This window comes from Dietzia natronolimnaea (genome assembly GCF_002289575.1).
Lineage (GTDB): Bacteria > Actinomycetota > Actinomycetes > Mycobacteriales > Mycobacteriaceae > Dietzia > Dietzia natronolimnaea_A.
In genome coordinates this window covers 56,708-169,683 of sequence record NZ_NTGA01000007.1, presented here as the reverse complement: position 1 = coordinate 169,683, position 112,976 = coordinate 56,708, and the positions used below count along the sequence as shown (strand labels likewise).

General features: G+C 70.3%; 112 protein-coding genes and 2 pseudogenes (2 of these 114 running past the window's edge). 44 read left to right on the top strand and 70 right to left on the bottom strand.

Going from position 1 to position 112,976, the window contains the following annotated elements; translation table 11 throughout:
* On the bottom strand, positions 1-1,137 hold the 5' portion of the coding sequence (gene resB, locus CEY15_RS04615; protein ID WP_095717540.1) for a cytochrome c biogenesis protein ResB. Its footprint begins 555 nt before the window's first position; the window shows 1,137 of its 1,692 coding nt (coding positions 1-1,137); it begins with the start codon at positions 1,135-1,137; the stop codon falls past the left edge of the window.
* A gap of 147 nt (positions 1,138-1,284) precedes the next feature.
* On the opposite strand from resB, the gene CEY15_RS04610 reads away from it, so the two are divergent.
* Both CEY15_RS04610 and CEY15_RS04605 read left to right on the top strand, forming a co-directional pair.
* Positions 1,285-2,121 (top strand): SDR family oxidoreductase, encoded by an 837-nt coding sequence (locus CEY15_RS04610; RefSeq protein ID WP_095717496.1) that lies wholly within the window; start codon positions 1,285-1,287, stop codon positions 2,119-2,121.
* Between the two features lie 48 nt (positions 2,122-2,169).
* Positions 2,170-2,670, top strand: a complete 501-nt coding sequence (locus CEY15_RS04605) for an SRPBCC family protein (RefSeq protein WP_217987076.1) — start codon at positions 2,170-2,172, stop codon at positions 2,668-2,670.
* Between the two features lie 52 nt (positions 2,671-2,722).
* Here CEY15_RS04605 and CEY15_RS04600 read toward each other — a convergent pair whose 3' ends face one another.
* A complete protein-coding gene (locus CEY15_RS04600) occupies positions 2,723-3,397 on the bottom strand; it encodes a TetR/AcrR family transcriptional regulator (RefSeq protein WP_095717494.1) in 675 nt (224 codons plus the stop codon).
* Positions 3,398-3,461: 64 nt separating this feature from the next.
* Here CEY15_RS04600 and CEY15_RS04595 point away from each other — a divergent pair.
* From CEY15_RS04595 to CEY15_RS04580, 4 genes and pseudogenes are all read left to right on the top strand, one after another.
* Positions 3,462-4,343, top strand: a pseudogene (locus CEY15_RS04595) (Rieske 2Fe-2S domain-containing protein); the annotation flags it as partial.
* An 8-nt stretch (positions 4,344-4,351) separates the two neighbouring features.
* On the top strand, positions 4,352-5,443 hold the full coding sequence (locus tag CEY15_RS04590; RefSeq protein ID WP_095717493.1) for an NAD(P)H-dependent amine dehydrogenase family protein: 1,092 nt from the start codon (positions 4,352-4,354) through the stop codon (positions 5,441-5,443).
* A gap of 83 nt (positions 5,444-5,526) precedes the next feature.
* On the top strand, positions 5,527-6,528 hold the full coding sequence (locus CEY15_RS04585) for a hypothetical protein (RefSeq protein ID WP_095717492.1): 1,002 nt from the start codon (positions 5,527-5,529) through the stop codon (positions 6,526-6,528).
* The gene (locus CEY15_RS04580) at positions 6,518-6,697 is read left to right on the top strand and encodes a hypothetical protein (RefSeq protein ID WP_095717491.1); all 180 of its coding nucleotides are present in this window, start codon (positions 6,518-6,520) and stop codon (positions 6,695-6,697) included. Before CEY15_RS04585 ends, CEY15_RS04580 begins: the two co-directional genes overlap by 11 nt.
* 209 nt (positions 6,698-6,906) lie before the next feature.
* Here CEY15_RS04580 and CEY15_RS18410 read toward each other — a convergent pair whose 3' ends face one another.
* Together CEY15_RS18410 and CEY15_RS04560 are read right to left on the bottom strand one after the other, a co-directional pair.
* Positions 6,907-8,673, bottom strand: coding sequence for a WXG100 family type VII secretion target (locus CEY15_RS18410; RefSeq protein ID WP_176475019.1), 1,767 nt, complete (start codon positions 8,671-8,673; stop codon positions 6,907-6,909).
* Between the two features lie 152 nt (positions 8,674-8,825).
* Complete coding sequence (locus CEY15_RS04560) at positions 8,826-9,377, bottom strand: DUF3558 family protein (RefSeq protein WP_281254051.1); 552 nt, start codon at positions 9,375-9,377, stop codon at positions 8,826-8,828.
* Positions 9,378-9,611: 234 nt separating this feature from the next.
* Here CEY15_RS04560 and CEY15_RS04555 point away from each other — a divergent pair, with 234 nt between their 5' ends.
* The 3 genes from CEY15_RS04555 to CEY15_RS04545 all read left to right on the top strand — a co-directional run bounded on the left by CEY15_RS04555 (position 9,612) and on the right by CEY15_RS04545 (position 12,311).
* Positions 9,612-10,568: a hypothetical protein gene (locus CEY15_RS04555; RefSeq protein ID WP_245847247.1), complete on the top strand. Its 957-nt coding sequence runs from the start codon at positions 9,612-9,614 to the stop codon at positions 10,566-10,568.
* A 13-nt stretch (positions 10,569-10,581) separates the two neighbouring features.
* Positions 10,582-10,842 (top strand): hypothetical protein, encoded by a 261-nt coding sequence (locus tag CEY15_RS04550; protein ID WP_095717485.1) that lies wholly within the window; start codon positions 10,582-10,584, stop codon positions 10,840-10,842.
* A gap of 74 nt (positions 10,843-10,916) precedes the next feature.
* On the top strand, positions 10,917-12,311 hold the full coding sequence (locus CEY15_RS04545) for an HNH endonuclease signature motif containing protein (RefSeq protein ID WP_095717484.1): 1,395 nt from the start codon (positions 10,917-10,919) through the stop codon (positions 12,309-12,311).
* Between the two features lie 23 nt (positions 12,312-12,334).
* Here CEY15_RS04545 and CEY15_RS04540 read toward each other — a convergent pair whose 3' ends face one another.
* The 12 genes from CEY15_RS04540 to CEY15_RS04485 all read right to left on the bottom strand — a co-directional run bounded on the left by CEY15_RS04540 (position 12,335) and on the right by CEY15_RS04485 (position 24,807).
* Positions 12,335-13,195, bottom strand: coding sequence for a cytochrome c biogenesis CcdA family protein (locus CEY15_RS04540; RefSeq protein WP_095717483.1), 861 nt, complete (start codon positions 13,193-13,195; stop codon positions 12,335-12,337).
* Positions 13,192-13,803 carry a TlpA disulfide reductase family protein gene (locus CEY15_RS04535; RefSeq protein WP_095717482.1) on the bottom strand — a complete coding sequence of 204 codons (612 nt, stop codon included), beginning with the start codon at positions 13,801-13,803 and terminating at the stop codon, positions 13,192-13,194. The genes CEY15_RS04540 and CEY15_RS04535 overlap by 4 nt, the downstream gene beginning before the upstream one ends.
* 3 nt (positions 13,804-13,806) lie before the next feature.
* Complete coding sequence (locus CEY15_RS04530; RefSeq protein ID WP_095717481.1) at positions 13,807-14,745, bottom strand: histidine phosphatase family protein; 939 nt, start codon at positions 14,743-14,745, stop codon at positions 13,807-13,809.
* A complete protein-coding gene (gene hemL, locus CEY15_RS04525) occupies positions 14,742-16,091 on the bottom strand; it encodes a glutamate-1-semialdehyde 2,1-aminomutase (RefSeq protein ID WP_095717480.1) in 1,350 nt (449 codons plus the stop codon). Before hemL ends, CEY15_RS04530 begins: the two co-directional genes overlap by 4 nt.
* 45 nt (positions 16,092-16,136) lie before the next feature.
* On the bottom strand, positions 16,137-17,972 hold the full coding sequence (locus tag CEY15_RS04520; protein ID WP_095717479.1) for an alpha/beta fold hydrolase: 1,836 nt from the start codon (positions 17,970-17,972) through the stop codon (positions 16,137-16,139).
* Between the two features lie 282 nt (positions 17,973-18,254).
* Positions 18,255-18,497: a hypothetical protein gene (locus tag CEY15_RS04515; RefSeq protein ID WP_095717478.1), complete on the bottom strand. Its 243-nt coding sequence runs from the start codon at positions 18,495-18,497 to the stop codon at positions 18,255-18,257.
* Positions 18,494-19,036 (bottom strand): hypothetical protein, encoded by a 543-nt coding sequence (locus tag CEY15_RS04510; RefSeq protein ID WP_017837760.1) that lies wholly within the window; start codon positions 19,034-19,036, stop codon positions 18,494-18,496. Before CEY15_RS04510 ends, CEY15_RS04515 begins: the two co-directional genes overlap by 4 nt.
* The gene (locus CEY15_RS04505; protein WP_095717477.1) at positions 19,023-19,643 is read right to left on the bottom strand and encodes a hypothetical protein; all 621 of its coding nucleotides are present in this window, start codon (positions 19,641-19,643) and stop codon (positions 19,023-19,025) included. The genes CEY15_RS04510 and CEY15_RS04505 overlap by 14 nt, the downstream gene beginning before the upstream one ends.
* Positions 19,640-20,683, bottom strand: a complete 1,044-nt coding sequence (gene hemB, locus CEY15_RS04500) for a porphobilinogen synthase (RefSeq protein WP_095717476.1) — start codon at positions 20,681-20,683, stop codon at positions 19,640-19,642. Before hemB ends, CEY15_RS04505 begins: the two co-directional genes overlap by 4 nt.
* A 51-nt stretch (positions 20,684-20,734) precedes the next feature.
* Positions 20,735-22,378, bottom strand: a complete 1,644-nt coding sequence (locus CEY15_RS04495; RefSeq protein ID WP_095717475.1) for a uroporphyrinogen-III synthase — start codon at positions 22,376-22,378, stop codon at positions 20,735-20,737.
* 69 nt (positions 22,379-22,447) lie between these two features.
* Positions 22,448-23,446: a hydroxymethylbilane synthase gene (gene hemC / locus CEY15_RS04490; RefSeq protein ID WP_095717474.1), complete on the bottom strand. Its 999-nt coding sequence runs from the start codon at positions 23,444-23,446 to the stop codon at positions 22,448-22,450.
* Positions 23,443-24,807 carry a glutamyl-tRNA reductase gene (locus CEY15_RS04485; RefSeq protein WP_176475017.1) on the bottom strand — a complete coding sequence of 455 codons (1,365 nt, stop codon included), beginning with the start codon at positions 24,805-24,807 and terminating at the stop codon, positions 23,443-23,445. The genes hemC and CEY15_RS04485 overlap by 4 nt, the downstream gene beginning before the upstream one ends.
* 401 nt (positions 24,808-25,208) lie before the next feature.
* Here CEY15_RS04485 and CEY15_RS04480 point away from each other — a divergent pair, with 401 nt between their 5' ends.
* A complete protein-coding gene (locus CEY15_RS04480; RefSeq protein ID WP_095717472.1) occupies positions 25,209-25,616 on the top strand; it encodes an HNH endonuclease in 408 nt (135 codons plus the stop codon).
* Positions 25,617-25,654: 38 nt separating this feature from the next.
* Here CEY15_RS04480 and CEY15_RS04475 read toward each other — a convergent pair whose 3' ends face one another.
* Positions 25,655-25,924, bottom strand: a complete 270-nt coding sequence (locus CEY15_RS04475; RefSeq protein ID WP_095717471.1) for a glutaredoxin family protein — start codon at positions 25,922-25,924, stop codon at positions 25,655-25,657.
* A gap of 71 nt (positions 25,925-25,995) precedes the next feature.
* Here CEY15_RS04475 and CEY15_RS04470 point away from each other — a divergent pair, with 71 nt between their 5' ends.
* A complete protein-coding gene (locus tag CEY15_RS04470) occupies positions 25,996-27,105 on the top strand; it encodes an HAD family hydrolase (protein ID WP_095717470.1) in 1,110 nt (369 codons plus the stop codon).
* A gap of 54 nt (positions 27,106-27,159) precedes the next feature.
* Here the strand turns inward: CEY15_RS04470 and CEY15_RS04465 are convergent, their stop codons facing one another.
* The 7 genes from CEY15_RS04465 to CEY15_RS04435 form a co-directional block, all read right to left on the bottom strand.
* Positions 27,160-28,293, bottom strand: a complete 1,134-nt coding sequence (locus CEY15_RS04465) for a lysophospholipid acyltransferase family protein (protein WP_095717469.1) — start codon at positions 28,291-28,293, stop codon at positions 27,160-27,162.
* Positions 28,290-29,501, bottom strand: coding sequence for an NAD-dependent epimerase/dehydratase family protein (locus CEY15_RS04460; RefSeq protein WP_042330023.1), 1,212 nt, complete (start codon positions 29,499-29,501; stop codon positions 28,290-28,292). The genes CEY15_RS04465 and CEY15_RS04460 overlap by 4 nt, the downstream gene beginning before the upstream one ends.
* A 175-nt stretch (positions 29,502-29,676) precedes the next feature.
* A complete protein-coding gene (locus CEY15_RS04455) occupies positions 29,677-29,778 on the bottom strand; it encodes a 30S ribosomal protein bS22 (protein ID WP_003855542.1) in 102 nt (33 codons plus the stop codon).
* A gap of 172 nt (positions 29,779-29,950) precedes the next feature.
* Positions 29,951-30,172, bottom strand: coding sequence for a helix-turn-helix domain-containing protein (locus tag CEY15_RS04450; RefSeq protein WP_017837771.1), 222 nt, complete (start codon positions 30,170-30,172; stop codon positions 29,951-29,953).
* 248 nt (positions 30,173-30,420) lie between these two features.
* Complete coding sequence (gene proC, locus CEY15_RS04445; RefSeq protein WP_095717468.1) at positions 30,421-31,263, bottom strand: pyrroline-5-carboxylate reductase; 843 nt, start codon at positions 31,261-31,263, stop codon at positions 30,421-30,423.
* A gap of 106 nt (positions 31,264-31,369) precedes the next feature.
* Positions 31,370-32,998 (bottom strand): hypothetical protein, encoded by a 1,629-nt coding sequence (locus CEY15_RS04440; RefSeq protein ID WP_095717467.1) that lies wholly within the window; start codon positions 32,996-32,998, stop codon positions 31,370-31,372.
* Between the two features lies 1 nt (position 32,999).
* On the bottom strand, positions 33,000-33,947 hold the full coding sequence (locus tag CEY15_RS04435) for a Ppx/GppA phosphatase family protein (protein WP_042330006.1): 948 nt from the start codon (positions 33,945-33,947) through the stop codon (positions 33,000-33,002).
* A gap of 33 nt (positions 33,948-33,980) precedes the next feature.
* On the opposite strand from CEY15_RS04435, the gene CEY15_RS04430 reads away from it, so the two are divergent.
* A complete protein-coding gene (locus CEY15_RS04430; protein ID WP_095717466.1) occupies positions 33,981-34,841 on the top strand; it encodes a hypothetical protein in 861 nt (286 codons plus the stop codon).
* Position 34,842: 1 nt separating this feature from the next.
* On the opposite strand, the gene CEY15_RS04425 is transcribed toward CEY15_RS04430, so the two are convergent.
* The 3 genes from CEY15_RS04425 to CEY15_RS04415 all read right to left on the bottom strand — a co-directional run bounded on the left by CEY15_RS04425 (position 34,843) and on the right by CEY15_RS04415 (position 37,610).
* Complete coding sequence (locus CEY15_RS04425) at positions 34,843-35,556, bottom strand: response regulator transcription factor (RefSeq protein WP_095717465.1); 714 nt, start codon at positions 35,554-35,556, stop codon at positions 34,843-34,845.
* Positions 35,553-36,749, bottom strand: coding sequence for a sensor histidine kinase (locus tag CEY15_RS04420; protein WP_095717539.1), 1,197 nt, complete (start codon positions 36,747-36,749; stop codon positions 35,553-35,555). Before CEY15_RS04420 ends, CEY15_RS04425 begins: the two co-directional genes overlap by 4 nt.
* A 111-nt stretch (positions 36,750-36,860) precedes the next feature.
* Positions 36,861-37,610, bottom strand: a complete 750-nt coding sequence (locus CEY15_RS04415) for a phosphoglyceromutase (RefSeq protein ID WP_095717464.1) — start codon at positions 37,608-37,610, stop codon at positions 36,861-36,863.
* A 41-nt stretch (positions 37,611-37,651) separates the two neighbouring features.
* On the opposite strand from CEY15_RS04415, the gene CEY15_RS04410 reads away from it, so the two are divergent.
* Positions 37,652-39,355 carry a long-chain-fatty-acid--CoA ligase gene (locus CEY15_RS04410; protein ID WP_095717463.1) on the top strand — a complete coding sequence of 568 codons (1,704 nt, stop codon included), beginning with the start codon at positions 37,652-37,654 and terminating at the stop codon, positions 39,353-39,355.
* Positions 39,356-39,528: 173 nt separating this feature from the next.
* On the opposite strand, the gene CEY15_RS04405 is transcribed toward CEY15_RS04410, so the two are convergent.
* The 3 genes from CEY15_RS04405 to CEY15_RS04395 all read right to left on the bottom strand — a co-directional run bounded on the left by CEY15_RS04405 (position 39,529) and on the right by CEY15_RS04395 (position 42,563).
* The gene (locus tag CEY15_RS04405; RefSeq protein WP_245847245.1) at positions 39,529-40,119 is read right to left on the bottom strand and encodes a YbjN domain-containing protein; all 591 of its coding nucleotides are present in this window, start codon (positions 40,117-40,119) and stop codon (positions 39,529-39,531) included.
* 146 nt (positions 40,120-40,265) lie between these two features.
* Positions 40,266-41,576: a D-inositol-3-phosphate glycosyltransferase gene (gene mshA / locus CEY15_RS04400; protein WP_245847241.1), complete on the bottom strand. Its 1,311-nt coding sequence runs from the start codon at positions 41,574-41,576 to the stop codon at positions 40,266-40,268.
* Positions 41,577-41,690: 114 nt separating this feature from the next.
* Positions 41,691-42,563 carry an alpha/beta fold hydrolase gene (locus tag CEY15_RS04395; protein ID WP_095717461.1) on the bottom strand — a complete coding sequence of 291 codons (873 nt, stop codon included), beginning with the start codon at positions 42,561-42,563 and terminating at the stop codon, positions 41,691-41,693.
* 185 nt (positions 42,564-42,748) lie between these two features.
* Here CEY15_RS04395 and CEY15_RS04390 point away from each other — a divergent pair, with 185 nt between their 5' ends.
* Together CEY15_RS04390 and CEY15_RS04385 are read left to right on the top strand one after the other, a co-directional pair.
* Positions 42,749-43,198 (top strand): limonene-1,2-epoxide hydrolase family protein, encoded by a 450-nt coding sequence (locus tag CEY15_RS04390; protein WP_095717460.1) that lies wholly within the window; start codon positions 42,749-42,751, stop codon positions 43,196-43,198.
* A 33-nt stretch (positions 43,199-43,231) separates the two neighbouring features.
* Positions 43,232-44,011: an SDR family oxidoreductase gene (locus tag CEY15_RS04385; RefSeq protein WP_095717459.1), complete on the top strand. Its 780-nt coding sequence runs from the start codon at positions 43,232-43,234 to the stop codon at positions 44,009-44,011.
* Between the two features lie 58 nt (positions 44,012-44,069).
* On the opposite strand, the gene urtA is transcribed toward CEY15_RS04385, so the two are convergent.
* The 7 genes from urtA to CEY15_RS04350 all read right to left on the bottom strand — a co-directional run bounded on the left by urtA (position 44,070) and on the right by CEY15_RS04350 (position 50,606).
* On the bottom strand, positions 44,070-45,320 hold the full coding sequence (gene urtA / locus CEY15_RS04380; protein ID WP_095717458.1) for an urea ABC transporter substrate-binding protein: 1,251 nt from the start codon (positions 45,318-45,320) through the stop codon (positions 44,070-44,072).
* A 130-nt stretch (positions 45,321-45,450) separates the two neighbouring features.
* On the bottom strand, positions 45,451-46,140 hold the full coding sequence (locus CEY15_RS04375; protein ID WP_095717457.1) for an urease accessory protein UreF: 690 nt from the start codon (positions 46,138-46,140) through the stop codon (positions 45,451-45,453).
* Positions 46,130-46,645, bottom strand: a complete 516-nt coding sequence (locus CEY15_RS04370; protein WP_095717456.1) for an urease accessory protein UreE — start codon at positions 46,643-46,645, stop codon at positions 46,130-46,132. The genes CEY15_RS04375 and CEY15_RS04370 overlap by 11 nt, the downstream gene beginning before the upstream one ends.
* Position 46,646: 1 nt before the next feature.
* The gene (locus CEY15_RS04365) at positions 46,647-47,486 is read right to left on the bottom strand and encodes an urease accessory protein UreD (protein WP_095717455.1); all 840 of its coding nucleotides are present in this window, start codon (positions 47,484-47,486) and stop codon (positions 46,647-46,649) included.
* Between the two features lie 5 nt (positions 47,487-47,491).
* On the bottom strand, positions 47,492-48,151 hold the full coding sequence (ureG, locus tag CEY15_RS04360; RefSeq protein WP_095717454.1) for an urease accessory protein UreG: 660 nt from the start codon (positions 48,149-48,151) through the stop codon (positions 47,492-47,494).
* Positions 48,152-48,160: 9 nt separating this feature from the next.
* On the bottom strand, positions 48,161-49,876 hold the full coding sequence (gene ureC / locus CEY15_RS04355; RefSeq protein ID WP_095717453.1) for an urease subunit alpha: 1,716 nt from the start codon (positions 49,874-49,876) through the stop codon (positions 48,161-48,163).
* Positions 49,877-49,898: 22 nt separating this feature from the next.
* A complete protein-coding gene (locus CEY15_RS04350; protein WP_095717452.1) occupies positions 49,899-50,606 on the bottom strand; it encodes an urease subunit beta in 708 nt (235 codons plus the stop codon).
* 433 nt (positions 50,607-51,039) lie between these two features.
* On the opposite strand from CEY15_RS04350, the gene CEY15_RS04345 reads away from it, so the two are divergent.
* Together CEY15_RS04345 and CEY15_RS04340 are read left to right on the top strand one after the other, a co-directional pair.
* Positions 51,040-51,582, top strand: coding sequence for a ferritin (locus CEY15_RS04345; RefSeq protein WP_428844183.1), 543 nt, complete (start codon positions 51,040-51,042; stop codon positions 51,580-51,582).
* Positions 51,583-51,688: 106 nt separating this feature from the next.
* Complete coding sequence (locus tag CEY15_RS04340; protein ID WP_095717451.1) at positions 51,689-52,585, top strand: esterase/lipase family protein; 897 nt, start codon at positions 51,689-51,691, stop codon at positions 52,583-52,585.
* 22 nt (positions 52,586-52,607) lie between these two features.
* Here CEY15_RS04340 and CEY15_RS04335 read toward each other — a convergent pair whose 3' ends face one another.
* The 4 genes from CEY15_RS04335 to CEY15_RS04320 all read right to left on the bottom strand — a co-directional run bounded on the left by CEY15_RS04335 (position 52,608) and on the right by CEY15_RS04320 (position 57,538).
* On the bottom strand, positions 52,608-53,195 hold the full coding sequence (locus CEY15_RS04335) for a dihydrofolate reductase family protein (protein WP_095717450.1): 588 nt from the start codon (positions 53,193-53,195) through the stop codon (positions 52,608-52,610).
* Positions 53,196-53,246: 51 nt separating this feature from the next.
* The gene (locus tag CEY15_RS04330) at positions 53,247-54,830 is read right to left on the bottom strand and encodes an ATP-binding cassette domain-containing protein (RefSeq protein ID WP_095717449.1); all 1,584 of its coding nucleotides are present in this window, start codon (positions 54,828-54,830) and stop codon (positions 53,247-53,249) included.
* Between the two features lie 264 nt (positions 54,831-55,094).
* The gene (gene yidC / locus CEY15_RS04325; protein WP_095717448.1) at positions 55,095-56,177 is read right to left on the bottom strand and encodes a membrane protein insertase YidC; all 1,083 of its coding nucleotides are present in this window, start codon (positions 56,175-56,177) and stop codon (positions 55,095-55,097) included.
* 200 nt (positions 56,178-56,377) lie between these two features.
* A complete protein-coding gene (locus CEY15_RS04320) occupies positions 56,378-57,538 on the bottom strand; it encodes a UDP-N-acetylmuramate dehydrogenase (RefSeq protein WP_176475016.1) in 1,161 nt (386 codons plus the stop codon).
* Between the two features lie 39 nt (positions 57,539-57,577).
* On the opposite strand from CEY15_RS04320, the gene CEY15_RS04315 reads away from it, so the two are divergent.
* From CEY15_RS04315 to CEY15_RS04300, 4 genes and pseudogenes are all read left to right on the top strand, one after another.
* The gene (locus CEY15_RS04315) at positions 57,578-58,078 is read left to right on the top strand and encodes a DUF2505 domain-containing protein (protein ID WP_095717447.1); all 501 of its coding nucleotides are present in this window, start codon (positions 57,578-57,580) and stop codon (positions 58,076-58,078) included.
* Between the two features lie 105 nt (positions 58,079-58,183).
* Positions 58,184-59,020 (top strand): LmeA family phospholipid-binding protein, encoded by an 837-nt coding sequence (locus CEY15_RS04310; RefSeq protein WP_095717446.1) that lies wholly within the window; start codon positions 58,184-58,186, stop codon positions 59,018-59,020.
* Positions 59,021-59,040: 20 nt separating this feature from the next.
* Positions 59,041-59,544, top strand: a pseudogene (locus CEY15_RS04305) (metallophosphoesterase family protein).
* A gap of 34 nt (positions 59,545-59,578) precedes the next feature.
* The gene (locus CEY15_RS04300; protein WP_095717445.1) at positions 59,579-60,526 is read left to right on the top strand and encodes an NADP-dependent oxidoreductase; all 948 of its coding nucleotides are present in this window, start codon (positions 59,579-59,581) and stop codon (positions 60,524-60,526) included.
* Positions 60,527-60,589: 63 nt separating this feature from the next.
* Here CEY15_RS04300 and deoC read toward each other — a convergent pair whose 3' ends face one another.
* Positions 60,590-61,291: a deoxyribose-phosphate aldolase gene (gene deoC / locus CEY15_RS04295; protein WP_095717444.1), complete on the bottom strand. Its 702-nt coding sequence runs from the start codon at positions 61,289-61,291 to the stop codon at positions 60,590-60,592.
* 53 nt (positions 61,292-61,344) lie between these two features.
* Here deoC and purU point away from each other — a divergent pair, with 53 nt between their 5' ends.
* Entirely contained in the window at positions 61,345-62,211 is an 867-nt protein-coding gene (purU, locus tag CEY15_RS04290; RefSeq protein ID WP_017837800.1) for a formyltetrahydrofolate deformylase, read from the top strand.
* Positions 62,212-62,235: 24 nt separating this feature from the next.
* Here the strand turns inward: purU and CEY15_RS04285 are convergent, their stop codons facing one another.
* The 9 genes from CEY15_RS04285 to aceA all read right to left on the bottom strand — a co-directional run bounded on the left by CEY15_RS04285 (position 62,236) and on the right by aceA (position 71,597).
* Positions 62,236-62,946 carry a MerR family transcriptional regulator gene (locus CEY15_RS04285; protein ID WP_095717443.1) on the bottom strand — a complete coding sequence of 237 codons (711 nt, stop codon included), beginning with the start codon at positions 62,944-62,946 and terminating at the stop codon, positions 62,236-62,238.
* Entirely contained in the window at positions 62,943-63,224 is a 282-nt protein-coding gene (locus CEY15_RS04280) for a DUF2516 family protein (RefSeq protein WP_031265066.1), read from the bottom strand. The genes CEY15_RS04285 and CEY15_RS04280 overlap by 4 nt, the downstream gene beginning before the upstream one ends.
* A 135-nt stretch (positions 63,225-63,359) precedes the next feature.
* A complete protein-coding gene (locus CEY15_RS04275; protein WP_176475015.1) occupies positions 63,360-64,457 on the bottom strand; it encodes a hypothetical protein in 1,098 nt (365 codons plus the stop codon).
* Between the two features lie 94 nt (positions 64,458-64,551).
* Positions 64,552-65,073: a helix-turn-helix domain-containing protein gene (locus tag CEY15_RS04270; protein WP_095717535.1), complete on the bottom strand. Its 522-nt coding sequence runs from the start codon at positions 65,071-65,073 to the stop codon at positions 64,552-64,554.
* A gap of 164 nt (positions 65,074-65,237) precedes the next feature.
* On the bottom strand, positions 65,238-66,446 hold the full coding sequence (locus CEY15_RS04265) for a DUF445 domain-containing protein (protein WP_017837805.1): 1,209 nt from the start codon (positions 66,444-66,446) through the stop codon (positions 65,238-65,240).
* Between the two features lie 89 nt (positions 66,447-66,535).
* On the bottom strand, positions 66,536-66,844 hold the full coding sequence (locus tag CEY15_RS04260) for a hypothetical protein (RefSeq protein WP_017837806.1): 309 nt from the start codon (positions 66,842-66,844) through the stop codon (positions 66,536-66,538).
* Positions 66,845-66,921: 77 nt separating this feature from the next.
* Positions 66,922-69,222: a 5-methyltetrahydropteroyltriglutamate--homocysteine S-methyltransferase gene (metE, locus tag CEY15_RS04255; RefSeq protein WP_095717442.1), complete on the bottom strand. Its 2,301-nt coding sequence runs from the start codon at positions 69,220-69,222 to the stop codon at positions 66,922-66,924.
* Positions 69,223-69,227: 5 nt separating this feature from the next.
* Entirely contained in the window at positions 69,228-70,148 is a 921-nt protein-coding gene (locus tag CEY15_RS04250) for a 3-hydroxybutyryl-CoA dehydrogenase (RefSeq protein ID WP_042330036.1), read from the bottom strand.
* A 159-nt stretch (positions 70,149-70,307) separates the two neighbouring features.
* On the bottom strand, positions 70,308-71,597 hold the full coding sequence (gene aceA / locus CEY15_RS04245) for an isocitrate lyase (RefSeq protein WP_017837809.1): 1,290 nt from the start codon (positions 71,595-71,597) through the stop codon (positions 70,308-70,310).
* 193 nt (positions 71,598-71,790) lie between these two features.
* Between aceA and ramB the strand changes: the two genes are divergently transcribed.
* From ramB to CEY15_RS04230, 3 genes are all read left to right on the top strand, one after another.
* Entirely contained in the window at positions 71,791-73,245 is a 1,455-nt protein-coding gene (ramB, locus tag CEY15_RS04240) for an acetate metabolism transcriptional regulator RamB (protein ID WP_042330038.1), read from the top strand.
* A 5-nt stretch (positions 73,246-73,250) separates the two neighbouring features.
* On the top strand, positions 73,251-73,829 hold the full coding sequence (locus CEY15_RS04235) for a carboxymuconolactone decarboxylase family protein (RefSeq protein ID WP_095717441.1): 579 nt from the start codon (positions 73,251-73,253) through the stop codon (positions 73,827-73,829).
* Between the two features lie 342 nt (positions 73,830-74,171).
* The gene (locus CEY15_RS04230) at positions 74,172-75,041 is read left to right on the top strand and encodes a DUF559 domain-containing protein (protein ID WP_245847238.1); all 870 of its coding nucleotides are present in this window, start codon (positions 74,172-74,174) and stop codon (positions 75,039-75,041) included.
* Positions 75,042-75,322: 281 nt separating this feature from the next.
* Here CEY15_RS04230 and CEY15_RS04220 read toward each other — a convergent pair whose 3' ends face one another.
* A complete protein-coding gene (locus CEY15_RS04220) occupies positions 75,323-77,824 on the bottom strand; it encodes a glycoside hydrolase family 65 protein (protein WP_095717438.1) in 2,502 nt (833 codons plus the stop codon).
* Positions 77,821-78,549, bottom strand: a complete 729-nt coding sequence (locus tag CEY15_RS04215; RefSeq protein ID WP_095717437.1) for an HAD family hydrolase — start codon at positions 78,547-78,549, stop codon at positions 77,821-77,823. Before CEY15_RS04215 ends, CEY15_RS04220 begins: the two co-directional genes overlap by 4 nt.
* A gap of 226 nt (positions 78,550-78,775) precedes the next feature.
* Here CEY15_RS04215 and CEY15_RS04210 point away from each other — a divergent pair, with 226 nt between their 5' ends.
* The gene (locus CEY15_RS04210) at positions 78,776-79,552 is read left to right on the top strand and encodes a hypothetical protein (protein WP_017837815.1); all 777 of its coding nucleotides are present in this window, start codon (positions 78,776-78,778) and stop codon (positions 79,550-79,552) included.
* A 208-nt stretch (positions 79,553-79,760) separates the two neighbouring features.
* On the opposite strand, the gene lpdA is transcribed toward CEY15_RS04210, so the two are convergent.
* Both lpdA and CEY15_RS18405 read right to left on the bottom strand, forming a co-directional pair.
* Positions 79,761-81,155, bottom strand: coding sequence for a dihydrolipoyl dehydrogenase (gene lpdA / locus CEY15_RS04205; RefSeq protein ID WP_095717436.1), 1,395 nt, complete (start codon positions 81,153-81,155; stop codon positions 79,761-79,763).
* A gap of 123 nt (positions 81,156-81,278) precedes the next feature.
* A complete protein-coding gene (locus tag CEY15_RS18405) occupies positions 81,279-81,431 on the bottom strand; it encodes a hypothetical protein (RefSeq protein WP_176475014.1) in 153 nt (50 codons plus the stop codon).
* Positions 81,432-81,599: 168 nt separating this feature from the next.
* Between CEY15_RS18405 and CEY15_RS04200 the strand changes: the two genes are divergently transcribed.
* Complete coding sequence (locus tag CEY15_RS04200; protein ID WP_095717435.1) at positions 81,600-83,780, top strand: prolyl oligopeptidase family serine peptidase; 2,181 nt, start codon at positions 81,600-81,602, stop codon at positions 83,778-83,780.
* Here CEY15_RS04200 and CEY15_RS04195 read toward each other — a convergent pair.
* The 7 genes from CEY15_RS04195 to groL all read right to left on the bottom strand — a co-directional run bounded on the left by CEY15_RS04195 (position 83,740) and on the right by groL (position 89,365).
* A complete protein-coding gene (locus CEY15_RS04195) occupies positions 83,740-84,639 on the bottom strand; it encodes an alpha/beta fold hydrolase (protein ID WP_095717434.1) in 900 nt (299 codons plus the stop codon). The genes CEY15_RS04200 and CEY15_RS04195 overlap by 41 nt on opposite strands.
* Positions 84,640-84,788: 149 nt before the next feature.
* On the bottom strand, positions 84,789-85,898 hold the full coding sequence (locus CEY15_RS04190; protein ID WP_095717433.1) for an alpha/beta hydrolase: 1,110 nt from the start codon (positions 85,896-85,898) through the stop codon (positions 84,789-84,791).
* A 369-nt stretch (positions 85,899-86,267) separates the two neighbouring features.
* On the bottom strand, positions 86,268-86,429 hold the full coding sequence (locus tag CEY15_RS18400; RefSeq protein ID WP_017837821.1) for a hypothetical protein: 162 nt from the start codon (positions 86,427-86,429) through the stop codon (positions 86,268-86,270).
* A 117-nt stretch (positions 86,430-86,546) separates the two neighbouring features.
* Positions 86,547-86,690, bottom strand: a complete 144-nt coding sequence (locus CEY15_RS18395; protein ID WP_176475013.1) for a hypothetical protein — start codon at positions 86,688-86,690, stop codon at positions 86,547-86,549.
* 380 nt (positions 86,691-87,070) lie between these two features.
* A complete protein-coding gene (locus CEY15_RS18390; RefSeq protein WP_017837823.1) occupies positions 87,071-87,229 on the bottom strand; it encodes a hypothetical protein in 159 nt (52 codons plus the stop codon).
* 66 nt (positions 87,230-87,295) lie between these two features.
* Entirely contained in the window at positions 87,296-87,439 is a 144-nt protein-coding gene (locus CEY15_RS18385; RefSeq protein ID WP_017837824.1) for a hypothetical protein, read from the bottom strand.
* 303 nt (positions 87,440-87,742) lie between these two features.
* Positions 87,743-89,365: a chaperonin GroEL gene (gene groL, locus CEY15_RS04185; RefSeq protein WP_095717432.1), complete on the bottom strand. Its 1,623-nt coding sequence runs from the start codon at positions 89,363-89,365 to the stop codon at positions 87,743-87,745.
* Between the two features lie 283 nt (positions 89,366-89,648).
* On the opposite strand from groL, the gene CEY15_RS04180 reads away from it, so the two are divergent.
* Both CEY15_RS04180 and CEY15_RS04175 read left to right on the top strand, forming a co-directional pair.
* Positions 89,649-90,125, top strand: coding sequence for an SRPBCC family protein (locus CEY15_RS04180; RefSeq protein ID WP_095717431.1), 477 nt, complete (start codon positions 89,649-89,651; stop codon positions 90,123-90,125).
* A 5-nt stretch (positions 90,126-90,130) separates the two neighbouring features.
* On the top strand, positions 90,131-90,886 hold the full coding sequence (locus CEY15_RS04175; protein WP_095717430.1) for a hypothetical protein: 756 nt from the start codon (positions 90,131-90,133) through the stop codon (positions 90,884-90,886).
* 28 nt (positions 90,887-90,914) lie between these two features.
* On the opposite strand, the gene CEY15_RS04170 is transcribed toward CEY15_RS04175, so the two are convergent.
* Positions 90,915-91,610 carry a hypothetical protein gene (locus tag CEY15_RS04170; RefSeq protein WP_245847237.1) on the bottom strand — a complete coding sequence of 232 codons (696 nt, stop codon included), beginning with the start codon at positions 91,608-91,610 and terminating at the stop codon, positions 90,915-90,917.
* An 81-nt stretch (positions 91,611-91,691) separates the two neighbouring features.
* On the opposite strand from CEY15_RS04170, the gene CEY15_RS04165 reads away from it, so the two are divergent.
* The 9 genes from CEY15_RS04165 (at position 91,692) to CEY15_RS04125 (ending at position 102,966) form a co-directional block, all read left to right on the top strand.
* The gene (locus CEY15_RS04165) at positions 91,692-93,113 is read left to right on the top strand and encodes a dipeptidase (protein WP_176475012.1); all 1,422 of its coding nucleotides are present in this window, start codon (positions 91,692-91,694) and stop codon (positions 93,111-93,113) included.
* Positions 93,114-93,176: 63 nt separating this feature from the next.
* On the top strand, positions 93,177-95,495 hold the full coding sequence (locus CEY15_RS04160; RefSeq protein ID WP_095717428.1) for an AAA family ATPase: 2,319 nt from the start codon (positions 93,177-93,179) through the stop codon (positions 95,493-95,495).
* 190 nt (positions 95,496-95,685) lie between these two features.
* Complete coding sequence (locus CEY15_RS04155; RefSeq protein ID WP_095717427.1) at positions 95,686-96,210, top strand: hypothetical protein; 525 nt, start codon at positions 95,686-95,688, stop codon at positions 96,208-96,210.
* Between the two features lie 132 nt (positions 96,211-96,342).
* Positions 96,343-99,387 carry a Na+/H+ antiporter subunit A gene (locus tag CEY15_RS04150; protein ID WP_095717426.1) on the top strand — a complete coding sequence of 1,015 codons (3,045 nt, stop codon included), beginning with the start codon at positions 96,343-96,345 and terminating at the stop codon, positions 99,385-99,387.
* The gene (locus CEY15_RS04145; protein WP_017837833.1) at positions 99,384-100,022 is read left to right on the top strand and encodes a Na(+)/H(+) antiporter subunit C; all 639 of its coding nucleotides are present in this window, start codon (positions 99,384-99,386) and stop codon (positions 100,020-100,022) included. Before CEY15_RS04150 ends, CEY15_RS04145 begins: the two co-directional genes overlap by 4 nt.
* Positions 100,019-101,644: a Na+/H+ antiporter subunit D gene (locus CEY15_RS04140; RefSeq protein WP_017837834.1), complete on the top strand. Its 1,626-nt coding sequence runs from the start codon at positions 100,019-100,021 to the stop codon at positions 101,642-101,644. The genes CEY15_RS04145 and CEY15_RS04140 overlap by 4 nt, the downstream gene beginning before the upstream one ends.
* 1 nt (position 101,645) lies before the next feature.
* The gene (locus CEY15_RS04135; RefSeq protein WP_095717425.1) at positions 101,646-102,311 is read left to right on the top strand and encodes a Na+/H+ antiporter subunit E; all 666 of its coding nucleotides are present in this window, start codon (positions 101,646-101,648) and stop codon (positions 102,309-102,311) included.
* The gene (locus CEY15_RS04130; RefSeq protein ID WP_017837836.1) at positions 102,308-102,601 is read left to right on the top strand and encodes a monovalent cation/H+ antiporter complex subunit F; all 294 of its coding nucleotides are present in this window, start codon (positions 102,308-102,310) and stop codon (positions 102,599-102,601) included. Before CEY15_RS04135 ends, CEY15_RS04130 begins: the two co-directional genes overlap by 4 nt.
* Positions 102,598-102,966 (top strand): monovalent cation/H(+) antiporter subunit G, encoded by a 369-nt coding sequence (locus tag CEY15_RS04125; protein ID WP_017837837.1) that lies wholly within the window; start codon positions 102,598-102,600, stop codon positions 102,964-102,966. The genes CEY15_RS04130 and CEY15_RS04125 overlap by 4 nt, the downstream gene beginning before the upstream one ends.
* A 91-nt stretch (positions 102,967-103,057) precedes the next feature.
* Here the strand turns inward: CEY15_RS04125 and CEY15_RS18060 are convergent, their stop codons facing one another.
* The 3 genes from CEY15_RS18060 to CEY15_RS04110 form a co-directional block, all read right to left on the bottom strand.
* Positions 103,058-103,372, bottom strand: coding sequence for a hypothetical protein (locus CEY15_RS18060; protein ID WP_176475011.1), 315 nt, complete (start codon positions 103,370-103,372; stop codon positions 103,058-103,060).
* An 89-nt stretch (positions 103,373-103,461) separates the two neighbouring features.
* Positions 103,462-104,145, bottom strand: a complete 684-nt coding sequence (locus tag CEY15_RS04115) for a LytR C-terminal domain-containing protein (protein ID WP_095717424.1) — start codon at positions 104,143-104,145, stop codon at positions 103,462-103,464.
* Between the two features lie 15 nt (positions 104,146-104,160).
* Complete coding sequence (locus CEY15_RS04110; protein WP_017837840.1) at positions 104,161-104,496, bottom strand: DUF3263 domain-containing protein; 336 nt, start codon at positions 104,494-104,496, stop codon at positions 104,161-104,163.
* A 98-nt stretch (positions 104,497-104,594) separates the two neighbouring features.
* Here CEY15_RS04110 and CEY15_RS04105 point away from each other — a divergent pair, with 98 nt between their 5' ends.
* From CEY15_RS04105 to CEY15_RS04085, 5 genes are all read left to right on the top strand, one after another.
* Positions 104,595-105,269, top strand: coding sequence for a peptide deformylase (locus CEY15_RS04105; protein WP_017837841.1), 675 nt, complete (start codon positions 104,595-104,597; stop codon positions 105,267-105,269).
* Entirely contained in the window at positions 105,262-106,398 is a 1,137-nt protein-coding gene (locus tag CEY15_RS04100; protein WP_095717423.1) for a GNAT family N-acetyltransferase, read from the top strand. The genes CEY15_RS04105 and CEY15_RS04100 overlap by 8 nt, the downstream gene beginning before the upstream one ends.
* Positions 106,399-106,411: 13 nt before the next feature.
* Positions 106,412-107,212 carry an exodeoxyribonuclease III gene (locus CEY15_RS04095; RefSeq protein ID WP_095717422.1) on the top strand — a complete coding sequence of 267 codons (801 nt, stop codon included), beginning with the start codon at positions 106,412-106,414 and terminating at the stop codon, positions 107,210-107,212.
* A gap of 37 nt (positions 107,213-107,249) precedes the next feature.
* The gene (gene ppk2 / locus CEY15_RS04090; protein ID WP_017837844.1) at positions 107,250-108,143 is read left to right on the top strand and encodes a polyphosphate kinase 2; all 894 of its coding nucleotides are present in this window, start codon (positions 107,250-107,252) and stop codon (positions 108,141-108,143) included.
* Positions 108,144-108,266: 123 nt separating this feature from the next.
* Positions 108,267-108,683 (top strand): CoA-binding protein, encoded by a 417-nt coding sequence (locus tag CEY15_RS04085; protein WP_095717421.1) that lies wholly within the window; start codon positions 108,267-108,269, stop codon positions 108,681-108,683.
* Positions 108,684-108,705: 22 nt separating this feature from the next.
* On the opposite strand, the gene CEY15_RS04080 is transcribed toward CEY15_RS04085, so the two are convergent.
* Together CEY15_RS04080 and CEY15_RS04075 are read right to left on the bottom strand one after the other, a co-directional pair.
* Positions 108,706-109,161 carry a CD225/dispanin family protein gene (locus tag CEY15_RS04080; protein ID WP_095717420.1) on the bottom strand — a complete coding sequence of 152 codons (456 nt, stop codon included), beginning with the start codon at positions 109,159-109,161 and terminating at the stop codon, positions 108,706-108,708.
* Positions 109,162-109,210: 49 nt separating this feature from the next.
* Positions 109,211-109,507 (bottom strand): GNAT family N-acetyltransferase, encoded by a 297-nt coding sequence (locus CEY15_RS04075; protein WP_095717419.1) that lies wholly within the window; start codon positions 109,505-109,507, stop codon positions 109,211-109,213.
* Between the two features lie 183 nt (positions 109,508-109,690).
* Here CEY15_RS04075 and thiC point away from each other — a divergent pair, with 183 nt between their 5' ends.
* Positions 109,691-111,394, top strand: coding sequence for a phosphomethylpyrimidine synthase ThiC (gene thiC / locus CEY15_RS04070; protein ID WP_095717533.1), 1,704 nt, complete (start codon positions 109,691-109,693; stop codon positions 111,392-111,394).
* Between the two features lie 64 nt (positions 111,395-111,458).
* Here the strand turns inward: thiC and CEY15_RS04065 are convergent, their stop codons facing one another.
* Both CEY15_RS04065 and CEY15_RS04060 read right to left on the bottom strand, forming a co-directional pair.
* Positions 111,459-112,223 carry an ABC transporter permease gene (locus tag CEY15_RS04065; RefSeq protein ID WP_095717418.1) on the bottom strand — a complete coding sequence of 255 codons (765 nt, stop codon included), beginning with the start codon at positions 112,221-112,223 and terminating at the stop codon, positions 111,459-111,461.
* A protein-coding gene (locus CEY15_RS04060; RefSeq protein WP_095717417.1) for an ABC transporter ATP-binding protein crosses the window boundary here: on the bottom strand, positions 112,220-112,976 show its 3' portion. The gene runs 158 nt beyond the window's last position; only the last 757 of its 915 coding nucleotides appear in the window; its start codon lies beyond the right edge, outside the window; the stop codon is at positions 112,220-112,222. The genes CEY15_RS04065 and CEY15_RS04060 overlap by 4 nt, the downstream gene beginning before the upstream one ends.

The following is a 112,976-nucleotide window of genomic DNA, read 5'->3' as shown; positions in this document are numbered from 1 at the left end:
CAGCAGGGTGCCGTCGAACGACGCGGTGGGCGCGAACAGGCCCTGCACGGCGATCTGCTGGGTGCGTCGCTCGCGCAGGTCGGGGTACATGCCGGCCGGTGGGTCGAAGCGCATGATGCCCGACGACAGGAAGGTCTGCAGTTCGGTCGGCTGCCAGTGCTGGGTGTCGGTGCGGGTCTCACCGTTCGGGAACGTCACGGTGAACGTGGGCGCGAAGCCGTGTCCCTGCAGGTAGACGCGGACCGAGCCGATGCGCAGCGGGTGGTTGACCCGCATCTCGTACGGCTCCCACGTGTCGGGATCGGTGGTGGTGACCTCCTCGGTGTAGCGCACGTTGGAGGTGAACATCTCGGCCTGTCCGTTGGGCAGGTAGTCGGCGCGGAAGTCCTCGATCTTCACACAGAACTGCTCGAGATCGGTGCCGTCGACCAGCAGGCCCGCCCGGAACGTGTCGTACGCGCTGGGAGTGGTGTTGCAGAAGGCCGGCGACTCGGCGTTGGCGATGATCACCCGCATCCCCTCGGCGTATACGAACTTGCCCGCCGCGAACATGATGAGCAGTGCGAGCAGACCGAAGTGGAACACGATGTTGCCCACCTCGCGCGTGTAGCCGCGCTCGGAGGAGAGCTCGATGGTGCCGGGGACGCGGCCGTCGCCGTTGCTGCGCCGCACCCGCCACCCCTTGAGCTGGGCCTGCACCTGATCGGCGGCCTGCTCGGGCGTGGCGGTGGTGCGGTACGCGGCGTGGTGGGGCAGGCGCGACAGGTTCCGGGGCGTGAGCGGTGGGGGCGTGCGCAGTTGCCTGACCAGCTCGAAGCAGCGAGGGGTGAGGCAGCCGATGAGCGAGATGAACAGCAGGACGTAGATGGCGGTGAACCACCAGCTGGAGAACACGTCGAACAACTGCAGGCGGTCGTAGAACTCGCCCAGCCACCCGGACTCGGCGATGTAGTCGTTGACGTTGCCCGCGTTGAGACTGCGCTGGGGAAGGAGCGCGCCCGGGATCGCGGCCACGGCCAGGAGGAACAGCAGGATCAGCGCTGTGCGCATGGCGGTGAGGGTGCGCCACGAGTTGCGCAGGAAAGCGGTCACGCCTGCCAGCGGGGAGCGGGCGGCGGCGGTTCTGGGCTCTGACATGGGGTCCATCTGCGGTTCGCGGCGCGCCGACCTGTCGCGGCGCCGATTTCCACCCAGGCTAGTCGGGGGCTCCTGAGCGGTTTCTGTGAGGGCTCGGCCTGCGAGAAGCCGGCCACCACAGCGAGAACGTGTTCTAGTCTCGGGGTCATGGACCTCCAGGGCAGATCAGTCCTCGTCACCGGCGGCGGCAGCGGAATCGGTGCGGGGGTGACCGACGAACTCGCGCGTCGCGGCGCACTCGTCACCATCATCGGCCGCGACAGCGGGCGACTGGCCGAGACGACGCGGCGCATCGGCGAGGCCACCGGGCGCCCGGACGCGGTGCACGCGCACCCCGCAGACGTGACCGCCGAAGATCAGGTCAGCGCCGCGGTCGCGGCGGCCGCCGAGCACGGGGGCGGGCTCGACGGCGTGGTGGCGTGCGCCGGGGGCAGCGAGACCATCGGGCCCCTCACCCAGACCGACACCGAGGCCTGGAAGCGGACCGTCGACCTCAACATCAACGGCATGATGTACACGCTCAAGCACTCCGCGCGCGCCCTGGTCGCGAGAGGGGGCGGCTCGTTCGTCGCCATCTCGTCGATCGCCGCGAGCAACACCCACCGCTGGTTCGGCGCCTATGGCGTGACCAAGTCCGCGGTGGACCACCTCGTCCGACTGGGCGCGGACGAGCTCGGCGCGAGCCGGGTGCGGGTCAACGCCATCCGGCCGGGGCTCATCGAGACCGATCTGGTGGCACCGGTCCTCGGCGACCCGGCACTCTCGGAGGACTACCGCGTGAGCACGCCGCTGCCCCGCGTCGGCAGGGTGGGCGACGTCGCCAACCTGGCGGCCTTCCTCCTCGCCGACGAGTCGGAGTGGATCACCGGGCAGGTGATCAACGTCGACGGCGGGCAGATGCTGCGCCGCGGCCCGGACTTCTCGCCGATGCTGGAGCCACTCTTCGGCGCCGACGGACTGCGCGGGGTCGTGACCGGGGAGTAGCCGTGCATACGGTTCTGATGCCAGACGAGAGGAGCGACGATGCCGACCATGCACCCCTGTGAACCGGTGGACGTCACCTACACGGACACCGCCCGGTTCCGCTTTGCCAACAGCGTGGAGATCCCCGCCTCGCCGCGGCAGCTGTTCGAGATCTTCGTCGACGCCGACGCCTGGCCCCGCTGGGCGGGCGTGATCACCAAGGTGGTCTGGACCAGCGAACCCCCGTACGGCGTGGGCACCACCCGCACCGTCCACATGCTGGGCGGACTGGTCGGCGACGAGGAGTTCCTGGCGTGGGAGCCCGGGCGCAGGATGGCCTTCCGCTTCAACTCCAGCTCGACCAAGGGGATCCACGCCTTCGCGGAGGCCTACGACATCGTGCCCACCGAGGGCGGGTGCCGACTGACCTGGACGCTCGCGATGCACGGCAACGCCGCCACCAACCTCTCGATCTCTGTGGTCCGGCCGGTGATGAACCTGGCCTTCCGGCGTTTCCTGCGAAAGCTCAGCGCCCTGGCGGCCGAGCGGTACCCGAGCACGGGCGGGTAGGCGCGGGAGAGTAGTCGCGGCCGGTCAGGCGCGGGCGGTCAGGCGCGGCCGATCAGGCTCGGGCGGTCAACATCAGCCGCAGCCGCCGCGTCATGTCGTCGGCGAGCGCCTCCGGATCGCCCGAGCGGCCCGCCGCCACCCACTCGGACAACCAGACCTGGAGCGCGGAGATCGCCATCCCCGCGGCGATGCGCGGATCCAGGCCCGCGAGCTCCCCACGGTCCGCGGCGGACCGCATCCCGGCCGCGATCACCTCGAGCCCCGAACTCCACACCGTGCGCTGGGCCCCGTGCGCCCCCTCGACACTGCTCGCCCACCCCCCGCCGGCCCGGAGGTTCATGTCGAGGTAGGCGGGGTGCGCCGCCAGGAAGCCGAAGACCCGGCGCAGTCCGGTGAGCAGCCGTTCGAGGCCCGGCTCCCCCGTGTCGGCCTCACGAACCTCCGCCAGCAGCGCGTCCATCCGTTCGCGGTGCAGAGCGTCCCAGATCTCCGCCTTCCCGGCGAACGACTTGTACACGGTGGCCAGGGACAACCCGGCGGTGGCCGCGATCGCGTTCATCGGGGTGGCGGTGAACCCGGCCTTCCCGAACTCCCGCTCCGCGGCGTGGATGATCTGCCGCCGGTAGCCGTGGAGCCGCTCCTCGCGGGCCGCGCTCGCAGCCGCCGGTGTCGCCGGTGGTGTCGCCGTCGTCGCCGTCGTCGTCGTCGCTTTTCCTGTGGCCTCCACACCCCGATGCTACCGTCGCAGAATCGCCATTCTGCGATCGCGGAGACTGGCGCACCGCCCCTTGCGGAGTCGGTCCGGCCGGGTCACGGTCATGGACGCGTACTGCAAGCACCTCGGTGCCCACCTCGGCCACGGCGGCACGGTCGTCGACGAGACCATCCAGTGCCCCTTCCACGGCTGGCAGTGGAACTCGGCCGGGCGCAACACCGCCATCCCGTACGCGGATCACCCCAATCGCGGCCGCAAGATCAGGACCTACCCTGTGGTCGAGCGCAACGAGTCGATCTACATCTGGCACGACCTCGAGGGCCGCGATCCGTACTTCGACGTCCCCGACGTCTTCACCAGCTGGGACGACGGCGCGCGGGCCGAGGACTACCACCCGTGCCATCCCCGGAGCACGCTCTTCGAACAGCGGCTGGAGCTGCACCCGCAGTACGTGCTGGAGAACGGGGTCGACTTCGCGCACTTCACCTTTGTCCACAAGGTGCCGATCATCCCGCTGTTCACCCGCCAGGACTTCGACGGACCGGTCTCGTACGTCGACTTCACCATCGCGTTCGAGGGCGAGCCGGGATCGATCGAGGAGGTCGACAGCGGCGTCGAGGCCATCAACGGCGGACTGGGCGTGGCCGTCACCCGCAGCCACGGGATGGTCGACAACCGCACAGCGACCTGCGTGACCCCCGTCGACGACGAGACCTGCGACGTCCGGTTCTCCGTCTGGATCCGCCGACGGTCGGACCTGGAGGACGACGAATCCGCCGACCGCGCCGCCGCGCACGGCCGCGGGGTGATCGAGCAGTTCGAGGCCGACCTCGCCATCTGGAAGTACCAGAAGTACTCCGACCCCGCCGCGCTCGCACCCGGCGAGTACGAGGGATTCACCGCGCTGAGGAGCTGGGCCACCCAGTTCTATCCCGACCACGCACGTCTCGAAAGGTGACACCACAGATGACCATCGGAAACACGACGCCCGCCCGGGTGTTCCAGGTCGCCACCGGCAACGTCGGCAGCGAGACGATCAGGCGCATCGGCGCCCACCCGGACCTCGAACTGGTGGGCGTCCACTGCTACACGCCCGAAAAGGTCGGCCGCGACGTGGGCGAGCTCGCCGGCATCGCGCCCGTCGGGGTCCTGGCGACCGGCACCGTCGAGGAGATCGTCGCCGCGTGCCCCGACGTGGTGACGTTCCACGGGGTCTTCCCGGACGAGCAGCTCTACCTCAAGGTCCTCGAGGCCGGCATCAACATCGTCACCACCGCCGACTGGATCACCGGCCACCACCGGGACCTCAACCATCCGCACCCGTCCGGCCGGTCGTGGCGGGAGATCCTGGACGAGGCCGCCAAGGCTGGCGGGGCGACGTTCTACGGCACCGGCATGAACCCGGGCCTCAACCAGATCCTCGGCATCGTCGCCTCGGCCGACGTGGCCCAGATCGAGAACGTGACCACCATCGAGTCCGTCGACGTCTCGTGCCACCACTCCGCCGAGACCTGGAAGGAGGTCGGCTACGGCAGGCCCGTCGACGATCCCGCGCTGCCGGGGATGCTGCGCAAGTACACCGAGGTGTTCGCCGACTCGGTGTACATGATGGCCGACGCGTTCGACCTCGAGCTGGACGAGGTGATGTTCGACTGCGAGCTGGGCGCCTGCACCGAGGACGTCGACCTGGGCTGGTACCAGCTACCCAAGGGGTCCCTCGGCGGGAGCTACATCAAGTACCTGGGGATGGTCGACGGCGTCTCGCGGATCGAGACCCACCTCGAGTGGCAGATGACCCCGCGCACCGAGCCGAAGTGGGACATCAGGGGCTGCTACATCACGATGATCAAGGGCGATCCGCAGATCTATACCAAGCACATGATCTTCCCCGCCCCCGGTGTGGACCTCTCCGATCCCGAGGACTTCGCCTCCATCGGCATGACCGTGACCGGCCTGCCCGCCCTCAACTCCGTCAGGTCGGTGATCGCCGCCCCGCCCGGGATCGTCACCAGCGCGGACCTGCCGCTGCGGACGTTCGCCGGCAGGTTCACGAGGTAGGGAACTCCGCGGTCGGGCGGCTGGTGGAACCGTGCGGGCCTACGGGCCGTCAGACACTGTGACGGCGCGCGAGGGGGACCGGAGTGGTGTACACGATCGGACGGGTCAGGCGGTGGGACGCCGAGGGGGTGACGACGGCGAGGTCTGCCGTCGCAGAGCGGGAGGCGATCGCCGCCGAGGCTCGAACGACCATCGCCGACGGACGCGCGGCGCTCGATGAGGGCTGGGACGGGGTCGCAGCGGAGGCGGTCCTGGACGCCGCTGAGGGCGAGAGGATGCACGTCGGCAAGCTCGCGGATGGGCTCGGGGATCTGGCGGACGCCCTCACTCGCGCCGCCGCTGCGGTGGGGCCGGCGGTTCAGGCGGTCCGTGACCGCATCGCCGAGGCCGAGGCCGCCGGGCTCGTGGTGGGCGAGGATTCGGTGGGACCGGCGCCCGGCCGGGATGAGATCACCCAGGATGTCGTCGACGCGCATCTCGAGGCCCTCGGCCACGCGGTGGCCACCGTCAGGTCGTTGGACGAGCACTACGGACGGGAGATCGACGCGGTCGCCGGGATGATGTACCGGGCCATCCCACCGGAGGTCGACCGGGAGACCATCCCGGGGCCTGATGCGGATGTTCTGGGAATCGCCTTCACCGCGGGCACCGGGGCCGTCGAGAGTTGGGCCCCGGCTCTCGCGGACGAGTACGACCCTGAGACCAGGGGCAGACACACGCTGAACCCGAAGCCCGACGACGTCGGGCGCCAGGCCGCCCGAGTGCTACGTGGAGCCGGCCGGCTCGCCGGGCCCGTGGGCGGAGGGGTCACGGCGTATGAGGGCGTCATGGGGTATGCCAGCGGGGAGACCACTGCATTCGAAGCGAGTCTCGAGACGGGCGGGGCTCTCGGCGGCGGAATGGCCGGAGGGGCGCTGGCCGGCGCGGCCGCGGGATCATTCTTCGGACCCGCAGGCACGTTTATCGGGGCGGGAATCGGTGCCGGGGTCGGCGCGTGGGCGGGACAGGAAGCCGGCGGCGCGGTGCACGACGCCATATTCGACAACGCTGACACAGATGCGGAAGGACACGAGGGTGGCAACTGAGCCTGACGGATACCCGGTCGAGGAAGGCGATCCGCCGTTCTCACGATGGGCCGACATCAAGCAGCGTTTCGTGGCGATTCTGTGGCATGACATCCAGAATCGGACGAAGTTCCTCCTGGGGGTCGCACTGTTCATCATCGGTCTGGTGGGGGCAGCGTTCTTCGAATAGAGCGCGCGCGGTTCTTCCTGCCGCGGCCATTTCGGCCGCGGGAGCGTCGCGATCGTTGAGCTCATCGTGAACCCCCAGACGTGGGCTGCACCGACGCACTTCCACAGCCGGGATGACGGCAACCGTGCTGGCGGGCCACCGGCGTGGCACCGAGATCGACGTCGAGCCGACGGCATCGCTGGTGGACGCCGGTCGACATGCGCCCACCGTCAGGATCCAGCGGATGGCTTTCCGACAACCCTGCCGACATAAGCGGTCTCCTGCCGCTGCTTCTGCTGCTGCTCCTGCTCGGCGGCGTCATCGGGCGGCGGGGTCCTCCCCAGGACCGCGGGGGCGACCTTGACCGGTTCCCCGATGATCTCCGAGGTGTTGGTGGCGTTGGTCAAATACCCGGCCGGGGTGTGACCGCGACGCCCCTCGTTCTGTCCGGCCCCTGCCGCGCCCATCATGCCCATCGGCATCATTCCTGCGCGGCTTGCCTGGGCCCCACCATTCGACGACGACGAGAACGCCCCCGCCGGTGCGCCCGCAGATCCCGAACCCGCCGCCATGCCGCCGGCCCCCGGCACACCTGCCGCCGGACCGCCCACGCCGGGCCCGCCGGCTCCGGGGCCACCCGGGGTTCCGAAGCCCGCCAAGGTTCCCGCGCCACCCATCCTCGCCGCCCCGGCACCCGCGCCCGCGGCTCCGGCGCTTCCGCCGAGCACCCCGGCGGCCGAGCCGTAACCGCGCTCCCGCCGGGTGGTGCCGTTACGGATACCGCGCGCCCCTGCTGCGCCGCCTCCGGCTCCTATGGGTTGGCCGTTGGCTCCGATGACCGGCGCGAACGGGGCGGCAGCAGCATGAGTCGAGGCGTTCACCCCGCCAGCGTGTGTTCCGATCGAGGTGGCACCGGTCGCGCTTGCCTGTCCGGCGGCGCCCACGAGTGGGCCCCCGCTATCGACCGAACTGGCCCGGGAGGCCAGAAACGCCTGCTCAGTTGTGGCGTCGGTCGCGGCGAAGGGGTTCGCTCCAGAACCGGCGGCCCCGCCACCCGCACCGACCCCAGCCGAGGCGCCGACTCCCCCGGCGGCGGCGAGGGCGGCTTGGCTGGGCACGGCAGGACTGGCGGGGCGCACCACTGCGTCCACGTTCCAAGCCGAGAGCAGATCGACACCGTTCGCGCCACCCAGCGCCGACGTCGAGACCACACGGTACGGGCTGGGGATGTCCAGGTCGGCAAGGTTGGCGTCCATCACGGCGGGACTGTAGACGGTGTTGACGATCGCTCGAGCCTGCTCTTCTGCAGCCTCCTGCGCCGCGGCCATCGCGGCGGCAGCGTCGAGCGTCGGCGGGCCGTGGACTGCGCCGTACCCCGGAGTGTTGACCTGGGCGGCCTGCAGCGTTGCGGACTCCTCCCCGATCTTCGTCTTGGTGGTGCTGAAACCGTCCTCGGCGGTGCTCGCCTTGGAGGCCACAACTTCGAGGACGGTGGCCAGTCTGTCCACCGATTCGGTGAACGATCCCACCGAGGTGCTGGCCTGGGTGGCGAACTCACCCTGCCACTGACTCCCCAGTGCGTTGCCCAAACCGCTACGCAGGTTGTCCGCAGCTGTGTGGAGGCTTGTCGCGACGGTGCTGACCCGATCCCGGACGCCGTGGAACTGCGCCGGGTCCAAAGCCTGGGCCCCGGACACCAACCGCGCCAGTGGGGCGCCCGACACTTCCTCAGGACCCACGCGGTCATACCCCCGCGGCGCGCTGAGCCCATCGGCAGCATCCACCATCGCGAGGGTCGACCCCAGAGAACCCATCAACCCCAGACTCTGCAACCCAGCCGGCTCCTGCGCCGCCTTACCCAACGCCGCCGCCACCGCCTCATCCTGCGCCTCAATCAATCCGCCGGCGGCAGCGAAAAGCATGGACATCGCCTTGGCCTGGTCGACGAAGCCATTGAGCAGCGTCCGCAGATCCTCCCCCACGAACAGGGAATACACGGTCCCGATCTGGCGAGCGGTGTCGAAGGCTCCTTCCGTAGACGAGAACTCACCGTAGCGGCCAACTGAAGCTAGTGAACGAATCTCAGCAACAAAAACGTCACAACAGCGATTGCACGTTTCGGCAGCGACGGGATCAAGATTTAAGGACATCAGAGTTCTCCCCCAGGAAGGTATTCAAGGACTGAACTGCTCACATGCTCTGAGACTTCGCACGCATCTTCCAACACTGCCCCTCTGAAAGAACTAAGTGAGCCAACGAGGTTAACGTTCAGAATTACCGCGCCCCGATCTGTGAAGAGCACGTGATAGCAGGTGGTACTGCTTTCGTCTCCCCTATCTCTAGCCCTGAGCCCAACCCTGTTTTCAATTCTCGCTGTGGGATTTATTTCCACGAGCCCCGTGTCGTCGAGAAATTCCTGCTTTGACCTCCAGGTTCCGACCACGCCGAACAAAACCTCATCGTTCTTCCAGGCACAGGAGAACAACTCACCCGGCCGGTGATTACGCAACTGTTCGGACGGTTCGACCGGCCCGCCAACCCCTTCCTCCACCGCCTCGATGGGGATCTCGGCGCACGGATCGAAGAGGGGTGGCCGCTGCTCGATCGGCAGGTCCCAGGGGTTGCCCGATTCCTCTATGGCTGCTGGGCTCGTCGTCGTCACCTGGTCGTCGTTCTGACCCACACCGCACGCGGAGACCACCGCGCACACAGCGAGCGCGGCGGCTGCACCTCTTATCGTCCTCACGATCTATTTGACGCCCCGTCCAGCCAGACGGTTCCACTCAATCCGTCGCGTCCACTCCGACAGATCTGCTCGGCGACGGAACCGCCCGCCTGACACTCCCCGTCATAGGAGGTGAAAGCACACGAGTCGGGACAGGGGGACCCGGTGAGGTATTCGGTTGGTGCGGTGAGCCGGTGGGACACCGGTGGCGTGACGACGGCGAGCTCGGCGACCGCCGACCGCCATGCCCTTGCCGTGGACGCGCGTGAGGCACTGTCCCAAGGCCTCTCCGATCTCGCCACGGGGTGGGAGGGCGTCGCGGCAGATGCCGTGCTAGATGCCGTCGATACCGAACTGCGCCGTACTGCAGCGCTCACGGGACACCTCGATGACCTGACCCGCACCCTCGAGGAGGCGGCACGTGCGCTCGGCCCGGCGGTGCAGGTGGTCCGCGCCCGAATCGCCGATGCACAGGCCCAGGGCCTGGTCGTGCTCGCCGAGGCCATCTCACCGGCGCCCGGCCGCGGCGATATCCCCCAGGTCGAGGTGGACGCTCACGCCGCGGCGATCGAGCAGGCGCTGCGCGTAGTGGCCTCACTCGACCAGCTGTACGGCAGCAGGCTCGACGAGATCGCCTCACGACTGAGCGACACGATCCCGCCGGAGGTCGACCGAGGTCCGATCCCCGGCCCGGATGGCCCGCGGCCCGGCGCCGCATTCGACGCCCTCACCGCAGCCATGTCCGCGGGGCTCCCCTCGCTCGCCGACGAGCTCGACCCCCTGACCCGCGGTCGGCACGCCCTCAACACTCTCCCTGACGACTACGGCCGACTCGTCAGCTCCGGGCTTCGCTTCGTGGGAAAGCTCGCGGGCCCCCTGGGCAGCGGCGTGACCATGTACGACGGCCTGAACCGGTACGCACGTGGCGAAGGAAGCGCTGTCGAGATCGCTACGGAGACCAGCGGAGCCCTCGGCGGCGGAATGGTCGGTGGAGCTGCATTTGGCGCCGTCGGCGGTTCCCGCATCGGCCCGCACGGTGCGCTGATCGGCGCCGGGGCCGGTGCAGCGATCGGATCCCCCATGGGCAAGAAATTCTGCGAACTGGCCTACAAATCGGTGACCGAACACCACGACCTGCTGCTCCGGCAGTACCACTACGCGATCTAGAAAGGAATTGACGGTGAACGAGCACGGGGAGCTGATCGAACCCGGAGGCGCGAACGGGGACCGAGCGTATCGGCGCGCCAAAGACAAGACAGAGGCCGAGAGGAAGCGGGAGATCGACGAGCTGAATCGCCGGATTCTCGAGCGGCAGCGGCGGCTCGGACGAGCGGTCCGACGGTCCCAAGTCGAGACCTTGATCGTGGTGGCCGTAATGATGTACCTGGTACTGGCCTGGTTGTTCATCTCTCCTGTGATCGAGGCGTTCTGGCCCTGGTAGAAGTCGGTGCCCCGGATGTAGCCCCTGAACTGCGCTGACGCTGCGTGTCGGACCCGGATGATCTAATCGAACACATGAGCGAGACAGTGAGCGGTGGGGCGGCGGTGGCTGAGTCGACTGAGGTAGCGGAGTTGACGTCAGTACTCGCCTCGCTCGATCGGCATCTGCAGCGCGACTGGACCGATATCCCGCCGGCCCAGCTGCATGCCGAGCTCGTGGCACTCGAACAGGCTCAACGCCGCATCCGCGCGACACAGGCCCGCGTCATGGCGGCCGCCCGCGCCACCGGCACTGCCCGGGAGATGGGTTTCATCAATGATCGCCAGATGCTCACCGGCGGGCTGAGGCTGGCACCCGGGGAGGCCCGCGGACGCCTCGACGACGCCGGCATCGCCGACTCGGCGCGCATGCGCGCCAGCGCTTCCGGCGCCGTGTCCGCCGGTCAGCTCCGTGTTATCGGCAAGGCTCTGGATGCCCTGCCCGATGAGTGTGACGGCGAGGTGCGCGATCGCCTGGAGCAGCAGTTGCTCGACGCTGCCGAGAAGTCCACCACCCGGCAGCTGCAGGACCACGCGCACCGGCTGCTCGACACCCTCGACCCGGGCCGCACCGAACGCGGTGCCGCGGAGCGAGCCCGCCGCAGGACCGTGACCTGCGGAGGCCAGGGACTGGACCTCATGGCTACCGCGAGCATGACCATGGACCCGCAGCTGGCGGCTCTCATGCGCGAGGTCCACGCCCGCTGGGGCCAGCCCGGCCGGCTGTGGCCCGACCCCGATGCACCGGACACCCGCAGTGACGGCCAGCGGATGCACGACGCGATGGTTCACGCACTGCAGCTGGCCCTGTCTGCCGACGCGCGCCGGACCGGGGCGCCCGCGGCGATCGTCGTGCGCATCGACCTCGACCAGCTCACCACCCTGGCCGGCTGCGGGCAGAGCGACGGCGGCATTCGCATCCCGGTGCCGCAGGCCCTGTCCATGGCGCGCGGCAACCACTGGTTCCTGGCCCTGTGCGACCAGGAGATGGACCTCAAGCTCTACCGCAGCCGCAGGACGGCATCCCGCTATCAACGACTCGCCCTGTTCGCCGCATACGGAGGGTGCACCCACCCGGACTGCGACCAGGACGCCAGACACTGCGAAGCACACCACAGCGCAGCACCCTGGTCAGCCGGCGGACTGACGAACATCGATCAACTCGCCCTGGCCAGCGGGGACTGCCACGCCATGATCCACGCGACCGGATGGAGGACGATCCCCGACCGCACCGCGCCTCAGGGAGTCCGATGGATCCCACCCACCGGCACACCACGGGCCGCGGCGCCACCACCCGCCAAGGCAGGACAGAAGCCACTGGCACCACTCGACGCGCCGATCCTGCCGTTCGCGCTGCTCCGAGACCTCGAACACGGCATCCACGCACGGTCCGGTGCTGCCGCCGACGGGGCGGGGGCGAAGGCCGCGTGACCCCGGGGACCGTCAGGCGCCGTCTAGATGGGCAAAGTCGTATCCGAGATGGCGAAGTCGCGGAGCCAGTCGATGAACAGGGCCCACGCGCCGGTAAGCAGCAGCAAGCCCACGATGATGAGCATCACGCCACCGAACACCTGGATGGCGCGGGTGTGCCTCTGGAGCCATCCGACGGTACGCATCGCCCAGGTCGAGCCGAAGGCCACCAACACGAACGGCAGACCGAGACCCAGGCAGTAGGCCACGATCAGCACGACGCCGCGCGCTGCGTCGACACCCGTGCCCGCTGCCACGGACAACGCCGCAGCCAGGGTCGGCCCCAGACACGGCGTCCAGCCCAGCGCGAAGACGGCACCCAGCATCGGTGCGCCGACCCACGTCGAGAGGGACTTGGGCTGCATGCGCGTGTCCCGCTGCAGGGTCGGCACAAGGCCGATGAAGACCAGACCCATGAGAATCGTCACCACACCACCGAGACGCTGCAGCAGCTCCTGCTGCGGTGCCAGGTACTGCACGGTGCCCAGCACCATGGCGCTGAGCGCCACGAACACCACGGTGAACCCGCCTACGAAGAGCAGCGAGGCCACCACCACGCGCATGCGGGAGGCGCGACGGATGCGGCGTTCGTCCACGGTCATCGTCGCCGTGGCGGCCCGCTGACGCTCGGCCGCGGCCACGGTGACCGGGGGACGCTCGGCTCCCACGACACTCGCGAGGTACGCGACGTACCCGGGCACCAGTGGGATCACGCACGGCGAGGCAAAGGACACGAGCCCGGCCAGGACACACGCGCCCAGCGCCAACAGGATCGGACCACTGGCCACGGTCTGCTGAAAGGTCTCGCCCACGCTCTGCGCGAGCAGGATCGTCTCCGGGGTCACACCGGCTCGACCTCCTCGGCCAGGATCGCCGACACGGTGTCCCGCAGCTTGTCATCGGTGATCTCGGCCAGGTACACCGCCGCAACCCGGTGCTGCTTGTCCAGGATGATCGTGGCCGGCACCACGGACGTCGGGAACCCACGCAGTGCGGCCACAGCGGCGTTGCTGGGATCCCAGATCGAGGGGAACGTGATGCCGTTGTCCTCGACGAAGTCGACGGGCTTCTGGCGGTTGGGATCGCGCAGGTTGATACCGAACACGGTCGCGCCCTGGGGCTCGAACTCGTCCTGCAACCGCTGCAGGTCGTCGGACTCGGCGCGACACGGGCCACACCACTGGCCCCACAGGTTCAGGATCACGACCTGCCCCTCGAAGTCCTCCTGGACGTTGAGCGTGCGATCCGGGTCCAACAGGTCCGGGCCGGTGAGCGTGGCGACGGGTCTGCGCTCGGACGGGGGATCGTAGTGGATCTCCAACTGGCCGTCCGGGCTGACGAACTCGAAGGTCTCCGGGCCCGTCACCACCGCGTCCGTGCTGGCCGCGCAGGCACCGGTGGCGAGGGCGCCCGCCAGGAGCAGGGCGCCGAGTGCGGCCTTGGGGTGTCGCATGGATCAGGCTCCCGTCTGCGACGGGTCAGACGCACCCGCCGGCTCGGAGTAGACGATGTCGCGCAGCGTGGTCCCCTCGAAGACCAGGGAGGTGATCGAGGCCAGAGAACACTGCCGCGAACGGGGGTCGTGCCACAGCCGTCGGCCCTCGAGGAACCTCCGCGTGGTGTACACCGGAAGCTGGTGGCTCACCAGGACCGCCTCGTGACCGCGGGCGGAGTCGAGCGTGGAGTACACGGCCCCGATCATCCGATGCGCGATCTGCAGATACGGCTCACCCCAGGAGGGCCGGAGCGGATTGATCAGAATCGGCCAGTACTGCGGATTGCGCAGCGCCCCTCCCCGGCCGCCGACCTTGTTGCCCTCGAAGCGGTTGTCGGCCTCGATGATGTCGGCGTCGATCCCCACCGGGAGGCCCAAGGCCTCGGCCAGCGGGGCGGCGGTCTCCTGGGCGCGCTGCAGCGGCGAGGCGACGATCGACACGATGTCGTGCCCCTGTCCGAGCGTGCGGGCCACGGTCTCGGCCTGACTGCGTCCCAGCTCCGAGAGCCGGAATCCCGGCAGGCGGCCGTACAGCACCCCGTCGGGATTGTGGACCTCCCCGTGGCGGACCAGGTGGACGATGGTCTGCGTCTCGGTCCCGCGGGCAGACGAATCACGAGGTGTCGACGACGACGAGAGCGGCTCACCCGGGGCGGAGATCGAGCCCGGCACGGCCCCGTAGGCCTCGGCTCCCTCCTGCTGCTGCGGGACGGAGGCCTCCGCAGGGCGGGCACCGGCCTCGGAAGCATTCAGCGACGGCGGCGCCTCGGCGGGGGCGGGATGCTCCCCGCGGAGGGGGATCGGCAATGACGTGGGCCCCGTCGACGGGACGTCGAACACCCCGCGCAGCCCACGACCGCGCACGCCCTGATCGCGCTGCGCGCCTCCGGCCCGGCTCATCGGGCGCCCTCAGGGTCGGACGCTGCGGCCGCGGCCTCGGCGGCCACGGGCAGGGACTCGGAGATGTGCTGGAAGTCGTCGTCGGTGAGCGCGGTCGAGACGAACCAGGTCTCGAAGGCGCTGGGCGGGGCGTAGATGCCCCGGTCCAGCAGGGTGTTGAAGAACGGCGCGTACCGGAAGGTCTCGGCGGCCTTGGCCCCGGCGTAGTCCGTGACCGGCTGGTCGGTGAAGAAGACGCTGAGCATCGTCCCGGCGCGCTGGATGGTGTGCGCGACGCCGGCGGCGTGCAGGGCGTTGCCCAGCAGTGCCCCGAGGCGATCGGCATTGGTCTGCAGCGTGTAGTAGCAGGCGTGGTCGGCCAGACGCAGGGAGGCCAGGCCCGCCGCAACCGCGACCGGGTTTCCCGACAACGTTCCCGCCTGGTAGACCGGCCCGGCGGGGGCGAGCGCGGACATCACGTCGGCGCGGCCCCCGAACGCGGCGGCGGGCAGTCCGCCGGACATGACCTTGCCGAACGTGGTCAGGTCACCGGCCACGCCGTCGATGCCCCACCAGCCACGCTCCCCGGCCCGGAAACCGGTCATGACCTCGTCCATCACCAGCAGCGCGCCGTTATCGGAGCACAGGGAGCGCAACTCCTCGTTGAAACCGGGCAGCGGCGGGACGGTGCCCATGTTGCCGGCGGCGGCCTCGGTGATCACGCAGGCGATCTCGCTGCCGTGGGTGGCGAACACCACGCGGACCGCCTCGATGTCGTTGTACGGCAGCACGATCGTGTCGTGGGCGGTCGCTCCTGTGACGCCGGGCGAGTCCGGCAGTGCGAACGTCGCGAGACCCGATCCCGCGTCGGCCAGCAGCGCGTCCACGTGACCGTGATAGCAGCCGGAGAACTTGACCACCTTGGACCGGCCGGTGAACCCGCGCGCCAGGCGCACCGCGCTCATGGTGGCCTCGGTGCCGGAGTTGACCAGGCGCACCTCCTCGACCGAGGTCCGACCCACGATCTCGCGGGCCAGCTCGATCTCGCCCTCGGTCGGTGTGCCGAAGCTCAGACCGCGGGCGGCGGTCGACTGCACGGCGTCGACGATCGCGGGGTGGGCGTGGCCGTGGATCATCGGCCCCCACGAGCTCACCAGGTCGATGTAGGTGTTGCCGTCGACGTCCGTCATGCGCGAACCCCGCGCTTCACGGATGAAGCGCGGGGTGCCGCCGACGGAGTTGAAGGCGCGGACCGGGGAGTTGACCCCGCCGGGGATCAGCTCGCGGGCCTCGGCGAAGAGCTCGGCCGATCGGGTGGTGCCGGACTGGCCGGACGGGGTCGGGAAGGCATCGCTCGCAGACGTCACCCGTCCAGTGTCTCAAAGACCGCTCCCGAGCACCCCCTCGCGGTGTCAGCCCTGCGGCGCGGCGGGCTGGGCGTGCGGCGCGAACACCGCCTTGACGGCGGTCTCGACCTGTCCGGCCACGTCCTGGAGCGCCTTCTCGGCCTGCTGGTGCAGGTCCTGCGGGGTGGGCAGCGGGCCCGGCGCCGCGGGCGCCGCGACGGGTGCTGCCGGGGCGCTCACCGACCCCGCCGCGGGGGCGGGTGCGGAGGCCGCACCGGCGTCGCGGTGGGTGCCGTACCAGTCGTCCGCGCCGGCGACGGGAGCGGACATTCCCTGCTGGGCGGCGGCCGCACGCTCGGCCTGGCCCCACCGGGGCAGCGGCTCCGGGGAGGGCTTTCCCTCGACGCGACCCGGGGTGGCGACGCCGGTCTCGAGGAACTCCATCACCACGGCGTCGACGGCCGCGTTACCGGTGCGGAAGGTGCCGTGATCACCGCCGCCGACGACGACCAGCGTCCCACCGAGGGTCTCGACGACCCGGTGCGCGCCGGCGATCGGGGTGACGGCGTCCTTCTCCGAGTGCAGGACGAGCGGCTTCTGCTCGAGCGCGTCACCGTTCGGCTGGATGGTGCGCGCGACCGGAGCCCAGCCGACGCAGTCGTCTCCGGCGGCCTCGGCGGCGGCGCGGGTGGTGAGCCTGTTGCCACCCGTGTATCTGTCGGCCTTGGCCGCCATGACTCCCAGCTCGCTGGACGGCGAGGCGGTCTCGTTGCACGTGATGATCGCGTTCATCTCGATGTCGGTGCGGAAGACCGGCGAGCGGCTCTCCTGCGCGGCGACGATCTGGGCGGCCGTCGCCGGGTCGACGCGGGCGATGTTGCCGCCGTCGTTGTAGTACTTGAGCATGTGCGCGAGCATCGGCCACGCCTGCTCGGAGTAGGTCGCCCCCACCGTGGCGTCGTACAACCCGGTGGTGGCGTTGTTGGTCAGGCCCTGCAGCGCGAGGGCGCGCCCGAGACCCTCGGCGCGGGCCAGGGCGGGCGCGGTCCCGTTGATGGTGTCCAGCGCGGGCCGCTCGAGCGCGGTGCCCCGCAGCTCGACGGGCAGGTCGCGGGCCTCGGCCGGCGGCGGGGTGAGGTTGGGGGGCCCGCCCACCTCCTGGTCGGTGACCCACTTCCAGGAGTGGAAGACCTTGCGGGGGGTGTCGCCGAGACCGTAGTAGTCGTCGCGCTCGGCGATCCAGGCGAAGATGTCGTTCAGGCGCCGCTCCTGCGCGAGCGCGCCCTGCTCGGCCTGCTGGGACCACCGCCAGTCGGGGTGCGTGTTGGAATCCAGAACCATGCGACCGGTGTTCTCGGGGAACAGCGTCGCGAAGTCGGTGCCGATCGCGGTGCCGTAGGACACGCCCACGTAGTCGATCTCGGCGAGACCGAGCGACTCGCGGACGGCGTTCATGTCGCGGGCCGCGTTCTCGGTGGTGAACGAGGCCATGTAGGCCGGGTCGGTGCCGAAGCAGGCGTCGTGCAGCGCGTTGGCGGAGGTGGGGCCGACAAAGGCGACGTCACAGGTCATCGGGTTGGAACCGTAGAGGCCCCGCGGCTGGACGGCCACGAGATCGTGGTTCTCGTACAGGCCGGCGGGTGCGGTGCCGTCCAGGGGCGGGCTCCAGAAGTTGAGCGCGTAGTTGCCGGGCCCGCCGGGGTTGCCGAAGACGGCCGACCTGGCCTGGCCGGACGAGGCCTTGATGCGGGTCAGCGCGACCTCGGTCTTGGCGCCACCTGGCTGGCTGTAGTCGACGGGGACCTCGACCGTCCCGCACTCGAGACCGGCCGGCATGTACTCGGCCTCGATCCCGAGCATCTCGGTACAGTCCTGCCACTTGACCGGGGTGGCGGCGGCCACTCCGGTACCAAGAAGTGCGATCGCCCCGACGACCGCGGTGGTGCCAACGAAAGTGCTAGACGGCTGCACCGATCCCCGATTCCATGTTGTGTAGATGACTGCCAAGCGAATCGGACGCCGCGACCGCTCAAGTTCACGAGCGTCACAAGCGTCCGAACCGGTCCAAATGTAGCCTGCGGGCGGCCCCGCGAAGCGCCAACCCACACCGACTCAGGGAACCGTCATCCGATCGTTACAGCCGGCGCGGCCGGCGGGACGAAACCGCTGGCAGAAGTAGATATATCACCGTCTGTTCCGGTGTCCGCGGCCGAGGACCGCGAGTGTCATCGACACCATCGAGACCCCGGCCGACAGCGTCGCCGTCAGCAGCAGCCAGGGCTCGGTGTAGGTCCGCATGATCACTCCCTCGACCGGGGGGTCGACCACGGGCGGCCGGACGGCCACGAGGTCGCGCGACAGCCACCACAACACCACCGCCAGAGTCGCCGCGAGGACGGCGATCGCGGCGTGGCGACGGGCGGTCACGTCGGATCCGCGACGGTGCCCGGACCGGTGCCCCCGGAGCCGGTGCCGACGGAGCGCACCGCGTCCCGGAGGGCGGCGTGCAGGGCGACCGGATCACGGGTCCACGCCCGCACCTCGGCACCGGTGTCCAGGCGAAGGCCCACGGAGCGCCGGCGGCGCGGGACCTCCCGCAGCTCCCCGAGCGTGCGGGCGGTCTCCCATGAGGCCTCGGGGCGACCGTCACCGGGCAACGGGAGCACTTCCTCCACCCGGGCCAGTTCGAGTTCCTCTGTGCCCTGGATGTACACGGTCGGGGTGAGTCGGACGCGGCCGTGGACGCGCGTGGCGGCGATCATCACCCCGTGGCACATCGCCGAGGCGATCGCACAGACCGTGAGCATGAGCCAGTGGACGGGCGCGCCGGTGAGCAGTTCAAACCCAGCGGCGCCCGCGCAGAACAGTGGCGCGGCGAGGATCCAGGTCCAGCTCCACCCGTCCTCGGCGTACAGGATGGGCCCCTCGGGCTCCGGCCCCGGCCGATCCGGTTCACTCGCCGGCACGCGTACCGCCGCCGGTCGTGAACTTCATCGCCTCGGCGGTGTGCTGGCGCCACACGGCGGTCGCGGCGCACAACCCGGCGAGGATCTGCAGCGAGATCACCAGGAAGGTGACGATCTCCCCCCGCTCCCCCGCGACCGCGACCCCGCCGAACACGCTGATCACCACCGAGACCGCGTCCACCACAAGGAACACCGCGACGATGTCCAGCATCGTCCGGGCCCAGCCCTTCCCCGCCCGCAGACGGAAGGCCAGCCACACGGTCACCGCGGCCGCGACCATCGCCAGTACGGCGCCCAGGCCCCGTGCGACCCCGAACAACGCCTCGATGGAGATGTCCGCGGACCCGGCGGTCTCGACCGCGTCGCGGAAGGCGTCACGCGTGGCCGGGGGCAGGTCGCCGAAGCGCGTGGTGGCGGCGTTGAGCAGCATCCCCACCAGCGCGAACGCGGTGGCGGCGAGCCACAGCCCCCACGCGGAGTGGACGTCGTCGGGCACCGGCCCGGCGGGGCTCTCCGGTCGACCGTCGGCCCGCTCGTTCTGGCCGTCGCCCCGATCGGAGGGCCCGTCGGTGCGCTCGGGTGGACGCCACGGCCCGCTGCCGGTCACCGCTGGCCCCACCCGTCGGCGAGGAGGTTCGCAGCGTGCAGCGCCCAGTAGGTCAGGACGATGTCCGCGCCGGCGCGGCGCATGGAGGTCAGCGACTCCATCACCGCCGGGTCGTGATCGATCCACCCGCGCTCGGCGGCGGCGGAGATCATCGCGTACTCCCCGGAGACCTGGTAGGCGGCTACGGGAACGTCCGAGAGCTCGGCGGTCTGGCGCAGCACGTCGAGGTAGCTCATCGCCGGCTTGACCATGACCATGTCGGCGCCCTCGTCCAGGTCCAGGCGAACCTCCCGCAGGGACTCGCGCAGGTTGGCGGGGTCCTGCTGATAGGTACGCCGGTCACCGCGCAACGAGGATCCGACGGCCTCACGGAACGGTCCGTAGAACGCGCTCGCGTACTTGGCGCTGTACGCAAACACGGCCACGTCGTGGAAGCCCGCGCGGTCCAGCGCCTCGCGGATGGCGATGATCTGACCGTCCATCATCCCGCTCGGCCCCACCACGTGGGCTCCCGCGGCGGCCTGCGCCACGGCGAGTTCGGTGTACGCGGCCAGGGTGGCGTCGTTGTCGACGACCTGCTCGCCCCGCGGGTCGGTGCCCAGGACGCCGCAGTGCCCGTGGTCGGTGAACTCGTCCAGGCAGGTGTCGGCCATCACCACGAGGTCGTCACCCACCTCCTCGCGGACGGCCTCGAGCGCCCGGTTGAGGATTCCGTCGGCCGCGGCGCCGCAGCTGCCGGTGGCGTCCTTGTCCGCGTCGTGCGGAACCCCGAAGAGCATGATCCCGCCGAGTCCCGCCTCGGCCGCGGCGACGGCCTCGGCCCGCAGGGAGTCGACCGTGTGCTGGACCACCCCGGGCAGGGAGGAGATGGGCTTCGGCTCCGTGATCCCGTCGGCGACGAACGCAGGAAGGACCAGCTGCCGGGGGGCGAGCGTGGTCTCGGCGACGAGCCTGCGCATCGCGGGCGTCGAGCGCAGCCGTCGCGGGCGCACCAGCGGTGCCGGGACGGATGCGGGATCGGTCTCACGCGGTGTGGTCACGGGCTCCACTGTACGAAAGTCGCCTGCCACGCGGCGCGGCGCCGGTCGGTGTCAGCGCCGGCGCGCGCGACGACGCGGGGGAGGCAGCTCGCCGGCGTCACGCAGCTGGTCGGCGTGCGCGGCGAGCGCGTCCACCAGGTCCAGCACCGACGCGTTGTCCGGCTGCACGTCCACGCGCAACCCGAACTCGGCGGCGGTCTCGGCGGTGCGCGGCCCGATGCACGCGATCAGCGTCCGGGCGTGCGGCTTGCCCGCGATCCCCACGAGGTTGCGGACCGTGGAGGAGCTGGTGAAGCAGACGGCGTCGAACCCGCCGCTCTTGATCATCTCGCGGATCTCCGCCGCCGGCGGTGCGGCGCGGACCGTGCGGTACGCGGTGACGTCCTCGATCTCCCAGCCGCGGCCGGTCAGACCCTCGGCGAGGGTCTCGGTCGCGATGTCGGCGCGCGGCAACAGGACCCGGTTGACGGGGTCCAGGACGTCGTCGTACGGCGGGAAGACCTCGAGCAGACCCAGGCTGGACTGCTCGCCGGAGGGCAGCAGCTCGGGCTGGATGCCCAACTCGCGGACGCGCTCCGCGGTGCCCTCGCCGACGCAGGCGATCTTGACCCCGGAGAACGCGCGCGCGTCGAGCCCGAACTCGCAGAACTTCTCCCACACCGCGCGGACCGCGTTGGAGGAGGTGAAGACGACCCACTGGTAGCGGCCGTCGACGAGGCCCTTGACGGCCCGCTCCATCTGGGCGGGGCTGCGGGGCGGCTCCACCGCGATGGTCGGGACCTCCACCGGCACGGCGCCGTGCTCGGCGATCCGCTGGCTCATCTCGGCGGACTGAGCCTTGGTGCGGGGCACGAGCACGTTCCAGCCGAACATGGCCCGCGACTCCCACCACTGGTGACGATGGCGTTCGCCGGCGGACTTGCCGATGGTCACCACGAGGTCGCCGTCCATCTCGCGACCGACCTCGGCCATGGTGGCCAGGGTGCCGTCGGCGGACTTCTGGGCACAGAGCGAGCCGGCGCAGGTCACGGTGACGGGGGTCCCGGCCCCCAGGCCCTGCTCGGCCAGCCCGGACGCGGCCTCGGCGAGGTGCCGACCCGTGGTGCGCAGGACGATCGGGCCGGGCGAGCTGACCAGGGAGGCCCAGTCGACCTTGCCGCGGCCGTCCGCGAACACGTAGCCGGACCCCAGGGCGATGCCCGCGAACGCGGGGACCGCGGTGGCCTCGGCGACACCCGGCACGACCTCGAACGGCACGACGGTGCGTCCGACCGACGCGATCTCGGTGACGGTGGCGTCGGTGGTCATGGGGTCACCGGTGACCAGCCGCACCACGTCGCGCCCCTTCTTGGCCTCGGCGACGAGCTGCTTGGCCACGGCGGCCGGCTCACCCAGGACGGGACGCACGTCCGCGGCGGTGGGAGCGGGCAGGGACTTGAGGCGCTTGATCTCCGCCTTGTCCTCCGCGGCGACGGCGGCGTCCATCTCGGCGCGGCGCGCGTCGAGCAGTTCCTCCGGGACCGGGACGTCGCGTGCTACGAGCGCGAGCACCTCGGTGGAGACGTCGGCGTCGGCGAAGACCAGTGCGTTCCCCGCGAGGACCTCCCGGGCCCTGCAGGTGAGCATCCCCGCGTTGCCTGGGCCGCCGCCGACGAAGCGGACGGTTCCGGGGCGGGTGGTGCGTGCTCGAGTCATTGTTCGTCTCTCCGTGGGGTGGGTGTCGCGCGCTGGCTGCGCGCGACGGGGAGCTTCAGGGGACATGGATCAGGTCTCGGGGACGGTCGGTGGCGCCGTCGTCGACTCCTTCGGCACGAGCGGGGCCCGTTCCTCGGGGGACGTGTCGGTCATGAGGTCGCGTGCGCCCCGGGCGAGAAGGTCCGCCGCGAGTCGGCGGCCCAGGTCGTCGGCCGCCGCGACGGGGCCGTCGGGATGGTCGGAGGTGGCGGTGGTCCCCTCGGCGTGGAGCACGGTCGACCCGTCGTGCGACGCGGCGACGGCGTGCAGGGTGAGTACACCCCCGTCGAGCTCGGCGCGCGCCCCGACCGGCGCGGTGCACCCGGCCTCGAGTTCGGCGAGGAGACGTCGCTCGGCGATCACCCGGATCCGCGAGGGCAGGTGGTCCAGGAGCGCGATCGCCTCGGCGGCGCCGGAGTCGTCGGCGCGGCATTCGACGGCCAGCGCGCCCTGCGCCGGGGCGGGGAGCATCTCGTCGATGCCGAACCGCTGGGTAGCACGTTCGCCCACGCCGACCCGGTCGAGCCCGGCGGCGGCCAGGACGACCGCATCCAGGTCGCCGCTGGTCACGTACGACATCCGGGTGTCGATGTTGCCGCGCAGCGGGTGCAGGTCGAGATCCGGCCGGAGCGCGGCGAGCTGCGACCGCCGACGGGGCGCGGAGGTCCCGACTCGCGCGCCCTGGGGCAGCGTGGCCAGGGTCAGCCCGTCACGTGCGATGAGCACGTCCGAGGGGTCGACACGCGGTGGCACCACGATCGGCGCGAACCGGTCGTCGGGCGCCGTCGGGAGGTCCTTGTACGAGTGGACGGCGACGTCGCAGTCGCCGCGCTCGAGCGCGGAGCGCAACTCCATGGTGAAGACGCCCACACCGATCCGCTCGACCGGCGCCATCACCACGTCGCCCCGGGTCCGCACGATCACCAGTTCTGCCGGGTGACCGGCGGCGATGAGGGCGTCCCGCACGTGACCGGCCTGCGTGGTCGCGAGGGCGCTGCCCCGCGTCCCCACCTTCAGGGTCCTGCTCATGACGCCTCCTCGTCCACGCTGGTCTCGTCCAGACGGCCCACGCTGTCGAGGTCGAACAGCGTCCGCACGACCGCCGCCAGGTTCTCGCCGTCGGGCTGGGCCGCGAGCTCCTTGAACCGCACCGTCGGCGGGTGCAGCAGCTTGTCCACGACCCGTCGGACGGTGTTGGCCACCTCGTCACGGACCCTGTCGTCGAGGTCCGGCAGTCGCGACTCCAGCCTGCGCATCTCGGCCGCCACCACCTGGCCGCCGCGACCGCGGAGCTGGCCGATCAGCGGCCCGACCCCGGCCATGCGCTCGGCCTGGGTGTACGCCGCGAGTTCGGTGTCGACGATGGTGCGGGCGGCGTCGGCGGCCGCGGCCGAGGTGGCCGGGTCCGCGTTCAGTTCCTCGATCCCCAACACGGTCACTCCTGGCAGACCCGAGACGGAGGGGTCGACGTCGCGCGGCATCCCCAGGTCGCAGATCACCAGCGGACGGCCCGGGCCGCGACGGGCGAGCGCGGTGTGCACGTCTCCCAGCGTCACGACGGCGCCGACCGCTCCGGTACAGGTGAAGAGGATGTCCGCGGCGGCGATCCCGTCGGCGAGGTCCTCCATGGGGAACGCCGAGGCCGGGGTACCGGAATCCCGGGCGATCTCGGAGAGCCGATCGGCGCGGTCCGGGGTGCGGTTGGTCACGTCGATATGAGAGATCCCGGCACGACCCAGGTGCGCGACCGCGAGTCCGCCCATCGCGCCCGCTCCGAGCACCACCGCCCGGCGACCGTCGAGACGACGCGACGACGGCGACGGCGACGCGGTGGTGGTCCCGGCGCTGTCCCCCGCGGCGAGGAGCTCCGCGGCGCGGTCGAGCGCCACCGACACCACCGAGGACCCGGCCGAGTCGATCCCCGTCTCGGTGTGGACGCGCTTGCCCACGTGGAGGGCCTGCTGGGCGAGTCGGTGCAGGGTCGTGCCGGCCGCGCCGATATCGGACGCGGACTGGTAGGCGGTGCGGATCTGCCCGATGATCTGCTGCTCGCCCACCACCATCGAGTCCAGGCCCGACGCCACCGAGAACAGATGCTCGGCCGCCGACTCGGAGTAGCGGACGTAGAGGTGGCGGCTGAGTTCCTCGGCCGAGAGGCCGGAGTGCCGCGACAGCAGATCCACCACGTCGTCGAGCGCCGGGTGGAACGCCTCCACCGCCGCGTAGACCTCGACGCGGTTACAGGTGGTGACGATCATCGCCTCGTCGACGTGGCGGCCACCGATCAGGCTCTCGGTGAGGGCGTCGCGGTCGGCTTCCGCGACAGCCACCGACTCCAACAGGGCGACCGGGGCGCTGTGGTGGGACAGTCCCACCAGGAGGATGCTCACGACCGACCCCCGGACGCGAGGGCCGTTGGCGCCCATGCCAGAATGGACACCGTCGCGTCAACTCGGGACACCGGGAACCGCCGGACGACACTGAACGCACAGCCGGAACAGTGGTCCACAGTCGGTCGTCTCCTGTCGGTCTGCACGGCTGCACGCAGGACGATTCCCGATGGGAATCCCTGCCGGAACGGCCGTGGCCTGGGCCTGCGTTCGACCCGCAACGAACTCCACCGTAACCCGCTTGGCACCCCGGGACAAAACCGTCGCCGGGGCGGATGCTATGCCCGGGTGACGCCCAGCGGCCACGATGAGCGACGCGGCCCCTCGGCGCCTCCGGCCCATGTCGCGGCACGCGCGGCCACACCGCCTCCGGACGCTCGGAGGCGGCGTACGGTCATGCGGTGCCGCCTCGCCGCAGGTCCTCCGCGACAACGTCCTCCACCACCTCGTCCGCGTCGGGGCGTGGGGGTGGGCGGGCGTCCCGCGCCCGGTACGCGAAGCGACGGCAGCGACGCCTCTCCCGCGTCGACAACGACCTCACCCCGTCGCAGTGGGCGCACCTCCTCCGCGCGTGGGCCGGGTGCGCCTACTGCCGTTCTCCTGGCCCGGCCCTGCAGCGCGACTGCGTCATGCCCGTGTCGCGAGGAGGTCGCTACACGCTGGAGAACGTGGTCCCCGCGTGCGCCTCCTGCAACGCGAGCAAGCACAACAGCGAGGTCACCGGGTGGCTGCGGCGCAAGAAACTCGACGAGCGCACGTTCCTGGTCCGGCACGCGACGATCCTGCGGGCCCTGCGCGCCGACGAGTAGCGCGAGCGCGGTGGGTCCGGTCGGTGCGGTCGGCGGGCTCAGTCCCAGCCACGGAACGGTTCGGGGGCGGCGAGGTCGGCGCTCAGCTCGTCGTCGTCGACCTCCCAACACGAGTGCTCCGCGCCGTCCACGAGGACCACGGGGAGGCGGTCGCCGAACTCCGCCGCGAGCTCGGGATCGCCGGCACGGTCCACGTCCACCACCTCGAGCCGGGCGTGCGCGCTGGCGCAGAGCGGCAGCAGCTGGCCGTGGACGCGGACGCAGCTTCCGCAGCCCTCACGAGTAAGCAGGGTCACCGTGTGCACCATGCACTGATAGTGCCCGACCCCCTCCGGGCTCCCCTAGGATGGGGTCCCACCCCCACTAGGAGGTCCACCCGGTGAACGACCACACCGACGCCGCCGATGACGCCGACCCGGCCTCGAATCCGGCCCCGGCGTCGGCTTCAGACCCGGACGCGGACCCGGACTCAGACTCAGAGGGCACTCGTCTCCGGCTTCCCGGGCGGGCGGACGTCACCAGCGCGATCGGCCGACTGGTCTGGCGCCGACGCAACCACCGCGATCAGCGCGTCGCCGGCGAGGCCTCGGCCAGGAACGCGGTCAAGCTCGAGCCCGAAGCCGAGCCGGGCCCTCCGCTCGCCGACGCCACCGCCGAGGACCTCGACGACCATGCCGCGACGCAGTTCGTCCCCGACCCGCAGGCCGCGGCGTTCTTCGACGTGGACAACACCCTGATCCAGGGCGCCTCGATCATCCTGCTGGCGCGCGGGTTGGCCAAGCACAAGTTCTTCACCGCGCAGGACGTGGCGTCGATGGCGTGGTCGCAGGTCAAGTTCCGGGTCTCCGGCAAGGAGAACGCCGACGATGTGGCGGCGGGCCGCGAGAAGGCCCTGAACTTCGTCAAGGGTCACACCGTCGCCGAGCTGACCGCGCTGAGCGAGGAGGTCGTGGACACCTCGATGCTCGACCGCGTCTGGCCGGGCACACGCTCGTTGGTCCAGATGCACCTCGACGCCGGTCAGCAGGTCTGGTTGGTCACCGCGACGCCGGTCATGCTCGCGCGGGTGATCGCGTCGCGGCTCGGGCTCTCGGGCGCGCTGGGCACGGTGGCCGAGGAGGAGGACGGCGTGTACACGGGCCGGTTGGTGGGCGACATCCTGCACGGGCCGGGTAAGGCGCACGCCATCTCCACCCTCGCCGAGGCCGAGGGATTCGACCTGGCCAAGTGCTACGCCTACTCGGACAGCTTCAACGACATGCCCATGCTCACGATGGTCGGCAACCCGGTGGCCATCAACCCGGATGGGCGGCTGCGCAAGTACGCCTCGGAGAACGGCTGGGACATCAAGGACTTCCGCACCGTCCGCAAGGCCGCCAAGAAGGCGGTCCCGGGCGTACTCGCGGTGGGCGGGCTCGCCGGCGCGCGGGCGGCCGTCAAGTCCTCATACGGCGTGCGGACCATCGACCAGATCCGACGGATCTTCTGACCCGACCTCGTTCCCGACGCGCGGGACCCCGGCCGGCGGGCGCGGCCGAACGGCTCAGCCGAAGAAGACGCTCCCGCGACGCGCGAGGTTCCGGAACAGGGTGTTCTGGATGGTCTCGCGGACCTGGTCGGTGATCTCGAAGACGATCATCGGGTCGTCGCCGGCGTCCGGACCGAGGTGGGAGGTCTCGATGGGTTCGCCGAACTCGATGGTCCACTTGGTGGGCAACGGGATCCCACCGAGAGGACCGAGCATGGGGAACGTCGGGGTGATGGGCAGGTACGGGACGCCCAGCAGACGCGCCAACGGGGAGAACTCGCCGATCTTGGGGTAGATCTCCTCCGATCCGACGACCGAGCACGGGATGATCGGCGCGCCGGCGTCCAGTGCGGTGGAGACGAACCCCCCGCGGCCGAAGCGTTGCAGCCGGTACCGGTCCGAGAACGGCTTGCCCAGTCCCTTGTAACCCTCGGGCCACACGGCGACCACGTGCCCGCTCTCGAGCAGGCGCTCGGCGTCGGCGGCGCAGGCCAGGGTCGCCCCGGCCCGCCGCGCAAGTGGCGCGGACACCGGAAGCGTCATCGCCAGGTCGGCGGCCAGGAGCCGCAGGGCGCGTCCCGAGTGGTCGTGGACGGCGACGGTGGTCATCATGGCGTCGAGCGGGAGGACCCCGGCGTGGTTGGAGACGATCAGCCCGGCGCCCTCCGCGGGCACGTTCTCGGCGCCGATCACCTCGACCCGGAACCAGTGTTCGAACAGCGGACGCCACAGCGGCAGCCACACGTGCTCGTGGAAGTGCTCGTCGAAACCGAACTCGTCGACCTCGTAACCGCCCGTGAGCCGCGTGGCGATCAGCTCGCCGACGCCGTTGATCGTCTCGACCAACCCCGACAGTGCGCTGACGTCGCCGGTCGCCAGCATCGCGTCGACATTCCGCGCGGCCTCACGGACGGGTCCCATGACCTCGGCGTCGACGGGCAGTGCCTCGACCACCTGGCCGAGGGAGTCCCGGACCGCGGTGAGGAACCTGTCGACGATCCGGCCGATCTCGGTGGCCGCGGCATCGCCGGGGGTGGTCGCACCGAGGAACCCCTCGCCCACGATGCGGGAGCTGCGTGAGTCGCGGCGCCCCTCCCCCCAACGGGGCCCGCCGAGCGGCTGGCTCAGGTCGAATTCAGGGCCCCTCACAGCGCCTCCTCCTGGATCGCGTCGGCCTTGGGAGCATCGCCCTGGTGCGGGTCGCCCTCGTGCGGGTCGGGCTCGTGCGGGTCGGGCAGAGCCCCGAGTGCCTCGAGCTCGCACAGGGTGGTGTCGACCCCCGAGCGGAGCCGGTCGGCCACCGGAGCCGGGAGCAGGGCGGCGACCTTGGCGGTCTGACGCTCGAGCGAGGCGCGGGTGATCAGGGGCTCCGTCCCGGAGTCCACGAGGTAGGAGTGCAGCGCCTCCTCGGTGGTGTACCGGGGTGTGAAGCCGAACTCCTGGCGCATGCGTGTGGTGTCGACGGCTCGCCCGAAGCGCAGGTAGCGCAGCTGCGAGGAGCCGATGTCGCGCAGTCCCTGGCTGGACAGCAGTCGCACGGCGAGCTTGAACGTCTGCGGCGGCACCGGCAGCGGGACGTGCCCGGCCCGCCGGATCGCCTGGCTCAGTGTGAGCACCCCGTCTCCGGCGATGTTGAACGTCCCCGGCGCGGCGCCCTGGGTGGCGTGCAGGAGCGCGTCGAGTGCGTCCTGCGGGTGCAGCAGCTGGATGCGGGGGTCGTACCCCGCCAGGACGGGGGCGATCGAGGGCGCGAGCAGTTCCCCGAACACCGTGGGCTCGGGCAGGCCGAGGATCGCCGGAATCCGCAGGATGGTCACGTCGATGTCCGGCCGTTTGCGGGACATCCCCCGCACGTACCCCTCGACCGCAAGGTGATCCAGAGGGATGCCGCCGCTGGGTTGGCGGCGGGCCGCCATGTCCTCGGTGAACATCGCCGGGTCCACTCCCGAGGAGCCGTAGACGGTGGTCGAGGAGATCAGCACGAACCGCTTGACACTGGCGGCCCGGCCGCAGGCCGCGATCACGTGCATCGAGCCCATGATGTTGGACTCCTTGACGGCGGCGCGGCCGCCCGGGGCGAAATCGGTGTGGTGCAGGCCGGCGTGCACCACGGTGTCGATGCCGGCGTCCCGCAGGATGCTCTGCAGACGCGGCGACTGGGGGTCGAGCCGGACGAACTCGGCGTCCCGCATCCGGCGGCGGTGCTGCGGCGACGGCTTGACCGAGTCGATCGCCAGCACGCGCTCGACGGTCTCGGTCCGGAGCAGCATCCCCACGAGGTGGGCACCGAGGTACCTGCTCCCGCCCACGACAGCGACCGCCCGTGCGGGCCGGCGGGTTGGCGCTTCGGGGTTCACCCAGACCACTGTAGCGGGGGACCCCCACGTTCCGTTGCCCGGTCCGCGCCCCCGTTCACCGACGTCCGGGCGCCTCGCCACGCCTGGTCCCGGACACACCGATGCCCGCCACCATCTCGGGTGACGGGCATCTGCTGCAGGCGTGAGTCCGGGCGCTATCTCGGCGCCGCCGGACTCACTTACCGAGCTTGCGACGCTGCACGCGCGTCCGGCGGAGCATCTTGCGGTGCTTCTTCTTGGACATACGCTTGCGGCGCTTCTTGATCACAGAACCCATATCGGGGGTCACCTACCTGTCGACTACTGGTCTGGGGCCTTACAGCGGGCTTACTGCGTTCCGGCGTCTAAGCGGGCTCGGAAGCCGGTACGGAACCCGTCCAGACTACCCGCAGGCGGGGCCGCGACGAAAACGGACCCGAGCACCGGTGCACCAGCGGGGTCCGGGTGGCTCACCCGGCGGAGAAGTACGACGTGTCCAGGTACTCGTGGACCGCCTTGGAATGCACGCGGAACGACCGCCCCACCCGCACCGCGGGCAACTCGCCTGAGTGGACGAGCCGGTAGACCGTCATCTTGGACACGCGCATCAGCGCTGCGACCTCGGCAACGGTGAGGAACTGGGAACCCCCCGCCGCCTGTGCGCCGCCTTCGGTCTTGTCGGTAGTCGCCATCTCTCAACCCTTCGTGGCACGCGTCGTGCCGCAGGCTTCCCCTCCTGCGGTACTGACACGCACGTGCTGGGCATGAGCCTAGCGTGAAGGGTGTGATCAATGCGACGGGAGTGGGCAAATATCTTTGACGACACGCCGTCCGACCGCGTCCTCACCCGCTCTGAGCAGGGCTTGTGTTAAATACGGCGTCCCGCCGAGGTGGCTGACATCTCACCTGGCGGGACGGGAGTGGCTGATGCGTCGGCGGTTCAGTCGTCCCGCTCGTCGTCGTCCGCCTTCTGCGCGGCCAGGGCCAGGTCTCTCGACCTGGTCGCCGACGCCTCCACCGCGTCCGCCACGGCCGACCTGAAGCCGCCGGACTCGAGCCGTCGGATCGCCGCCGCCGTGGTGCCGCCCGGGGAGCAGACCGCCGCACGCAGGTCGGCGGGGCCGTCCCCCCCGGCGGTGAGCATCGCGCCGGCGCCGAGGGCGGTGCCGGTCGCGAGCCGCAGCGCGACGTCGCGGGGCAGGCCCTGTTCCACCGCCGCGTCCACCATCGCCTCGGCGAGGAGGAAGAAGTAGGCGGGGCCCGAGCCGGACACGGCCGTCACGGCGTCCATCTTCGACTCGTCGACGACGACGACGGCGCCGACGCTCTCCATGACCGTGACCACCTTCTCCAGGTGCTCGTCACGCGCGTAGCGGCCCTTGCACACGGCCGAGACGCCCTGCCCCACGAGCATCGCGGTGTTGGGCATCACCCGCACGACCGGGGATCCCGCACTGAGCTTGTTCTCCAGCACCGAGGTGGGCACACCTGCCGCCAGGGACACCACGATCGACTCGTGAACGCTGTCGGAGATGGCGTCGCCGATCCGGTCGACCACCGCGGGGACGTCACCCGGTTTGACGGCCACCACGATCACGTCCGCGCCCTCGCAGCCGATGTCCAGGCTCGTCGAGAGGATGCAGTACTTCTTGGCCAGCTCCGAGGCGCGGGGCTCGACGGCCTCGATCACCACGATGTCCGACTGCTCCGTCCCCGACTTGCGGAGACCTGCGATGAGTGCCTCGCCGATGCGTCCGCCACCGACCACTGCGATTCTCGTCATGTCCCCAACAGTGCCACACGTCCGCGACGGCCCGGAACGACGACTCCGCCCGCACCGTGAGGCGCGGGCGGAGTCGGGGCGGGATCGGCCTGGAGCCGTGGGCCGGTCAGGTGATCAGTCTGAGCAACTGTGGCCCGCAGGTCACTCCCAGGCCGACGATCACCGCCAGCGCGATGCTGACCGTGTCGTTGGACCTGCGGAGCACGCGGACCATGGCCACCAGGCCGACGATCACGACGAGTGCGAGGGCCATGGCCACCCACGGAAGGTCCCGCCACAACAGATGGAAGCCGATGAACAGGGCCGCGCCGGCGACGCCCGAGGCCAGTAACTGCGCCACGAGGACCAGCCACTCCGTGGTGGAGGAGCGCACGGCCTGGTCGGCGTCGGCAGGGGCTTCGGCGGGGGCGTCGGCGTCGGCGTCGGCGGGGGCAACGCTGCCCGGGCCGGGGTCGGTCGAGACGTCCGGCCGAGACGTCGCCGCGCCGCTCGCGGCCGCCCCTGCCGCTGCCGCGCCGGTGGCAGCGGCGCCTGTCGCGGCCGCGCCCCTGGCCGCTGCTCCGCCGGCCGCGGCGTCGGCCGGGGTGTCGGCCGGGACGTCGGGGGCCTTGTGGGGTGTCGAACCGCTGCCCGACGGAATGCCCCACGCCGACGTGTCCCCCGCCGGACCGGACTTCTTCGGAGGAGCAGCCGTCGACGCCTCCGAGGTCGACGCCGCGGTGTGGCCGGACCCCGTGGGTGCGGTGGAACCGGGCGCGGTGGGTGCGGTGGACACCGACGTGGCCGGAGCCGGGGCGACCGGAGTGGGGCCGTCGGGAGTCGACGAGGCACGACTCGAGTCGACCTTCTCCACCGGCACGGTGGGAGCGCTTCGATCCGTCGACGCGGCCGCCCCGGCAGCGGCGGTCCCCGCGACACCTGCAGCGGCACTCGCGGCGACGCCGGGTGGGGTGTCCGAACGACCCGCCGGGGTCGGACGGAAGGCAGGTGGCCCGGACTGCTCCCGGGTCGTGTCCCCGCCCGCGGAGTCGTCCTCGGCCTTTCGTTTGCGACCGAACAGTCCGCGCAGCCCGCCCTTCTTGCCGGAGTCGGCGGACCGCTCGGAGTCGGACGACCGGGGCGATGGGTGGGAGTGCATCGACTGCTGGCCCGGAGCCTGCGGGGTCGTTGCCTGCGGAGTCGTGTCCTGCGGGGTCGACGATGCCGGCGACGTCTGTGGCTGAGGCCCGGTCTGCGACCGCGACTGTGTGGAGGCAGGGGACTGCGCGGCGGGCTCCGGCGCACGGCGTCTGCCCGGCGCCTCGGAGGTACGCACGTCACCGGGCGCGTCCGTCTCGGGTGCTCGACGCCTGCCCGGCCGCACATCCTGCGAGGCGGACGGGCTCGTCGTCGTCTCGGACGACTTCTCCCCCGAGGCGGCGCTCTGTCCGGCGGGCTTCGAGGTCTGCGCGGGGGTTTGCGCGGGGGTCTGCGCGGGGGCCTGCGCGGAAGCCTGCTCGGAGGCCTGCTCGGCCTCACGGGCGCGGCGACGCGCGGCGCGGCTGCCGAGCTCGGTGTCGTCGGTGATCCGAGGGATCTCGCCGGTGAGCTCGGAGACACTCACGCCGCTGCCGCCGCCCTCGTCGGCCCGCCGACGCCGACGCGCCTTGGGTGCCGCCGCGTCCGACTGCTCCGCGCCCATGCGCTTGAGCAGCTCCGCCACGGTGATCTGCTGACCGTCCTGATCCTCGGCCATCTCAGCTCCCCTTCCCGTCGCCGCCCGCGTCCCGGTCGAGACGCTGCAGAATGAGGCCCTCCCGCAGGGCCCACGGACAGATTTTCACACTTTCCAAACCCAGAGCCCTCATCGACGCCTCCGCCACCAGCGCTCCCGCGACCACCTGATGCGATCGGTCAGAGCTGATGCCCTCCAACTCTGCCCTGTCAGCGGCCGTCATGCGAGAGATAAACGCGATCACCTGCCGCAGACCCGACGCGGTGAGGATCCGCTCGACCCGCGGCCCCTCCGATGACGGCGCCGCACCGGTGAGCCGAGCCAACGTGCGGAACGTCTTGGACGTGGCACAGGCCAGGTCGGGTACACCGGCTGCCCGCAGCTCCCTGGCGGGGCCCTCCAGCTCGGCGTCGATGAAGTCACGCAGCTGGTTGATGCGCTTGCGCTCCGGCGGATCGGTCTTGAACCAGTCGTGCGTCAACCGTCCGGCACCCAGGGGCAGACTGAAGGCGTATTCGGGCAGCTCGTCCTCGCCGTTCGTCAGCTCGAGTGAGCCGCCACCGATGTCGAGGTTGACGATCCGCCCGGCGCTCCAGCCGAACCAGCGGCGGGCGGCCAGGAAGGTCATGCGCGCCTCGTCCTCGCCGGAGAGCACGCGCAGAGCGATCCCGGTCTCCTTCTCGACCTTCTCGAGCACCGCGTCCGAGTTGGCGGCGTCGCGCACGGCGGAGGTCGCCAGGGCCATGACCTCGCGGCACTTGGTGGCCTTGGCCAGGTCAGCGGCCTCACTCACGGCGTCGACGAGCCTGGCGACGCCGGTCTTCGAGATGTTGTCGTCCTCATCGAGGTACTCGATGAGGCGCAGACGCGTCTTGGAGTCGTTCATGGGAGTGGGATGCCCCCCGCGATGGGCGTCGACCACGAGAAAATGGACCGTGTTGCTCCCGACGTCCAGGACACCTAATCTCACACGCCCACCCTAAACGGTCTACGGTCGCAGGTTGTGACCGCCACCGAACGGACCAGCAGCCCGGGCGCGCCCGCCGCGGAAGTCCCCCTCGACTTCCCCCGCGAGTGGTACACGTTCCCGGACCCGGCGAACGACCAGCATCTCGTGTCCGCGGACATGACGTGGCTGCTGTCCTCGTGGACGTGCGTGTTCGGCACACCGGCCTGCCACGGCATCGACGCAGGGCAGCCCGACGCGGGCTGCTGTACCCACGGCGCGTTTCTTTGCGACGACGACGACCGCACACGCCTGGCCGTGAACGTCGAGCTCCTGGGCCCCGGGGACTGGCAGCACCGGGGGGCCGCGCTGGAGGCCGCGGAGGCCGAGGGCGGCGATCTCGAGCCGTGGCTGGAGGAGGACGAACTCACCGGGGACGACGGCGACCCCGAGCCCGCTCTGCGGACGCGCCGCCTGGGCGGCCGGTGCGTGTTCTTTAACGACGTCGGCTTCCCGGCCGGCTCGGGCTGCGCCCTGCACCACATGGCGGCGCGGACGGGCCGCACCCTGCCCGAATCCAAACCGGACGTGTGTTGGCAGTTGCCCATCCGCCGCACGCAGGAGTGGGAGACCCGGGCCGACGAGGTGGAGGTCCTGCACACCCGTATCGCCGAGTACGACCGTCGCGGCTGGGGCCCCGGCGGGCTGGACCTGGACTGGTACTGCACCGGTTCGCCCGAGGCGCACGTCGGGACCGAACCGGTGTTCGTCTCGCTGCGCGACGAGCTGGTGGAGCTGCTGGGGGCCGACTGCTACGAGGTGCTGGCCGCGGCGTGCCGGCGCCGCCGCCAGCTGGGGATCGTCGCGGTGCACCCCGCGACCGAGCGGGCGACCTCCGGGCGGGCCTGCGGGTCCTGATCTAGCACCGGGCCGGTCGCGACGCTAAGCCCTCGAACTTGTAGCCCAGCCCGCGGACCGTCACCAGGTGGACCGGCTTGCCCGGATCCTGTTCGATCTTGGACCGCAGCCGCTTGACGTGAACGTCCAGCGTCTTGGTGTCGCCCACGTAGTCCGACCCCCAGACGCGGTCGATGAGCTGGCCGCGGGTGAGCACCCGGCCCGAGTTGCGCAGCAGGTACTCGAGGAGGTCGAACTCCTTGAGCGGGAGGGTCACCACATTTCCGCGGACGGTCACCGTGTGTCGCTCGATGTCCAGGCGCACCGGCCCGGACTCCAGTACACCGATGTCGTCCGACTGGTCGGCCTCCGCGTCCGCCCCGCGCCTCAGGACGGCCCGGATGCGGGCGATGAGCTCGCGGGCGGAGTAGGGCTTGGTCACGTAGTCGTCGGCCCCCAACTCCAGCCCGACCACCTTGTCGATCTCGCTGTCCCGCGCGGTCACCATGATGACCGGGACGCTCGAGGTCACCCGCAACCTCTTGCACACGTCGGTTCCGGACATGCCCGGGAGCATGAGATCCAGCAATACGATGTCCGCGCCCTCCGCGTCGAAGCTCTCCAGCGCTGTCGGGCCGTCGCCGGCGATGGTGACCTCGAAGCCCTCCTTGCGCAGGAGGAACGCCAGCGGATCCGCCAGCGAGGCCTCGTCCTCTACGATCAGCACCCTGGTCACGGCACCTGGTCCTCTCCTTGTCGGTCGTGCTCGGTGGGGGCCGGGGGCCCCTCGCCACCCGGCTCCACATGGGCCGGAAGTTCGAGTGTGAACGTGGACCCGGTCCCGGGTCGGCTCCAGATACTGACGGCGCCGTTGTGGTTCTGGGCCACGTGCTTGACTATCGCCAGTCCCAGCCCGGTCCCGCCGGTGGCCCGGGACCGGGCCTTGTCCACGCGGAAGAACCGTTCAAAGACGCGGGTCTGGTGCTCGGGCGCGATGCCGATCCCCCGGTCGGTGACCCGCAGCATCACGGTGTCGCCGTCGAGCGTCCGCGTGATCGAGACCGGGGTGCGCTCGGGCGAGTAGTTGACGGCGTTGGAGATGAGGTTGGTCAACGCGGTGACCAGCAGGGTCCAGTCGCCCGACACCTCGAGCCCGGAGGGGGCATCGGTGATCAACTCGATCCCCGCCGCCTCCGCCGCGCCCGCCGAGCGGCGCATCGCCTCGTCCACCACGGCGTCCACGTCCACCGGCTCGGGATCGCGGATCCGCTCGGCGCCCTGTAGCCGGGAGAGTTCGATGAGCTCGGAGACCATCTTGCCCAGCCGGTGGGCCTCGTTCACCACGCGTCCGCCGAAGTACTCGACCGACTCCGGGTCGTCCTTGGACTCGAGCAACGCCTCGGCCAGCACCGCCATCGCCCCCACCGGGGTCTTGAGTTCGTGGGACACGTTGGCCACGAAGTCGCGCCGGGCGGCCTCCATGCGACGCTGCTCGGAGTCGTCGTCGGCGAACACCACCGCGAACTGCCCGAGGTGACCGCCGAGGATCTCGCTCCGACCGCTCACCGACGGGATTCGACGGCGACCCGCGGTGACCTTGGCGGGCAGGTCGAACGCCGACGGCTGGCCAGAGGCGAACGTGGCCTCGGCGGCGCTCCACACCGGGAGCACCAGGAGCCGGTCGTCCACGATCCCCAACTCCGCGGCGCGACGGTTGTAGAGCACCACGTCCTGATGGCGGTCCACCACGGCCAGGGCGTAGGGCGCCTGGTGGTACACCGCCCGCAGGACCTCCAGCCGGCTCGGCCCCTGCTGCTCGGCAAGCCGGAGCTCACGGCGGGCGTGCAGCCGGGGGACGATGACGCCGCCGACGACGAAGCCGACCACCGCGGCGACGATCGCGAGGGCGATCCCGAAACTGACCTGCACGTGCCAGATACTACGGTGCGGCGAACCGACGACCACAACAGAGAACCCCCGTCCATCCGCGGGAAGTCCGCAGGTGGACGGGGGTTCTCCGTGAGTTCACCGGAGCGTCACCTACTTCTGGGCGCCCTGGCTGGCGACTGCGGCGGCTCCCGCGGCCGCGGCCTCCGGGTCGAGATAGGTGCCGCCCGGGTTGGAGACCAGACCGGAGTCGTCGAAGCGGTAGACGAGCGGGATGCCGGTGGGGATGTTCAGGCCCGCGATGTCCTCGTCGGAGATGCCGTCGAGGTGCTTGACCAGCGCACGCAACGAGTTCCCGTGGGCGGCCACCATGACCGTCTTGCCCTCGGCGAGCTGTGGCGCGATCTCGGCCGCGTAGTAGGGGATGAAGCGGTCCACCACGTCCTTGAGGCACTCCGTCAGCGGCACCTCCGGCAGGTCCGCGTAGCGGGGATCCGCCGACTGCGAGTATTCGTTGTCCGGGTCGATCGCCGGCGGCGGCGTGTCGTAGCTGCGACGCCACAGCATGAACTGCTCGTCCCCGTACTCGTCCTTGATCTCCGCCTTGTTGAGGCCCTGGAGCTTGCCGTAGTGACGCTCGTTGAGCTTCCAGTGCCGCACCACCGGGATCCAGTGCCGGTCGCAGGCGTCGAGCGCGATGTTGGCCGTCGTGATGGCCCGGCGCAGCAGGGACGTGAACAGGACGTCTGGCAGGATGCCCTCCTCGGCGAGGAGCCTGCCACCGCGGACCGCCTCCTCGCGTCCGAGGTCGGTGAGGTCCACATCGACCCATCCGGTGAACTGGTTGGAGGCGTTCCACGTGGACTGACCGTGACGCAGCAGGACGAGAGTTCCGTAAGCCATGCGGCCATTATGACCCGACGCGTAAGGACTACGGTGCAGACATGACCACAGACGCCGGCAACACCCCCGATCGACCCGACCGTCCGTGGACCGCCCACTACACCCCGGGCACCGCGCACGACCTCGAGTACGGCACCACCACGCTGGTCGATCAGTTCGACGACGCCGTACGGGCCTACTCTGAGCGACCGGCGACCGAGTTCTTCGGCCGCCTGACCTCCTACTCCGAGATCGCCAGCCGGGTCCGCCGCGCCGCCGAGGGACTGCGCCGCCTCGGGGTGGGTCGCGGGGACCGGGTCGCGGTGCTGCTGCCGAACTGTCCGCAGGGGATCGTGGTGTTCTACGCCGCGCTGCGGATCGGCGCGATCGTCGTGGAGCACAATCCGCTCTACACCGCCGACGAACTCGAGGGTCCGTTCGCCGATCACGGCGCCAAGGTGGCGGTGACCTGGAACGTCGTCGCCGGCATGGTGCGTGACCTGGCCGACCGCCCGGGAACGGCCCTTGAGCACGTCATCGCCGTCGACCTGCTAGACGAGCTCCCCGCGGCCAAGCGCCTGGCCCTCAAGTACCTGCCGGTCCCCTCGCTGCGCGCCTCGCGGGCGAAGCTGTCGGTCCCCGCCCCCGGGACCCTGGACTGGCGCGATCTGGAGACCGGTCCGGAGCTGGACTTCTCTTATCCGCGGCCAAGCGCGGAGGACCCGGCGCTGATCCTCTACACCTCTGGCACCACCGGCACCCCCAAGGGGGCCACCCTCTCGCACGCCAACCTGGTGGCCAACGCCGCGATGGGCAAGGCCTGGGTGCCCGAGCTCGAGCCGGGCAGGGAGCGGTTCCTGGCCTCACTGCCGATGTTCCACGCGTACGGGGTGACGATGTGCGTGGTGTTCGGCATCGCCCAGGGGGCGCGGCTGCAACTCGTCCCCACGCCCGACATGGACCTCATCATGCCCATCCTGGCCAAGGACCTGCCGACCTTCATCCCGGCGGTCCCGCCGATCTATTCGAAGATCCTCGAGGAGGCCGACCGGCGGGGGATCTCGCTGCGGGGAGTGCGCCACTCGTTCTCGGGGGCGATGAGCCTGCCCGCCGACCTCATCGCCAGGTGGGAGGCCGCGACCGGGGGCCTTCTCGTTGAGGGGTACGGGATGACCGAGACCTCGCCCATCACCGTCGGCAACCCCATGTCGACGGCGAGGCGGGCCGGCAGCATCGGCATCCCCTTCCCCGACACCGACATCCGCGTCTCCCACAAGGACGATCCCTCCGTCGACGCCTCCCCGGGCGAGCCCGGTGAGCTGCTGGTCAGGGGCCCACAGGTCTTCCCGGGGTACTGGGGCAACCCCGAGGCCACCGCCGAGACCTTCCACGACGGATGGCTGCGCACCGGCGATGTCGTGACCCAGGATCCCGACGGCTTCCTCCACGTGGTGGACCGCATCAAGGAGATGATCGTCACCGGCGGGTTCAACGTGTACCCCTCCGAGGTCGAGGCGGTCCTGCGCCGCGCGCCGGGCGTGGCCGACTGCGCGGTGGTGGGGCGACGCGGAGCGGACGGCGGTGAGCAGGTGGTGGCCGCGGTCGTGCTCGAACCGGGCGCCGAGCTCGACGCCCCGGCCCTACGCGCCCACTGCAAGGCCTCGCTCGCGGGGTACAAGGTCCCGCGCGAGTTCGTGCCGGTGGCCGAGCTGCCCACCAACCCGATGGGCAAGGTCCTGCGCAAGAAGGTCGCCGAGCTCATCTGACGCGCCGGTCCGGCGTCGGCACCCGCGGCGGCCCCGCCGGGTGCAGCAGCCCGGGCGTCAGCACCCGCGGCGGCCCACACCATCGAAAAGAGCGTCCCGCACGCATCGGCCGAGAAGAAGGTGGCGGAACTGTCTTCTCGACGGGTGGGCGCAGAGGGGGCGCGAGCGGGTCGTCAGCCGTGGCCCGGCTGGGGCAGGTCCTCGGTGAGGTGACGGAACGCGTGGAGGTTGCGCAGCGGCTCACCGCGCGAGACGCGCCACTCCCACTCGCGTCGGATCGAGGTGTGGAAGCCGGTCTCGAGCAGGATGTTGAAGTCGTGATCCGCGGCCTCGAGCACCTGGCCCAGCACGCGGTCGAGCTCCTCCTCGGTCACCGCGACCAGCGGCATCCGGCCCACCAGGTAGATGTCACCGTTGTTGTCCAGCGTGTACGCCACCTGGTACAGGCGCCGGTTGCGCCGCAGCAGGTACTTGTAGACCTTCTCGAAGTCCTCGTCGGGCTTGCGGCAGACGAACGCCTCGATCCGCACGCTCTCCCGGTTCACCGTCAGGTGGCAGGCGGTCTTGAGGCGCTTCTCCCCCGGCAGTTGGACCACGAAGACCCGGCCGTCGGCCAACGTCGACTCGATGTCGCGCTCCACCAGGAAGTCGCGGATCAACTCGAGAGTCGGGCCGTCGACGTCGTCGGCACCGCGCGGCGTGGCATCGCTGTCGTCGGCACCGTTGCCCTCGTCCATGCGCTTGTTCTCGGTGGGGTCGATCATCGTGACTCCTTCGGTTCGACTCCCCTGTATTCGTGAGCGGTTCGTCGCGGGGGGAGGTTCGGACGGGGCGGGGCTTGATCGGGCGGGTCTTGATCGGACAGGGGCTTGATCAGACGGGGCGCGCCGACCGGCGGGGCCCCGGGGTGTCAGGAGGCGGTGGCCGCCTCTCGCCGGGCCCGGTAGGCGGCCATCGTGCCCGAGTAGGAGGCGAGAAGCCCGTCGGCGGTGGAATCCCAGGAGAACATGGAGGCGTGGACCGGGGCGGCCCGCGACATGGACAGGCGGCGCTCGTCGTCGTCGAGCAGTCCCACCAGCGTCGTCGCCCACTCGCGCGGGTCGTGCCCGTCCACGGTGATCCCGGTGCGGCCGTTGTCGACCGCCGTGGGCAGCCCGCCGACGGCGGCGGCCACGACCGGTGTGCCGCAGGCCTGCGCCTCGAGGGCCACGAGCCCGAACGACTCCGAGTACGACGGCACGGCCACGATGTCGGCGGCCCGGTACACGTCCACGAGCTCCGAGGGTGGCCGCGGCGCGAGGAAACTCACCCGGTCGGCCACGCCCAGCTCGTCGGCCAGGTCCACGAGTGAACGGGGGCGCTCCAACCCGGACCCGCTGGGCCCGCCCACCACCATCAGGCGCACGTCGCGCTGCGGTTGTTCCCGCACGATCTCGGCGAGTGCGCGGACGATCACATCGGGGGCCTTGAGCGGCTGGATCCGCCCGACGAACGCGATCACCTCCGATCGCTGCGCGAGCCCCAACGCCCGACGGGCCCGCTCCGTGCCGCGCTGCGTCCCGGGGGTGTACTGCTCGAGGTCGGCGCCCGGGGGTACCACGTCGATGTGGGCGGGGTCGGCGTCGTAGTAGCCCACGAGTTCGTCGCGCTCGCCGGTGGTGTTGACCACGAGCCGGTGTGCGGAGTCGACGATCTGCTGCTCCCCGATGCGCCGGGACTCCGGCTCCGGGACGTCGCCGTCGGCCAGGACCGCGTTCTTCACCTCCGCGAGGGTGTGCGCGGTGTGCACCAGCGGCACGCCCCAGTGCTCGGAGGCCACCAGCCCGGCCTGTCCGGACAGCCAGTAGTGCGAGTGGATGAGGTCGTAGTGCCCGGGGGCGTGTCCGGCCTCCGCCCGCATCACGCCGGCCACGAAGGGGCAGAGCTGCGTGGGCAGGTCCTCCTTACGCAGGCCCTCGAACGGCCCGGCCACGATGTTGCGCACCAGAACGCCGTCGCCGGCCTGCTCGACCGGCGGCTGTGAGGAGTGGGTGGCGCGGGTGAAGACCTCGACCTCCACTCCCCGGCGGGCCAACCGACGAGCGGCCTGCAGCACATACACGTTGAGCCCGCCCGCGTCACCCGTGCCCGGCTGGGCCAGGGGCGAGGTGTGGAACGACAGGACGGCGATACGCCGTGGGAGCGGGGCCTCGGCGCCGGTGCGCAGATCGGAGACGGTCACCTCACCGATTGTGCCCGCGACGACGACGAGGCGCACTCCGGCACGAGAGGGCCCGCCCGTCTCCCCACCGCGGACCCGCCGCCACGGAGGAGGGGCAGCGTCGCGGGGCCGTGCTCACAGTTCGGCGGCGAAGGCGTCCAGCTCGGCCAGGAACCGCGGCGTCTCCTCGAGGAAGGGCGCGTGTGCTGACTCGGCGAATCCCACGTGGCGCGCGCCGGGGATCATCTCGGCGTTGGCCCGGCCCGCCGAGGGCAGCACCACCCCGTCGTGCTCGCCGTGGATCACCAACGCGGGGATGGTCAGGCCGCGCAGGGTGTCGTCGTGGTCCACCCGTCGCGTGAGCAGCTTCTGCCGCACCGCGGGGGGCGTGGCCAGGGAGAGACCGAAGATCCGCTGTCGGCTCACCCCGTCGCCCGAGCGCATCATGGCGGTGCCGAAGCCCGCCAGGGTGGCGATCGCGGTTCCCGGATCCTCGGCGAACCCTCCGTCGGCGACCGCCATCATGGCCGGGCCGACCGCGCCGCCGGCGGAGCGCGAGACCGCGGTGACCGCTCCGCACAGCACCAGTCCGGCGATTCGACCCTCGCCGCGCGAGGCGAGGTAGTCGGAGACCACGATCCCGCCGTACGACCAGCCGAGCAGGATCGCGCCCCCGGCGCCGGCGTCCCCGGCCCCGGCGATCCCGGCGGCGTCGAGCACCGCCTCGAGGTCGTCCGCCCACTGCTCGGAGGAGTCGTACCCCGTCTCGGCCACCCCGGAGTGCCCGTGCCCGCGCAGGTCCACCGCCACCACCCGGAACCGCGTGGCCAGCGCGTCCAGCAGCTCCGGCCCCCAGCTCGCGCTCGACTGGGCCCAGCCGTGGACCAGTACCAACGGGCGGGCGGCGGGGTCGCCGAGAACGCGGTAGGCCAGGACGGTGCCGTCGGAGGAGACGGCCGACGAGACGCCTGACGAGGCGGACGGGGCGGGGGAGGTTGAGGGGCTCATGGGAGTCATCGTGCCAGGCGCAGATCCGGCGGAGATGTCCAGATCCCGGACATCGTCGACGGCCCGCGTGGCTCACCGGGAGCTGCCCCGTGGCTCACCGGGGGGCACGCATGAGCCGGTTGACATAGAGCGGAGGCTGGCCGTTCGGGACACACAAGTCGGGCCGGGGCGGCTACCGTGGTCCAATGGCTACCACCACCACCAAGCTCGACTCCGACGTCGTGGTCCGCACCTTCTTCGACGCCCTCGTCTCGGGCGACGTCACCACCGCCTCCGAGCTGCTCGCCGAGGACGTGTGGTGGGCCAACATCGGGCTCCCCACCATCCGGGGCAAGCGCGACGTGATCAAGGCACTGTCGGCCCTGGGCACCAACGTGGACTTCGACGCGGAGATCCACCACCTCGCCGTGGGCGCCCCCGCGGACCCCACCACCCCCGGCTCCCCCACGATCGTGCTCACCGAACGCACCGACTACCTGGGGATCGGGCGATTCCGCTGCGGTTTCTGGGTGTGTGGGCGCCTCGAGGTCCGCGACGGCCTCGTGTGCGGCTGGCAGGACTACTTCTCCAAGTCCGACATGGTCCTCGGTGCGGTGCGTGGACTCGTCGGCATGGTCACCGGCCGGGGCCGCTGACCTCGTCGTCGTCGAGCACCTAGTCTCGGGGACATGAGCTTCGATCACTCCGCCGCCCGTGAGCACCTGGCCGCCCTCCCCGCCGACACCCGCGTCGCGGTGGTGACCGGCGCCTCCTCCGGGATCGGCGAGGCGACGGCGCGGGAACTGGCGCGGCGGGGATTCCACGTGGTGGTGGGTGCCCGTAGGCTCGACCGGCTGCGGGAACTCGCCGACGAGATCGGCGGCACCGCGATACCCCTGGACGTGACCGACCAGGGCTCGTGTGAGGCGTTCTGCGCGGCCGTGCCCCGGCTGCACGTACTGGTCAACAACGCCGGCGGCGCCAAGGGGACGACTACCGTCATGGACGCCGACGAGGAGCAGTGGCGGTGGATGTGGGAGACCAACGTCCTGGGCACCCTGCGGCTCGTGCGGGGACTCATGCCGGTGCTCGTGGCCAGCGGGGACGGATTGGTGGTGACCATCACCTCGATCGCCGCGCTGGAGTCCTACGACAAGGGCAGCGGCTACACCACCGCCAAGCACGCGCAGGCCGTGCTGCACCGGACGCTGCGCGGGGAGCACCTGGGCCAACCCGTGCGGTTCACCGAGATCGCGCCCGGCATGGTGGAGACCGAGTTCTCGCTCGTGCGGTTCGATGGCGACGACGACAAGGCCGGCGCCGTCTACGAGGGATTGACCCCTATGGTCGCGAGCGACATCGCCGAGATCGTGGGATTCGTGGCGAGCCGGCCATCGCACGTCAACCTCGACCAGATCGTGGTCAAGCCGAGGGACCAACACTCCGCGATGCGGGCACACCGGCGCTGACGACGGCGTCCCGCCGGCCCGATCCGGGTCGGCGGGACGCGTCCGCGTTCGCGGGGTGCTACTGCCCGGCCAGGCCCTCGGCCCAGTCGTACGACTCGAGGTACGGGTCGGGCTCGATCGCACCATCGGACTCCCACACCGTGTAGATCAGGCCGTCGCCGCGGATCTCGCCGACGCGGGCGGTCTTGGTGATGTGGTGGTTCTCGCCGTCAACGGTCACCTCTCCGCTCGGAGCGGTGACGGAGACGCCGTCGGCGGCGTCCCGCACGGCACCCACGTCGAAGGAGCCGGCCTTCTCGACCATCGCCTTCCAGAGGTACACCCCGGTGTAGGCCGACTCCATCGGGTCGGAGGTCACGCGGGTCTCGCCGAAGCGCTCCTTGAACTGCTCCACGAACTCGGTGTTCTCCGGGCTGTCGATGGTCTGATAGTAGTTCCAGGACGCCAGGTGACCCTCGACGTTCTGTGTACCGATGCTCCGGACCTCCTCCTCCCCCACGCACATGGAGATGACCGGCATCTGGTCGCTGGTGAGGCCGGCGTTGGCGAACTCGCGGAAGAACGCCACCAGCGAATCGCCGACCACCACGTTGAAGACCGCGTCGGCGTCGGCGGTGCGGATCTTGTTGATGATGGTCGAGAAGTCCGTGGACCCGAGAGGGGTGTAGTCCTCTCCCAGGATCTCGATGCCGTTGGCCTCCGCGTACTCCCTGACGATCCGGTTGGCGGTGTGCGGGAAGACGTAGTCGCTGCCGACGAGGTAGAGGGACTCGACCCCCTCCTCCTTGAGGTAGTCCAGGGCCGGCACGATCTGCTGGTTTGTGGTGGCGCCGGTGTAGAAGATGTTCGGAGACGACTCCAGGCCCTCGTACTGTTGGCCGTAGTAGAGCAGCGCGTCGTTGGTCTCGAAGACCGGGAGCATGGCCTTGCGGCTCGCCGAGGTGTACCCGCCGAAGACCGTGGCCACGCAATCCGATCCGATGAGCTTCTCGGCCTTCTCGGCGAAGACCGTCGGTTCGGACGCCCCGTCCTCCCTGATGAGATCGAGCTGTTTCCCGAGCACGCCGCCGTCGGCGTTGATCTGCTCCACCGCGAGGGCGATGGAGTCACCGATGACGGTCTCGTTGATGGCGGTGGCGCCGGACATCGAGTTGATGGCACCCACCTTGATCGTGTCGCCGGAGGTGTCGACGCAGGACTCGGCGGCGCTGGCACCCTCATCGGTGGTCCTGCTCCCGCACGCCGTCAGGAGCGCGGCGATGGTGATGACTCCGGTCGCGGTGACGAATGATCGGTTGAGTCGTGACATGGGTGTGCCTTTCAGATGGTGTGACAGTGCGGATGGTGTGACAGTGCGGTCCGGCTCGGCGGTGCCGGGGCCGGAAGATCGGGTGGTCTGGAGGTCAGGGTCTGGAGGTCGGGGTCTGGAGGTCGGGGGACTAGGTGCTGAACAACCGCGCCGAGGTGGTCTCGTGCCGCATCGCCGCGATCTCCAGCTCCGGCACGAACGAGGTCACCGCCGCGAGAGGCGCGCACTCCGCCGTGCGCGCGAGGTCCGCGATCCACGGGGCGTCGTCACAGACGAGCTGCTGCGCGCGCATGGGACCCAGCCGGCCGAGGCGCACCGCTGCCGAGAGCAGTCCGGAGTAGCTCGAGCGGAGTGCGCCCGCGATCGCGCGGTCACGCTCGATCCCGAGGGTGCGCTGGACGACCCCGTCGACGACCGCCAGGTTGCCGGGCGTGTCCCCTGAGACCACGAGCTGCAGGTACTCACTGGTCTCAGCCCCCCGGAGCACGCGCCTGGCGACCGAGGCGAGCTGCCCCCCGCAGGACTCCGACGAGACCCGGGCCGAGCGAGTGATCTTGTGCGCCCGGTCCAGCCGGTCGAGGTCCACCAGGACCTCCGTCGAGTCCGCGAGCCAGGCGTGGCCGAGGATGACGGCGTCGAGGGTCGCCACGCTCCCTCCGACGTACGCTCGGACCGCGGCGTGGATCTCCGGTTCCCCGGCGGCGGGCCGTGTCGCCAGCCACGCCTCCAGTCCGTTGGAGTGGACGAAGCGCCCCGAGGGGAAGGCACTGTCGTGGATCTGGAGCCAGCCCAGGTCGGCTATCAGGGGGTCAGTGCTCATGGTCGTGGCTGTGGCTGTGGCTGTGGCTGTGGCGATGGTCGGACGAGGTGTTCGTCCACCCGTTCGCGGCCAGGGCCACGGCCTCCACACGGCCGTTCAGATGCAGACTGCGCAGCATCTCCTCGGCGGTGCCCGCGCTGGTCATCAGAGGCGTGCGGACCTGCTGCGCCGAGACCTCCAGGGGAGCGTGCTGGTTCCCCAGGATGTAGCCGAAGACCAGGGCGCGGCGGACCGCGTCGACGCCCACGTTGTCCGCGAAGTCCATCACCACGGCCTCCTCGTCCGGCCTGGCGACGACGACGATGGTCGACCCGTCGTCGGCGACCACCGAGCCGTCGGACAGAAACGTGCCCCGCGGGAGGGTGAGTGACACCTGCAGGCCGCCGACCGTCGTGAGCACCTGCCGGTGTTTGCGGGCGTCGCCCCAGGGGACCAGGACGGTGTCGACATCTCGACCCGCGTAGGCGGCATCGGTGACGTGCCCGAGAATTGCGGTGGCTTCCATGTCACATCCTTGTCTCGAGCGGCCCGAGTCGGAGAACCGATCGTCGGACCATGTTCCGGAGTTCCTGGTGGACCCGGTGAAGCTGTGGGGCGCGGTGCGCCAGGATCCGCACGGACAGCCCCGTCTCATCGGGCAGAGCGCTGGCCGCCCCGCCGACCCCCGGGGTCGCATCCAAGGCGGTGTGGATCTCCCTGACGAGAGGCGCCAGGTCGTGCCCCGGGGCCACGAGGAGCATCGTCGCCAGGTAGTCGTGGCCCCCCAGGACGCCGGGACCCCGCGGATCGTCCTCTGCGGGAGCCAGGCTCACGGTGTCTCGCGCCGTGAGCCGGCCGTCGAGGAGAAGGTCCGTCCGAGCGGACAGCGTTCGGTAGGCGAACCGCTCGCCGTGGCCTATCCGACCCGATGCGAACGCCTCCCACCCGATGTACACCGACGTCGCTCGGACGTTCACCTCGGTGACCTGGCGGTAGCTCGCGTCGGCGTGAGGGATCACCGTCTTGGAGTCGTAGTCGACGACCGAGCCGGCGCCGACGTCGATGGTGGTGTTCTGCGACGCCCCCGCCCCGCCGGCGAACACCTGGGTGGCGGACTGATAGGTCAGGTGGAGACGGGTCCCGTCGCCGGTGGTGACCCGGGTGATCAGATCATCACCGGGGAACACTCCCGCTGACGGGTTCTGGATACACAGGAACGCCGCCGACGGGTCCTCGGGATCCGCGTACATCGGCACGGTGACGCGCTGTGGGAACTGTTGCCGGAGGGAGGCGATCCGGGTCCTGCCCGAGCGTCCACGGACGACGCTGCAGTCCAACAGACTCCGCGTGACGGCATCGGTTCCCATGGGATTCACGGCGCGGAGGCCATGTCGTCCGGCGCCGCGGCGGGCAGGGCCGAGTCGCCGACCATCGCTCCGCGGATGACACTTGCGAACACCTCGTCGAGCCCGGCCCCGGAGCGCAGGTCGGTGAAGACCGAGGCCCTGCCCGGACGAGCGAGTTCGACGTCGGAGCGCATCCGGTCGAGGTCGGCACCGACGAGTGGTGCGAGGTCGATCTTGTTGATCACCAGGAGGTCCGCCTGGAGCATCCCGATCCCTTTCTTGCGCGGGATGTCGTCGCCCGCAGCGGTGTCGATGACGAAGATCCAGTAGTCGACGAGGTCCGAGGTGAACGTCGCCGCAAGGTTGTCCCCGCCCGATTCGATGAGGACGACCTGGAGCCGGGGGAACGCGCTCTCGAGTTGTGCGACCGCCGTCAGGTTGGCCGAGGGATCCTCCCTGATCGCGGTGTGCGGGCAGGCCCCGGTCTCGATGGCGAGCACGCGGTCGGGGTCGATGAGACCGCTGCGGCGCACGCGCTGCGCGTCCTCGTCCGTCATGAGGTCGTTGGTGATGACCGCGGTATCGATGCCGGACGACTGGAACATCGGCAGCAATCGCTCGAGCAGGCGGGTCTTGCCCGACCCGACGGGCCCTCCGATACCGATTCGAATTGCTTCCGTGGCCATTTCTCTCTCCTATTTGATGGTGTATCTGCGGCCGAGCGGAACGGTCGACATCGGGGTGCTGGTGCAGTGCTCTCCGTCCACCTCGACCCGGTAGGTGTCCGGATCGATCCGGATGTCGGGGCAGTAGTCGTTGTGCAGGAGGTCGCTCTTCGACCTGGATCGCGCGTCGACACAGGGGATCAGGGGGGTGTCGATCCCGAGCCTGTCGGCGAGTCCGCTGTCAATCGCGGCCCCGGCGACGAAGTTGACCGACACATCGGACGGGGTCTTGCCGAACGCCGCCCACTGGGGCCGGTACTTGAGGGGTTCGCAGGTCATGAGGGAGGCGTTGGCCTCTCCCATGACTGACCAGGTGGGGAATCCCCCCTTGAACACGACCTCTGGTCGGATGCCGAAGAACTTCGGTTCCCAGAGCACGAAGTCGGCGAGCTTCCCCGGCTCGAGCGACCCCACCTCGTGGTCGATTCCGAACATCCGCGCCGGATTGATGGTGAGTTTGGCCAGATACCGGAGGATGCGGTGGTTGTCGGCCCCGGTACCGAGGTCTTCCGGCAGTGCTCCCCGGGTGGCCCGCATGTGGGATGCGAGTTGCCAGGTCCGGGCGATGGTCTCCCCGATCCGGCCCATGCCCTGGGAGTCGGACCCCATCGCCGATATCGCACCGATGTCGTGGAGGACGTCCTCGGCGGCGATGGTCTCCCTCCGGATCCGGGACTCGGCGAACGCGACGTCCTCCGGGATCCGGGGGTTGAGATGGTGACAGACCATCACCATGTCGAGGTGTTCGTCGAAGGTGTTGACCGTGTAGGGGTTCGTCGGGTTGGTGGAGGACGGTAGGCAGTGTGATTCGCCCACGACCTGCATGATGTCGGGCGCGTGACCACCTCCGGCGCCTTCGGCGTGGTACGTGTGAATCGGCCGGCCTGCGATGGCCCGCATCGTGTCCTCGAAGAACCCCGCCTCGTTGAGCGTGTCCGAGTGGATCTGAACCTGCAGACCCAGTTCGTCGCCGGCGTCGAGAGAGGCCCGGATGGCGGCCGGAGTCGCGCCCCAGTCCTCGTGGATCTTGTAGCCGATCGCCCCCGCGAGGCCCTGCTCGAGGAGGGGTGCCACGTGCGCGGCACTTCCGTTGGCGAGGAACCCGAAGTTGACCGGGAACTGCTCGACCGCTCTGAGCATCCGGGCCAGGTTCGTCGGGCCCGAACTGGTGATGCCGACGGTCACCGGCCCCAGCCCGCCGCCGATCATGGTGGTGATCCCGCTGGAGATGGCTTCCTCGACCAGGCCCACGCTGTCGAAGTGGACGTGCACGTCGATCGCCCCCGGGGTGACGATCATCCCCTCTCCCGAGCGGACATCGGTCCCGGCCCCGATGACGAGATCGGGATGGACGCCGTCCATCAACCGGGGATTCCCGGACTTTCCGATCGCCGCGATCCTCCCGTCCTTGACCCCGATATCGGTCTTCCGGATGCCGAGAACCGGATCGACCAGGACAGCATTGGTGATGACGAAGTCCAGTGCGCCCTCGGCATTGGTGACCGAGTTGTGGACGGCCATTCCCTCGCGCATGGTTTTACCGCCACCGAACACGGATTCATCTCCATAAACAGTGTCATCCGCCTCGACGCGGGCGAGCAGTTCCGTGTCGGCGAGCCGTACCCGGTCCCCCGTGGTGGGACCGAAGAGTTCTGCATAGTGTTGTCGCGATACGCGAATAGACACCGGTATCCCCTTCGCGTGAGTGTCAGTCGTGAGTCGGGCGGAGGAAGCCCGCGTCGTCCAGAGCGGCCAGGAGGTCCTCGGACGGTTCCTGGCGCAGCGCCTCGTTGGTCATGTCGTTGAGGCCGTACAGTTCCCTCGTCCCGCCGAAGTCCGTCAGCCGGACGTCTCGCTCCTCGCCGGGTTCAAACCGGACCGCGGTGCCCGAGGCGATGTCGAGGTGCATCCCGTACGCCTCACGGCGATCGAAGGACAGGGCGCGGTTCACCTCGAAGAAGTGGAAGTGCGACCCCACCTGAATCGGGCGATCACCGGTGTTGACCACCGTCAACGTGGTTGTCTCCCGCCCGCTGTTCAGCTCGATCTCACCGTCCGCCACGAGGATCTCGCCGGGGGTGACATGCGTTTCGGTCGGGTCCGAATTACTCCCCGGCCGGATGGGATCGTGGATGGTGACCAGCTTCTGGCCGTCGTCGAAGAACCCCTCCACCTGGACGGTCCCCACGAGATCCGCGACACCCGGAAGCAGATCGTCTTCGGTGAGGAGGTGGCCCCCGATGTGCGCGGCCTCCGCGACGGACGCACCGGCCCGTGCGGCTTCGACCACCTCGTCCGCGATCAGCGCACGAGCCTCCGGGCAGCTCAGCCTGAGGCCTTTGTCCCTATGACGGCGTGCCAACTCTGCGGCAAGGAAAAGGAGGAGTCGATCCTCTTCCTTCGGGGTCAGGTGCACAGCACAGCTCCTCTGCTACGGCGATTCCCGCACAAGCGGTCGGACACGTTGAGTCGTCGCCAGTGATCATTGTCCACCGTGGGTGAACACTTCAAGGACAATCACGAGCGCAGGCCAGAAGTTAAGTGACCGAAACACTCAGGACATATTGACGTCGAAGAAAGTGGGCCGAGCCCGGGTCGCGTTCACGTGTTCGCAACCTCACACCCCTGCGCGGAGACTCCCGGGCTCCACCATCGGCCTCCACCCGCCACACGGACCGCCGAGTGATCCTGCCGCGCAACACCACCGGCCAGGCCAGGCTTAGCGATGTTCGGTTAGGCTTACTGACCTGGTGAAACGCCGTCGACAGTCCTACTCTTGGACCCCTGGGGCGCACCACGCCCCCCGCCGACCTCCACACCCGTCGAGGTCCCCCGAGAGGAAGGGCGCCATGATCATGGCCAAGAAGTCGTCGTCGTTCACCGAACTGTTGTCCGCACAGGTCGGCCACGAGTTCGCCGCGAGCCAGCAGTACATCGCGATCGCCGTGTGGGCCGACGCCAAGGACCTGCCCCAGCTCGCCGGGCGCTTCTATCAGCACAGCCTCGGTGAGCGGAACCACGCGATGATGATGGTGCAGTACATGCTCGACCGCGACATCGAGGTGACCATCCCGGCCGTCCCCGGCCCGCAGGCCGACTTCGAGGGACCCGTCGCCGCGCTGCGGTACGCACTCGAGCAGGAGAAGCAGGTCACCCGCCAGATCGAGGCGCTGTTCCAGGCCGCTCGCGCCGAGGCCGATCCGCTGGGTGAGCAGTTCATGCTGTGGTTCCTGCGCGAGCAGGTCGAGGAGGTCGCCAACATGAGCACCCTCGTGGCGATCGCCGAGCGCGCGGACAATGACTGGTTCCGCATCGAGGAGTACCTGGCCCGCGAGACCGACGCCTCCTCCAACACCGGCACCCCGCCCGCGGTCGCCGGCGGCGCCGTCTGACGCGAAGCGCAGCGAACTGCGTCACTCCTTCCTAGGGTGAGGGCCATCACACCCATGGAGTCGGCCCCCTCGCAGCGGGCCACGGCGCGACGGCAGGGGGACTCCGGTGATCGGAGCCGCGACCAGACCACCCGCACGCCCACTCGGAGCGAGGCGGATCGTCGCCGCGGTGGCGGTGGTCGCCGTGGCGGTGCTCCTCGTGGGTTCCGCCACCACCCCGGCCCGCGCGCAGTCGCCCACCGAGGGCCCACTGCCGGTTCCCTTCGACATCTCGGCCGGGTTCCAGGCGTCGTTGGCTCCCGAGATCCCGCCTCCGGGAGCCAACGACCCGAACTGCAGGCCGACTTCGGAGCGCCCGCGTCCCGTCGTGCTGGTCCACCCCACCTTCACCACGCAGGCGCTCGCCTGGCAGGCGGGCGCCCCGGTGCTCAATAACGCCGGGTACTGCGTCCACACCTTCACCTTCGGCAACGTCACGGGCTTCCCGGCGATGCCGATCCAGGGCCTCGGCGACATCCGGGCCTCTGGTCTGGTCCTGCAGGAGGTCGTGGACCGGGCGCTCGCCGAGACGGGCGCGGACGCGGTCGACCTCGTCGGGCACTCCCAGGGCGGCGGAATCCTGGCCGACTACTACCTGACGGTCCTCGGGCCCGCCGTGTACGGGAGCCTGGAGCACTCGACGCCGGCCCTCATCCAGCAGGTCGTCGACTCGCCGCTCGCCGCCGAGGTCTACCCTCGTGGCCCCGAGGGCATCCCCGGTGTCCGTATGTACAGCATCGTCTCGCAGTTCGACCAGATCGTCACCCCGTTCGTGCGCCAGTTCTACTCCGGCGACGTCACCAACATCGAACTCCAGGCCGGATGTGCCGAGGACCTGTCCGAGCACGTGGCCACCCTGTACAGCGAGCGGGTCTGGTTGCACGTGCTCAACGCACTGGCCCCCGCTGAGGCCCGCCCGGTGCCCTGCTTCCACGTCGCCCCCTACGCGCCCTGGGTGCGGTGAGCCGATCCCTGCCTCCACGCTGTCACCCGGAGTGCGCGCGCTCGTACTCCACGTAGCTCACCCCGCTGTCGAACCCGATCCTCCGTCTCACGACCAGTGGCAGCGCTGGAACGGGCCCCGAGATCAGCGGCCGCCCCGCGCCGATCAGGACCGGATTGATCTTCAGTCGGATCTCGTCGATCTCACCCACGAGAGCCCCTGCCAGCTCCCCACCTCCGCACAGCCAGATGTCGAGAGGGGAATCCTCGGCCTTGAGCCTGCGGGCCACTGTCACGGGGTCCTCGTCCGACGCCGTGAGACCCTGTTCGTCCGGCAGGTCGGCCGGCCGGTGTGTCACCACGTACTGGCGCAGATGCGGGTAGCCGCTGGCCAGGCCCGCGTCGACCGCCACCTGGTGGGTGCGCCGGCCCAGCAGGACCGTGTCGAACGCCCGCGGAGCGGTGTCGGCCAACCCCATCGCCCCGCGGACGTGGCCGGGGATCGTCTCCGGGTAGCGCTCGATGAGCCAGGCCATGTGGTCTCCCTCGAGGGGGAAGAAGTCGGTGTGCCCGTCGGGGCCGGCGATGAACCCGTCGGCGGTGACCGCGATGTAGTAGACGAGCTTGCGCATGGGGTGGGTCCTCCGGTGGTCGGTGGTCGGGTGAGGTGCGGTGGGGCCGGGTCAGCCGAGCCGGATCACGTCGTCCACCCCCACCCGGTCGCAGAATCCGTCATCGTGGCTCACCAGCAGCAGCGCACCGCGCCACTGCTGCAGGGCGTCGGCGAGCACCTCCACACCGGGGAGGTCGAGATTGTTGGTCGGCTCGTCGAGCACCAGCAGCTGCGGGACCGGCCGCGCGAACAACCGGACCGCCAGAGCCGCCCGGAGGCGTTCGCCACCGGAGAGGTCCGCGAGGCGGCGGAACCCGGCCTCCCCGGTGAAGAGCATCCGCGCCGCGTGGGCGTGGACCTGCTCGGCATCGGCGTCGGGGCGCACTGCATGGATCGCGTCCACCACCCGGATCTCGGGATGCTCGATGCGCAGATCCTGCGGCAGCAGAGCCCAGGGCACGAGCACCGCGTCGTCGTCCCCACCTGGCGGCCCGGTGCCGACCAGGCGCCGCAGCAGTGTGGTCTTTCCGCTGCCGTTCGGACCGGCCAGGCGTACCCGCGCCGGCCCGACCAGGTGAATCCGACCCGCCACGGGATCGACGGTGTCCACCACGAGCCGACCCGCCGGCAGCGCGGGGTCCGGCATAGGGATCCGCAAGAGGTCCTCGCGGCGGAGGGCCGCGTCGGCGGCCTGCATCCGCTCGCGCGCCAGCTCGACTCCGTGTTCGTGGACCGCGCGGCGCCTGCCCGCGGACTCCTGGGAGGAGCTGCGTCGCGCGTTCATGAGGATCTTGGGCATTCCGCCGGCGGCCTGCACCCGACGCCCCTGCGCAAGTCGACGGCTCGCCTTCTCCATCCCCTCGATGCGGTCCCGCTTCTCGGCGCGCCACTCGTTGCGGGCACTCGACAACGCCTGCGTGGCCGCGGACTGCTCGGCATCGATCGCCTCCCGGTACAGGGAATAGGGCCCGCCGAACACCCTGCACCGCCCGGACCGCACCTCCACCGTGGCATCGACCCGCTCGAGCAGCTCCAGGTCGTGGCTCACCACCACGGCGATCCGCCTCCCCGTCGCGACGAACCTCTCGAGCGCCGCGAACACCCTCGCCCGGGCGCGGTGGTCGAGGTTGTTGGTCGGCTCGTCCACCAGCAACACCGTCGGCTGCGCCAGGAGCCTGCCCGCGAGAGCCGCGAGCGTGCGCTCCCCGCCGGACAGGTCGACCACGGGTCTGTCCACATCGGTGGGCAGGCCGAGGTCGTCGAGCAGCGCACGGGTCCGCTCGGCGACCGACCAGTCGTCCCCGATACGGGCGAAGTCGTCGTCGTCGCCCCGTCCCGCCTCGATCCGCGCGAGGGCGGCCAGTCGCGCGCCGACCCCCAGTTCGTCAGCGATGGTGCGCCGCGCGGGGGCGTCGACGAGCAACTGCGGCAGGTACGCGACGGTGGGTGGACGAGCGGGCTCGCCGTCGACGGAGATCGACCCCGCGGACGGCGAGAGTTCATCCGCGATCAGGCGCAGCAGGGTGGACTTGCCCGCGCCGTTGCGGCCGACCACGGCGGTGACGCCGGGGCGCAGGGCGAGGTCGAGCGCGGTGAAAAGTGGGGTGCCGTCGGGAAACGCGTAGGCGACGTCCGACAGGACGAGGGAAGACATGTGTGCTCCAGGGAGGTGGCGGGTGGGCCGGGTCTCACCTGGGGTCGAGCACTGTCCTGGGTCTCCTCGTGTCTACTGCTCGGCTGGCGCCCCCCGCAGCCGGGATCTCTCCGCGGTCACGTCGTGCGCCTGCCGACTTCCGGTGTGCAGATTACGCCCGGGCCGCCGGGGCCACAAGGGGCGCCTCGCCCGCGGGCGTCATCCGGGCGGGGCCGGCGAGGCCGGCGAGGCCGGCAGGGCCGGCGAGGCTAAGTCACATGGCGGTCACATGAACGCGCTGGGCGGGAGCCCCTCGCGGCTGGTCATCGGCAGCTCCTTCTCCAGCTTCTCCATGAAGAAGTGCGACTGCACCGCGGTCCAGATGTTGTTGGTGAGCCAGTAGATGCCGATAGCGATGGGGAAGTTGAAGAAGTACGCGCCCACGATGGGGAAGAAGGGGAACAGGTACATCATGATCTTCATCGACTGGTTCATCGACTCGGTCATGGACTCGGCGATCGACTGGAAGTCCTGGGGCTTGCCCGCCGCGCCCGTGGAGCCCGCCGCGCCGGCCGTGGCGGGAGTCCCCGGGGTGCCTGCCGCGCCGTCGGACTTGGCGGGGTCCGCGGGCTTCTCCCCGTCGACCTCGAGGACCTCCCCGTCGACGACCGGCCCGCCCGCCTTCTCCTCGGCCTCGACCCGGGCGATCGCCTCCTGCTCGGCCGCCTTGGCCGCCTTCTGCCGCCGGAAAGAGTTCCACATGTTGACGAAGGTGGCGATGCCCGCGAGCACGAACAGCGGCACGGCCAGGACGAGGATGTCCTCGCGCACCAGCCCGGGGTGCAGGGAGTCCATGACGTCCTGCGGCATCCGGATGTACGAGGCGAGCGGCACCCCGAAGATCTCGGCGTTGAGGAAGGAGGCGACCTGGTCGGGGCCGAACGCCCCGTTGGTCATGGTCGAGGCCTCTTCGATCGAGACGCCGCGCGGGGAGAAGTTGAGCAGCACGTAGTACAGCCCCAGGAACACCGGGATCTGCACGAGCAGCGGCAGGCACCCGGCGGCGGGATTGACCCCGGCATCCGCGTACAGGGCCTGCATCTCCTTGGCCTGCTCCTGGCGGTCCTCAGGGCTCTTGCGGTCCTTGTACTTGTTCTGCAGCTCCTTCATCTTGGGAGCGATCTGCGCCATCTTGCGCATGGAGTACTGCTGCCGGTACATCGACCGCATGAGCAGCAGCCGCACGGTCACCACGAGCAGCAGCACCGAGCCCACCCAGGCGATCCCGGAACCCGGGTCGAACACGAAGCTGAGCACCCAGTGCCAGAATTTCATGACGAGCGACACCGGATAGGCGAAGAGGTCCACGGGCGAATCTCCAGATGGGACTGTGGCGCCGGAGCGGGCGCGCGGGATGGGGCGGGGCGGGCCGGGTCAACACTAGGAGGCCATACCCCAGCGTGCCAGGGTCAACCGGATCGGTGGGGGCCGGGGTGCTCCGCGGCAGTGGTCACCGACAGGGTCTGGTAGCGGCGCCGTGGCGAGAGGCGGCTGTGGCGAGAGGCGGCTCAGATGCTGCAGCCCACCCACACCGGCTCGGGGTGCAGTTCCACGCCGAACGCCTCGGCGACGCCGTCGCGCACCTCACGCGCCAGCGCGATCACGTCCTCGGCGGTGGCCGAGCCCCTGTTGGTCAGCGCCAGCGTGTGTTTGGTGGACAGTCGGGCGGGCGACGACGACGAGGGGTGCCCCTTGCCGAACCCGGCCCGCTCGATCAGCCAGCCCGCGGAGAGTTTGACCCCTCCCGCCGCCGCGAACGCGGGCATCTGCTCGGCCTGCTCGGCCCCCAGCCGGTCGGAGACCCGGGACCGCACCACCGGGAGCCTGTCCTCGGGGACCACCGGGTTGGTGAAGAAGGACCCGGCGCTCCAGGTGTCGGCGTCGTCGCGGTCGAGCACCATCCCCTTGCCCCGGCGCAGCTCGAGCACGGTGCGCCGCACCAGGGCGGGGTCGGTCCGCTCCCCCGGCCCGACGCCCAGCCGGCCGGCGAGTTCGGCGTAGCGGATCGGCTCGCTGCGACCGTCGGGGTCGAGCCGGAACTCCACCTCGAGTACCACCGCGGCCGACGAGTTCTTGAGCACGGAGGTGCGGTAGGCCAGTCCCAGCGCGTCGGGCTCGACCCATTCGTCGGTATCGGTGGCGCGGTCGTACCAGCGCACGCGGTGCAGCACCTGCGCCACGTCGACGCCGTAGGCCCCGACGTTCTGGACCGGGGTCGCGCCCACCGAGCCCGGGATCCCGGACAGGCACTCAAGGCCGCCGTACCCGCGGTCGACGGTGTCCGCCACCAGGTCGTCCCAGGGCAGGCCGGCTCCGGCGCGGACGACCATCTCCCCGGGGCCGTCCGTACCGGCGTCCCGGTAGCCGACCTCGCTGTTGCGGACGGCCACCACCACCAGGTCGAGGTCCCCGTCGGCGACCACGAGGTTGGACCCGCCGCCCAGCACGAGCACGGGCACGCCCGCGGCGTCGAGGGCGCCGACCGCGGCCGTGACGGCCTCGGCGGACTCGCACTCCAGCAGCGCGCGGGGACGGCCGCCGATCCGCAGGGTGGTGAGATCGGCCAGGCTGGAATCGGGGACCACCCGGAGACCGGCCACGGTGGTCAACCCGCGGATCACCTCGTCGGCGAGGTGAGCCGGGCGTCGATCGGGAGAAGGCGGGAGCACGCGTCCGAGAGTAACCGCCCCCTTGTAGGGTTTGACCCCATGGCGACCCGCTTCTCCCATTCCGCCCGCATCGACGCGCACCTCGAGACCGTGTTCGCCTCGTACGGCGACGAGGCCTTCTGGCACGACCGCCTCGCCGCCATCGGTACCCCCGACGACTCGCTCGACGAGTTCGTCACCACCGGGGACTCCACGACCGTGACGGTGACCCAGCACATCCCGGACGAGGACATCCCGGACGTGGCCCGCAAGGTCCTGCCCGGCCGGTTGATCATCGTCCGGACCAGCACCTACGCCGGGTTCGACGGGAACCGGTTCACGACCTCCGCCCGGGCGGAGGCCGCCGGTGGACTGGGGATCATCGACGGGGGCTCGGAGTCGCTCTCCGAGGGCGCCGCGGTGGTCGAGTCCGCGTCAGGCCAGGTCAAGGTGTCCGTCCCGCTGCTGGGAGGCAAGCTCGAGAAGCTGGTGGTCTCCCACCTCACCCGGTTCTTCAACGCGGAGACCGAGCACCTCAACCGCTGGACCGCCGCGCTCTGAGCACGCGCTCCACCGGGGTTCCGACCCTGCACCGGGCCCGGGGTTCTGAGCACGCGCTGAACCGGGGTTCTGCGATCCGGGCCGGTATCGACGACAATGGGCGGAATGCACCCGCGGCACGACACCCAGCGACTCCCCGCTCATGATCGACCCGGCGTCCAGAACGCCGAGACCCAGCAGTTCGCCACTGCGCCGGACGCCGATCGCCCCGGCCGCGGCGACACCGGCAGGAGACGGCGCGGTCCGATGATCGCCCTGATCGCCGTTGCCGCGGTGATCGTCCTCGTGGCCGGCGTGGTGGGGCTCGAGTTCGGCACCCGCAACGCCGTGGAGAACCGGATCCAGGAGGAGGTCACGGCCTCCCTCGGCAGCCCGGCGCAGGTCGAGCTGGGCGCGCGCCCGGTGCTCCTGTCGTACTTCGGAGGCGACCTCGGCAGCGTCCGGATCACCACCGACGGCAGTCCGACGGCGGGCGGGAGCGGCCCCGCCCCGGCGATCGACATCACCGCCGAAGGCGTGCGTTCCGCTGACGACCTCACCTACGTGGACTCGCTCACCGGGACCGCGTTCGTCTCCGACCAGGCCATGTCGGCGGCCGCGCAGCAGGACTCCGCGGGTGACAGCATGCTCGGCGGCCTGATCCAGGTGCAGGAGATCGTCTCGGATCCGGCCTCGGGCACGCTCCGCGTCTCCATCAGCGGACTCGCCGAGGCCGTCGTGACCCCCAGGTTGATCGGCGGCAATCTGGAGATGGATCCGTCGCAGGCCTCGATCCTCGGCTTCGCGCTACCGCCCGAACTGCTCGGTGGCACCGTCTCGATGATGGACTCGGCGCTCGCCGAGCTCCCACAGGGCGTGCAGCTCACCGGGGTCCGGGTGGTCCCGGGCGGCATGGTGGTCGACCTCAGCGGGCGCGACGTCGTCCTGGAGTCGACCCGGTAGCGGGCGACGGACCCGGGTCCATGCGCCTGCTGATCATCGCCGATACCCACGTCCCGACGCGCGCCCGTGATCTCCCGCCCCGCGTGTGGGCCTAGGTGGACGACGCGGACGTGGTGGTGCACTCGGGTGACTGGATGGACGCGGCGCTCCTCGACGCCGTGGAGGAGCGATCCGCGCGGTTGATCGCGTGTTGGGGCAACAACGACGGCCCCGAACTGCGTGAGCGGCTCCCGGAGGTGGCCCGCGCGACGCTCGAGGGTGTGCGCCTGGCGGTGGTGCACGAGACCGGCCCCGCGGCGGGGCGGGACAGGCGCATGAGCGGGTCCTATCCGGACACCGACCTCCTGGTGTTCGGCCACTCGCACATCCCGTGGGACACCGTGGCGCCGGGGGGACTGCGGCTGCTGAACCCGGGATCCCCGACCGATCGCCGTCGGCAGCCATTCTGCACGTTCATGACCGCCACCCTGGCCGAAGGCACGGTGGACGACGTCACGCTGCACCGACTTCCGCAGGCCCTGTAGGGCGGCGATCGTCGGATTCTGCCACCCTGGGTGCATGACCTCCCCCACCATGCGTGCCGTGACCCAGGACTCCCTCGGCGGCCCGGACGTCCTGGTCGTGTCCGACCAGCCCCGCCCCGAGCCACGGACCAACGAGATCCTCGTCCGTGTCAGAGCCGCCAGCGTCAACCCGACCGACTGGAAGCACCGGGCGAACGGTGGGTTCCTCGGTGCGCCACCGTTCGTGCTCGGCTGGGACCTGTCCGGGGTCGTCGAGGCGGTCGGCATCGGGGTGGCCCGGTTCGCCCCGGGCGACGAGGTGTACGGGATGCTGTCCTACCCCTTCGGTCACGGCGCGCACGCGGAGTACGTGTCGGCGCCCGCGAGCTGGTTCGCCCCCAAGCCGGCCTCCCTCGACCACGTGCAGGCCGCCGCACTGCCGCTCGTGTCCCTGACGGCGTGGCAGGCGCTGGTGGAGAACGCCGACCTACAGCCCGGCCAGCGGGTGCTGATCCACGCCGCCGCGGGCGGGGTGGGCCACGTGGCCGTGCAGATCGCCAAAGCCCGCGGGGCCCACGTCATCGGCACCGCCAGCGCGGCAAAGCACGACTTCCTGCGCGAGCTCGGGGTGGACGAGGCCGTCGACTACCGCGAGGTGGACTTCGCCGAGGCGGTCAGCGACGTGGACGTGGTTCTGGACACCATCGGCGGCGAGTACTCCACCCGTTCGCTGCGCACTCTTCGTCCCGGCGGAATCCTCGTGTCGATCCTCCCGGTGGGGTCCGACGATCTCCTCCGCGAGGCCGACGACCTGGGCGTGCGCGCGATCCGCATGCTCGTCGACTCCTCGCGGCACGACCTGATGTCCCTCACCGACCTCGTGGACCGGGGCGAGTTGCGGGCCAGCGTCTCCGTCGTCTTTCCACTCGAGCAGGCGGCGGAGGCGCACCGGCGCGGGGAGACCGGCCGGACCACCGGCAAGATGGTCCTCACGCTCGACTGAGGTGACGGCCCGGGCCGCGGGCGGAAACGACGGCCCGGGCGGCAAGCGGAAACGCGGGCGGCATCAGTCCTCGGGGAACCCCTCCAGCACCGCGCGACTGCCGCTCAGCCCCAGCCGGGTGGCGCCCGCGCCGATCATCGCCCGGGCGGTGTCGGCGTCGCGGATCCCACCCGAGGCCTTGATGCCGAGCTGGCCGCCCACGGCGCGGTGCATGGCGGCGACCGCCCGGACGCTGGCGCCACCGGCGGGGTGGAAGCCGGTGGAGGTCTTGACCAGGTCCGCCCCGGCTCGCGCGACGGCGTGGCACAGCTCCTCGATCCGCCGGTCCCCCGCCTCCTCGCCCAGCGCCCGGTGGATCGCGGCCGTCTCCAGGATCACCTTGATCACGGTGGGCGGGGGGACGGCGTCGCGCATCGTCAACACGTCGGCCATCACCTCGTCGACCGCCCCGACGATCGCCGCACCCACGTCGATCACCATGTCCACCTCGACGGCCCCCTGATCCACCGCCAACCGGCCCTCCATCGCTTTGACCAGGGAGTGGTGTTTGCCGGACGGGAAGCCCGCCACCGTCGCCACCGTCAGTCCCTCCGCCCGCACCGGGAGCATCGCCGGGCTCACGCACACCGCCTTGACCCCCAGGTCACGGGCCTCGTCCACGCAGGCCTGCACGTCGTCGCGGGAAGCGTCCGGGGAGAGCAGTGTGTGATCGATCATCGCCGCGACGCGGGCCCGGGTCAGGTGATTCTGTGTGGTGGCGTCCATGCGGCCAGCCTAGCGGGGCTCCCCGACACCCCCTGCTGGCACAATGACCGTTCATGTCACGCCGCTTCGTCCTCTCCCTGGGTTGCCCCGACCGCATCGGCATCGTCGCCCGCATCGCCACGTTCCTCGCCGAGCTCGGCGGCACCATCGTCGAGGCGGCGTATCACGCGGACGAGAACTCCCGCTGGTTCTTCACCCGGCAATCCGTGGACGCGGAATCGATCGGGATGGACCTCGACGAACTGCGCCGCCGCTTCGCCCGGGTGGCGGCCGAGCTCGGCCCTGAGACGGACTGGAACATCGCCGATTCCGCCGAACCGAAGGACATCGTCGTCCTCGTGTCCAAGGAGGGACACTGCCTGCACGACCTCATGGGTCGGGTGGGCAGCGGGGATTTCCCCGCTCGCATCCGTGCGGTGATCGGCAACCACGACACCCTCCGGGGGATGACCGAGGCGCACGGCATCCCGTTCCACCACGTGCCGTTCCCGGCGGATCCGGCCGAACGGGCCCCCGCGTTCGCGGAGGTTGCCTCGATCGTCGACGACATCGACCCGCACGCGATCGTCCTGGCCCGCTTCATGCAGGTGCTGCCCGATGACCTGTGCACCCGCTGGGCCGGTCGCGCGATCAACATCCATCACAGCTTCCTCCCGAGCTTCGTCGGTGCGCGCCCGTACCACCAGGCGCACATCCGGGGCGTCAAGCTCATCGGCGCGACCTGCCACTACGTGACCGCCGACCTCGACGAGGGGCCGATCATCGAGCAGGACGTCATCCGGGTGGATCACGCCGCGACCGTGCAGGACATGGTCAGGCAGGGCCGCGACGCGGAGAAGTTGGTGCTGGCCCGCGGCCTGAGGTGGCACCTCGAGGACCGCGTCCTCGTGCACGATGCGCGGACCGTCGTGTTCACCTGACGCGGGCCCCTCCGGGCGGGGGCTTTAGTGGCGGGAGAATCCGTGGCGCTGGGTGAGCAGGGTCTCGGCGGCGGACAGAAAGATCAGCCGGGCGGCCGTGCCCGCCCCGGGGAGCGTCGACCGGACCCGCTTCTCGAGTACCGCCTTGTCGATCCCGGCATCACGAAGAGCCTCCACGAGCACGGTGATCGCCTCGACGGCCCTGCCCTGCCCCTCCACGACCAGGCGAACGATCTTCTCGATCCCGTCCGCGTCCACGCCGAGCACGATGAGGTCCCGCAGGAGTTCGGCGACGTAGGCGTCGGAGAGCAGATGGCCGGCGGCGCCCGGTTCGGTGACCAGCCCGATCGACTCCCCCACCTCGGTCAGCGTCTCGGATAGGTCGAATGAATCGAGGGCCTGGGATTCCGCGCGGGTGAGGCGCCGGCGGGACCCGGTGGGCCTGCGCTCGCTCCGCACACTCTCGACCTCGAGCAACTCCGCGAGCGTGAATCCGTGCCGCTCCGCGATGAGCAGTTCCCTGATCGTGGCGAACGTGTAGCCCCGGTTGAGCAGCCGCAGGATCATCTCGAGCCGGCTGCGGTGATCGGGCCCGTACAGCGCGGTCCGGCCCTTGCGGATGGGCGGCTGGAGCAGTCCGCGCTCCTGGTAGACGCGGATGTTGCGGACCGTCGTGCCGGAGGTCGCCGCCAGCTCGTCGATGCGCTGCAGCGGCGCGGACCTCCTCGAACTCACCTGCGTCTGCCGCCGACGGCCGGTCGGACGTCGGCGAAGAAGACGCCGACGGCGACCATCCCCACGATTCCGAGGATGCCGAACGGACGGATCGCGAAGAAGAGGGCGGCGGCGGCGCAGATGCCGATCCACGCGGGCTTGGGCCACTTGCCCTCGATCGAGTACGCCGACGCGGGGGGAAGGACGGCCAACACCAGGCCGACCAGTGCCCACGCCACGAGGGCGGCCTGGATCGCCAACTGGACCAGGCCCCAGGTTCCGGGCAATGCTTCAATCACCTCGCCCAGTGTAGTCGCCACGTCCGCAACGTCCGAAGTGGATGTTCACGGCGTGGATTCAGAACGACGCCGCCCCCGGCCCGCTCTGGTCGAGCGGGCCGGGGGCGGCGGACTGCGGCCCGGGGCCGCGGTGGCTCAGTTCGAGCCGGAACCGGAGGACTTGTCGGCGGAGGACGACGACGAGCCGGTCGAACCCGAGCTCGAACCCGTTGCCGAACCCGAGGTCGAGCTCGACGCCGGCTTCGAGGCCGCGGTCTTGGAGGGCGTGGTCTTCGAGGCCGTGGTCTTCGCAGGCGCGGCCTTGGAAGCCGTGGTCTTCGAGGCCGACTTGGTCGCCGAGGTCTGCTTCGACGCCGCGGTCTTGGAGGCCGTGCTCGAGGAGGCCGTCTTCTTGGCCGGAGCCTTCTTGGCCGGGGCCTTCTTCGCCGGGGCCTTCTTCGCGGTCGCCTTCTTGGCCTGGGCCGTCTTGGCCTCGACCTTCGCGGCCCCGCTCTGGACCTCGTCCGAGGCGGCGAACGCGGCGTCCTCGACCTTGTCGGCGGCCTTGTCGGCGGCGGTGCCGGTCTCCTCGGCGGCCTGGCGGGCGGCCTTGGACACGCGGCCCGCGGCCTTCACCCCGATGGAGCGGGTCTGTCGGGCGACCGTACCGAGCGCGTCCTCGCCCAGCTCGACCTGCTCCTCAACGGCACCTGCGGCGCGGGCGACCTGCTCGTTGACGCGGGCCAGGCCGGCCTCGAGCTGGGGGTTCTCCTCGCGCAGGCGAGCCACGACGTCCTCGCCACGGGCCGCGAGCCCACCGTAGATGCCCGCCGCGACCTCGACGTACGCGTCGGCGACCTTACGCAGCTCGTCCGGGCGGAAGCGGTTCACCAGCTCCTCGACCTCGGACGGCAGCGCCTGCACCCGGTCCGGGACCTCGTTCACGCGGTTCTGCACGTCGGCAACCCGCTCGGTCACCCGGTTCTGCACGCCGCTGACCCGCTCGTTCACCTTGGTCTGAGCCTCGGCGACGGCGTCCTCCGCGCGACGACGCAGGTCGGAGACGAGGCCGGACACCGCCTGGACCGCGAGATCATTGACGCCGACGTAGGCGTAGACCGGAGTGCGCACCGCGGACAGCGCCTGCCCCAGCGGTCCGCTGGGTGCGTCGCCCTTGGGGTTGGACTGCGACTCCGCCTGAGCGGCGGCGGCCTGTGCGGCGGTCTTCTTGGAAACGGGCTTCTTCTGGCTCATGTCGGCTCCTCGTTCGTTGTCTGCATGGTTCGTTGTCTGCAGGTCTTGCGGGTTCGGATGTCACGTGGCCCTGCCGGGCCGCCGTCGGACGGGCTCAGTGCACGTCGACGACCTGGTCGGCGGCGATCGCGTTGTTCGATCGGAACGACTCGTAGATCTCCACGAGCACCTCCCTTTGACGCTCGGTGAGGTCGGGCGCGGTGAGGATGGCATCCCTCACCGGGCTCCCCTCCCTCAGTTCGAGGATTCCGGCGCGGGCGTAGAGCACCTCGGCGGACAACCTCAGACCTCGTGCGATCTGACCCAACACTTCCGCGGACGGCTTGCGCAGCCCCCGCTCGATCTGACTCAGATACGGATTGGAGACGCCGGCCCGCTCCGCGAGCTGCCGGATGGACACCTCGGCGGCTTCCCGCTGTGCGCGGATGAACGACCCGATGTCCTGCGACTCGGACGCACGCTTGTCGTCGTCACCCTGTGGGGCGACATCGTCGTGGCGGGGGACCTCGCCGGTCGGCTTGGTCCTCCGCGCGAGGGTCGCGGCGGTCGGTTCGGCCGCCTGCGCGGAGGCGGACTCAGGCTGTCGACCACTCTCCCGGCCACGCTTCTCGGCCATGGAGTCCACCTCCTCTCGCCGTGCATCTCACGTTGTCTGCATACAACGCTAGCAACGAGTGCTAGCAGCAGCAAGCGGCCTGAGGCGTGTAATGAATCACACCCGGAGGAGCACAACGGCCGGGGGACGAGCAGGTCGGCGCACGCGCGGCTCAGAAGAGAAGATCAGAAGATGAGCAGGGTGAACTGGTGGATGACCAGACCCACCAGCGCCCCCACGAGCGTGCCGTTGATGCGGATGAACTGCAGGTCCTTGCCAGCGAGAAGCTCGATCTTCTCGGACGCCTCGTCCGCGTCCCAGCGCTCCACCGTCTCGGAGATGATCGACGTCACCTCGCCGGAGTAGTTCACGGCCACGTACGCGGCGGTCCGGGTCATGTAGTCGTCGAGGCGGGCGCGGACCTTCTCGTCGTCGACCAGCATGTCCGCGAGTCGACGCAGGAGGTCGTCGATCTTCACCCGGAGGGTCGACGAGGAGTCCTCGGTGGCCTCGACGATCATCCGCTTGGCGGCCGTCCAGGCGGTCGCCGCGGCACGGCGGACCTCCTCGCGGTTCATCACCTCCGCTTTGAAGGTCTCGAGCTTGTCCATCGTGGCCGGATCCTGCTGGAGGTCGCGGGCGAAATCCTCGGCGAACCCGATCAGGGCGAGGCGGACCGCGTGCTGCTTGTCCACCTTGATCTGCCAGGTCCACTCGCGCAGTTCGCGGTAGGCGCGATCGGAGAGGAGCTCGTTGACGAACTGTGGGGCCCAGGTGGGCGCCTTCTCGCGGACCCAGCGGTCGATGGTCTCCGGGTGCGCCTCGACCCATTCGTGGGTCCGGTCGGCCATGAGATCGAGCAGCGGCAGGTGACGGCCCTCGGAGAGAAGCTCCTGGAGGATCCGACCCGCCGGCGGGCCCCACTGCGGTTCGGCGATGCGCGCGACTATGGTCCGCTCGATGATCGCCGTGGCGTCCTCGTCACGCAGGACCGCCAGGACGGAGCGGATCGCCTTGGCCGCCTGGTCGGAGGCGATCGCACGATGGTCCTCGTCCTGGAGCCATTCGCCCGCCCGTGCGGGGATCCGGGCACTGCGGACCTTCTCGCTCACCATCTCGGGATCGAGGAAGTTCTCGCCCACGAACGTCCCCAGGGAGGCCCCCAGCTGGTCCTTCTTCTTGGGGATGAGAGCCGTGTGGGGGATGGGGATCCGGAGCGGGTGCCGGAACAGCGCGGTCACGGCGAACCAGTCCGCGAGCCCGCCGATCATCCCCGCCTCGGAGGCCGCACGCACGTACCCGGCCCACGCCCCGGCCCCGTTGGACAGCGAATACTCGGCGAAGAGGAAGATGATCCCGGCCAGGACCAGGAACCCCGTCGCGACCAGCTTCATGCGGCGGAGAGCAGACCTGCGCTCCGCATCAGTGGCCGGGTCGCCCGCCACCAGGGCGGGCCCACCCGCCGCGGTGACCGGGTCGAGCGTCAGTGCGCGTCCTTGCGTCCGTACTTGCGGAAACCGACCATGCAGACCGCGAGGCCGATGACGAAGACGACGACCGTGGCGACGACCGCCGCCACGACCAGACCGAGAGACACGTCCATGTCGTCGATGTAGAAGGCGAGCGCCGTGATGGGCAGCCCCAGCATGCTCATCGACAGCAACATGATGGCCGAACCGGCGTAGATCTCGGTGGAGTACAGCGGGTAGGTCGGCGCCACCTCCGTGGCGTACGTCGGGTAGTACTCCTCGACGATGGCAGCACCAGTGTGCTCGAGGGTCTGACCGGCCATGATGTCGTCCTCTTTCGTCTACTACCGATCCCTGGCCCCGCGGCCCGGGAGTTGCTTGTCCTGATTCTATTGGAACCTCAGGTCCCGGGGGCAACCGCCCGGCGGATTCGTCGCGCAGCGGTGACCAGGTTGCGCAGACTCGGTTCCAGCTGCCAGGTGTAGCGGGTCTTGAGCCCACCGTCCGGGACCGCCCACAGTCGGTCCACCCCCACCGCCGCCACCGCCTCGAGCAGCCTCTCGTGGAGCAGGTCGATGTCGGGGACGAACCCCGATCTCGACTCGTAGACACCCGGGGCGACCTGCCGCGTCAGGGTGTGGTCCGTGAGCGCGTCCAGGACCCAGTCGATCGACCGGGTCGCGACGATCGCCGTCACATCGGCGTCGAGCCCCTCGATCGCCTCCTTCATCACCTGCAGGGACGAGTAGCTCAGGTGGGTGTGGATCTGGGTGTCCGGACCGGCGCCCGCGGAGGCCAGGCGGAACGTGGCCACCGCCCACTCGAGATAGGCACGTCTGTCCGCCCCACGCCGCGGCAGCAGCTCACGGATCGCCGGTTCGTCGATCTGCACGATCGCCACCCCCGCGTCCTCCAGGTCCGCCACCTCGTCCCGGACCACCAGGGCCAACTGGGTGGCCACCTCCGGCAGCGCGAGATCGGTCCGGCAGAAGGACCGGGCGAGCATCGTCACCGGTCCCGTCACCATCCCCTTGACCGGTCGGTCGGTGAGGGTCTGCGCATACCCGGTCCACTCGACCGTCATCGGCGCGGGACGCGCCACGTCGCCGTACAGGATCGGTGGGCGCACGCAGCGGGACCCATAGGACTGGACCCATCCGTGCCGGGTCGCCGCGAACCCGTCGAGCAGTTCCGCGAAGTACTGCACCATGTCATTGCGCTCGACCTCACCGTGCACCAGGACGTCGAGACCGATGTCCTCCTGCAGTCGGATCACCGAGGCGATCTCGTCGCGCAGATAGCCGCGATAGCGCTCGTAGTCGATCCGGCCGTCGGCCAGGTCCCGGCGGGCCCTGCGGATCTGCACGGTCTGCGGGAACGACCCGAGGGTCGCGGTGGGTAGGATCGGGAGCCCCAGACGCGCCGCCTGCAGCGGAGCCCGCTCCGGGTAGGGCATGCGGACCTTGTCGTCGTCGTCGACCTGCGCCGTCCTGGCCCGCACGTCCGGCCTGCGCGCACTGGGCCGCTCCGGCAGCGGCCGCCACCGCGGCGTCGGTCCGTCGACCACCGCGTCCGCCAGCGACACCACCTCCGCGACCTTCTGCCGCGCGAAGGCCAGGCAGTCCCCCAGTTCGGCGGGCAGGTCCACCTCGGCCCCGACGTCGTAGGGCACGTGGAGCAGCGTGCAGGACGTCGAGACCACCAGGTCGGCGAAGGTGACCTTGAGCCGCCTCAGGTACTCGAGCACCTCGAACTTGTCCGTCCGCCAGACGTTCTGGCCGTCGACCACACCGGCGTAGAGTCGCTTGCCCGCGAGTCCCGGGATCGCCGCGAGGTCGTCGGGGGCCCGGTACCCGTGGACCAGGTCGAGACCGATCGCCTCGACCCCGGTCGACGCGAGCGCGGGCAGCGCCTCGGCCAGGTCCCCGTACTGGCCCGTGACCAGGATCCGCGGTCGCGTGGGGGACGCGGACAACCGGTCATAGGCGTGACGCAGCGGCTCGATCTCGCCGGCGGTGCGTTCCATGGTCATACAGGGTTCGTCGAACTGGACGCAGGTCACGCCCGCCTCCGCCAGGACCTCCAGCAGCCTCTCGTACTGCCCGAGTACCCGGTCGAGCAGCTCGATCGGCCGGAATCCGCGAGCGGCGGTGGGTGCGGCCTTGCTCAGCATCAGCAGCGACACCGGCCCGGTGACCACCGGCCGGATGTCGATCCCCAGCTCGTGCGCGCGTTCGACCTCGGCCAGCAGCGCCTCCGGCGCCAGACCCAGCACGCTCGTGTCCTCGAACTCGGGCTGACGGTAGTGGTACGGCGTGCCCTGGAGAGCCACCAGTTCGAGTGGAGCCACGTCCGCGCGACCGCGCGCGAGTGCGAACTGGGTGTCCAGCGGTGACAGGTCGCGCACCAGCTCCCGGAACCGGTGCGGGACGGCGCCGATGAGGAGGGCGTCGTCGAGGATGTGGTCGTAGAAGGAGAAGGTGTTGCCCGGGATCTGCGTCAGCCCCGCGTCGCAGAGCTCCCGCCAGGTCGACTCCTGGATCCGGCGTCCCACGGACAGGAGCTCGGACCGGGTGCCGTCTCCGTGCCAGTACCGCTCGAGCGCGCGCTTGAGTTCTCGCCGTGGGCCGATGCGCGGGTAGCCGAGCACGCTGGACGCGCGCGTGAGCGCGAGGTGCGAGCGTTCGAGCTCCCGGGCCACGGCGGTCAGCGGGTGGCCCGGACAGTCGCTCGGGGGATGTCGTAGCGGTAGAAGCCGTGGCCGCTCTTCTCGCCCAGCCGTCCCGCCTCGACCATCCGCAGCAGCAGTGGCGGCGGCGCGTACAGCGGTTCACGGAACTCGGTGTACATCGACTCGGCGATCGCCTTGATCGTGTCCAGGCCCACGAGGTCGGCCAGGGAGAGCGGGCCCATCGGGTGGGCGCACCCCAGCACCATGGCCTTGTCGATGTCCTCCGGGGTGGCGAAGCCGGACTCGGCCATCCTGATCGCCGAGAGCAGGTAGGGCACGAGCAGCGCGTTGACGACGGCACCCGACCGGTCCGCGGAGTGCACCACCTGCTTGCCCAGGACCTGTTCGGCGAACGCCTCGGCACGCTCGCGCACGGACCTCCCCGTCTCCAACGTGCTCACCAGCTCGACCAGGGGCAGCACGGGGACGGGGTTGAAGAAGTGCATGCCGATCACGCGCTCGGGCCTGGCGGTGCAGGAGCCGAGTTTCATGATCGGGATGGAGGAGGTGTTGGAGGCCAGGACCGCCTCCGGATCGGTGACCACCCGGTCGAGCTCACGGAACACGGCCGTCTTGGCCGCCTCGTCCTCGACGATCGCCTCGATCACCAGCTGCCGGTCGACGAAGTCGCCGAGGTCGGTGGTGAACCGCAGCCGCAGGGCGGCCTGGTCACGCTCGCGCCGGGTGATCTTCCCGGAGGAGACCCCCCGGTCGAGCGACGAGAGGATGCGGGACCGGCCGGCCTCGGCGAGGTCCCGGGTGGATTCCCACACCAGCACGTCGACGTGGGCGCGCGCGCAGACCTCGGCGATCCCCGCCCCCATCCGGCCGGCGCCCACCACCCCCACGCGGGTGATCGACCCCGGCCCCGGGGCTACCTCGCGGGTGGTGGGCATCTGCGACACGTCCTTCTCGAACCGGGTGGTCGGTCCGGGCACGGGCCCGGGGTGTGCACGGACACGACCGGGGGCCGGGACGCCTCGAGGAGACGATCCCGGCCCCCGGTGTGGTGGTGCCATGGTGCTGGTCGCCCTACCGGAGGGCGACCCGGGGGGTCAGTGGAACTGACCCTCCTCGGTGGAGCCCTTCAGCGCCGCGGTGGACGTGTTGGGGTCGACCGTGGTGGCGATGCGGTCGAAGTAACCGGCGCCGACCTCGCGCTGGTGCTTGACGGCGGTGAAGCCACGCTCCTCGGCGGCCTTGAACTCGCGCTGCTGCAGGTCGACGAACGCGGTCATCTGGTTGCGGGCGTAGCCGTAGGCCAGGTCGAACATGCCGTAGTTGAGCGAGTGGAAGCCGGCCAGGGTGATGAACTGGAACTTGAAGCCCATCGCGCCGAGCTCCTTCTGGAACTTGGCGATCGTGTCGTCGTCCAGGTTCGCCTTCCAGTTGAAGGAGGGCGAGCAGTTGTAGGCCAGGAGCTGGTCCGGGTACTCCGCCTTGACGGCCTCGGCGAACTTCTTGGCGTACTCGAGGTCCGGGGTGCCGGTCTCCATCCAGATGAGGTCGGAGAACGGGGCGTAGGCCTTGGCGCGCTCGATGCAGGGCTCGATGCCGTTCTTGACGTTGTAGAAGCCCTCGGCGGTGCGCTCACCGGTGATGAACGGGCGGTCGCGCTCGTCGACATCGGAGGTGATGAGGGTGGCGGCCTCGGCGTCGGTACGCGCGATGATCACCGACGGGACGTTCGCGACGTCGGCCGCGAGACGGGCCGAGGTCAGCGTACGGATGTGCTGGTTGGTCGGGATGAGCACCTTGCCACCGAGGTGGCCGCACTTCTTCTCCGAGGCGAGCTGGTCCTCCCAGTGCACGCCCGCGGCGCCGGCCGCGATCATGGCCTTCTGCAGCTCGTAGGCGTTGAGGGCGCCACCGAAGCCGGCCTCGGCGTCGGCGACGATCGGGGCGAGCCAGTTCTCCACCGAGGTGTCACCCTCGATGCGGGCGATCTCGTCGGCGCGGAGCAGCGCGTTGTTGATCCGACGCACGACGGTCGGGACCGAGTTGGCCGGGTACAGCGACTGGTCCGGGTAGGTGTGGCCCGAGAGGTTGGCGTCGCCGGCGACCTGCCAGCCGGAGAGGTACACGGCCTCGAGGCCCGCACGGATCTGCTGCACGGCCTGGTTGCCGGTCAGCGCGCCGAGGGAGTTGACGAAGTCCTTGTTGTTGACCTTGTCCCAGAGGATCTCCGCGCCGCGGCGGGCGAGGGTGTGCTCCTCGACGACGGTGCCCTGGAGCTCCGCCACCTGCTCGGCGGTGTAGTTGCGGGTGATGCCCTTCCAGCGGGGGTTGGTGTCCCAGTCCTGCTGGATCTCTGCAGCGGTACGTGCCTTGCCAACGTTCGACATCGCGACTCTTTCCTGTCTCGGGGGCGGAGCCGGCTTCGCACGATTGCGAGCGCGGCGTCCTGTACTTCGAAAGGATGCCATACTCATCGCAGCCCGTCTACCTGCGAGTTATGCGAATCTGGCGAGTTTCCTTGCGTCGATTGCGAACTTTGCGAAGAATGTGGGGCACACCACCGACCCGCGGGAGCCGTTGATGACCACCACCCACATGGGCGCACGCCTGCGACGCCTGCGGGAGGAGCACGGCCTGACCCAGGCGGCGTTCGCCGAGACACTGGGGCTGTCCGCCAGCTACCTCAACCAGCTCGAGAAGGACGCGCGCCCGGTCACCTCCCGGGTGCTGGCCCGACTGTCCGAGGAGTATGGGGTCGACTCGACCTTCTTCGCGTCGGACGCCGACACCCGACTGATCGCCGAACTGACCGAGGCCCTGTCCGACCCCCAGGTGTCCGCCGGCGTCCCCGCGGGGGAGGTGGTCGACCTGGTCCGTGCCCACCCGTCGCTGGCGCGGGCATTCGCCGTGCTCAACCAGAGGTACCGGAACTCGGCCGACCTCCTCGCCGCCCTCACCGAGAGCCGCAACGCCCTGTCCGACGAGACGGACACCTTCGCGCTGGCCATGCCCCACGAGGAGGTGCGCGACTACTTCTACCAGCGCCAGAACTACATCGATTCCCTGGACACCGCGGCCGAGGAGCTCACCACCCGGATCCGGATGAACCGCGGCGACGTCCGCGCCGAGCTCGAGAACCGGCTCGCCGAGACCCACGGGGTCCGGGTGGCACGCCGCGTGGACCTGCCCGACGGCCTGTGGCACCGCTACTCCGCCCGCGACCGTCGGCTCGACCTGTCCGCGCACCTGACCGGGGGGCAACAGGCCTTCCGCGTGGCATCGGAACTCGCGTTCCTCGAGCACCACGAACTGCTCGACCAGCTCGTTGCCGACGGCGCCTTCAGCTCCCCCGCCGCCGCCTCCCTGGCCCAGCGCGGGCTGGCCAACTATTTCGCCGCCGCCGTACTGATGCCCTACCAGCGCTTCCTCGACACCGCCGAGGACTTCCGCTACGACGTCGAACGCCTGATGACCTTCTACGCGACGGGCTACGAGACCGTGTGCCACCGCCTGTCGACGCTCCAGCGCCCGGGCGCCGCCGGGGTGCCCTTCAGCTTCGTGCGGGTGGACCGCGCGGGGAACATGTCCAAGCGGCAGTCGGCCTCCGGCGTCCACTTCACGACCTCGGGCGGCACGTGCCCGTTGTGGAACGTCTACGAGACCTTCTCGTTCCCCGGCAAGATCATGCGGCAGGTCGCGGAGTTGCCCGACGGCCGCCTGCACCTGTGGGTCTCTCGGACCGTGACTACCCGGCCCATGCGGTTCGGCCAACCCCGCAAGACGTTCGCGATCGGCCTGGGCTGCGAGGCCCGGCACGCCCACCGCACCGTCTACGCGCAGGGCCTGGACCTCGCCGACGCCGACGCCGCCACCAAGATCGGATCCGGGTGCCGCATGTGCGAGAGGCCGGCCTGCCCCCAGCGGGCCTTCCCCCCGCTCAACCGCACACTCAGGGTCGATGCCCACCGATCATCGCTCTCGCCGTATCTGCTCGACGATCCCCACTCCCGGGAGTCCTCCCCTGCCCTACCCTGACGGCCATGAGCCAGCCACACCACACCGACAGTGCCCCCGGGGACCAGGTCCGGCCCCGCATCCGCCCCGGCGGATTCCGCGAACTCGGACCGGTGGGCTGGGCCGTCAACCGCGTGGGAGCCCGCGTCACCGGCAGCCGCGACGTCCACCTGTTCGCCACCCTCGGCCGGGCACGCCGTCTCTTCCCCGCGTGGCTGGCCTACTCCGGGATGATGATGCCGTTCGGGATCCTCGACCGCCGTACCACCGAGCTGGTCATCCTGCGCGTGGCCCACCTGCGCGGCAGCGCCTACGAGCGGGCCCACCACGAGCGGATCGGGGCGCGGGTGGGGCTCGACGACGACGAGATCGCCCGCACCCTGCACGATCCCGCCTCAGCCGGGTGGCCGGACCGGCTGGAGGCGGTGTTGGCCGCTGTCGACGAACTGGTGCGGACCAAGGACATCGCCGACGACACGTGGGCGGAGGTGGCCGCTCACCTGACCGAGGCGGAGCTGGTGGGCCTGGTGCAGTTGGTGGCGCAGTACGACGGGTTGGCCACGACCCTCCACGCCCTGCGGATCCAACCCGACCGCCCCCGCTGACCCCTCTCCCCGCCCACCCCTCCCCGGCTTGCGCGCCCCCTTTGCCCGCCCACCCCCTGGCTTACGCGCCCCCTTTGCCCTGCGCGTCCCCTGGCTTACGCGCCCCCTTTGCCCTGCGCGTCCCCTTTGCCCGCCCACCCCTGGGTTGCGCGGCCCCTCTGGTCCATTCACGCCGCACACCGAGTTTTCCGCTGACCTGTCGAGCCGCTTCTGAGCAGGTGATCGGCCGGCACCCGCGGCAGCGGCCCGGTTGTCCACAAGAGGTGTCGGCTCCCCACAGGCAAGCGGAGATCGTCGAACTGGCGGCGGTTCCACTCGTTCCTGGGGTGCATGATCCTCGGCATGACACGCCATCGCCCGGGACCGCATCATCCCGTCCTGTCGTCCGCCCGACTCAGCCGCGAGCTGGCCGCTCTCCCCCGTCGCCGACGAGAACGCGAGTTCCTCAAGATCGCGGACGAGCTCTGGCTGCCCGTTGCTCTCCCGCTCACCTTCGAGACCAGGTCGGTGGCGTATTCGCGGTTGTACCCGGACGGGGTCCTCACCGGCTGGTCAGCGGCGGTACTCCACGGGATCGACGCCCCGGACGACGCGGTTCCGGAGTTGTGCGTCGGCCCCAGCGGCAGAACACGCTCGGGTCTGCGCCTTCGTCGGTATCGGGTGCCGCCCTCGGCCGTGGAGCGGAAGCGGGGCGTGGCCGTCACCAGCCGTCGGTGGACGGCCTTCGACCTGGCCCGGTTCACCGACCACCTCGGTGGGGTCCTCGCGGTGGAACAGTTCTACCGACACGGATTCTCGGACCGTGAACTACGCGACGTCGTCGGTGAGCAGGTCGGCACCTGGGGGGTCGCACGGGCACGACGGGTACTCGCGGACGCCGACCGTCGCAGTGAGTCGCCTATGGAGACCGAGGCGAGGTTGTTCCTCCGTGACGCGGGCTTCACGGGGTTCATACCGCAGGTCGAGGTGTGGGACGACTACCGCCTCGATCTCGCCGACCCCGTTCACAAGATCGCAGTCGAGTACGACGGCCCGCACCACGAGCACCCGGCGCAGCAGTCGAAGGACCGGTTCCGTAGGAACCGCCTCCTCGCCGCCGGTTGGATCGTGATCGGCCTAGACCACAGGATATTCCGTTCCCAGCGAGACGACGTGCTTCAGCAGGTTCGGGCAGCGTACGCCCAGCGTTCCTCTCGCGTCGTTGTCGCCTGACACCTCGACGTCGCGCGCCCGCGCCAGAGCTTTCGACGCAGCTGGCCCGCTTTCCCTGCGGCACGCACAGGTGCGCGGCCTCTTTGGTCCATTTCGCCAGCGCACCCGCCCGTCCTCCGGGCATTCCGAGCGCGCAGGACGAAGACGGCGCACAAGTCGGCGGGGTGGGGCGGGAGCCGGCCGGGGCGGGGCGGGAGCCGGCCGGGGCGGGGCGGGAGCCGGCCGGGTGGGGGCGGGAGCCGGCCGGGTGCGCGCCGGGCCTTCCCGCCCCGGCGCTCCCCTCAGCGCTCCCCGGTGGAGGTCTCGGCGCGTGGCAGACAGGCACGCGCCCGCTCGTCCAAGCCCATCGTGAGGGTCTCGCCCGCGGGGACCGTCACCGCCTGCCCCTGCACGGTGCAGTCGAAATCCGCACCGTTGAGGTTGACGATCGTGATCTCCGTGTGGGTGCACCGGACCCGCACGTGTGTCCCGCGCACGGTCAGCCGGAACGTCAACGCGCCCCATTCGGCCGGCACCCGGGGGTCGAACGAGATGTCGCCGCGGTAGTCGCGCATCCCGCCGAACCCGCTCACGAGCGCCGACCACACCCCGCCCGCCGAGGCCACGTGGATTCCGTGGGCGGCGTTACCGTGCACGTCCGCCAGGTCCACCACGAGCGCCTTTGAGAAGTGCTCGAACGCCTCGTCGCAGTACCCGATCTCGGCGGCGATGATCGACTGCACGACCGCCGAGAGAGTGGAGTCACCCGTGGTGAGCGGGTCGTAGTACTCGAAGTTGGCCCGCTTATGCTCCTCGGTGAACTCGTCGCCGCGCAGGAACATCGCCAGCACCACGTCCGCCTGCTTGAGGACCTGGTGCCGGTAGATCACCAGAGGGTGGAAGTGCAGCAGCAGCGGGCGACGCGGGTGTTCTAGATCCTGGTCCCAGACCTCCTTGGCCAGGAAGTCCTGGTCCTGCGGGTGCACCCCGAGGGTCTCGTCGTAGGCGATCACCATGTTCTCGGCGGCACGCCGCCATTCCGCGATCTCGCCGTCGTCGATCTTCAGCCGCCGGCAGATCGCCGCCCACCGGCCGTCACCCAGTTCGGCGATGCGCTTGCAGGCGACGGCCGCCGCCGCCAGGTTGAACCGCGCCATGGCATTGGTGAACAGGTTGTTGTCCACCACGGTGGTGTACTCGTCGGGCCCGGTGACGCCGTGGATGTTGAAGCACCCGTCGTCGGCGAAGAACCCGAGCGAGACCCACATCCGCGCGGTCTCGACCAGCACGTCCACGCCCTCGCGGATCATGAACTCCTGGTCCCCGGTGGCCCACAGGTACTTGACCATGGCGTGCGCGATGTCGGCGTTGATGTGGTACTGCGCGGTGCCGGCCTCGTAGTAGGCGGAGGCCTCCTCGCCGTTGATCGTCCGCCACGGGTACAGGGCGCCCTTCACCGACAGGAAGCGGGCGCGGGCGCGGGCCTTGTCGAGCATCGAGTAGCGGAAGCGCAGGGCGTTCCGGGCGAACCGCGGGACCGTGTAGGTGAGGAACGGCAGGACGTAGGTCTCGGTGTCCCAGAAGTAGTGACCCGAGTAGCCGCTCCCGGTCACTCCCTTCGCAGCGATCCCGTAGGTCTCGGCGCGCGCGGAGGCCTGGGCCAGCTGGAACAGGTTGAAGCGGATGGCCTGCTGAGTCTCGGGCGGGCCGTCCACCTCCACGTCCCCGCGGTGCCAGAAGTGGTCGTACCAGTCGCGCTGCGTGCGCTGCAGGTCCTCCACACCGCGGTCACGCGCCCGGGACAGGGTGCGCGCGCACCGGTCGGCCAGTTCGTTCGCCGGGACCTTCTCGGAGGTGTGGTACGCGGCCAGCTTGGTGAGCCGCAGGACACGGCCGGGGGTGACGTGGGCGTGGTAGACGACCTTGGAGGCGTCGTCGTCGCTCTCCACGCTCATGTCGACCTCGTCCTCGGTCTCGACCTCGTGGTCCACGGCCACGGCGATCGACATCCCCGAGTTGGCGCAGCGGTACCCGTGCACCTGGTACCCGCGCTGGCCGTCGGAGACCACGGGCTCGAGCACCCGGTGATCGAAGCCGTCCGACCGGCGCGGATCGAACCCCTCGGGCACGGTCTCGGCGGAGTGGTACTCGCTCTCGCCGTCCTGCCGGTTGAGGACCTGCGAGGAGATCACGACCGGCGCCGGCTCCTCGGGGAGCTCGATCTCGTAGGTCATCACCGCGAGGTGCTTCTCCACCATCGAGACCATGCGAGTGGTGCGGATGATCACCTTCTTGCCGGCCGGCGTGCGCCAGGTCAGCTCACGGCGCAGGATGCCGTCCCGGAAGTCGATGCTGCGCTCGTAGTGCTCGAGGTCGGCCTCGCTCACACGGAGCGGCTCGTCGTCGACGTAGACGCGGATGGTCTTGGTGTCCGGGGCCTCCACCATGGTCTGGCCCTCGCGCGCCAACCCGAAGGCGTCCTCGGCGTGCTTGATGTGCCAGGTCTCGTGGAACCCGTTGACGTAGGTGCCGTGGGTGTGGGAGTCGCGGCCCTCCTCCGGGTTGCCGCGCATGCCCAGGTAACCGTTGGCCACGGCGAACTGCGTCTCCGAGACCCCCAGCGCGGAGGCCTTGGGGCTGGTCTCCACCCAGCGCCACGGGTCCACCGGGTGCGTGGAGCGGTTGATCTCCGGCACCTCGAGGTGACTGCGGAGGTTGACGCCGTAGGTCGTCCGGATGTTGCCGGGCACGGACTGCCCGATCGTGTCGTGGACCGGGCCGCGCCCGGGTGGGACGGGTGTCATGACCGTGCCTCCGTCAGCCCGGGGATGAGGTCCGCCAGGTCGTCGACGACGAGGTCCGCACCCTCCCGGAGCAGTACCTCGCGCCCCGCGCCGCGATCCACACCGATGACGCGCGCGAACCCGCCGGCGGCGCCGGCCTGCACCCCCGAGACGGCGTCCTCGATCACCGCGCAGCGGCCCGCCGGCACGCCCAGTAGTTCGGCGCCCCGGAGGTAGGTGTCGGGTCGGGGCTTGCCGGGGATCCGATCCGCCTGGGCCACCAGGCCGTCGACGATGACCTCGAAGCGGTCCAGCAGTCCCGCCGCCTCGAGCACGGGGCGCGCGTTCTTGGAGCTGGAGACCACGCAGGAGGCGATCCCGGCGGCGTCGAGGGCGTCGAGGTAGGCGACCGACCCCGGGTAGGGCTCGATTCCCTCATCGAGCAGTTCGCGGAAGACGAGGTTCTTGCGCAACCCCAATCCGCTGACGGTGTCCGCGTCGGGCAGGTCCTCGTCGTCGCCCTCGGGGAGGGTGATGCCGCGCGCGGCGAGCATCGACGCGATGCCCTCCACACGGGGTTTGCCGTCGATGTAGCGGAAGTAGTCGGCGTCCGAGTAGGGGTCGATCCCGCGCTCGGCGAAGTAGGCGGAGAACATTCGATTCCACGCCTGCATGTGCTTCTCGGCGGTCGGGGTGATGACCCCGTCCAGGTCGAAGAGCACGGCATCGATGCCGTGATGGTCCATGTCGCATCCTGCTTCCGGGTCGGTGGGCCGATCGGGCTCAACCGGTGACGCATCAAGGGTAGACACCCGACCCGGGGACCGAGCTCATTACCTCCCCCCGTGCGGTCCATCTCACTGACCCGCGGGGGTGTAGGGCGGGACACCACGGCTCCATGCGGGCCACAATGCACCGTTGTCGGGTACCCGGTGGCACTATGGTCGATGACTCTGTACTAGAAGGAGAGAGATGCGACTTCGCACCCGCAATCCCCGCCGTGTCGCGATCGCCGGCCTCGCACTGGTCACCGCGGCCGCACTGACGGCCTGCACGTCCGACGACGAAGGGAACGGCGACGCCTCGGGCGACGCCCAGACCACGACGACCGTCAACGAGTCCGCGCCCCAGGCACCTCTCGACCAGCTGGTCCTGTCCGAGGGCGAGGCCCCCGGCGGCGGTGTGGTGCAGGTGATCGAGCCGGCTCTCCTCCAGGAGGCGGTCGACAAGCTCGTCGCCGACCAGGGCAAGCAGCTCATGGAGGACCCGGCGTGCGACAGGGTCTCCCGACTGGAGACGGTCTCGAACTTCGCGACCACCGACGGCCTGACCGCGGCGGTGCGGTACAAGCAGTCGGAGGAGGACGAGACCGAGCACCGTTTCGGGATCGGCATGGTCGGCGAGAAGCTCGACGACTTCATGGACCGCTCGCTCTACGAGGCCTGCACCTCGTCGCGCAGCACCACCAACCCGGACGTCGAGCTGGTCATGACCGTGGAGGACGCCCCGGCCCTCGAAGGCGTCGAGGGCTTCCGGGTGACCAGCGACTTCATCACCACCCGGCCCGACGGCACCCGATCGCTGAGCCGGGCGATCGCGATCCACGGCTACACCCGCGAGACCACGGTGAGCGTGGAGTACGCGGCCCGCGGCAACGACCCGGCGGCCGACCCGGTCCTGCCCTCGGCGGACGGCGCGCTGGATGCCATCTACCAGGCGCAGATGGCCAAGATCGCGACGGCCGAATAGCAGGCCCGCGGGCCCGCTGCCTGCCGGCATCCGTCGCCCGCTCACCGGCCATCGTAAAGAGCGTTCCGCGCACGTCGCCCGAGAGGCGGTGCGCGGAACGCTCTTTTCGTTGGCCCGGGCCTGACGCCGGCCGGGCCGACCCTGGCCTGACGCCGGCCGGGACGACCCGGGCCTGTCGCCGGCAGAGCCGGCCGGGCCGGGCGGCGCCCTACAGGTTGATCATGTGGCCGCTGACGCCCTCGATGGCCTCCTTCATGGCCTCCGACAGGGTCGGGTGGGTGTGCACGTTGCGCGCCACGTCCTCGGCGGTGAGGTCCCACATCTGGGCCAGCGTCAGCTCGGGCAGCAGCTCGGAGACGTCGGGGCCGATGAGGTGCCCGCCGAGCAGCTCACCGTGCGTCGCGTCCGCCACGATCTTGACGAACCCGACCGCGTGGCCGAGGCCCTGGGCCTTGCCGTTGGCCGAGAACGGGAACTTGCCCACCTTGACCTCGTACCCCTCGTCGCGGGCCTGCGCCTCGGTGAGCCCGAAGGAGGCCACCTGCGGCTGACAGAAGGTGGCGCGGGGCATCATCCGGTAGTCGCCCAGTGTCTGGGTCGGTGCGCCGGCCATGGTCTCCGCCGCCACCACGCCCTGCGCCTCGGCCACGTGGGCCAGCTGCAGCTTGGCGGTGACGTCGCCCAGTGCGTAGATGCCCTCGACATTGGTCCGCATGTGGTCGTCGATCGCGATGGCGCCGCGGTCGGTGAGCTCCACCCCCGTGTTCTCGAGCCCGTAGCCCTCGACGCGGGGCGCGAACCCCACGGCCATCAGCACCTTGTCCACGGTCAGCGTCTGGGTCTTGCCCTCCTCGCCGTTCTTCTCGACCTCGACCTCGACCGAGTCGCCGTTGTCGGTGACCTTGGTGGTCTTGTGGCCGGTGAGGACCTTCACCCCGAGCTTCTTGTAGTGCTTGGCGATCTCCTTGGAGACCTCCGCGTCCTCGTTCGGCAGGAGGCCGTCCATGTACTCGACGATCGTCACCTCGACGCCGTAGTTGGCCATGACGTAGGCGAATTCCATGCCGATCGCCCCGGCACCCACGATCACGACCGAGTCCGGGAGTTCGCGGGAGAGGATCTGGTCCTCGTAGTCCACCACGTTCTCGCTCAACTCGATTCCGGGGAGCGTCTTGACCACGGAGCCGGTGGCGATGATGCAGTTGTCGAAGGTGTACGCGGTGCCGTCGACCTCGATCGTCTTGTCGTCGGTGAAGCTGCCGAAGCCGTCGATCTCGGTGATCTTGTTCTTCTTCATGAGGTAGTGGACACCCTTGACGATGCCCTCGGAGACCTTCCGGCTGCGGTCGTAGGCCGCGCCGAAGTCGAAGGAGACGTCCCCGGAGATGCCGTACGTCTTGGCCTCACGCAGCACCGTGTTGGCCAGCTCGGCGTTGCGCAGCAGCGCCTTGGAGGGGATGCACCCGACGTTGAGGCATACCCCGCCCCAGTACTTCTCCTCTATCACGGCCACCTTGAGGCCGAGCTGGGAGGCGCGGATTGCGGCGACGTAGCCACCGGGGCCCGCGCCGAGGACGATGAGGTCGTAATGAGTGTCAGCCACGACACACAGGGTAGCGCTCCGGGCGGCCCGGATGAGCCGGAGCGATGCGGAACCCCACCCGAAATGACCGTCGCCGCCTCCTCCCGGGGGGAGGGGCGGCGACGGGACCCGCGTCGGGTGCGATCAGGACAGGTTGCCCAGGACCGACTTGAGGGCGGTGGCGACGAGGTTGCCGACGGTCTCGGCGATCTGGTCGGTGATCGTCTGCGTTGAGCTGCCGGTGCCGGTGGCGTTGCCGAGGGAGTCCGTGACCGAACCGAGGCTGAGAGAACCCATTGTGTATCTCCGTTTATCGAGTGCATTCCCGAGGGATTCGAGAATGGCCGGGTCAGGCGACCCCTGCATGGCGTCGATGGTACTGACGCTACGGCTCGGTAACAAGAGCCTGTGTATTTCTTACCTCCCGTACAGATGTCCCCGCGCCGTACACGGCATCATCGGGGCATGACCTCACCCGCATCGCCCGACAACCCACCCGGGTCAGCCGACCCGTACCTGCACCTCGAGGCCGTCGATTCGGCCGAGGCGCTCGAGTGGGTCCGGGTACGCAGCGACCGCACCGTGGCGGACCTGGCCTTCGGCCCCGAGGCCGAGTCCGCCCACGCGCGCGCCCTGGAGATTCTCGACGCCACCGACCGTATCGCCTGGCCGGTCCTGCGGGGCCGGTACGCCTACACCTTCTGGCGGGATGCCGACCATCCCCGCGGGTTGTGGCGGCGGGTGCCGTGGTCCGTGCTGACACGCGGCGCCCCGGGTGTCGACCACCCGGCCTGGGACACCCTCGTGGACGTGGACGCCCTGGCGGCGGAGGAAGGGGTCAACTGGGTCTACTCGGGAGCGGTAGTCCGGCGTCCCGCCGACGACAGGGCGCTCCTCCGGCTCTCACGCGGGGGCGCGGACGCGGTGGAGGTCCGCGAGTTCGACCTGACCACCCGCCGGTTCGTCCCCGAGGCCGAGGGCGGGTTCCGAGTGTCGGAGGCCAAGAGTTCGGTGTCCTGGGTGAACCGGGACACACTGCTGCTGTCCTCACCGCTGGACCCGGAGGGAGCGGACGCCACCGACTCCGGCTACCCGCGCTTGGCGAGGGTGTGGCACCGCGGGTCCGACCCGCTCGACGCCCCGGTCATCTTCTCCGGGCGGACGCAGGACGTGGCGGTGGGGGCCTCGTACGACCTCTCCTCGGGCCGGTACACGGCCAGTCGCGCCCCCGATTTCCACTCCTCCGAGGAGTGGTTCTGGTCCCCGGGGGCCGATCCCGCCGCGACGGCGCCCCGCCGGGTGCCGGTGCCCGAGGACTGCCGGGTGAGTTCCTGCGGGGACTGGCTGCTGCTGCGTCCGCGCACCGACCTGGTGATCGCGGGCCGATCCCACCCCGGCGGCTCGGTCCTCGTGGTGCCGTGGGCCGCCGTGGACGCCGATCCCTCGCGGCTGCCCGAGCCCGTGGTCCTGTTCTCCCCCACCCCCTCCACCACGGTCGAGGACGTGACCTGGGGCCGGGGCCGGATCCTGCTGACGATCCTCGACGAGGCCGAGTCGCGTCTCGAGGCGTACTCGATCCCGGGATCCGCGGACGGGGCCTGGGAGCCCCGCCCGGTCGAGGGACTACCGGACCACGTGTCGGTGGACGTGCTGTCGTGCGACCGCCTGTCCGACTGGCGTGTCAGCGACGATGACGACGGTGACGACGACGAGCGCCCCCACCCCGACGACGCCGTCCTGGCGGTCTCCGGTCCGATCGTCCCGCCCTCGCTGGTGCTGCTCCGCGCGGACGGCACCACCACCACGCTCGGGTCCACCCCGGACCGTTTCGACACCACCGGGATCGAGGTCACCCGGCACACGGCGGTCAGTGACGACGGCACCTCGGTGCCCTACACCGTGATGCGCGGCCCCGGGCCCGACGGGCCCAGGCCGACCATCCTCTACGGCTACGGCGGTTTCGAGGTGTCGATGCGACCGTCGTACGCGGCCCTGCGCGGGGCGCTGTGGCTCACCGGAGGCGGCACCTACGTGGTGGCGGGGATCCGGGGCGGCGGCGAGTACGGGCCCTCGTGGCATCAGTCCGCCGTCCGGGAGAACCGGCCCCGCGCGTTCGAGGACTTCGCGGCCGTCGCCCGGGCCCTCGTCACCACCGGCGTCACCACCCGCGACCAGCTGGGCGCGACCGGCGGGTCCAACGGCGGCCTGCTCATGGGTGTGATGCTCACCCGCTACCCGGAGCTGTTCGGGGCCCTCGCGATCGCGGTCCCGCTCCTGGACATGCGGCGCTACCACCTGCTGCTCGCCGGCGCGTCCTGGATGGCCGAGTACGGCGACCCCGACTCGGAGGACTGGGACGATTTCCTGGGCGCCTACTCGCCGTACCAGCACGTCCGGCCGGCCTCCGAACGCCCGTACCCCCCGGTCCTCATGACCACCTCTACCCGGGACGACCGTGTCCACCCGGGTCACGCCCGCAAGATGACGGCCGCGCTCGAGGCGGCCGGGCACGAGGTCGCCTACTACGAGAACGTCGAGGGCGGCCACGCCGGCGCCGCCGACAACTCGCAGGAGGCCCGGAAAGCGGTGCTCACGTACGAGTTCTTCAGGCGCCGGCTGCCTCGTCGTCGTCCCCCGACGGGCTGAGCGCCACCTCCCGGTCCATCCATGCCAGCACCCGGGCGACCACCTGGGCGGGTGTGCGCGCCCACGTGTTGTGGCCCAGCGGTTCCGGCTCCAGCTCGAGACTCGTCCGGGCAGCGGGGAGCATCGCCAGCAGCCCGCGAGCCGCGCTCTCGGGGGCGAGCGGGTCGTCGGCGATCACCACCGCGAGCGCGGGCACCGTCACGCGGGTCAGACCCTCCCGGTAGTCGAGGTCGGCGCGCGCCGGCTGCATGCTCCCCCGGGCCGCGAGACGGGACCAGTCGCTGATGCGGTCGGCCGGGATCCGACCGCTCGCGCCGAAGAACCGTCCCGGGACGTGTCCCGCCAGCGAGCCGATGGCGGGCAGGAGGATCGAGCCCGCTCGCAGTCGCCGTCCGACGCGGCGGGGGTACCCGCGGTAGAACGGGGACTGCGCCGCCACCGCCACCAGGCCCGCCACCCGGGGATCGCGCCGCGCCAGGTGGTACACCCCGATCTGCGCGCCCATGCTGTGGCCGAGCAGCACCACCCGCCGGGCGCCGAGCTCGCGCTGCATCGCGTCCAGCGCCAGCGGGACGTCCTCGGCGGCGCTCTCGTGGTATCCGGCCGCTCCCCCGCCGCGGCCGATGCGGTGGGTGCTCTCGCCCTGGCCCCTCAGTTCGGTGATCGCCACGTCCACCCCTGCCGCGGCCAACGCTCTGGCCAGCGGGAGGTAGTACCTGGCGCCGACCGCGATACCGGGCAGGACCAGGACGGCGGGCCTGGTCCGATCCGGGACGGCGGACTCCACCATGAGCAGCGGGCTCGTGCTGCCATCGGTGTGGCGGAGCTCGGTACGGCGCGGGTCGTCCGTCTTGGTCATGCGTACAGTTTGCCAGTGGCCCACTTTCGGAGCCCACTCCAGGGGGGCTCCCGCCACCTCGTGACAGGAGAACGGACCCCGCCCCACCGTAGTGGTGGGGCGGGGTCCGTCGGGTCCGGGACTCTAGGTCGCCGGCTCGTTTCAGCCGATCAGATCGGACCGTAGCGGGCGTTCATCGCCTGGGCCATCATCGGCCAGGACTGCTTGAGGTCGTCCTGCCAGTAACCCCACGAGTGCGTTCCGTTGGGCGCGAAGTCGAACTGGGCCGGGATCTGCAGCTCGGCGAAACGGCGGGCGAGGTTGGCCGTGCAGTACTGCGTGGCCGCCTCGATGATGCCGCCGACGATCGCCTGGTTGGCCAGGGCCGGGATGCTGTTACGCAGCCGCCAGTTCTCCAGGGACTCGTGCGGGCCGGGCAGGCCGTTGCCGGTGGAGATGAACATGGCCGGCAGGGTGCCGTTGTCGCGCTGGGCGACGAACTTGGGCGCCTGGGCGACCGGGTCGTTGGCCACCCAGCCCGGACCGGGGTAGGGCCCCCACATGTTGTCGAGGTTCGCCCCGCCACGCATGCCGGTGACGATATTGATGAACTGGTAGCCGATCGGGGTCGAGGTCTCGGCACATCCCGAGTACGAGCCGATGGCCTGGAACCGGCCGGGGTGATTCTGAGCGATCGTCAGGACCGACGTGGCGGTCATGGAGATCGCGGCGAGGCTACGCTTGCGGTTCGGGTAGTTGCCGCCGTACCGGCCCTCGAAGAGGTTCGGGAGCTCCTGGGCGAGGTAGGTCTCGAACGCCATCGGGCGGTCGGTCTCGCGGGCGTAGCGGGTCTGGACGTTGGGATCGTGGCGCTGCCAGTCCGTGTAGTAGGAGAAGGCACCACCGATCGGGGTGACGGTCCAGACGTCCTTGTCCGACATGAAGGCCCGGACGTCCGACTGCGCCTGCCAGGTGGCCGAGTCCTCTCCACCACCGGCGCCGTTGACGAGGTAGAGCACCGGCGCGCCGTTGTTCCCGTCACGGGGGCGCTGCACGATGTTCGGGACCTCGATGGCCATCTTGTCCGACCACACCGACACGATCAGTCGACCGTCGGGGAGCTGGGTCTCGACGACCTTGTTCTGGGCGGTGGCCTTGGTGTACTGAATGTTTCCACCCTGTGCCTGGGCAGTGCCCGTGGCAACGACGGGGACCATGGCCGCGGCGATGGTCGCCGCAGCGACCTTGGTGCCCAACCGACCGCTCTTGACTGAACGCATATTCCGACGCCTAACCTTCTCGTTGTTCACAGACGGACTCGGGCAGACCCGCATTGCACAGCTAACCCGATTCCCAGTAGTCACACAAGACCCACTAAGCACACTCCCGGCGGAAGCACGCCTGCGGGACCGAGTCTCGCGCCCGCGGGGCACCCATCCGAGGATTCCATACCCGGGCGGCCCGTCGGTAACCGCGGGACCACCCTTGCGGTTCACGTCAACATTATCGACGCCACCCGGCCCGCTGTTACCGATATGAACAAATTCCTATACAACCTTCGGGGCCCGGGCCCGTGCGCCACACCGGTCGAGACACGAGAAAGGGCCCCGGGCACAGCCCGGAGCCCCCATCCCGTTCAGCCGAAAGGCTCAGGCCATGAAGCCGGCGTCGAAGGCCTTCTGGAAGTCGCCGCCGAGGAAGTAGCCGATCCCCTTGACGATGTTGTTGGTGTTGCCGACCAGGCCGCCCGCGAGGTCGACGATGCCGTCCTTGCCGAAGATGTCGCCGACGGAACCGAGATCGATGCCCATGATGTTCTCCCTGAATGCTGCAATCCGGCGAGATCCGGATCAGTGGATGATGCTGAGATCGGCTGCTGTGCGCCGCAGCCGGGGCGTTCGCGCCGAAGCGCTACGGCCGGGGGCCGGTCAGGCGGAGATGTCGTCCCCGCCGAGGCTGCCGAGCGCGTTCATGAAACCGTCGCCCTGGATGGAACCGGTGAAGCCGACGACGCCGTCGATGAGGTTCTTGACCGCGGTGAGGGCGGCGCTGATGGCGCTGAAGTCAGGCATGTGTGTCTCCCTTTGAAAGTGGTGCCCCGGCTCATGGGGCCAGAGTCAGAGTAATCTGAGCGACTCCGATGTCAATTGTGACGTCCGTCTCCCCCCCCGCCAAGGTGACGACGAGGGAAACTGAGGTGACCCTCAGTGGCTCAGATCACGGATGCGAGGAAATCCTAACATCCGTCCTCAGCTGCGCAAACCACTCAAACAAATGCGCATACGCTGTTGCGTTAGCTTCTCCTCACCCTGGCGTGAGCGCACTGACTGTTCACCCCCGGGACATCTCGGTTTCCCGGGCTTCCCCGCACCCACCAATGCGGCCCGCGCGAGGGAGATCGCGCGGGCCGCATCGAGGTGTCGGGGGCATGGCCGCCCCCGACAGGCTCAGGTCACCACATCATGAAGCCGCCGGCGAGGGCCTCCTCGAAGTCTCCTCCGGTGAAGTAGGCCAGGCCGGAGAAGAGGTCTCCGAACGCGCCGAGGAAGTCGTTGACAAAGCCGAGGGCGTCACTGACGCCGATGAGGGATCCGAACTCGGGGAAGAACATGGTGTACTCCTGGGTCTGCTGGGTATGTGTCTCTGGAGAAGGTGACTCTGGGATCAGCCGGCGGGATCAGTCGGCGCTGATGCTCGACAGTGCATCGAAGAAGTCGTTCATGCCCCCCTCGCCTCCCAGCGACCCGGTGAATGTGACGACGGCTCCGAGGATGTCGGTGATCCCTCCGAAGAGGTCTGACAGCTGACCGAAGTCGGGCATGGTGTTCTCCGTTCTCGTGCGCTCACGGCGCCCTCTGAGGCGCCTGTCAGCGACTCTAAGAAGAGACACATGTCCATCACAATGGGCGAAACCGCACCTTAACCGCAGAGCACAGGCTCTTTACGCGAAGCCCGATAGATGACGATCCTGTTACGCGCCGCCGCGGAACTGGTGTGGGTCCCGCCACGGCGGAGGTGAGGACGGTCTGGCCCGGGCGGCGTGCGCGAAATGAGAAAAAGGCTGTGGCCCGCACCGGGATCATCCGGTGCGGGCCACAGCCCCACTGCGTGGTCCGGGCTGGGACTAGAAGCCCATGCCACCCATCTCGTCGCCACCCGGCATGGCGGGCGCGGCGGGCTCGGGCTTGTCGGCCACGACGGCCTCGGTGGTGAGGAAGAGCGCCGCGATCGAGGCGGCGTTCTGGAGGGCGGAGCGGGTCACCTTGACCGGGTCGTTGATGCCGGCCTCCAGGAGGTCCTGGTACTCGCCGGTGGCCGCGTTGAGGCCCTGTGCACCCGGGAGGCTGCGGACCTTCTCCGCCACGACGCCGGGCTCGAGGCCGGCGTTGAAGGCGATCTGCTTGAGCGGGGCGCTCAGCGCGAACTTGACGATCTTCGCGCCGGTGGCCTCCTCGCCCTCGAGGGACAGGCCGTCGACGGCGACCTCGGACTTGACCAGGGCGACGCCACCTCCGGCGACGATGCCCTCCTCGACCGCGGCCTTGGCGTTGCGGACCGCGTCCTCGATGCGGTGCTTGCGCTCCTTGAGCTCGACCTCGGTGGCCGCGCCCGCCTTGATCACGGCGACGCCGCCGGCGAGCTTCGCGAGACGCTCCTGGAGCTTCTCACGGTCGTAATCCGAGTCGGAGTTCTCGATCTCGGCGCGGATCTGGTTGACCCGTCCCTCGATCTGGCCCTGGTCTCCCGAGCCCTCGACGATGGTGGTCTCGTCCTTGGTCACCACGACCTTGCGCGCCTTGCCCAGCATCGAGATGTCAGCGGTCTCGAGCGATAGGCCGACCTCCTCGGAGATGACCTGACCGCCGGTGAGGATCGCGATGTCCTGCAGCATGGCCTTGCGCCGGTCACCGAAGCCCGGGGCCTTGACGGCGACGGACTTGAACGTGCCGCGGATCTTGTTGACGACGAGGGTGGACAGCGCCTCGCCCTCGACGTCCTCGGCGATGATGAGCAGCGACTTGCCCTCGCCGATGACCTTCTCCAGCAGCGGGAGGAGGTCCTTGACGGTGGAGACCTTGCCCGAGACCAGCAGGACGTACGGATCCTCCATGACCGCCTCCTGGCGCTCGGGATCCGTCATGAAGTACTGCGAGATGTAGCCCTTGTCGAAGCGCATGCCCTCGGTGAGCTCGAGATCCAGGCCGAAGGTCTGGGACTCCTCGACCGTGATCACGCCCTCCTTGCCGACCTTGTCCATCGCCTGCGCGATGAGCTCGCCGATCGCCGGGTCGGCGGCGGAGATGCCGGCGGTCGCGGCGATCTGCTCCTTGGTCTCGATCTCCTTGGCGGAATCGATCAGGTGCGCGGTGACGGCCTCGACGGCCTTCTCGATCCCGCGCTTGATGCCCATGGGGTTGGCACCGGCGGCCACGTTGCGCAGGCCCTCGCGCACGAGCGCCTGGGCCAGGACGGTGGCGGTGGTGGTGCCGTCGCCCGCGACGTCGTCGGTCTTCTTGGCGACCTCCTTGACGAGCTCCGCACCGATCTTCTCGTACGGGTCCTCGAGCTCGATCTCCTTGGCGATGGAGACGCCGTCGTTGGTGATCGTGGGGGCGCCCCACTTCTTCTCCAGCACGACGTTGCGACCCTTGGGGCCGAGCGTGACCTTGACGGCGTCGGCGAGCTGGTTGAGACCGCTCTCCAAGCCGCGGCGGGCCTCTTCATCGAACGCGATCATCTTTGCCATTGGGTGAATCATCCTCCGGGTGTGGGGTGACACGTATGTGGTCGGCGTCGGCGCCCGCGACGGACGGTGCGGACCGTGTCAGATCCGCGCCTCACCTTGCGACCTCAGTTCAGGTGTTACTGGCACTCAGGGTAGCCGAGTGCCAAGCGCTTTTCTAGCACTCGCCCCCCACGAGTGCAAAGGGCGCACGGCGCTGTTCGCGACGGGCGAACGACACGCGCGCCGGGGCCCGGTCCCCTACGATCGAGACTCGATCCCGCCCATCCCCTTCGGAAGGCCCTCCATGTCCCCCGAGTCCGCGCCCGTCGACACCATCGAGAGCTCGATCGAGATCGACGCCCCACCCGCCAGAGTCTGGGAGGTCGTCTCCGAGGTCCGCAACGCACCCCAGTGGAGCACCCAGGCGTACAAGGTCGTCGCACTCGGCGGTCGCACGACCGCCGGCACCCGCGCACTCAACATCAACAGGCGCGGCCCCCTCTTCTGGCCCACCACCAGCCGGGTCGTGGAGTTCGAACCCGGCCGCCGGTTCGCCAACCGCATCACCGAGAACACCACCGTCTGGGTCTTCGAGCTCGAACCACTCCCTGGAGGCGGGACCCGGCTCACCGAGCGCCGCGAGGTCCCGAGCGGACTGACCTTCATCTCGACGTTCCTCACCGAGAAGCTCTTCGGCGGCCAGCCCTCGTTCACCAAGGAGATGGACAGGGGCGTGTCGACCTCCCTTAAGCGGATCAAGGCGCTCGTCGAGCAGGGCTGACCCGCATGTCCGGGGCGGGCGTCGTCGCCGGGGTCCGTGCCGGGATCTCCGCGGTCCTCGCGGGCTGCCTCACGGCGGCGCTCACCGGGTGCGCGCTCTGGGCCGACAGCCCGGGCCCCGACACCCCCGAACGCGAGGAACCCGGCCCCACCCTGGCCGCGGGGCCACCGCCCGGCGGATGGCAGGACGTGCACAGTCCGACCGGACTGGTCTACTCGGTCCCGCCCGACTGGGAGGTGGGCGACCCGTTCGGCGCACCCGCGCCGGGTGACACGGACCTTCCGCAGGACCCTGGGTCGGACTGGGGCTCGGGGTACGTCACCACGGCCAACGCGATCGCCGACCGCGGCTACTGCGCCGCGTCCGGGCTGTCGTTCCGCACCCTGTCCGGCATCAGCACGATGCTCCCGGGCGACGCACGCGACCAGGCCGAGTCCGCCTCGCGGGCCATGGCAGACTCGATCGACCGCCGCTTCACCAGGAACGGCGCCGACGTCCCGGTGCCCGAGGCCCGCAGCATCGGCGTCTCGGGGGTTCCCGCGTGGTACGTCTCGCTCCGAGGCGCGGTCCGGCCACCCCGCGACTCCTGCACCCCGCCGACCATCCGGTTCGACACGATCGCGGTGTCGACGAGGGCGACGGACGGATCTCCCGCCTCGATCGTCTTCGTCCTCATGTCCGACGAGGACGAGCCGGGGGTCCAGCCGGAGGAGATCATCGATGCCGTGGTGGCGTCCCTGCGCTACGACAACTCGGTCTGAACCACGCCGGCCCGGGCGCCCGGGCCGCTCAGGCCGCGGTGACCTCGTCGGCCAGCGGGGCGCGCGGCACCTCACCGAGCCAGTCCCGGTCACCCCGCGCCCAGGCCCACCCGGTCGAGGCCGCGTCCCCGACCTCTCCGAGCGCGAGGGTCCGGTCGACGAGCGGAACCCCGGGCCCGTCGGCCACCTGGATGCGCAGGGTGTCTCCGGCACGCTCGTATCGGAACCACCGGTCCTCGTCGACGTCCAGCTCGAGCCGGTCCCCCTCCACTTTTAGCGCGCGTACGAGCTGCTCCAACAGTTCGTGCGTCACCCACGGCAGGGTCCCGTGCGGCCGACCGCGCACGGCGTGATCGGTGATTCCGGCGCCCGCGGTGGTGGGCCGGCGGTGGACGTCGATATCGATCCGGACGCGCGGATCGGCCACCAGCCCGAGTTCCGGAGCGGTCACCAGGAGTTGGTGGGGGGCGGCGTACCGCATCACCGCGTTGACCACCAGGGGCCGGGTGATCACCCCGGGGTGGATCACCACACCGACGCCCTCGATGTGCGGCCGCCGGGTGAGTGCGCCGGTCTCGCCCACCGCGTCCGCCTCGGGAAAGCGAGTACTGACCTGGTCGCGGAGCTCGAGGAGATCGGCCCGGACGTGGTCGGGGAGATCATCGAGGTGGGCCGCGTCGCGACAGGCCGGATCAGCTGGGGTGACGACGATCACGTAGCTCATGGCGGACACTGTACTTCATTCGCGGTTCATCTTCCGTTCATCTTGGTCGCGAGTTGTTCATCTCGAAACTAGGCTGACCCCATGTCCGCCTCCGCCCCGTTCCGGGCCCCCCACCCGTCTCTGACCCCGCTCGCCGACGCGGTGGTCGCGCAGCTCGGTCGCGCCCGCACCGACCTCGCCGAGCTGGTGGCGCTGCCGTCTGTGCACGGCTCCGAGCCGGAGGCGTGTGCGCGGGCCTGCGACCTGGTTCGCAGGCTGCTCGTCGAGCTGCCGGTGCCCGGCCTCGGTCCGGACGCGGTGGAGGTCGTCGAGACCTCGGACGGTTCGCGGGCGGTGTTCGCCCACCGTCCCGCCGCCCCGGGCCGCCCGACCGTGCTCCTCTACAGCCACTACGACGTGCAACCCGCCGGTGATCCCGACGAATGGACCACCCCGCCGTGGGAGCTCACCGAGCGTGAGGGCCGCTGGTACGGCCGCGGCGCCGCCGACTGCAAGGGCAATCTGGTGGCCCACCTCACCGCCCTCCGGGCACTCGCCTCCCTGGGCGGGTCGCCCTCACCGGACCCGCTGGACGGCCTGGGGATCAGGATCGTCGTCGAGGGCTCCGAGGAGACCGGTGGCGGGGGCCTGGACGATCTGGTGGCCACGCGACCCGACCTCGTCGCGGCCGACGCGATCCTCATCGCGGACTCGGGGAACGTCTCGGTGGGCGTGCCGACGCTCACGACGAGCCTCCGGGGGATCGCGAACGTCGTCGTCGTCGTGGACACGCTCGAGGCGGGCGTCCACTCGGGCCAGTTCGGGGGCGCGGCGCCCGACGCGCTGGGCGCGCTGGTGTCGATCCTGGCCTCGCTCCGGGACCCCGACACCGGTGCCACGACCGTCGACGGTCTCGGCTTCTCCGGGCGGTGGGCCGGACAGCCTTATCCCGACGACGCCTTCCGCGCGGACGCCGGGATCCTCGAGGGGGTGGAGCCGTCGACCGCGGCCCCGCTGGCCGACCTGGTGTGGTCGCGCCCGGCGGTCACCGTGCTGGGCATCGACTGCCCGCCGGTCGAGGGCGCGATCGCCGCGGTCCAGCCACACGCCCGGGCCCTGGTCAACCTCCGCGTCCCACCCGGCACCGACCCGCTCGAGGCGCAGGAGCTCCTCGCAGCACACATCGAGCGGCGGCGCCCCTGGAACGCACGTGTGTCGGTGGAGAAGGAGACCGTGGGATATCCGTTCAGTTCCGTTCCCGCGGACGGGTCGGATCCTGTTCACGACCTGCTCTCGGAGTGTCTGGCGCAGGCGTACGGCACGGCGGAGGTGGCGGAGGTCGGCTCGGGCGGGTCGATCCCGCTGTGCACTGCTCTGCGTGAGGCCCATCCGCGGGCCGGGATCGCGCTGTTCGGCGTGGAGGATCCGGCCGCCGCGATCCACTCCCCCGACGAGAGCGTGGACCCGGGGGAGATCGAGCGCATCGCGCTGGCCGAGGCCGCGTTCCTGCAGCGCTTCCGCTGACCCGGGGGCCGCGCCGGTGGTGCGTGACGCGGCCGTGGCGCAGTCGGCGATACGCTCGCACGCGTGAACTCCCGCCCGGACCTGGACCTGACCCTGCGCCTCTCGGCCTCCGCCGCCGATTCCCGCCGGGGCATCGTCCGGGCGCACCCGGAGGTGATCCTGGCGCTGGGGATGCGGGAGTGGGACGCCCTCGAGATCGTGGGCGCGCGCACGACGGCGGCCGTGGTCGCCGCCGCCGCGACCGGTGCCCCCAGCGGGATCCTGGTGGTGGACGAGGTGATCGCCGCCAACTGTGGTCTGGGCGAGGACGCGCGGGTGACCGTCCGGGCCGCCCGGGTCACCGGCGCCCAGTCCGTCGAGGTCCAGGGCTTGCCGCCCGCGGGCCGCGGCGTGGGCGAGCGGGTACTGCGGTCCGCCCTGCTGGGCAAGGTGCTGCGCGTGGGTGACTCCGTGACACTGCTGCCCCGCGACCTCGGCCCAGACTTCCCCACCGGAGACACCTCCCGCACCCTGCGCAACACCATGGGGGCGCAGTGGAGCACCGCGCTGCTCACCGTCACCGCGACGGTGCCGGACGGGGTGGTCTCCGTCCAGCCCACGACCGCGGTGGTCGCCGCGGGAACCGCGGGAGCCGCAGGAGCCGCTGGATCATCGGGCCCCGGTCGCGGTGTGACGACGGCGAGCCCCCGTGGTGACTCGCCACGCTCGGCGGACAACTCTGGCGCCCCCGCCCCGGACCCGACGATCACCGCCGTCGACCGACGGGACCTGGTGGGGTTCGCCGACCAGGCGGAGGTGCTGGAGCAGTGGCTCACCCTCGCCCTGGATCGGGCGGAACTGTTGCGCACACTGGGCACCTCACCGCACCTCGGGGTGTTGATCGCGGGACCGCCCGGCGTCGGCAAGGCCACGCTGGTGCGGTCGGTCGCGGCGGACCGGCGGCTCGAGGTGCTCGACGGTCCGTCCGTGGGGTCCCTGGACGCCGCGGGTCGGCTCGAGGCCGTCCGGGCCGCGGCCGAACGGGCCAGGGAGAACGGCGGGATCCTGCTCGTCACCGACGTGGATGCACTCCTGCCGGCGCAGACCGAACCGGTGTCCACCCTGGTGCTGGACCGGCTGCGCTCGGTGGTCGCGCACCCGGGATCGGTGCTGGTGGCCACCTGTGTGCGTCCCGAGGACGCCGACTCCCGGCTGCGGGAGCCCGACATCTGCGATCGCGTGCTGGACCTGCCGCTGCCCGGCGCCGCCGACCGCGCCGCGCTGCTGGGGGTGCTCCTGCGGGACGTGCCCACCGGCGAACTCGACCTGCCCGCGGTGGCGGACCGGACGCCCGGGTACGTGGCGGGCGACCTGAGGGCGTTGGCCCGCGAGGCCGCCCTGCGCGCCGCGGGCCGGGCCACGGAACGGGCGACAGACCGGTCCACTGGCCGGGCGACGGACCGGGCCACGGACCGAGACGTCGAGAGCGCTCCGGACGGCGAGGCCGTCACGGTGCGCCTCGAGCAGGAGGACCTGCTCGGCGCGATCACCGTGATCCGGCCGCTCTCCCGCTCGGGGACCGAGGAGCTGAGTCTGGGCTCGATCACGCTGGACGACGTCGGCGACATGGAGGAGGTCCGTCAGGCCCTCACCGAGACGGTCCTGTGGCCGCTCCAGCACCGCGACTCCTTCGAGCGCCTGGGAGTCCAACCCCCGCGAGGGGTGCTGCTCTACGGGCCCCCCGGGTGCGGGAAGACCTTCGTCGTCCGGGCGCTCGCGGCGAGTGGCCGCCTCACGGTGCACATGGTCAAAGGCGCCGAACTCATGGACAAGTGGGTCGGCTCGTCGGAGAAGGCGGTGCGGGACCTGTTCCGCAAGGCTCGGGACTCGGCTCCGTCGCTGGTCTTCCTCGACGAGATCGACGCCCTGGCGCCCCGCAGGGGCCAGTCCGGGGACTCCGGTGTCGGCGATCGCGTGGTGGCCGCACTGCTCACCGAGCTCGACGGCGCCGAGCCGCTGGGCGACGTGGTGATCCTCGGCGCGACCAACCGTCCCGAACTCATCGACCCGGCGCTGCTACGGCCGGGCAGGCTCGAACGTCTCGTCTTTGTCCCCCCACCGGACGCCGAGGCGCGGGCCGACATCCTCCGCGCCTCCGGTCGCAGCGTGCCGCTGGCCGACGACGTGGACCTGGCCGCGCTCGCCGCGGATCTGGACGGGTACTCCGCGGCGGACTGCGCCGCGCTCCTCCGCGAGTCGGCCCTCACCGCCATGCGACGCGACATCGACGCGGCGGAGGTCACCGCGGACGATGTGGCCCGCGCGCGGCGGGTGGTCCCACCCTCCCTCGACCCCGAGCAGGTCGAGAGCCTGCGCCTGTACGCCGAGCGGCGGGAGTCCTAGGACCGGTGCCGGGAGGTCGGAGCTCGCGCTCGGGCCGGCTTGTCGCCGGCCGCCCCGCCGTCTAGACTCTCCCGCCATGCGGAAGATTCTCGTAGTAACCGGACGTAACGGGGCCTGAAGACCGGCACCCCCGTTGCGTGGTTGCTCGATCTCCGTCGGTCCCCGAACCGACGTCTGAGACGAGAACACCATGCGCACCACCACACCAGACCACTCGGCCGGTCTTTCCACCCGGTCGGACTCCTGCCCCTTCGCCGAGCGGTTCGGGCGCCGCCTGCCGCGCGGCTTCGCCGATGAGGCGGAGACACTGGACTGGCGGGAGCTGCTCGACACCTACGCACCGTCGACCGACCACTTCCACCTGGCCGACTTCTCGCGCCGCCCGTTGGGCCGCGGGATCACCGCCTATGAGGCGATCCTGGCCACCCGGGACCCCTCCGCGCCGGGCGAGTTCACCGCTCACCGTCTGACCACCGAGTCCTGCGGGGACCTCACCGCCATGTCCGAGATGTTGGGCCGGATCGGAGCCCGCGTGGAGATCGAACGCTTCCACCAGTACGAGGGTGAGGCATTCGACGGATCCGAGTCCTGGTGCACGATCCTGCGGGCCACCTGCGGCCGCCGGGCGACCTGGGCCATGGGTTTCGGACGGTCCCCCTCCGAGGCCTCCATCGCCGCACTCCTCAGTGCGGCGACCCTCCTCCACCTGCGCTGAGAAGAGTCGGGTCGGAGACCTTCTGTAAACTTCCCGAAAGAACCCAGACCCTGGTCGACCTCCGGCACCCGCCCCATCAGGCGGGAGCGTCCGCGTGTCGTGTCCCGGGCCACACCTCGAGAGGAGCCGCCGGTGATCGCGATCCTCTCGGCCCACGCCGTGGCCACCCTGATCGCGATCCCCCTGGTCCTGAGGTTCGGTCGCCGGGCGTTCCTCGCCCTGGCCCTGGTGCCCGCCGCGAGCGCGGTGTGGGTCGCCGCCAACCTGGACCGCGTCCCCACCGAGTCCGTCCGGTGGGCGCCCGAGATCCACCTCGCGCTGGACCTGCGGATGGACGCCCTGTCGGCGCTCCTGGCCCTCATCGCCCTCGGCGTGGGTGCGCTGGTCCTGGTGTACTGCACCTGGTACTTCCAGGACGACGAACCACGCCTACACCTGTTCGCAGCCGAGCTCGTGGCCTTCGCCGGCGTCATGTTCGGCCTCGTCGTGGCCGACAACATGATCCTCCTCTACATATTCTGGGAGATCACCTCCGTCCTGAGCTTCCTCCTGGTCGGCCACTACGCCGCGCGGGCCACCGCTCGCCGCGCGGCCACCCAGGCGCTGCTCGTCACCACCCTCGGCGGCCTGGCGATGCTCGTCGGGATGATCATCCTCGGCCAGGCCGCCGGGTCCTACCTGATCAGCGACGTGGTCGCCTCGCCGCCGTCCGGCCCGCTCATCCACTGGGCACTCGTGCTGGTGATCGTCGGCGCCGGCAGCAAGTCCGCGATCGCCCCGCTGCACTTCTGGCTCCCGGGCGCCATGTCCGCCCCCACCCCGGTCAGCGCCTACCTGCACTCCGCAGCGATGGTCAAGGCCGGAGTGTTCCTGGTCGCGGCCCTGACCCCCGGCCTGTCGGGCTCGTCCACCTGGCAGCTCCCGCTCATCGTGCTGGGCCTGGTCTCGCTCCTCATGGCCGGGTGGCGGGCCCTGCGCGAGACCGACCTCAAGCTCGTGCTCGCGTTCGGCACCGTGAGCCAGCTCGGATTCCTCCTCGTCCTGGTGGGTATCGGCTCGCGCGACACGATGCTCGCCGGACTGACGATGCTGCTCGCGCACTCGCTGTTCAAGTCGGCCCTGTTCATGTCCGTCGGGGTGATCGACAAGACCACCGGCACCCGCGAGATCCGCGACCTGTCGGGGCTGGGACATCGACGTCCCGCACTCGCTCTCGTCTTCACCCTCGCCGCCGCCTCGATGGCCGGCCTGCCCCCCTTCCTCGGATTCGTCGGCAAGGAGGCCGCGTTCGCCACCGTCCTGTCCGAGGAGCGCCTGCACGGGATGCCGTCGCTCGTCGTCACGGCAGGGCTCGTGGCGGGATCCGTCCTCACGTTCTCCTACACCGCTCGCCTGGTCATGGGCGCGTTCCGATCCAAGCGGTCCTTCCCCGACGGCATCAGCCCCGCCGTCGCCGGATCCCGTCCGGCCGGACCACTGTTCCTCTCGGCGCCCGCGGTGCTCGCGGTCTCCGGACTGGTGCTGGGCCTGTGGAACGCCCCGGTCGAGAACCTCATCGCCCGCTACGTCGACGTGGCGTTCCCGCCCGGGAGCCCGTGGCGCGGCCCCGAGGGGTACCACCTCGGGCTGTGGCACGGGATCGGCATCCCGCTCGCGCTCACCCTGGTGGTCTACGTGCTGGGCACCCTGCTCTACGTGGCGCAACGGACCGTGGAGAGGATGCAGTTCGACTCACCGGCGCTCGGCAACGCCGACCGGATCTACGACGCCGTCCTGAGGTTCTTCGACACACTCTCCCTGCGGCTGACCGCGAGCATCCAGCGCGGTTCGCTCCCGCTCACCCTGGGGATCATCCTCGTGACCCTTGTGCTGTTCCCGTTCATCTCGCTCCTCGCCGGGACGCGCGAGGGCCTGCGCATGGAGCTGTCCGCGAACCCGGTCGTGTTGATCGTCATGATCCCCATGGCACTCGCCGCGGTGGCCGCCGCGGTGCTGCGCAACCGCCTCGCCGCGGTGATCTGCATGTCCGTCACCGGGTACGGACTCGCCGTGATCTTCGCCTTCCACGGCGCGCCGGACCTCGCGCTCACCCAGGCCCTGGTCGAGACGCTCCTGATGGTCGCGTTCGTGCTGGTTCTGCGCACGATGCCCGCCGAGGTGCCGCTCTCGCACGGCTACCGCCGACTCCGGGCCTGGCTCGGGATCGGCGTCGGTCTGCTCGTGGTGGTCACCGGCGCCTACGCCATCAACGCGCGCCAGCACCCCGCCGTCTCGCTCGACTTCCCCGACATCGCCTACCGGATCGGCAACGGCGCCAACGCCGTCAACGTCACCCTGGTCGATATCCGGGCCTGGGACACTCTCGGGGAGATCACCGTCCTGCTCGTCGCGGCCACCGGTGTGGCCAGTCTCGTCTTCCGCAACCGTCGCTACGGTTCCGGTCCGCGCCTGGCCGACGTCGACAAGACCCGCTCCGGTCGGCGCGGCGTCGAGGCGGCCCGGATCGTGATCGAGGCGCCCGGCGCGACCCCCGGCCGGTGGCTCGTCGGCGCCACCGTCCGAGACCCGCGCGCCCGCTCGCTGGTCCTCGAGGTCACCACCCGACTCGTGTTCCCCACGATGATGGTGCTCAGCCTGTTCTTCTTCTTCGCGGGTCACAACAACCCCGGCGGCGGATTCGCGGGCGGTCTGGTCGCCGGCCTGGCACTGGTGTTGCGCTACCTCGCGGGCGGGCGCTACGAGCTCGGTGAGGCCATCCCGATCGACGCGGGACGGATCCTCGGCCTCGGCCTGCTCCTGGCCGCAGGCACGGCCACCGCCTCCATGTTCTTCGGTGCCCCCGCCCTGTCGAGCGCGACGTTCGAGGCCACGCTACCGGTGTTCGGCGAGGTCAAGTTCGTCACGGCGCTGCTCTTCGACGCCGGCGTCTACCTCATCGTCGTGGGTCTGGTCCTGGACATCCTCCGCAGCCTGGGCGCCCGACTCGATCTGGACGCCGAGGATCTCGAGGAGCTGCGCGCCATCTACGTGGACGCCACCGAGTCGCCGTCCACGGCCGCACTGCGCAGCGTCCCCGGCGTCGACGCCGACGGCGCACGCTCCGACCTCGCCGCCCACCGCGCCGCCCGCCGCGAGGCCGCCGAGAACCAGGGCGCCCCGTCAGGAGGCAGGTCATGACCGCCGACTTCGGGTTGCTGCTGCTCGCCGGGCTCCTCTGCGCCGCCGGGGTCTACCTGCTGCTGGAGCGGGCGATCATCAAGATCCTGTTGGGGATCATGATCTTCTCCAACGGCATCAACCTGCTCCTGCTGGCCGCGGGGGGCCCGCCCGGCAGTCCGCCGATCATGGGCCGCGGCCGGAGTCCCGACGCCGCCGACTCCGACCCGCTGTCCCACGGGATGATCCTCACCGCGATCGTCATCACGGCCGGCGTCGGAGCCTTCATCCTGGCGTTGGCCTACCGCTCCTACCAGTTCACCACCGCCGACGAGGTCGCCGACGACGCCGAGGACACCAAGATCGCCAAGCGCTCACCCACCGACGCCTGGTCCGCGCCCGACCGGGACCTGTCCGACGACCACAGCACAGGTCAACCCACCGAACTCGGGGACCACGTCGACTACGACGACGAGGACCTGACAGAGGCCGAGGCAGAGGCCGAAGCGGAGGCGAGAGAGGCGGCCCGCGGGCGCGACGTGCCCGCCCGACGCCCCCGGAGGACCACCCACCGGCGCGACGGGGACGACCGAGACCGTGGAGACGACCGAGACCACGGGGACCGCGGAGACGACGGAAGGGAGGGCGACCGGTGATCTCCCCCGACCTCTTCGGCTACCTCATCCCCTCCGTCGTCCTCATACCCCTGCTCGCCGCGGCACTGTGCCTGGTGGTCTCCCGCCGACCCCGGGTACAGAACATCATCACCGTCGTCACCCTCACCGTCGTGCTGGTGATCGCCGGCGTCCTGTTGGTGCTCACCGACCAGCACGGCGTCCACACGGTGCAGGTGGGCGGCTGGGACGCGCCCGTGGGCATCACCCTGGTGGCCGACCGGCTCAGCGCGCTCATGCTCTGCGTGTCGGCGATCGTCCTGCTCACGGTGATCATCTATGCCGTGGGACAGGGTGTCCGCGACGGCGACGGCGACCAGCCCACCTCCATCTTCCTCCCCACCTACCTGGCGCTCGCGGCGGGACTGAACGCCGCGTTCATCGCCGGCGACCTGTTCAACCTGTTCGTCGGGTTCGAGATGCTGCTGGCCGCCTCCTACGTCCTGCTCACGCTCGGCGCCAGTCAGGAACGCGTCCGCGCCGGGGTCTCCTACACCGTCGTGTCGATGGTGTCCTCGATGGTCTTCCTGCTCGGCATCGCCCTGACCTACTCGGCCGCGGGCACACTCAACCTCGCCCAGCTCTCCGTGCGGATGGCCGAGGTCCCGGAGGGGCTGCGGAACACGATCTTCGCCGTCTTCCTGGTCGCGTTCGGCATCAAGGCCGCCGTCTTCCCTCTGTCTACCTGGCTGCCCGACTCCTACCCCACCGCGCCCGCCCCCGTCACCGCGGTGTTCGCCGGACTGCTGACCAAGGTGGGTGTGTACGCGATCATCCGCTTCCACACCCTCGTGTTCCCCGGTGGCGCCATGGACGGCGTCCTGCTGGTGGCGGGTCTGCTCACGATGGTCATCGGCATCCTCGGCGCCATCGCGCAGTCGGACATCAAACGAATACTGTCGTTCACCCTCGTCAGCCACATCGGTTACATGATCTTCGGCATCGCCCTGTCGACCGGGTACGGGCTGAGTGCGGCGATCTACTACGTCGGGCACCACATCATCGTCCAGACCACCCTGTTCCTGGTGGTCGGACTGATCGAGCGGCAGGCCGGGTCGTCCTCCCTGCGCCGCCTCGGCTCGCTCGCGGTGGCCAGCCCCGTCCTCGCGGTGATGTTCCTCATCCCCGCCCTCAACCTCGGCGGCATCCCGCCCTTCTCGGGGTTCATCGGCAAGCTCGCGGTGGTCCAGGCCGGCGCCGAGGTCGGAGGGGCGCTCATGTGGGTCCTCGTCGCCGGGGCGATGGTCACCAGCCTGCTGTCGCTCTACGTGATGGTGCGCGTGTGGTCCAAGGCGTTCTGGCGTCCCAGGGCCGACGCCCCGGAGGGTGCGGTGGCCCTGGCCAAGCCGTTGGCGCTGCTGCCCTCCGACGAGTACGTGGAGTTCGACGAGCGCGAGGAGGTGGGCCGGATGCCGCTGAGCATGGTCGCGCCCACCATGGCCCTGATCGTGGTCTCCTTGTTGATGACAGTGTTCGCCGGCCCGTTGCTCGGGGTGACCGACCGGGCCGCCGAGAGTCTGATGGAGCGGCATGACTACCTGGACACCATCCCCCTCGACGCGACGCCCGACCGCTACACCGGTTCCGTGACGGGGGTGCGCTGACATGGCCCGCAGGATCACGACCCGTCTCGAACCCCGCGTGATCGGTTCCCGCCTGTTCATGATGCTCTGGCTGACGGTCGCGTGGGTCATGCTGTGGGGCCCGGTCGAGGTGGGGACCGTCGTCGCGGGGGTCCTCGTGGCGATCGTGGTGATGGTCCTGCTCCCGCTCCCCCGTGTGCCCGTGGAGGGCCTGGTCAGGCCTCTGTCGACGGTGTGGCTGGTGGTCGTGGTGGCCTACTATCTCGTCCGCTCGTCGCTCACTGTGGCGTGGCTGTCCGTGCGGCCGCAGGCGCCGCCCCGTTCCGCGGTACTGCGGGCGCCGATGAGCCTCCGGTCGGATTTCACGCTCGCCCTGGCCGTCAACACCCTGAACCTCATGCCCGGAGGCGTCGTCGTGCGCGTCGATCCGGTGGCCCGGTACGTGTACGTCCACGTCCTGGACGCCGGCAGCCCCGAGGCGGTCGAGCGGTTCCGGCGCCAGACCGCCCACGTCGAACATCTGTACTCTCGGGCGTTCGAGCGGCCCGAGGACTGGAAACCGAGCCCGCAGCACTACTGCGCCCCGTCGGAGGAGTACGAGGCCGACGGCCCGGACCGCATCCACGACCGCACGGCCGAGCCGGAACCCGTGTCCGGTCCCGTGTCCGACAGCGAGGAGCACCGATGAGCCTGTCACTGCTGTTGTGGAGCGCGGCCGTGGTCGCCCTGACGCTCGCACTGTTCACCACCATGATCCGTCTGATCGGTGGTCCGGGCACCCTCGACCGACTGATCTCGCTGGACATGCTCGCCGCGATCGCCCAGTGCGGCGTCGGAGTGTACATCGCATGGAGCAAGGACACCACGGCGGCGGCCGCCCTCGTGGCACTCGCACTGGTCGCCTTTCTCGGATCGGTGTCCGTGGCCCGGTTCCGCGTGAGCGACACCTCCGGGGTCGACAAGGAGGCCCTCACATGACCGACGACCCCAGAGAGATCGTCTCGGCGCTCTTCGTCCTCGCCGGGGCGCTGCTGACCCTCGCCAGCGCCATCGGTCTGGTGCGCTTCCGCGACACCCTGAGTCGGATGCACCCGGCCGCCAAACCGCAGGTCCTGGGACTGGTGCTGGTGTTGCTGGGGGCGAGTGTCCGGATCTTCCCCCACATCGACCTGGGAATGCTGCTGCTGGCCGGAATCGTGGCCGTGTGCACCGCCCCGGTGATCGCCAACCGCGTGGGCAACCTGGCGTACCACGAGAGCGTCGAGGACGGCACGATCACCCACGAGGCCCCGGTGCTGGAGAAGTTCCAGGCCAGCGAGGCCAACCGGAAGAACACGCCCTGACCCGCCGATCCGGTCCGGGCCCCGGGACGACTCGAGCCCCGCTCCCTTCACGGGGGCGGGGCTCGTCCGGTGGTGCCGGGCTACCGGTCGATCACGGGGCGGGCTGAGCGGGCGACACCGCGGTCCCGGTCTGACCCTGGGCGGGCTGATCCCCGACGGGGACCTCCACGAGGACGTCCTCCTCGACCTCGACGACCTCGACCTCCGCACCCTCGACCTCCGCGCCCTCGACCACGGCGGCGTCCTCCGCCTCCGCGTCGGCCTCCCCCGTGTAGGTGGGCAGGGTGTAGGGGGCGTCGGGATCCGCGGGCTCCTCGTTGGGCGGAGTACACGCGGTCATGGCGAACGCGAGTGCGAATGCGGGAACCGCGACCATGAGGCGGCGGGCGGTCTGACGCGGGGCCATGAGGGCTCCTTCGATCTCGGAAAGCTGCAGGTCGCTATGAGCACGCGTCCCGACGGGCGGAGTGCGTGGACTCATCATATCCTCAGCCGTCAGCGGTCGAGGTCCTGGGTGACGATCACGATCACACCGGGGGCACCCACCTCGAGATCGGCAGGCCGGGGCAGGGCGGGGATGCCCAGCTGGGCCGCGACGGCCTCGGCGGCCTGCCGCTCACCGGCACCGGTTCCGAAGTAGACCGTCGACTCGGACACCACCGGCCGGTTCGAGGGCAGGTTGGCCACCTCGCCGACGGCGAAACCGGACTCGCGGAGCGTCTCGCCGGTCCTCCCGGCGAGCCCCGAGACGGTGCTGTTGTTGAACACCTGCACGGGTACCGAGGTCACGGCCGGGACGCCGGGCTGGCCGGCCGGAGGCTGCTCGGCGGCCTGACCGGGTTCACCGGGCTGGCCGGGCTGGCCGGGCACCGCCTGGCCGTCGGGAGCGTCCTGCGGGTCGGCGGGGGCGTCCCCGGGCTGGGCAGGCGCCGCGGGCGGGTCGGCCTGCTCGACCTGGGCACTGTCCTGATCGGTGGCGGTCGGGGTCTCGTCGTCGCCCCCGAACAACTGGACGAGCCCGATGCCTATCGCCAGGACCACCGCGGCGAGGAGGACCATCGCGATGGCCCGGTACGGAGGGCCGGTCGGCTCATCCTGGTCGGGGCCGGCCCCGGCGTCGCCGGCGGGCGCACCCGGACCGTAGGGGTCGTACTGCGAGGTTTCGGGCTGGGAGCTCACGCCGGTGAGTGTAGGTCAGTCGAGCCGCATTCCCAGGTTGCGCGCCGCGCGTGCCTTCTGACGGCTGCTGCGCATGCGACGAAGCCGCTTGACGAGCAGCGGGTCCGCGGCCAGCGCCTCGGGGCGGTCGATGAGGCCGTTGAGGATCTGGAAGTAGCGGGTCCCGGACATGTCGAACTTCTGCCGGATAGCCTCCTCCTTGGAGCCGGCGAACTTCCACCACTGACGCTCGAACTCGAGCATGGCCTGGTCCCTGTCGGACAGCACGGGGTCGGCGGCGTGCAGCTCGTCCGCGGGCGGCGAGCCGCCCTCGACCTGCGGTCGGCGTGCCGCGGTTGCTGATCGGCCCATTCGCTCGCCTCCTGTGCCCGGATCACACCGTTGTGATTCCCCCGTAGTGAACCACACGGATCCGACACCCTGCCAGGTGCGCACTAGGATCTCCTGCCATGGCCGTCCTGCCCATCGTCATCCTCGGCGATCCCGCCCTCCACTCCCCCACCGACCCCGTCACGGAGTCCCCGGAGGAGATCCGCGACCTCGTCCGGGATCTCTACGACACGATGGACGCCGCCAACGGGGTGGGTCTGGCCGCCAACCAGGTGGGGGTGCGCAAGCGGGTGTTCGTCTACGACTGCCCCGATCTGGACACCGAGGACGGCGAGGGCGTCTCCCGCGAGGACGTCGAGGCCCGCGGCGGGTGGCTCAACCGCCGCGGCTGCATCGTCAACCCGGTGCTGGAGACCTCCGAGATCCCGGAGACCATGCCGGACCCGGAGGAGGACCTCGAAGGGTGCCTGTCCGTCCCCGGTGTGAACTTCCCGCGCGGGCGCGCCTGGTGGGCCCGGGTCACCGGAACCGACGAGAACGGCGAGCCGGTCTCGGTCGAGGGCTACGGCCTGTTCGCGCGGTGCCTGCAGCACGAGGTCGGTCACCTCGACGGGTACCTCTACACCGACCACCTGATCGGCCGTCACCGCAAGGCCGCCAAACGCCACATCCGGGACGCGGGCTGGGGCGTGCCCGGGTTGAGCTGGGACCCGACCACCGATCCCGATCCGTTCGCCGACGAGGACGACGGTGACGGGTGGGACGACGACGAGGCCACCGCCCCCCGTGGCTGAGCAGGACCGGGGTCTGGCGGAACGGTCCCGGTGGAACGCCGGCCGACGCGTGGAGGTGGGGATGCGCGTGGTGGTCCGGCGCCATCTGGAGGCCGGGCAGGGGTCGCACCTCTACACCGACGTCATCGGGCACGTGCTCGCGCTGGATCCCGAACTCGTGGTGCGCCGCGAGTCGGGCGAGGAGGTGCGGATCCCCGATTCCGACATCGCGGTGCTCAAGGTGCTACCGCCCCGGCCGGTCCGCGCACGCGACGTCAGGGCCCACGAGTACGCGGGTGCGCTGGCCTGGCCGGGCACGGAGTTCGAGCTCGTCGACGGCTGGTTCTGCCGCGCCGGCGACGACTGGTCCTACCGCGGGAATTCCGCGGTCCCGGTGTTGCCGTGGGCCAGCTGCTCGGAGCTGGACGGGGTCCGCGACTGGTACGCGGCCCGCGGCCTGCCGCTGCGCCTGGTGGCCGTGGACCGGCTCGTGGACGCCGACCGGATGCTGCTCGACGGTCGGCCGGTGGATCCCGCACGGGTGCACGCGGACAGGGAACTCGTGCTGTGCACGGTCGACAGCCGCGAACTGCTGGATCGCGTGGACGCCACCGTCCCCGCCGACGCGCGGCCCCCGGTGGTGTTGGCCGACTCCCCCGACGACGACTGGCTCGCGCTGTACCACGCCACCGCCGGTCTGGACCCCGACCGGGTCCGGCCCGCGATGCTGGCGACCGCGGGGCTGGATGGAGCGGGTCTGGGTGGGACAGGGACGGGCGGGACAGACCAGGAGCAGCCGGGACCGGGCGGGCACGTGGTGTTCGCGCGCGTCGAGCACGACGGCGACCTGGCAGCCATCGCCCGGGGCGCCGTCACCACCGGGCCCGACGGGGCGCCGCGCATCGCGGTCTCGTGCGTGCAGACCGCCGACGCCCACCGCCGACGCGGGCTGGCGGAGGTCGTCACGGGCGCGCTCGTCGGGTGGGGTCGGTCGCTGGGCGCCGAGGAGTGCCACCTCCACGTGTTCGCCGACAACTCGGCCGGCCGCGGCCTGTGGGCCAAACTCGGGTTGGCCCCGCACCATTCGATGCGTCACCTCGTCGTCGTCGAGGGTTCCACTCCGCGGTCCACGCGATCCGACGCCGGGTAATAGACTGCTCGCCATGCGCCTGGCCACCTGGAATGTCAACTCGATCAGAGCTCGACGGGACCGCGTCACGGCCTGGCTGGAACGCTCGGACGTCGACGTCCTGGCCATGCAGGAGACCAAGTGCAAGGACGACCAGTTCCCGCACGAGGCGTTCGAGGAGTTGGGATACCAGGTCGCTCACCACGGCCTCAGCCAGTGGAACGGCGTGGCCGTGGCCTCGCGGGTGGGGCTCGACGACGTCCGGCTGGGCTTCGACGACATGCCCGGTTTCCACAAGGACCCCGAGGTCACGCAGGACCCGGAGGCGCGCGCCATCTCGGCGGTGTGCGACGGTGTCCGCGTCTACAGCCTCTACGTGCCCAACGGTCGCGAGCTGGCGGACCCCCACTACACCTACAAGCTCGAGTGGCTGGCCCGGCTCCGCGACCACGCGTCCGCCGAGCTCGCCGCCGACCCGTCGGCGCAGGTGGCGCTGGTGGGCGACTGGAACGTGGCACCGCACGACGACGACGTGTGGGACATAGAAGTCTTCGACGGCAAGACCCACGTGTCCGAGCCCGAACGCCAGGCCTTCGCCGCCTTCGACGGGGCGGGCTTCCGCGAGGTCACCCGCGAGTACACCCCGGGCCCCGGCGTCTACACCTACTGGGACTACACCCAGCTGCGCTTTCCCAAGAAGCAGGGCATGCGTATCGACTTCCAGCTGCACTCGCCGGAACTCGCGTCGCGGGTGACCGGCGCGTTCATCGACCGCGAGGAACGCAAGGGCAAGGGCGCCTCCGACCACGCGCCCGTCGTCGTGGACCTCGACTAACACCGCCACCTCGTCTCAGCACCAGGAGCCCCCACCGATGTCCACGTTCCAACTCCGCCATTACATCGACCGGCTGCGCGCCGAGGGCTTCACCGTCCGCGACGACCACGGTGAGGACCCCGACCTCATCGACATCAACGGCAGGGCCGTCGACACGTGGCGGGAGAACTACCCGTACGACCACCGGCTGGACCGCAACCAGTACGAGGTGGAGAAGTACCTGCTGCAGATCGAGCTGCTCAAGTTCCAGAACTGGCAGGCCGAGTCGGGTCACCGGCACGTGATCGTGTTCGAGGGCCGGGACGCCGCCGGCAAGGGTGGGACGATCAAGCGGTTCACCGAGTACATCAACGTGCGACAGGCCCGCGTGGTGGCGTTGATCAAGCCCACCGAGACCGAGCTGTACCAGTGGTACTTCCAGCGCTACATCAGTCATCTGCCCACCCGCGGCGAGCTGGTGATGTTCGACCGGTCCTGGTACAACCGGGCCGGCGTCGAGCGGGTGATGGGGTTCTGTACTGACGCCCAGTACTCCACGTTCATGGAGCAGGCACCGATGTTCGAGAAGATGCTCGTGGATTCCGGCATCGGGCTGACGAAGTTCTGGTTCTCCGTCACCCAGGAGGAGCAGAAGACCCGGTTCGCGATCCGGCAGCTCGACCCGGTCCGGCGATGGAAGCTCTCCCCGATGGACCTGGAATCACTGGACAAGTGGGACCGGTACACCGCCGCCAAGGAGGAGATGTTCCGCCGCACCGACACCGACTGGGCTCCCTGGATCACCATCAAGTCCAACGACAAGAAGCGGGCGCGTATCAACGCCATGCGCCATTTCCTCCACCAGTTCGACTACCCGGAGAAGGACCCCCAGGTCGTGTTTGACCCCGACCCGAAGATCGTCCGCCGCGCCAAGGACGCCGTCGGGGACTGACTGAGCCTGCGAAGGAAGGCCCCGCGCACACGACCCGTCGGGGACTGACTGAGCCTGCGAAGGAAGGCCCCGCGCACACGACCCGTCGGGAATGTCCGGGCGCCGGCGCGCATTGCACCGGGTATGAGTCACACGAATGATCCGGCCGTTGTCAGACGTCTGCTCTCGGACCGCGGGCGCTGGGCGGTGGTGGGCCTGTCGGCGAACTCCGCCCGGACTGCGCACGGGATCGCCGCGTATGTCCTCAACCTGGGTCACGAGATCGTCCCTGTTCATCCCAGGGCCGAGACGGTCCACGGCCAACAGGGGTACCCGGATCTCGCGTCGGTGCCCGGCGAGATCGATGTGGTCGACGTCTTTGTCAATTCGGCGCTCGCGGGCGACGTCGTGGACCAGGCGATCGCCCGGGGCGCGAAGGCGGTCTGGCTCCAGCTCGGCGTGATAGACGAGGCCGCCGCCCAGCGTGCCGCCGACGCCGGGCTCGACGTGGTGATGGACGCATGCCCGGCCATCGAGGCGCCACGTCTGGGCATCGCCTGAGCGGGAACGGCCCGCCCGCGGGTCAGAACCCGCTGGCGCTCAGTCCGATCATGGCGAAGATGAAGGCGAAGTAGAGCACGATCAGCAGGGCGAAGAGGCCGAGCGAGATGAGGCCGAGCTTCTTGGCGGACGCGCTCGCCGCTTCGGCCTCCGCATGGTGCCCGGCCGCCCACAGCGGGTAGACGTCCGAGGCCCGGGTCATCGCGACGAATGCCAGCGGCCAGAAGAACAGGATCGAGGCCACCGCCCAGCCGATGTTCGACGGCGGGCCCGGCCGAGCGGCTCCGGTCGGGCCGGTGAACCCCCCGGGGCTCTGGGCCCCGTAACCCGGGTGCTGGCCGTACGACGATGCGCCCTGCCCGTATGTCGGGCCCTGGCCGTAGCCCGGGTCCTGCCAGTAGCCGGAGTCCTGCCCGGGGGTCTGGCCGGCACCGTACGGGGAGTCGGAAGAGGAACCGGGGTAACTCGGATTCGTCATGCCCGAATCGTATCCCCGCAAGTGGGCTCCTCGAAACACCCTTCCCGGGTCAGCGGGGGGCCACGAGGAGTTGATACTCGGGGAAGCGGATGAGGAAACGGCGGACGTAGCTACACACCGGACGGATCTTGCACCCGTCCAGGCGCATCCGGGTGAGCACCAGGCTGACCAGCAGCCGAGCGATTCCCTGCTGACCGAAATGCTCCTCGATGACGGTGTGCAGAAGGATGTAGACCTCGCCGTCCTTCTCGTACCCCACAAGGCCCATGAAGGTCTCGCCGTCCCACAGTTCGAACCGGTCTCTATCGGTGTTGTGGACCAACACCAGTGACTCCACTCGGGACATGGGACTCCTTCGGCAGGGTGTGTTCCACACCCGATGCTACTCGTCGGGTTACGCTCACCCGGCACAATTTCATACTCGTCCACACGGGAGTCCGCTTCGGAGCGCGGGCTGAGAGGACGGCCGGCCGGGCCGTCGACCGTAGAACCTGTCCGGGTCATGCCGGCGTAGGGAGCAGTGAGCATCATGGGCACACACACGTCCACCACCAGCGCAGATTCCACCTCGATCGAGTCCGTGACCTGCGGTCCGATCCACTCCAGCAGCAAGTCCTACCTTGAGATCCCGGCGGAGGGCATCACGCTGCGCGTGCCCGTCCGGCGGATCGCCCTGACCAATGGCACGTCGTTCGACGTCTACGACACCTCCGGCCCGTACACCGGGTACGCCGACGCCGGGCAGTGCCACGACCTCGCCTCCGGACTGCCGTCCACCCGTGACGAGTGGACGCACCCGGAGGCCGTGCCCGCCTCGTCGGAGGACCCCACGCCGGTCCGGACTCAGCTGGCCTGGGCCCGCGCGGGTCACATCACCCCGGAGATGCGCTTCATCGCCGCGCGCGAGGGGATAGACGTGGAGGTCGTGAGATCCGAGGTGGCCGCCGGCCGCGCGGTCATCCCGGCCAATCACCGCCACCCGGAGAGCGAGCCGATGATCATCGGCAAGCGCTTCCTCACCAAGATCAACGCCAACATCGGCAACTCCGCGGTCACCAGTTCGATCGCGGAGGAGGTCGAGAAGATGGTGTGGGCGTCCCGGTGGGGCGCGGACACCATCATGGACCTGTCCACCGGGCGGGACATCCACGAGACCCGCGAGTGGATCCTGCGCAACTCCCCCGTCCCCGTGGGCACCGTGCCGATCTACCAGGCGTTGGAGAAGGTCAACGGCGATCCGACCGCGCTGACCTGGGAACTCTACCGGGACACCGTCATCGAGCAGTGCGAACAGGGAGTGGACTACATGACGGTCCACGCGGGCGTGCTCCTGCGGTACGTCCCGCTCGCCGCCAAGCGCGTCACCGGGATCGTGTCGCGAGGCGGTTCGATCATGGCCGCGTGGTGCCTCGCGCACCACCGCGAGTCGTTCCTCTACACCCACTTCGGCGAGCTGTGCGAGATCCTCGCGCGCTACGACGTGACGTTCTCCCTCGGGGACGGCCTGAGGCCCGGGTCGATCGCGGACGCCAACGATGAGGCGCAGTTCGCCGAGCTCCGCACGCTGGGTGAGCTCACCCGGATCGCCAAGCGCCACGGCGTCCAGGTGATGATCGAGGGCCCCGGACACGTGCCGATGCACATGATCGTGGAGAACGTGCGCCTGGAGGAGGAGTGGTGCGAGGAGGCGCCCTTCTACACCCTGGGGCCGTTGGCCACGGACATCGCTCCGGGCTACGACCACATCACCTCCGCCATCGGGGCCGCGCGGATCGCCGAGGCGGGCACGGCGATGCTCTGCTACGTCACCCCCAAGGAGCACCTGGGCCTCCCCGATCGCGACGATGTCAAGACCGGCGTGATCACCTACAAGATCGCCGCGCACGCGTCGGACCTGGCCAAGGGCCATCCGGACGCGCAGGCGAGGGACGATGCGCTGAGCACCGCGCGGTTCGAGTTCCGGTGGAGGGACCAGTTCGCCCTGGCGCTCGACCCCGACACCGCGCTGGCGTACCACGATGCGACGCTGCCCGCCGAGCCGGCCAAGACGGCCCACTTCTGCTCGATGTGCGGACCCAAATTCTGCTCCATGCGGATCTCCCAGGACATCCGGGATTACGCCGCCGAGCACGGGCTCGACTCGGTCGAGGCGATCGAGGCGGGGATGGCCGAGAAGTCGGCGGAGTTCGCCGAACACGGCTCCCGCGTGTATCTACCGATCAGTGGAGGCTGACGGGCTGACCCGCCCGTGAGACGTGGGACGCGACGGCGTCAGACGTCTCACGCGGCGGGCCGCCTCAGGCGTCGCGGCGCAGGGTGATGACGAGGCCCAGAGCCCACAGGGCCACACAGACCCCGGCATACCAGGCGAAGGCCGGCCACTCGCCCCACGTGATGAACCCGCGGACGGACTCGCCCTGGGTCCAGAAGTCGCCGTTGGCGAACGGCATCCAGGCGGCGATGTCCTGCCCCACCCGGGGAATCAGCGAGACCATGCCCTCCAGGGCCAGCGTCCAGACCAGGAACAGCGAGATGGTGCCGGCGGCGTTGCGCATGATGTGCGCCAGGCCCATCACGGCGAGGGTGCCCAGCGCCGCGTAGACGGGGAACCGTACGAGGTATCTCAGGCCGTCGCCGGAGAACGGGGTCCAGGAGTCCAGTCCGGACAGTGCGCCCGCCACCAGCATCGCGATCACCACCGCGACCGCGGTCACGACCATGGACAGCACTGTGAACAGCACCGTCTTGGCCACTATGGCGGGCCACCGCGACGGCGTGGCCAGGAACGTGGCCTTGTTCGTGTGGAACCGGTACTCGCCGGTCACGGCGACGATCGCGGCGATCCATGCCAGGATCACAGTGAACGCGCTGACCCCCAGTATCGCGAACAGCGGGTCACCGCCGCCGCCGGGCGCACCGGCCACCGGTTCCCCGGTGGAGGTCTGCTCGAACTGGCCGATGATCGCGGCGAGGCCGACGGCGAGCACGATTCCCAGTCCGTAGAGCCAGTAGGCGCTCTTGGTGGTGGTGGCCTTGATCCACTCGGACTTCAACAGGTTCATCGGGTGGTCTCCTGACCGTGGTACTCGACGTCCTGGTCGGTGAGCGCCATGAAGGCCTCCTCGAGCGACGCCCGCTTCTCGTGCAGTTCGTGGACGGTGATCCCCAGGCTCGCGGCGAGGTCACCGACCCGGTGGGCCGGCAGCCCCTCGATGAGGAACACCCCCTCCTCGGGGTCGAAGGTGGCGTTGATCCCCTCCTCCCGGGCCGCGGCCGTGAACTCGTCGACGTGCGGCGTCCGCAGCAGGACCGATGACCGGGCCGCGGAGAGGAACTCCTCGACGGACGTCTGGGCGCGCAGGACCCCCCGGCCGATGACGACGAGATCCTGGGCCGTCTGAGCCATCTCCGACAACAGGTGGCTCGAGACGAGCACCGTCCGGCCCTCGGCGGCGCGGGCGTGCATGAAACGGCGGATCCAGAGGATTCCCTCGGGGTCGAGTCCGTTGACCGGTTCGTCGAACAGCAACACCTCGGGATCGCCGAGCATCGCGGTGGCCAGACCGAGCCGTTGCCGCATGCCCAGGGAGTAGCCACCCACCTTGCGGCCGGCCACCTCGGTCAGGCCGACCAGCGACAGCACCTCGTCGACGCGGCTGTCGGGCAGTCCGCCCGCGGCGGCGATCATCTTCAGGTGCGATCGCGCGGACCGGTTGGCGTGGGTCCACGACGCGTCGAGCAGGCACCCGACGGTGCGGATGGGATCCGCGAGCGTCCGGTACGGCTGGCCGTTGATCAGCGCCTCCCCCGACGTA

Excerpts from the sequence above, each read along its gene's own strand:
- CEY15_RS04610 (WP_095717496.1), top strand. The coding sequence starts at position 1,285 with ATGGACCTCCAGGGCAGATCAGTCCTCGTCACCGGCGGCGGCAGCGGA.
- CEY15_RS04605 (WP_217987076.1), top strand. The coding sequence starts at position 2,170 with ATGCACCCCTGTGAACCGGTGGACGTCACCTACACGGACACCGCCCGG.
- CEY15_RS04590 (WP_095717493.1), top strand. The coding sequence starts at position 4,352 with ATGACCATCGGAAACACGACGCCCGCCCGGGTGTTCCAGGTCGCCACC.
- CEY15_RS04545 (WP_095717484.1), top strand. The coding sequence starts at position 10,917 with ATGAGCGAGACAGTGAGCGGTGGGGCGGCGGTGGCTGAGTCGACTGAG.
- CEY15_RS04535 (WP_095717482.1), bottom strand. The coding sequence starts at position 13,803 with ATGCGACACCCCAAGGCCGCACTCGGCGCCCTGCTCCTGGCGGGCGCC.
- CEY15_RS04530 (WP_095717481.1), bottom strand. The coding sequence starts at position 14,745 with ATGAGCCGGGCCGGAGGCGCGCAGCGCGATCAGGGCGTGCGCGGTCGT.
- CEY15_RS04495 (WP_095717475.1), bottom strand. The coding sequence starts at position 22,378 with ATGACTCGAGCACGCACCACCCGCCCCGGAACCGTCCGCTTCGTCGGC.
- hemC (WP_095717474.1), bottom strand. The coding sequence starts at position 23,446 with ATGAGCAGGACCCTGAAGGTGGGGACGCGGGGCAGCGCCCTCGCGACC.
- CEY15_RS04475 (WP_095717471.1), bottom strand. The coding sequence starts at position 25,924 with ATGGTGCACACGGTGACCCTGCTTACTCGTGAGGGCTGCGGAAGCTGC.
- CEY15_RS04455 (WP_003855542.1), bottom strand. The coding sequence starts at position 29,778 with ATGGGTTCTGTGATCAAGAAGCGCCGCAAGCGTATGTCCAAGAAGAAG.
- CEY15_RS04450 (WP_017837771.1), bottom strand. The coding sequence starts at position 30,172 with ATGGCGACTACCGACAAGACCGAAGGCGGCGCACAGGCGGCGGGGGGT.
- proC (WP_095717468.1), bottom strand. The coding sequence starts at position 31,263 with ATGACGAGAATCGCAGTGGTCGGTGGCGGACGCATCGGCGAGGCACTC.
- CEY15_RS04440 (WP_095717467.1), bottom strand. The coding sequence starts at position 32,998 with ATGGCCGAGGATCAGGACGGTCAGCAGATCACCGTGGCGGAGCTGCTC.
- CEY15_RS04415 (WP_095717464.1), bottom strand. The coding sequence starts at position 37,610 with ATGGCTTACGGAACTCTCGTCCTGCTGCGTCACGGTCAGTCCACGTGG.
- CEY15_RS04410 (WP_095717463.1), top strand. The coding sequence starts at position 37,652 with ATGACCACAGACGCCGGCAACACCCCCGATCGACCCGACCGTCCGTGG.
- CEY15_RS04405 (WP_245847245.1), bottom strand. The coding sequence starts at position 40,119 with ATGATCGACCCCACCGAGAACAAGCGCATGGACGAGGGCAACGGTGCC.
- CEY15_RS04395 (WP_095717461.1), bottom strand. The coding sequence starts at position 42,563 with ATGAGCCCCTCAACCTCCCCCGCCCCGTCCGCCTCGTCAGGCGTCTCG.
- CEY15_RS04390 (WP_095717460.1), top strand. The coding sequence starts at position 42,749 with ATGGCTACCACCACCACCAAGCTCGACTCCGACGTCGTGGTCCGCACC.
- CEY15_RS04385 (WP_095717459.1), top strand. The coding sequence starts at position 43,232 with ATGAGCTTCGATCACTCCGCCGCCCGTGAGCACCTGGCCGCCCTCCCC.
- urtA (WP_095717458.1), bottom strand. The coding sequence starts at position 45,320 with ATGTCACGACTCAACCGATCATTCGTCACCGCGACCGGAGTCATCACC.
- CEY15_RS04375 (WP_095717457.1), bottom strand. The coding sequence starts at position 46,140 with ATGAGCACTGACCCCCTGATAGCCGACCTGGGCTGGCTCCAGATCCAC.
- CEY15_RS04370 (WP_095717456.1), bottom strand. The coding sequence starts at position 46,645 with ATGGAAGCCACCGCAATTCTCGGGCACGTCACCGATGCCGCCTACGCG.
- CEY15_RS04365 (WP_095717455.1), bottom strand. The coding sequence starts at position 47,486 with ATGGGAACCGATGCCGTCACGCGGAGTCTGTTGGACTGCAGCGTCGTC.
- ureG (WP_095717454.1), bottom strand. The coding sequence starts at position 48,151 with ATGGCCACGGAAGCAATTCGAATCGGTATCGGAGGGCCCGTCGGGTCG.
- CEY15_RS04345 (WP_428844183.1), top strand. The coding sequence starts at position 51,040 with ATGATCATGGCCAAGAAGTCGTCGTCGTTCACCGAACTGTTGTCCGCA.
- CEY15_RS04335 (WP_095717450.1), bottom strand. The coding sequence starts at position 53,195 with ATGCGCAAGCTCGTCTACTACATCGCGGTCACCGCCGACGGGTTCATC.
- CEY15_RS04330 (WP_095717449.1), bottom strand. The coding sequence starts at position 54,830 with ATGTCTTCCCTCGTCCTGTCGGACGTCGCCTACGCGTTTCCCGACGGC.
- CEY15_RS04315 (WP_095717447.1), top strand. The coding sequence starts at position 57,578 with ATGGCGACCCGCTTCTCCCATTCCGCCCGCATCGACGCGCACCTCGAG.
- CEY15_RS04310 (WP_095717446.1), top strand. The coding sequence starts at position 58,184 with ATGCACCCGCGGCACGACACCCAGCGACTCCCCGCTCATGATCGACCC.
- CEY15_RS04300 (WP_095717445.1), top strand. The coding sequence starts at position 59,579 with ATGACCTCCCCCACCATGCGTGCCGTGACCCAGGACTCCCTCGGCGGC.
- deoC (WP_095717444.1), bottom strand. The coding sequence starts at position 61,291 with ATGGACGCCACCACACAGAATCACCTGACCCGGGCCCGCGTCGCGGCG.
- purU (WP_017837800.1), top strand. The coding sequence starts at position 61,345 with ATGTCACGCCGCTTCGTCCTCTCCCTGGGTTGCCCCGACCGCATCGGC.
- CEY15_RS04275 (WP_176475015.1), bottom strand. The coding sequence starts at position 64,457 with ATGAGCCAGAAGAAGCCCGTTTCCAAGAAGACCGCCGCACAGGCCGCC.
- CEY15_RS04270 (WP_095717535.1), bottom strand. The coding sequence starts at position 65,073 with ATGGCCGAGAAGCGTGGCCGGGAGAGTGGTCGACAGCCTGAGTCCGCC.
- CEY15_RS04265 (WP_017837805.1), bottom strand. The coding sequence starts at position 66,446 with ATGAAGCTGGTCGCGACGGGGTTCCTGGTCCTGGCCGGGATCATCTTC.
- CEY15_RS04260 (WP_017837806.1), bottom strand. The coding sequence starts at position 66,844 with ATGGCCGGTCAGACCCTCGAGCACACTGGTGCTGCCATCGTCGAGGAG.
- CEY15_RS04250 (WP_042330036.1), bottom strand. The coding sequence starts at position 70,148 with ATGCCCACCACCCGCGAGGTAGCCCCGGGGCCGGGGTCGATCACCCGC.
- aceA (WP_017837809.1), bottom strand. The coding sequence starts at position 71,597 with ATGTCGAACGTTGGCAAGGCACGTACCGCTGCAGAGATCCAGCAGGAC.
- ramB (WP_042330038.1), top strand. The coding sequence starts at position 71,791 with ATGACCACCACCCACATGGGCGCACGCCTGCGACGCCTGCGGGAGGAG.
- CEY15_RS04235 (WP_095717441.1), top strand. The coding sequence starts at position 73,251 with ATGAGCCAGCCACACCACACCGACAGTGCCCCCGGGGACCAGGTCCGG.
- CEY15_RS04230 (WP_245847238.1), top strand. The coding sequence starts at position 74,172 with ATGACACGCCATCGCCCGGGACCGCATCATCCCGTCCTGTCGTCCGCC.
- CEY15_RS04220 (WP_095717438.1), bottom strand. The coding sequence starts at position 77,824 with ATGACACCCGTCCCACCCGGGCGCGGCCCGGTCCACGACACGATCGGG.
- CEY15_RS04215 (WP_095717437.1), bottom strand. The coding sequence starts at position 78,549 with ATGGACCATCACGGCATCGATGCCGTGCTCTTCGACCTGGACGGGGTC.
- CEY15_RS04210 (WP_017837815.1), top strand. The coding sequence starts at position 78,776 with ATGCGACTTCGCACCCGCAATCCCCGCCGTGTCGCGATCGCCGGCCTC.
- CEY15_RS18405 (WP_176475014.1), bottom strand. The coding sequence starts at position 81,431 with ATGGGTTCTCTCAGCCTCGGTTCGGTCACGGACTCCCTCGGCAACGCC.
- CEY15_RS04200 (WP_095717435.1), top strand. The coding sequence starts at position 81,600 with ATGACCTCACCCGCATCGCCCGACAACCCACCCGGGTCAGCCGACCCG.
- CEY15_RS04195 (WP_095717434.1), bottom strand. The coding sequence starts at position 84,639 with ATGACCAAGACGGACGACCCGCGCCGTACCGAGCTCCGCCACACCGAT.
- CEY15_RS04190 (WP_095717433.1), bottom strand. The coding sequence starts at position 85,898 with ATGCGTTCAGTCAAGAGCGGTCGGTTGGGCACCAAGGTCGCTGCGGCG.
- CEY15_RS18400 (WP_017837821.1), bottom strand. The coding sequence starts at position 86,429 with ATGGGCATCGATCTCGGTTCCGTCGGCGACATCTTCGGCAAGGACGGC.
- CEY15_RS18395 (WP_176475013.1), bottom strand. The coding sequence starts at position 86,690 with ATGCCTGACTTCAGCGCCATCAGCGCCGCCCTCACCGCGGTCAAGAAC.
- CEY15_RS18390 (WP_017837823.1), bottom strand. The coding sequence starts at position 87,229 with ATGTTCTTCCCCGAGTTCGGATCCCTCATCGGCGTCAGTGACGCCCTC.
- CEY15_RS18385 (WP_017837824.1), bottom strand. The coding sequence starts at position 87,439 with ATGCCCGACTTCGGTCAGCTGTCAGACCTCTTCGGAGGGATCACCGAC.
- groL (WP_095717432.1), bottom strand. The coding sequence starts at position 89,365 with ATGGCAAAGATGATCGCGTTCGATGAAGAGGCCCGCCGCGGCTTGGAG.
- CEY15_RS04180 (WP_095717431.1), top strand. The coding sequence starts at position 89,649 with ATGTCCCCCGAGTCCGCGCCCGTCGACACCATCGAGAGCTCGATCGAG.
- CEY15_RS04175 (WP_095717430.1), top strand. The coding sequence starts at position 90,131 with ATGTCCGGGGCGGGCGTCGTCGCCGGGGTCCGTGCCGGGATCTCCGCG.
- CEY15_RS04170 (WP_245847237.1), bottom strand. The coding sequence starts at position 91,610 with ATGAGCTACGTGATCGTCGTCACCCCAGCTGATCCGGCCTGTCGCGAC.
- CEY15_RS04165 (WP_176475012.1), top strand. The coding sequence starts at position 91,692 with ATGTCCGCCTCCGCCCCGTTCCGGGCCCCCCACCCGTCTCTGACCCCG.
- CEY15_RS04155 (WP_095717427.1), top strand. The coding sequence starts at position 95,686 with ATGCGCACCACCACACCAGACCACTCGGCCGGTCTTTCCACCCGGTCG.
- CEY15_RS04145 (WP_017837833.1), top strand. The coding sequence starts at position 99,384 with ATGACCGCCGACTTCGGGTTGCTGCTGCTCGCCGGGCTCCTCTGCGCC.
- CEY15_RS04135 (WP_095717425.1), top strand. The coding sequence starts at position 101,646 with ATGGCCCGCAGGATCACGACCCGTCTCGAACCCCGCGTGATCGGTTCC.
- CEY15_RS04130 (WP_017837836.1), top strand. The coding sequence starts at position 102,308 with ATGAGCCTGTCACTGCTGTTGTGGAGCGCGGCCGTGGTCGCCCTGACG.
- CEY15_RS04125 (WP_017837837.1), top strand. The coding sequence starts at position 102,598 with ATGACCGACGACCCCAGAGAGATCGTCTCGGCGCTCTTCGTCCTCGCC.
- CEY15_RS18060 (WP_176475011.1), bottom strand. The coding sequence starts at position 103,372 with ATGGCCCCGCGTCAGACCGCCCGCCGCCTCATGGTCGCGGTTCCCGCA.
- CEY15_RS04110 (WP_017837840.1), bottom strand. The coding sequence starts at position 104,496 with ATGGGCCGATCAGCAACCGCGGCACGCCGACCGCAGGTCGAGGGCGGC.
- CEY15_RS04105 (WP_017837841.1), top strand. The coding sequence starts at position 104,595 with ATGGCCGTCCTGCCCATCGTCATCCTCGGCGATCCCGCCCTCCACTCC.
- CEY15_RS04095 (WP_095717422.1), top strand. The coding sequence starts at position 106,412 with ATGCGCCTGGCCACCTGGAATGTCAACTCGATCAGAGCTCGACGGGAC.
- ppk2 (WP_017837844.1), top strand. The coding sequence starts at position 107,250 with ATGTCCACGTTCCAACTCCGCCATTACATCGACCGGCTGCGCGCCGAG.
- CEY15_RS04085 (WP_095717421.1), top strand. The coding sequence starts at position 108,267 with ATGAGTCACACGAATGATCCGGCCGTTGTCAGACGTCTGCTCTCGGAC.
- CEY15_RS04080 (WP_095717420.1), bottom strand. The coding sequence starts at position 109,161 with ATGACGAATCCGAGTTACCCCGGTTCCTCTTCCGACTCCCCGTACGGT.
- CEY15_RS04075 (WP_095717419.1), bottom strand. The coding sequence starts at position 109,507 with ATGTCCCGAGTGGAGTCACTGGTGTTGGTCCACAACACCGATAGAGAC.
- thiC (WP_095717533.1), top strand. The coding sequence starts at position 109,691 with ATGGGCACACACACGTCCACCACCAGCGCAGATTCCACCTCGATCGAG.
- CEY15_RS04065 (WP_095717418.1), bottom strand. The coding sequence starts at position 112,223 with ATGAACCTGTTGAAGTCCGAGTGGATCAAGGCCACCACCACCAAGAGC.